Origin of the sequence: Methanogenium organophilum (assembly GCF_026684035.1) — an archaeon.
GTDB classification, from domain to species: Archaea; Halobacteriota; Methanomicrobia; order Methanomicrobiales; family Methanomicrobiaceae; genus Methanogenium; species Methanogenium organophilum.
Window position 1 is genome coordinate 288,357 of record NZ_CP113361.1, and the last position, 115,343, is coordinate 403,699.

Annotated in this window: 119 protein-coding genes, 5 tRNA genes and 3 rRNA genes (1 of these 127 only partly in view); 59 read left to right on the forward strand and 68 right to left on the reverse strand. The window is 50.1% G+C overall.

Annotation, left to right across the window (positions count from 1 at the left end; genetic code table 11):
• Positions 1-341 precede the first annotated feature (341 nt).
• A complete protein-coding gene (locus OU421_RS01520) occupies positions 342-1,517 on the reverse strand; it encodes a hypothetical protein (protein WP_268186829.1) in 1,176 nt (391 codons plus the stop codon).
• 176 nt (positions 1,518-1,693) lie between these two features.
• Between OU421_RS01520 and OU421_RS01525 the strand changes: the two genes are divergently transcribed.
• The 4 genes from OU421_RS01525 (at position 1,694) to OU421_RS01540 (ending at position 3,470) form a co-directional block, all read left to right on the forward strand.
• Positions 1,694-2,296, forward strand: a complete 603-nt coding sequence (locus tag OU421_RS01525; protein WP_268186830.1) for a hypothetical protein — start codon at positions 1,694-1,696, stop codon at positions 2,294-2,296.
• Between the two features lie 301 nt (positions 2,297-2,597).
• Positions 2,598-2,816, forward strand: coding sequence for a hypothetical protein (locus OU421_RS01530; RefSeq protein WP_268186832.1), 219 nt, complete (start codon positions 2,598-2,600; stop codon positions 2,814-2,816).
• A gap of 5 nt (positions 2,817-2,821) precedes the next feature.
• Positions 2,822-3,127: an ArsR/SmtB family transcription factor gene (locus OU421_RS01535; RefSeq protein WP_268186834.1), complete on the forward strand. Its 306-nt coding sequence runs from the start codon at positions 2,822-2,824 to the stop codon at positions 3,125-3,127.
• 4 nt (positions 3,128-3,131) lie between these two features.
• The gene (locus OU421_RS01540; protein ID WP_268186835.1) at positions 3,132-3,470 is read left to right on the forward strand and encodes a hypothetical protein; all 339 of its coding nucleotides are present in this window, start codon (positions 3,132-3,134) and stop codon (positions 3,468-3,470) included.
• A gap of 101 nt (positions 3,471-3,571) precedes the next feature.
• On the opposite strand, the gene OU421_RS01545 is transcribed toward OU421_RS01540, so the two are convergent.
• Complete coding sequence (locus tag OU421_RS01545; protein ID WP_268186836.1) at positions 3,572-4,783, reverse strand: YcaO-related McrA-glycine thioamidation protein; 1,212 nt, start codon at positions 4,781-4,783, stop codon at positions 3,572-3,574.
• Between the two features lie 128 nt (positions 4,784-4,911).
• Here OU421_RS01545 and OU421_RS01550 point away from each other — a divergent pair, with 128 nt between their 5' ends.
• From OU421_RS01550 to OU421_RS01585, 8 genes are all read left to right on the forward strand, one after another.
• Positions 4,912-5,136 (forward strand): heavy-metal-associated domain-containing protein, encoded by a 225-nt coding sequence (locus OU421_RS01550; RefSeq protein WP_268186837.1) that lies wholly within the window; start codon positions 4,912-4,914, stop codon positions 5,134-5,136.
• A gap of 45 nt (positions 5,137-5,181) precedes the next feature.
• Positions 5,182-7,644: a heavy metal translocating P-type ATPase gene (locus OU421_RS01555; RefSeq protein WP_268186838.1), complete on the forward strand. Its 2,463-nt coding sequence runs from the start codon at positions 5,182-5,184 to the stop codon at positions 7,642-7,644.
• Positions 7,645-7,769: 125 nt separating this feature from the next.
• A complete protein-coding gene (locus OU421_RS01560) occupies positions 7,770-8,354 on the forward strand; it encodes a carbonic anhydrase (protein WP_268186839.1) in 585 nt (194 codons plus the stop codon).
• 400 nt (positions 8,355-8,754) lie between these two features.
• Positions 8,755-9,618, forward strand: a complete 864-nt coding sequence (locus OU421_RS01565) for a formate/nitrite transporter family protein (RefSeq protein WP_268186840.1) — start codon at positions 8,755-8,757, stop codon at positions 9,616-9,618.
• Positions 9,619-9,629: 11 nt separating this feature from the next.
• Positions 9,630-10,136 (forward strand): nucleotide-binding protein, encoded by a 507-nt coding sequence (locus tag OU421_RS01570; RefSeq protein WP_268186841.1) that lies wholly within the window; start codon positions 9,630-9,632, stop codon positions 10,134-10,136.
• A 135-nt stretch (positions 10,137-10,271) separates the two neighbouring features.
• A complete protein-coding gene (locus OU421_RS01575; RefSeq protein WP_268186842.1) occupies positions 10,272-10,601 on the forward strand; it encodes a hypothetical protein in 330 nt (109 codons plus the stop codon).
• 258 nt (positions 10,602-10,859) lie between these two features.
• The gene (gene fdhF / locus OU421_RS01580) at positions 10,860-12,926 is read left to right on the forward strand and encodes a formate dehydrogenase subunit alpha (RefSeq protein WP_268186843.1); all 2,067 of its coding nucleotides are present in this window, start codon (positions 10,860-10,862) and stop codon (positions 12,924-12,926) included.
• 2 nt (positions 12,927-12,928) lie between these two features.
• Entirely contained in the window at positions 12,929-14,164 is a 1,236-nt protein-coding gene (locus tag OU421_RS01585) for a Coenzyme F420 hydrogenase/dehydrogenase, beta subunit C-terminal domain (RefSeq protein WP_268186844.1), read from the forward strand.
• Positions 14,165-14,235: 71 nt separating this feature from the next.
• Here the strand turns inward: OU421_RS01585 and OU421_RS01590 are convergent, their stop codons facing one another.
• From OU421_RS01590 to OU421_RS01620, 7 genes are all read right to left on the reverse strand, one after another.
• Positions 14,236-14,454: a hypothetical protein gene (locus OU421_RS01590; protein ID WP_268186845.1), complete on the reverse strand. Its 219-nt coding sequence runs from the start codon at positions 14,452-14,454 to the stop codon at positions 14,236-14,238.
• Positions 14,455-14,749: 295 nt separating this feature from the next.
• Positions 14,750-14,871 (reverse strand): 5S ribosomal RNA (gene rrf, locus OU421_RS01595).
• A gap of 64 nt (positions 14,872-14,935) precedes the next feature.
• A 23S ribosomal RNA gene (locus tag OU421_RS01600) occupies positions 14,936-17,862 on the reverse strand.
• Between the two features lie 174 nt (positions 17,863-18,036).
• Positions 18,037-18,109: transfer RNA gene (locus OU421_RS01605), tRNA-Ala, on the reverse strand.
• Positions 18,110-18,168: 59 nt separating this feature from the next.
• Positions 18,169-19,636, reverse strand: a 16S ribosomal RNA gene (locus OU421_RS01610).
• The 16S, 23S and 5S rRNA genes sit together here with 1 tRNA gene alongside, the layout of an rRNA operon.
• A 608-nt stretch (positions 19,637-20,244) precedes the next feature.
• A complete protein-coding gene (hisE, locus tag OU421_RS01615) occupies positions 20,245-20,535 on the reverse strand; it encodes a phosphoribosyl-ATP diphosphatase (RefSeq protein WP_268186847.1) in 291 nt (96 codons plus the stop codon).
• Position 20,536: 1 nt separating this feature from the next.
• Complete coding sequence (locus OU421_RS01620) at positions 20,537-20,974, reverse strand: NusA-like transcription termination signal-binding factor (protein ID WP_268186848.1); 438 nt, start codon at positions 20,972-20,974, stop codon at positions 20,537-20,539.
• A 120-nt stretch (positions 20,975-21,094) separates the two neighbouring features.
• On the opposite strand from OU421_RS01620, the gene OU421_RS01625 reads away from it, so the two are divergent.
• Both OU421_RS01625 and OU421_RS01630 read left to right on the forward strand, forming a co-directional pair.
• Positions 21,095-21,802, forward strand: a complete 708-nt coding sequence (locus OU421_RS01625) for a DUF432 domain-containing protein (RefSeq protein ID WP_268186849.1) — start codon at positions 21,095-21,097, stop codon at positions 21,800-21,802.
• Between the two features lie 3 nt (positions 21,803-21,805).
• Entirely contained in the window at positions 21,806-22,798 is a 993-nt protein-coding gene (locus OU421_RS01630) for a mechanosensitive ion channel family protein (RefSeq protein WP_268186850.1), read from the forward strand.
• A 19-nt stretch (positions 22,799-22,817) separates the two neighbouring features.
• Here OU421_RS01630 and OU421_RS01635 read toward each other — a convergent pair whose 3' ends face one another.
• From OU421_RS01635 to OU421_RS01650, 4 genes are read right to left on the reverse strand one after another with little or no spacing between them, the layout of a single operon-like run.
• Positions 22,818-23,210: a CS domain-containing protein gene (locus tag OU421_RS01635; RefSeq protein ID WP_268186851.1), complete on the reverse strand. Its 393-nt coding sequence runs from the start codon at positions 23,208-23,210 to the stop codon at positions 22,818-22,820.
• Complete coding sequence (locus OU421_RS01640; RefSeq protein WP_268186852.1) at positions 23,200-23,820, reverse strand: ArsR/SmtB family transcription factor; 621 nt, start codon at positions 23,818-23,820, stop codon at positions 23,200-23,202. Before OU421_RS01640 ends, OU421_RS01635 begins: the two co-directional genes overlap by 11 nt.
• 44 nt (positions 23,821-23,864) lie before the next feature.
• The gene (gene guaB / locus OU421_RS01645) at positions 23,865-25,331 is read right to left on the reverse strand and encodes an IMP dehydrogenase (protein WP_268186853.1); all 1,467 of its coding nucleotides are present in this window, start codon (positions 25,329-25,331) and stop codon (positions 23,865-23,867) included.
• A gap of 5 nt (positions 25,332-25,336) precedes the next feature.
• Entirely contained in the window at positions 25,337-26,023 is a 687-nt protein-coding gene (locus OU421_RS01650) for a (5-formylfuran-3-yl)methyl phosphate synthase (RefSeq protein ID WP_268186855.1), read from the reverse strand.
• Positions 26,024-26,185: 162 nt separating this feature from the next.
• Here OU421_RS01650 and tmk point away from each other — a divergent pair, with 162 nt between their 5' ends.
• A complete protein-coding gene (gene tmk / locus OU421_RS01655) occupies positions 26,186-26,785 on the forward strand; it encodes a dTMP kinase (protein WP_268187852.1) in 600 nt (199 codons plus the stop codon).
• On the opposite strand, the gene OU421_RS01660 is transcribed toward tmk, so the two are convergent.
• On the reverse strand, positions 26,763-29,363 hold the full coding sequence (locus tag OU421_RS01660; RefSeq protein ID WP_268186856.1) for a valine--tRNA ligase: 2,601 nt from the start codon (positions 29,361-29,363) through the stop codon (positions 26,763-26,765). The genes tmk and OU421_RS01660 overlap by 23 nt on opposite strands.
• A 159-nt stretch (positions 29,364-29,522) precedes the next feature.
• Between OU421_RS01660 and OU421_RS01665 the strand changes: the two genes are divergently transcribed.
• Positions 29,523-30,728 carry a DUF92 domain-containing protein gene (locus OU421_RS01665; protein WP_268186857.1) on the forward strand — a complete coding sequence of 402 codons (1,206 nt, stop codon included), beginning with the start codon at positions 29,523-29,525 and terminating at the stop codon, positions 30,726-30,728.
• 273 nt (positions 30,729-31,001) lie between these two features.
• On the opposite strand, the gene OU421_RS01670 is transcribed toward OU421_RS01665, so the two are convergent.
• Both OU421_RS01670 and OU421_RS01675 read right to left on the reverse strand, forming a co-directional pair.
• Complete coding sequence (locus OU421_RS01670) at positions 31,002-31,856, reverse strand: DUF7847 domain-containing protein (protein ID WP_268186858.1); 855 nt, start codon at positions 31,854-31,856, stop codon at positions 31,002-31,004.
• A gap of 8 nt (positions 31,857-31,864) precedes the next feature.
• Positions 31,865-32,455 (reverse strand): pyruvate kinase alpha/beta domain-containing protein, encoded by a 591-nt coding sequence (locus tag OU421_RS01675; RefSeq protein WP_268186859.1) that lies wholly within the window; start codon positions 32,453-32,455, stop codon positions 31,865-31,867.
• A 117-nt stretch (positions 32,456-32,572) separates the two neighbouring features.
• Between OU421_RS01675 and OU421_RS01680 the strand changes: the two genes are divergently transcribed.
• Together OU421_RS01680 and OU421_RS01685 are read left to right on the forward strand one after the other, a co-directional pair.
• Positions 32,573-33,742: a redox-regulated ATPase YchF gene (locus OU421_RS01680; RefSeq protein WP_268186860.1), complete on the forward strand. Its 1,170-nt coding sequence runs from the start codon at positions 32,573-32,575 to the stop codon at positions 33,740-33,742.
• Between the two features lie 121 nt (positions 33,743-33,863).
• Complete coding sequence (locus OU421_RS01685) at positions 33,864-34,184, forward strand: hypothetical protein (protein ID WP_268186861.1); 321 nt, start codon at positions 33,864-33,866, stop codon at positions 34,182-34,184.
• Positions 34,185-34,194: 10 nt separating this feature from the next.
• Here OU421_RS01685 and OU421_RS01690 read toward each other — a convergent pair whose 3' ends face one another.
• The 4 genes from OU421_RS01690 to larB form a co-directional block, all read right to left on the reverse strand.
• Positions 34,195-35,541: an MATE family efflux transporter gene (locus OU421_RS01690; RefSeq protein ID WP_268186862.1), complete on the reverse strand. Its 1,347-nt coding sequence runs from the start codon at positions 35,539-35,541 to the stop codon at positions 34,195-34,197.
• A 49-nt stretch (positions 35,542-35,590) separates the two neighbouring features.
• Entirely contained in the window at positions 35,591-36,889 is a 1,299-nt protein-coding gene (locus OU421_RS01695; RefSeq protein WP_268186863.1) for a hypothetical protein, read from the reverse strand.
• A 72-nt stretch (positions 36,890-36,961) separates the two neighbouring features.
• Positions 36,962-37,477, reverse strand: coding sequence for a nicotinamide-nucleotide adenylyltransferase (locus OU421_RS01700; RefSeq protein ID WP_268186864.1), 516 nt, complete (start codon positions 37,475-37,477; stop codon positions 36,962-36,964).
• Complete coding sequence (gene larB, locus OU421_RS01705; RefSeq protein WP_268186865.1) at positions 37,464-38,246, reverse strand: nickel pincer cofactor biosynthesis protein LarB; 783 nt, start codon at positions 38,244-38,246, stop codon at positions 37,464-37,466. Before larB ends, OU421_RS01700 begins: the two co-directional genes overlap by 14 nt.
• Before the next feature lie 46 nt (positions 38,247-38,292).
• Between larB and OU421_RS01710 the strand changes: the two genes are divergently transcribed.
• The 4 genes from OU421_RS01710 to OU421_RS01725 are packed head-to-tail and all read left to right on the forward strand — an operon-like array spanning position 38,293 to position 42,743.
• On the forward strand, positions 38,293-38,643 hold the full coding sequence (locus OU421_RS01710) for an ABC transporter permease (protein ID WP_268186866.1): 351 nt from the start codon (positions 38,293-38,295) through the stop codon (positions 38,641-38,643).
• Positions 38,640-39,869 carry a histidine--tRNA ligase gene (gene hisS, locus OU421_RS01715; RefSeq protein ID WP_268186867.1) on the forward strand — a complete coding sequence of 410 codons (1,230 nt, stop codon included), beginning with the start codon at positions 38,640-38,642 and terminating at the stop codon, positions 39,867-39,869. The genes OU421_RS01710 and hisS overlap by 4 nt, the downstream gene beginning before the upstream one ends.
• Positions 39,821-41,668 (forward strand): DNA topoisomerase VI subunit B, encoded by a 1,848-nt coding sequence (locus OU421_RS01720; RefSeq protein ID WP_268186868.1) that lies wholly within the window; start codon positions 39,821-39,823, stop codon positions 41,666-41,668. Before hisS ends, OU421_RS01720 begins: the two co-directional genes overlap by 49 nt.
• On the forward strand, positions 41,655-42,743 hold the full coding sequence (locus OU421_RS01725) for a DNA topoisomerase IV subunit A (protein ID WP_268186869.1): 1,089 nt from the start codon (positions 41,655-41,657) through the stop codon (positions 42,741-42,743). Before OU421_RS01720 ends, OU421_RS01725 begins: the two co-directional genes overlap by 14 nt.
• Positions 42,744-42,803: 60 nt before the next feature.
• Here the strand turns inward: OU421_RS01725 and OU421_RS01730 are convergent, their stop codons facing one another.
• Complete coding sequence (locus tag OU421_RS01730) at positions 42,804-43,259, reverse strand: DUF5814 domain-containing protein (RefSeq protein ID WP_268186870.1); 456 nt, start codon at positions 43,257-43,259, stop codon at positions 42,804-42,806.
• Positions 43,256-43,882, reverse strand: coding sequence for a DUF2150 family protein (locus tag OU421_RS01735; RefSeq protein ID WP_268186871.1), 627 nt, complete (start codon positions 43,880-43,882; stop codon positions 43,256-43,258). Before OU421_RS01735 ends, OU421_RS01730 begins: the two co-directional genes overlap by 4 nt.
• A 157-nt stretch (positions 43,883-44,039) precedes the next feature.
• On the opposite strand from OU421_RS01735, the gene OU421_RS01740 reads away from it, so the two are divergent.
• Positions 44,040-45,242 carry a tRNA sulfurtransferase gene (locus OU421_RS01740; RefSeq protein WP_268186872.1) on the forward strand — a complete coding sequence of 401 codons (1,203 nt, stop codon included), beginning with the start codon at positions 44,040-44,042 and terminating at the stop codon, positions 45,240-45,242.
• A gap of 227 nt (positions 45,243-45,469) precedes the next feature.
• Here OU421_RS01740 and pscS read toward each other — a convergent pair whose 3' ends face one another.
• Positions 45,470-46,648, reverse strand: a complete 1,179-nt coding sequence (pscS, locus tag OU421_RS01745) for an O-phospho-L-seryl-tRNA:Cys-tRNA synthase (protein WP_268186873.1) — start codon at positions 46,646-46,648, stop codon at positions 45,470-45,472.
• Positions 46,648-46,827, reverse strand: coding sequence for a hypothetical protein (locus OU421_RS01750; protein WP_268186874.1), 180 nt, complete (start codon positions 46,825-46,827; stop codon positions 46,648-46,650). Before OU421_RS01750 ends, pscS begins: the two co-directional genes overlap by 1 nt.
• Before the next feature lie 164 nt (positions 46,828-46,991).
• Between OU421_RS01750 and OU421_RS01755 the strand changes: the two genes are divergently transcribed.
• Positions 46,992-47,591, forward strand: a complete 600-nt coding sequence (locus OU421_RS01755; protein ID WP_268186875.1) for a hypothetical protein — start codon at positions 46,992-46,994, stop codon at positions 47,589-47,591.
• A gap of 77 nt (positions 47,592-47,668) precedes the next feature.
• Here OU421_RS01755 and OU421_RS01760 read toward each other — a convergent pair whose 3' ends face one another.
• Together OU421_RS01760 and OU421_RS01765 are read right to left on the reverse strand one after the other, a co-directional pair.
• Positions 47,669-48,601, reverse strand: coding sequence for a hydantoinase/oxoprolinase family protein (locus tag OU421_RS01760; RefSeq protein ID WP_268186876.1), 933 nt, complete (start codon positions 48,599-48,601; stop codon positions 47,669-47,671).
• Positions 48,598-49,482 carry an ATP-grasp domain-containing protein gene (locus OU421_RS01765; RefSeq protein ID WP_268186877.1) on the reverse strand — a complete coding sequence of 295 codons (885 nt, stop codon included), beginning with the start codon at positions 49,480-49,482 and terminating at the stop codon, positions 48,598-48,600. The genes OU421_RS01760 and OU421_RS01765 overlap by 4 nt, the downstream gene beginning before the upstream one ends.
• An 85-nt stretch (positions 49,483-49,567) precedes the next feature.
• Between OU421_RS01765 and surE the strand changes: the two genes are divergently transcribed.
• A complete protein-coding gene (gene surE, locus OU421_RS01770) occupies positions 49,568-50,359 on the forward strand; it encodes a 5'/3'-nucleotidase SurE (RefSeq protein WP_268186878.1) in 792 nt (263 codons plus the stop codon).
• Here surE and OU421_RS01775 read toward each other — a convergent pair.
• Both OU421_RS01775 and OU421_RS01780 read right to left on the reverse strand, forming a co-directional pair.
• Positions 50,341-50,895: a hypothetical protein gene (locus tag OU421_RS01775; protein WP_268186880.1), complete on the reverse strand. Its 555-nt coding sequence runs from the start codon at positions 50,893-50,895 to the stop codon at positions 50,341-50,343. The two genes, surE and OU421_RS01775, sit on opposite strands and share 19 nt — an antisense overlap.
• Positions 50,892-51,488, reverse strand: a complete 597-nt coding sequence (locus OU421_RS01780) for a HEAT repeat domain-containing protein (RefSeq protein WP_268186882.1) — start codon at positions 51,486-51,488, stop codon at positions 50,892-50,894. The genes OU421_RS01775 and OU421_RS01780 overlap by 4 nt, the downstream gene beginning before the upstream one ends.
• A 120-nt stretch (positions 51,489-51,608) precedes the next feature.
• On the opposite strand from OU421_RS01780, the gene OU421_RS01785 reads away from it, so the two are divergent.
• Positions 51,609-53,321 (forward strand): hypothetical protein, encoded by a 1,713-nt coding sequence (locus OU421_RS01785; protein WP_268186883.1) that lies wholly within the window; start codon positions 51,609-51,611, stop codon positions 53,319-53,321.
• Positions 53,322-54,016: 695 nt separating this feature from the next.
• Here the strand turns inward: OU421_RS01785 and OU421_RS01790 are convergent.
• Positions 54,017-54,089 (reverse strand) — tRNA-Asp (locus tag OU421_RS01790).
• 23 nt (positions 54,090-54,112) lie between these two features.
• Positions 54,113-54,219 (reverse strand) — tRNA-Tyr (locus OU421_RS01795).
• 163 nt (positions 54,220-54,382) lie between these two features.
• On the opposite strand from OU421_RS01795, the gene OU421_RS01800 reads away from it, so the two are divergent.
• A complete protein-coding gene (locus OU421_RS01800; protein WP_268186884.1) occupies positions 54,383-55,915 on the forward strand; it encodes a 2-isopropylmalate synthase in 1,533 nt (510 codons plus the stop codon).
• Here OU421_RS01800 and OU421_RS01805 read toward each other — a convergent pair whose 3' ends face one another.
• From OU421_RS01805 to OU421_RS01860, 12 genes are all read right to left on the reverse strand, one after another.
• A complete protein-coding gene (locus OU421_RS01805; RefSeq protein ID WP_268186885.1) occupies positions 55,916-56,278 on the reverse strand; it encodes a prefoldin subunit beta in 363 nt (120 codons plus the stop codon).
• The gene (locus OU421_RS01810) at positions 56,275-56,460 is read right to left on the reverse strand and encodes a KEOPS complex subunit Pcc1 (protein ID WP_268186886.1); all 186 of its coding nucleotides are present in this window, start codon (positions 56,458-56,460) and stop codon (positions 56,275-56,277) included. The genes OU421_RS01805 and OU421_RS01810 overlap by 4 nt, the downstream gene beginning before the upstream one ends.
• Before the next feature lie 4 nt (positions 56,461-56,464).
• Positions 56,465-56,911, reverse strand: a complete 447-nt coding sequence (locus OU421_RS01815; RefSeq protein WP_268186888.1) for a Brix domain-containing protein — start codon at positions 56,909-56,911, stop codon at positions 56,465-56,467.
• Positions 56,908-57,039: a DNA-directed RNA polymerase subunit P gene (locus tag OU421_RS01820; RefSeq protein WP_268186889.1), complete on the reverse strand. Its 132-nt coding sequence runs from the start codon at positions 57,037-57,039 to the stop codon at positions 56,908-56,910. The genes OU421_RS01815 and OU421_RS01820 overlap by 4 nt, the downstream gene beginning before the upstream one ends.
• A 10-nt stretch (positions 57,040-57,049) precedes the next feature.
• On the reverse strand, positions 57,050-57,340 hold the full coding sequence (locus OU421_RS01825) for a 50S ribosomal protein L37ae (protein ID WP_268186890.1): 291 nt from the start codon (positions 57,338-57,340) through the stop codon (positions 57,050-57,052).
• A 47-nt stretch (positions 57,341-57,387) separates the two neighbouring features.
• On the reverse strand, positions 57,388-58,089 hold the full coding sequence (locus tag OU421_RS01830; protein WP_268186891.1) for a ribosome assembly factor SBDS: 702 nt from the start codon (positions 58,087-58,089) through the stop codon (positions 57,388-57,390).
• Between the two features lie 16 nt (positions 58,090-58,105).
• Positions 58,106-58,849, reverse strand: coding sequence for an archaeal proteasome endopeptidase complex subunit alpha (psmA, locus tag OU421_RS01835; RefSeq protein WP_268186892.1), 744 nt, complete (start codon positions 58,847-58,849; stop codon positions 58,106-58,108).
• Positions 58,849-59,331, reverse strand: coding sequence for an Rpp14/Pop5 family protein (locus tag OU421_RS01840; protein WP_268186893.1), 483 nt, complete (start codon positions 59,329-59,331; stop codon positions 58,849-58,851). Before OU421_RS01840 ends, psmA begins: the two co-directional genes overlap by 1 nt.
• On the reverse strand, positions 59,328-59,972 hold the full coding sequence (locus OU421_RS01845; protein ID WP_268186894.1) for an RNase P subunit p30 family protein: 645 nt from the start codon (positions 59,970-59,972) through the stop codon (positions 59,328-59,330). The genes OU421_RS01840 and OU421_RS01845 overlap by 4 nt, the downstream gene beginning before the upstream one ends.
• An 85-nt stretch (positions 59,973-60,057) precedes the next feature.
• Positions 60,058-60,648: a 50S ribosomal protein L15e gene (locus tag OU421_RS01850; RefSeq protein ID WP_268186895.1), complete on the reverse strand. Its 591-nt coding sequence runs from the start codon at positions 60,646-60,648 to the stop codon at positions 60,058-60,060.
• Between the two features lie 125 nt (positions 60,649-60,773).
• Positions 60,774-61,238: a cyclic pyranopterin monophosphate synthase MoaC gene (moaC, locus tag OU421_RS01855; RefSeq protein ID WP_268186897.1), complete on the reverse strand. Its 465-nt coding sequence runs from the start codon at positions 61,236-61,238 to the stop codon at positions 60,774-60,776.
• 81 nt (positions 61,239-61,319) lie between these two features.
• Complete coding sequence (locus OU421_RS01860) at positions 61,320-62,732, reverse strand: NAD(P)H-hydrate dehydratase (protein WP_268186899.1); 1,413 nt, start codon at positions 62,730-62,732, stop codon at positions 61,320-61,322.
• A 108-nt stretch (positions 62,733-62,840) separates the two neighbouring features.
• Here OU421_RS01860 and OU421_RS01865 point away from each other — a divergent pair, with 108 nt between their 5' ends.
• From OU421_RS01865 to pyrI, 6 genes are all read left to right on the forward strand, one after another.
• Complete coding sequence (locus OU421_RS01865; RefSeq protein ID WP_268186900.1) at positions 62,841-64,226, forward strand: single-stranded-DNA-specific exonuclease RecJ; 1,386 nt, start codon at positions 62,841-62,843, stop codon at positions 64,224-64,226.
• On the forward strand, positions 64,192-64,671 hold the full coding sequence (locus OU421_RS01870) for a PUA domain-containing protein (protein ID WP_268186901.1): 480 nt from the start codon (positions 64,192-64,194) through the stop codon (positions 64,669-64,671). The genes OU421_RS01865 and OU421_RS01870 overlap by 35 nt, the downstream gene beginning before the upstream one ends.
• 1 nt (position 64,672) lies before the next feature.
• Complete coding sequence (locus OU421_RS01875; protein WP_268186902.1) at positions 64,673-65,014, forward strand: nascent polypeptide-associated complex protein; 342 nt, start codon at positions 64,673-64,675, stop codon at positions 65,012-65,014.
• Positions 65,011-65,739, forward strand: a complete 729-nt coding sequence (locus tag OU421_RS01880; protein ID WP_268186903.1) for a methyltransferase domain-containing protein — start codon at positions 65,011-65,013, stop codon at positions 65,737-65,739. Before OU421_RS01875 ends, OU421_RS01880 begins: the two co-directional genes overlap by 4 nt.
• Before the next feature lie 169 nt (positions 65,740-65,908).
• Positions 65,909-66,802 (forward strand): aspartate carbamoyltransferase, encoded by an 894-nt coding sequence (gene pyrB, locus OU421_RS01885; RefSeq protein WP_268186904.1) that lies wholly within the window; start codon positions 65,909-65,911, stop codon positions 66,800-66,802.
• A 1-nt stretch (position 66,803) separates the two neighbouring features.
• Positions 66,804-67,274, forward strand: coding sequence for an aspartate carbamoyltransferase regulatory subunit (gene pyrI / locus OU421_RS01890; RefSeq protein WP_268186905.1), 471 nt, complete (start codon positions 66,804-66,806; stop codon positions 67,272-67,274).
• Here the strand turns inward: pyrI and OU421_RS01895 are convergent.
• Positions 67,267-67,725 carry a phosphopantetheine adenylyltransferase gene (locus tag OU421_RS01895; RefSeq protein ID WP_268186906.1) on the reverse strand — a complete coding sequence of 153 codons (459 nt, stop codon included), beginning with the start codon at positions 67,723-67,725 and terminating at the stop codon, positions 67,267-67,269. The two genes, pyrI and OU421_RS01895, sit on opposite strands and share 8 nt — an antisense overlap.
• Before the next feature lie 30 nt (positions 67,726-67,755).
• On the opposite strand from OU421_RS01895, the gene OU421_RS01900 reads away from it, so the two are divergent.
• The 4 genes from OU421_RS01900 to OU421_RS01915 are packed head-to-tail and all read left to right on the forward strand — an operon-like array spanning position 67,756 to position 71,265.
• Positions 67,756-68,247, forward strand: a complete 492-nt coding sequence (locus OU421_RS01900; RefSeq protein ID WP_268186907.1) for a gamma carbonic anhydrase family protein — start codon at positions 67,756-67,758, stop codon at positions 68,245-68,247.
• Positions 68,240-69,514: a CoB--CoM heterodisulfide reductase iron-sulfur subunit A family protein gene (locus OU421_RS01905; protein WP_268186908.1), complete on the forward strand. Its 1,275-nt coding sequence runs from the start codon at positions 68,240-68,242 to the stop codon at positions 69,512-69,514. Before OU421_RS01900 ends, OU421_RS01905 begins: the two co-directional genes overlap by 8 nt.
• 9 nt (positions 69,515-69,523) lie before the next feature.
• A complete protein-coding gene (gene mtnA / locus OU421_RS01910; protein ID WP_268186909.1) occupies positions 69,524-70,558 on the forward strand; it encodes an S-methyl-5-thioribose-1-phosphate isomerase in 1,035 nt (344 codons plus the stop codon).
• Positions 70,555-71,265, forward strand: coding sequence for a DUF116 domain-containing protein (locus tag OU421_RS01915; protein ID WP_268186910.1), 711 nt, complete (start codon positions 70,555-70,557; stop codon positions 71,263-71,265). The genes mtnA and OU421_RS01915 overlap by 4 nt, the downstream gene beginning before the upstream one ends.
• On the opposite strand, the gene OU421_RS01920 is transcribed toward OU421_RS01915, so the two are convergent.
• From OU421_RS01920 to OU421_RS01930, 3 genes are all read right to left on the reverse strand, one after another.
• Positions 71,262-71,678, reverse strand: coding sequence for a polymer-forming cytoskeletal protein (locus OU421_RS01920; RefSeq protein WP_268186911.1), 417 nt, complete (start codon positions 71,676-71,678; stop codon positions 71,262-71,264). The two genes, OU421_RS01915 and OU421_RS01920, sit on opposite strands and share 4 nt — an antisense overlap.
• Positions 71,679-71,737: 59 nt before the next feature.
• Positions 71,738-72,580 carry a geranylgeranylglycerol-phosphate geranylgeranyltransferase gene (locus OU421_RS01925; RefSeq protein ID WP_268186912.1) on the reverse strand — a complete coding sequence of 281 codons (843 nt, stop codon included), beginning with the start codon at positions 72,578-72,580 and terminating at the stop codon, positions 71,738-71,740.
• A gap of 54 nt (positions 72,581-72,634) precedes the next feature.
• Positions 72,635-72,709, reverse strand: a tRNA-Arg gene (locus OU421_RS01930).
• Positions 72,710-72,774: 65 nt separating this feature from the next.
• Between OU421_RS01930 and OU421_RS01935 the strand changes: the two genes are divergently transcribed.
• Positions 72,775-73,893, forward strand: coding sequence for a tRNA (guanine(10)-N(2))-dimethyltransferase (locus OU421_RS01935; RefSeq protein ID WP_268186913.1), 1,119 nt, complete (start codon positions 72,775-72,777; stop codon positions 73,891-73,893).
• On the opposite strand, the gene OU421_RS01940 is transcribed toward OU421_RS01935, so the two are convergent.
• The 11 genes from OU421_RS01940 to OU421_RS01990 form a co-directional block, all read right to left on the reverse strand.
• Positions 73,880-74,992 (reverse strand): OBG GTPase family GTP-binding protein, encoded by a 1,113-nt coding sequence (locus OU421_RS01940; protein WP_268186914.1) that lies wholly within the window; start codon positions 74,990-74,992, stop codon positions 73,880-73,882. The two genes, OU421_RS01935 and OU421_RS01940, sit on opposite strands and share 14 nt — an antisense overlap.
• A 191-nt stretch (positions 74,993-75,183) precedes the next feature.
• The gene (locus OU421_RS01945) at positions 75,184-75,804 is read right to left on the reverse strand and encodes a LysE family transporter (RefSeq protein ID WP_268186915.1); all 621 of its coding nucleotides are present in this window, start codon (positions 75,802-75,804) and stop codon (positions 75,184-75,186) included.
• Positions 75,805-75,971: 167 nt separating this feature from the next.
• Positions 75,972-76,613, reverse strand: coding sequence for a V-type ATP synthase subunit D (locus OU421_RS01950; RefSeq protein WP_268186917.1), 642 nt, complete (start codon positions 76,611-76,613; stop codon positions 75,972-75,974).
• On the reverse strand, positions 76,610-77,998 hold the full coding sequence (locus OU421_RS01955) for a V-type ATP synthase subunit B (RefSeq protein WP_268186918.1): 1,389 nt from the start codon (positions 77,996-77,998) through the stop codon (positions 76,610-76,612). Before OU421_RS01955 ends, OU421_RS01950 begins: the two co-directional genes overlap by 4 nt.
• Positions 77,995-79,758, reverse strand: coding sequence for a V-type ATP synthase subunit A (locus OU421_RS01960; protein ID WP_268186919.1), 1,764 nt, complete (start codon positions 79,756-79,758; stop codon positions 77,995-77,997). Before OU421_RS01960 ends, OU421_RS01955 begins: the two co-directional genes overlap by 4 nt.
• Positions 79,755-80,066 carry a V-type ATP synthase subunit F gene (locus OU421_RS01965; RefSeq protein WP_268186920.1) on the reverse strand — a complete coding sequence of 104 codons (312 nt, stop codon included), beginning with the start codon at positions 80,064-80,066 and terminating at the stop codon, positions 79,755-79,757. The genes OU421_RS01960 and OU421_RS01965 overlap by 4 nt, the downstream gene beginning before the upstream one ends.
• Positions 80,063-81,253: a V-type ATPase subunit gene (locus tag OU421_RS01970; RefSeq protein WP_268186921.1), complete on the reverse strand. Its 1,191-nt coding sequence runs from the start codon at positions 81,251-81,253 to the stop codon at positions 80,063-80,065. The genes OU421_RS01965 and OU421_RS01970 overlap by 4 nt, the downstream gene beginning before the upstream one ends.
• Positions 81,246-81,842 (reverse strand): V-type ATP synthase subunit E, encoded by a 597-nt coding sequence (locus OU421_RS01975; RefSeq protein WP_268186922.1) that lies wholly within the window; start codon positions 81,840-81,842, stop codon positions 81,246-81,248. Before OU421_RS01975 ends, OU421_RS01970 begins: the two co-directional genes overlap by 8 nt.
• On the reverse strand, positions 81,843-83,291 hold the full coding sequence (locus tag OU421_RS01980) for a V-type ATP synthase subunit K (RefSeq protein ID WP_268186923.1): 1,449 nt from the start codon (positions 83,289-83,291) through the stop codon (positions 81,843-81,845).
• Positions 83,281-85,254: a V-type ATP synthase subunit I gene (locus OU421_RS01985; RefSeq protein WP_268186924.1), complete on the reverse strand. Its 1,974-nt coding sequence runs from the start codon at positions 85,252-85,254 to the stop codon at positions 83,281-83,283. The genes OU421_RS01980 and OU421_RS01985 overlap by 11 nt, the downstream gene beginning before the upstream one ends.
• Positions 85,238-85,600 (reverse strand): V-type ATPase subunit subunit G family protein, encoded by a 363-nt coding sequence (locus OU421_RS01990; RefSeq protein ID WP_268186925.1) that lies wholly within the window; start codon positions 85,598-85,600, stop codon positions 85,238-85,240. Before OU421_RS01990 ends, OU421_RS01985 begins: the two co-directional genes overlap by 17 nt.
• Positions 85,601-85,747: 147 nt before the next feature.
• Here OU421_RS01990 and OU421_RS01995 point away from each other — a divergent pair.
• Positions 85,748-85,822: transfer RNA gene (locus OU421_RS01995), tRNA-Glu, on the forward strand.
• Between the two features lie 49 nt (positions 85,823-85,871).
• On the opposite strand, the gene OU421_RS02000 is transcribed toward OU421_RS01995, so the two are convergent.
• Entirely contained in the window at positions 85,872-86,270 is a 399-nt protein-coding gene (locus tag OU421_RS02000; protein WP_268186926.1) for a hypothetical protein, read from the reverse strand.
• 361 nt (positions 86,271-86,631) lie between these two features.
• Here OU421_RS02000 and OU421_RS02005 point away from each other — a divergent pair, with 361 nt between their 5' ends.
• The 7 genes from OU421_RS02005 to speD all read left to right on the forward strand — a co-directional run bounded on the left by OU421_RS02005 (position 86,632) and on the right by speD (position 93,988).
• On the forward strand, positions 86,632-88,425 hold the full coding sequence (locus OU421_RS02005; protein WP_268186927.1) for a dipeptidase: 1,794 nt from the start codon (positions 86,632-86,634) through the stop codon (positions 88,423-88,425).
• A gap of 327 nt (positions 88,426-88,752) precedes the next feature.
• Positions 88,753-89,577: a molybdate ABC transporter substrate-binding protein gene (gene modA / locus OU421_RS02010; RefSeq protein ID WP_268186928.1), complete on the forward strand. Its 825-nt coding sequence runs from the start codon at positions 88,753-88,755 to the stop codon at positions 89,575-89,577.
• Positions 89,578-89,801: 224 nt separating this feature from the next.
• The gene (gene modA / locus OU421_RS02015) at positions 89,802-90,620 is read left to right on the forward strand and encodes a molybdate ABC transporter substrate-binding protein (RefSeq protein ID WP_268186929.1); all 819 of its coding nucleotides are present in this window, start codon (positions 89,802-89,804) and stop codon (positions 90,618-90,620) included.
• Positions 90,621-90,780: 160 nt separating this feature from the next.
• Positions 90,781-91,296 (forward strand): tRNA (N6-threonylcarbamoyladenosine(37)-N6)-methyltransferase TrmO, encoded by a 516-nt coding sequence (gene tsaA, locus OU421_RS02020; protein WP_268186930.1) that lies wholly within the window; start codon positions 90,781-90,783, stop codon positions 91,294-91,296.
• Positions 91,286-92,083, forward strand: a complete 798-nt coding sequence (locus OU421_RS02025) for an ABC transporter permease (RefSeq protein ID WP_268186931.1) — start codon at positions 91,286-91,288, stop codon at positions 92,081-92,083. The genes tsaA and OU421_RS02025 overlap by 11 nt, the downstream gene beginning before the upstream one ends.
• Positions 92,084-92,097: 14 nt before the next feature.
• Positions 92,098-93,156, forward strand: coding sequence for an ATP-binding cassette domain-containing protein (locus OU421_RS02030; RefSeq protein WP_268186932.1), 1,059 nt, complete (start codon positions 92,098-92,100; stop codon positions 93,154-93,156).
• A gap of 418 nt (positions 93,157-93,574) precedes the next feature.
• Positions 93,575-93,988: an S-adenosylmethionine decarboxylase gene (gene speD / locus OU421_RS02035; RefSeq protein ID WP_268186933.1), complete on the forward strand. Its 414-nt coding sequence runs from the start codon at positions 93,575-93,577 to the stop codon at positions 93,986-93,988.
• Positions 93,989-94,348: 360 nt separating this feature from the next.
• Here the strand turns inward: speD and OU421_RS02040 are convergent, their stop codons facing one another.
• Together OU421_RS02040 and OU421_RS02045 are read right to left on the reverse strand one after the other, a co-directional pair.
• A complete protein-coding gene (locus OU421_RS02040; RefSeq protein ID WP_268186934.1) occupies positions 94,349-95,701 on the reverse strand; it encodes a lamin tail domain-containing protein in 1,353 nt (450 codons plus the stop codon).
• Between the two features lie 62 nt (positions 95,702-95,763).
• Positions 95,764-96,543 (reverse strand): YkgJ family cysteine cluster protein, encoded by a 780-nt coding sequence (locus OU421_RS02045; RefSeq protein WP_268186935.1) that lies wholly within the window; start codon positions 96,541-96,543, stop codon positions 95,764-95,766.
• 52 nt (positions 96,544-96,595) lie between these two features.
• Here OU421_RS02045 and OU421_RS02050 point away from each other — a divergent pair, with 52 nt between their 5' ends.
• Both OU421_RS02050 and OU421_RS02055 read left to right on the forward strand, forming a co-directional pair.
• Positions 96,596-97,432 (forward strand): DNA-methyltransferase, encoded by an 837-nt coding sequence (locus tag OU421_RS02050; protein WP_268186936.1) that lies wholly within the window; start codon positions 96,596-96,598, stop codon positions 97,430-97,432.
• Between the two features lies 1 nt (position 97,433).
• On the forward strand, positions 97,434-98,669 hold the full coding sequence (locus tag OU421_RS02055) for a GntP family permease (RefSeq protein ID WP_268186937.1): 1,236 nt from the start codon (positions 97,434-97,436) through the stop codon (positions 98,667-98,669).
• A gap of 7 nt (positions 98,670-98,676) precedes the next feature.
• On the opposite strand, the gene OU421_RS02060 is transcribed toward OU421_RS02055, so the two are convergent.
• From OU421_RS02060 to OU421_RS02070, 3 genes are read right to left on the reverse strand one after another with little or no spacing between them, the layout of a single operon-like run.
• Positions 98,677-100,299 (reverse strand): helix-hairpin-helix domain-containing protein, encoded by a 1,623-nt coding sequence (locus tag OU421_RS02060; protein ID WP_268186938.1) that lies wholly within the window; start codon positions 100,297-100,299, stop codon positions 98,677-98,679.
• A complete protein-coding gene (locus tag OU421_RS02065) occupies positions 100,283-101,101 on the reverse strand; it encodes a protein phosphatase 2C domain-containing protein (protein ID WP_268186939.1) in 819 nt (272 codons plus the stop codon). The genes OU421_RS02060 and OU421_RS02065 overlap by 17 nt, the downstream gene beginning before the upstream one ends.
• A gap of 25 nt (positions 101,102-101,126) precedes the next feature.
• Complete coding sequence (locus tag OU421_RS02070; protein WP_268186940.1) at positions 101,127-101,828, reverse strand: vWA domain-containing protein; 702 nt, start codon at positions 101,826-101,828, stop codon at positions 101,127-101,129.
• 165 nt (positions 101,829-101,993) lie between these two features.
• On the opposite strand from OU421_RS02070, the gene OU421_RS02075 reads away from it, so the two are divergent.
• Positions 101,994-102,470, forward strand: a complete 477-nt coding sequence (locus OU421_RS02075; protein ID WP_268186941.1) for a tetratricopeptide repeat protein — start codon at positions 101,994-101,996, stop codon at positions 102,468-102,470.
• 183 nt (positions 102,471-102,653) lie between these two features.
• Here the strand turns inward: OU421_RS02075 and OU421_RS02080 are convergent, their stop codons facing one another.
• Together OU421_RS02080 and OU421_RS02085 are read right to left on the reverse strand one after the other, a co-directional pair.
• Positions 102,654-104,366, reverse strand: coding sequence for a PAS domain-containing protein (locus OU421_RS02080; protein WP_268186942.1), 1,713 nt, complete (start codon positions 104,364-104,366; stop codon positions 102,654-102,656).
• Between the two features lie 287 nt (positions 104,367-104,653).
• Positions 104,654-105,508 carry a GNAT family N-acetyltransferase gene (locus tag OU421_RS02085; protein ID WP_268186943.1) on the reverse strand — a complete coding sequence of 285 codons (855 nt, stop codon included), beginning with the start codon at positions 105,506-105,508 and terminating at the stop codon, positions 104,654-104,656.
• A gap of 263 nt (positions 105,509-105,771) precedes the next feature.
• Here OU421_RS02085 and OU421_RS02090 point away from each other — a divergent pair, with 263 nt between their 5' ends.
• Positions 105,772-106,098: a type II toxin-antitoxin system PemK/MazF family toxin gene (locus tag OU421_RS02090; protein ID WP_268186944.1), complete on the forward strand. Its 327-nt coding sequence runs from the start codon at positions 105,772-105,774 to the stop codon at positions 106,096-106,098.
• Positions 106,099-106,280: 182 nt separating this feature from the next.
• Here OU421_RS02090 and OU421_RS02095 read toward each other — a convergent pair whose 3' ends face one another.
• Positions 106,281-106,784: a GNAT family N-acetyltransferase gene (locus OU421_RS02095; protein WP_268186945.1), complete on the reverse strand. Its 504-nt coding sequence runs from the start codon at positions 106,782-106,784 to the stop codon at positions 106,281-106,283.
• 160 nt (positions 106,785-106,944) lie between these two features.
• On the reverse strand, positions 106,945-107,646 hold the full coding sequence (locus tag OU421_RS02100) for a hypothetical protein (protein WP_268186946.1): 702 nt from the start codon (positions 107,644-107,646) through the stop codon (positions 106,945-106,947).
• A 203-nt stretch (positions 107,647-107,849) separates the two neighbouring features.
• Here OU421_RS02100 and OU421_RS02105 point away from each other — a divergent pair, with 203 nt between their 5' ends.
• The 9 genes from OU421_RS02105 to budA all read left to right on the forward strand — a co-directional run bounded on the left by OU421_RS02105 (position 107,850) and on the right by budA (position 114,760).
• The gene (locus tag OU421_RS02105) at positions 107,850-109,652 is read left to right on the forward strand and encodes an aldehyde ferredoxin oxidoreductase family protein (protein WP_268186947.1); all 1,803 of its coding nucleotides are present in this window, start codon (positions 107,850-107,852) and stop codon (positions 109,650-109,652) included.
• On the forward strand, positions 109,639-110,373 hold the full coding sequence (locus OU421_RS02110; protein ID WP_268186948.1) for a HesA/MoeB/ThiF family protein: 735 nt from the start codon (positions 109,639-109,641) through the stop codon (positions 110,371-110,373). The genes OU421_RS02105 and OU421_RS02110 overlap by 14 nt, the downstream gene beginning before the upstream one ends.
• Positions 110,370-110,666, forward strand: a complete 297-nt coding sequence (locus tag OU421_RS02115) for a ubiquitin-like small modifier protein 1 (protein WP_268186949.1) — start codon at positions 110,370-110,372, stop codon at positions 110,664-110,666. The genes OU421_RS02110 and OU421_RS02115 overlap by 4 nt, the downstream gene beginning before the upstream one ends.
• Positions 110,667-110,837: 171 nt before the next feature.
• Positions 110,838-111,176, forward strand: coding sequence for a NifB/NifX family molybdenum-iron cluster-binding protein (locus OU421_RS02120; protein WP_268186950.1), 339 nt, complete (start codon positions 110,838-110,840; stop codon positions 111,174-111,176).
• 27 nt (positions 111,177-111,203) lie between these two features.
• Positions 111,204-112,055 (forward strand): ATP-binding protein, encoded by an 852-nt coding sequence (locus tag OU421_RS02125; RefSeq protein ID WP_268186951.1) that lies wholly within the window; start codon positions 111,204-111,206, stop codon positions 112,053-112,055.
• Positions 112,052-112,927, forward strand: a complete 876-nt coding sequence (locus tag OU421_RS02130) for an ATP-binding protein (RefSeq protein WP_268186952.1) — start codon at positions 112,052-112,054, stop codon at positions 112,925-112,927. The genes OU421_RS02125 and OU421_RS02130 overlap by 4 nt, the downstream gene beginning before the upstream one ends.
• Positions 112,924-113,307, forward strand: coding sequence for a DUF134 domain-containing protein (locus OU421_RS02135; RefSeq protein WP_268186953.1), 384 nt, complete (start codon positions 112,924-112,926; stop codon positions 113,305-113,307). The genes OU421_RS02130 and OU421_RS02135 overlap by 4 nt, the downstream gene beginning before the upstream one ends.
• Before the next feature lie 87 nt (positions 113,308-113,394).
• On the forward strand, positions 113,395-113,628 hold the full coding sequence (locus OU421_RS02140) for a DUF5320 domain-containing protein (RefSeq protein WP_268186954.1): 234 nt from the start codon (positions 113,395-113,397) through the stop codon (positions 113,626-113,628).
• Positions 113,629-113,926: 298 nt separating this feature from the next.
• The gene (gene budA, locus OU421_RS02145) at positions 113,927-114,760 is read left to right on the forward strand and encodes an acetolactate decarboxylase (protein ID WP_268186955.1); all 834 of its coding nucleotides are present in this window, start codon (positions 113,927-113,929) and stop codon (positions 114,758-114,760) included.
• A 271-nt stretch (positions 114,761-115,031) separates the two neighbouring features.
• On the opposite strand, the gene OU421_RS02150 is transcribed toward budA, so the two are convergent.
• On the reverse strand, positions 115,032-115,343 hold the end of the coding sequence (locus OU421_RS02150) for a mechanosensitive ion channel family protein (RefSeq protein WP_268186956.1). Its footprint extends 528 nt past the window's final position; only the last 312 of its 840 coding nucleotides appear in the window; the start codon falls outside the window, past its right edge — the gene reads right to left on this strand; the stop codon is at positions 115,032-115,034.

Consider the following 115,343-nt stretch of genomic DNA (forward strand, 5'->3'; position numbering starts at 1 on the left):
CCCGGAGTGGGCAGTTCTCACCCTGAGACTACCAATACATCCTGCTGAAATTGCCGACAATATAGTGGCGAATATAGAGCACGGAAAAACGTTTATTTCCAAAATAAATGTAATATTGCCCATATTTTTTGCACAAACAACCCATGTCAAAATACACCCGATTTGCCCCCAAATTCCTAAAAAACAGGGAACGAAATCGGGACAGAACAGCGAAAATCAGGACAAACCAACTCTCACCATTACCGGGATTCATCCGGGGTGGGTCACATATGCACAGATTTGTCTGGAGGTTGGGCATCTCCAGAATATCGGAAATTTGAAGTCTTTACCACCCTTTCGCCTCACACAATACTCACAATAAGATACCCGCCGTCAGAGGTGGCAATGACATCATGCTGTATGTTATATTCCCCCTCTATTCTGACATCTGCCGAAATCTGCTTCAAATCATCATTATATCTGCGGAGAGTCAGTGTGCCGTCTGAAATGGTAAATGAATCTACAGAACCGTCAGCATACAGCAGGGCATGTTCAAAGAGCTCATGGTCACCCGATGATTTTTCCGACAGCCACTTCCCGGTTTCTGCATCAAACCTCCGCAGTGTATACACAACGGATGTGTGTTCCCCAAAGATACCCGATTCTGTATTCTCTTCGGTCGTCAGAAGTACCAGTGTTCCGTCTCCTGTTTCCTGAAGGGACCAGTCAACACCTGTCCTCCATATCCCACTGTCATCCCCGGGGAACACCACATCCCAGACGATATTTCCGTCACCATCCAGCCTGAGAAGATGGATCAAGTCTGATCGCTTTGAAACTTCAGGCTTCGTATTCTCAGGAAACAGCACCACGGAATCTCCTCCACTAAGCCCCAGCACCGGATGGCGTGAGGCAAATTCAGGATCACCATACGACTGTTTCCACACAACGTCACCATTCTTTTCAATAAGGACACAAAATTCTCCCCACCCGGCAAGGGTGCGATCACCCGGAGAGGGCACAGCCGCTACAATGGGCCATACCGGAGGGTCGGCATCACACAGAGTAGCCTCTGTCATAACCGTACCTCGGGAATCCAGCACGACAAAATCGCTCTCGCCGTCAAAGACAGCGACACTTCCATCGGAAAGGGCAACAATCTCAGAATCCCACGATTTGAATGTGTCATTGTCAAACACCGTCACACTGTCAACCGCCCCCCCACCATCCACAAAGGCACACTTCTGTATCCGGGTGTCCTGCCCGTAGTCAATACAGACAATAGCAAATCTGCCGTCTGTCGTTTCGGTGAAATCCTCAAATCCTTCATAATCCGACGTGTCAAGGACAGTTTTCCACAAAACAGCGCCATTTTCATCAGTCTTCGTGACCTGAATATCATTGGGTTGAGGGATCGGCGGTCTGTCGTCTCCAACCGTACCCCCAATGCACCCGGCAGCGAAACAGATACCTACTGCGAGGAACAGAATACCAACGAACAATCCCCCGGAAACCATGCTCTTCTTTGAACGATTCATACCATCACCCTGCAACACAACGACATCTCACCAACGAATTAAAAGACAGCAATTCGATAGAATCAACATATGGTTTATTGGAGGAAAAAACCGTCACCTATTAACCATCAAAGATAACTCATTTCAGTTAACTACAGACACCCACATTTAATGCACCATACATCCCAGTCGTCATAATGGATAAAAAGACAAAACAGATACTGGGAGTCTTTTTCATATGCCTGGCAATCGTGCTCTTCATCGCATTTGCCGCCACCACCGGCCTGTCCCGGACAAATCTAACGGACTTCCGGGAAGAGACCGGAGATCACGAAAAGCATGTCACATTCTCCCACAAAGGCGAGGATATTGTTACGCTCTCTGTCCGGGCAACACCCGGCACATATTCTGGCAACAGTATCATCCCCCTGATGGTCGTCGTGACCCACCCGGAAAATACCAAGATTGACAGCCTAAAAATAAGCATCCACCCGCCACAAATCACATCTCATTTCTCATACGGCGAAATATTTCTGAAAACACCGGAATGGAATCCCGATCCCATGCTATCCTTCCATACCAATACCGAATCAGGTAAAAGTGTCAGTGTTCTGGATATTCCCAACATGGGAGTGCAGGGAAAAGGAACAGTCCGGCTTGATTTCCTGATGCACCCGTTTTGGGAGACAGAAAGTCCAGAGACACTTACGGTATATATCAACGCAGAACTCTCGGGGAGCCGTGAATTCTGGAATACATATATCGTAAATTATCCAGTAGGAGTTGAGTTCACCAGATGAATAAAAGGCCAGACCTCACACATACGATCAGAGCGAAAACAGACTCACCGCATGTGTGCAACAGCCATTGCAGCTTTCGTAATCATGGCATTCGTGCTCTAATCCGGGTGCATTACAGAAGGAGACATGACACCCGGCATGACAAAGGGCTCAGTCGTTATTGAGGCCGTTGACAATAGCATCCCCTCAGCAATCCTTTCATTGACGGCCTGACATATAACTTTCAAACGGTCTTTTCGAAGATGCAATCGCATGTTTTGACGAGACAATTACAATATACTCAAACTTCAGAGAAGCATGAGTGCTCAAAGGCACAACACTGACTGATATGAGCAGGCAGAGAAGTGCAATACCGAAAAACACAGCACGAAATGAAATTCAATATCAACCATTTATAGAGAGGGAATTGTTGATAGTATCACAACCCGTCTGCAGACAAAACCTCTTTACTGAACCATCATACCACCAGCCGGATGACTTGAGAGGGATAAAGTATTTTAATGGTGTAACAATAATTTAACACCATTGAATGGACTTCCCCATACTTTCCCGGAAATCGCAGGAATCCTCGGATTTCTTGGCAATGAACAGCGACTGCGGATACTGACAACCATCGCCCGTAAGGAAAAGTTTGCACGAGAAATCTCAGAAGAGCTTGACATCTCCCGGCCTCTCGTTGCCATTTACCTGAAACAGCTGGAAAAACACGGACTCGTGAAAGGCACTGACCGGAGATGTGACGAGCCACCGTATCACCGACGGTATTACCGGGCGCAACCATTCGAATTTACGCTAAACCTGGAGATATTAACACAGGCAGAACAGGAGTGAAAAAATGGTAAACAAACGGATTGAACGATACTATAAGGTGGCACTGGCTGTGATATTCCTTCTCGCCATTGCTGGAATTGTCGGATACATCTTTGCCCTTGATCTACGCACCCCGCTGTTTGGCTCAGTATATATTATACTGCAGTTTGCAATTCTCTCACTCATTATATATATCATCATCAAAGCAAAGGAGTGGATCGAAAAATACCTGGAAGCTGTCACGGAAAAACCAAACGAAATCTCAGAACTCAGGGAGACCATCACCCAACTGCGGATATCCACTGATGCAATAGGAAAAAAGATCGACAATATTGAAAAAATCCTTGAAAACGTTCCGGAATAGGAATTTATTGGCCATCCCGGTTTCCGGAATCAATTCCCGCAGCAGAGGCATTCCTATCTGACAGAATAAACAGGTGACCGGATCACATTGCAGGGAATTCCCTATTTCCACACGCCCGGTCGATATCCATTACAGGCAGCATCCCGGCAACGCTTCCCGATACGGTCCGGGTCCATCGTAAGCACCTCCAGACCCGGCACAATCACCCGGACAACCGGAACACCAATCTCTTCACGGGTGAGGTCTGCCACAATACAGCGGTCGAGGCCGGCATCTTTCAGCTGATCCAGAACATACTTGATATCAGTGAGGAAATCGTCACTCCGAAACGCTCCGATATCCCCATAGGAAGACTCCGTATCCTTTGCAAACCACAGTTTGTTCATTCGTTTGGTGCGATCATATCCCATAACACGCCGCATATCAGCCCCCGTTGGCTTCGTTCCATCCACAAAAAGCTGGGTGGCACGACTCTGTGCAACCTCAGTCAGGGCACGCAGCACCGCAATCTCCGGGCAGACATGCGTCCCTGCTCCTGTACAGAGCAGCGCAGGATCTTTCAGTTTCACATCATCGCAGATAGCCACTATTGTCGGCAGGCGGATGTCGCTCGTGATATCACGGACAATCACTTCAACACCCTCTTTTTGGAATGATTCTATGACCTGAAGGCACTGTTCATCGGTGATATTGACGACAACCGGCCCGGCATTTCGCGTGGCCTCCGCAAGCGACCATGCATCACGCTCAACAATTTCTGCAAGTGCATGAAAGATCGCCTCTTCAAGGGTGTTGCCGGACGCAATGCCATTTGTATGTGTCCGGGTAAGGGTTCCGTAAGACTGATCAAGGGGGTGGAACACCTCCTGGGCAGGTACAAGGATAGCTTCATCACGGATAATATCATAGGCCCACACCCAGGAGATTACCGCATTCGGGTCAGCATATCCCGGAAGTATCAGATCATTCGGGCACAACAAAGGATATTCTCCGGAAAGTTCACTATAGGACCCCGAAATCATTTCCCGACCATCCGGTTCAGCTGAATATCTCTCAATTGCCTCCATAATGGCAGAAACCCGTGCAGCCACAGGAGTCGCCCCTTTCCCGTTATGCACAAAATCCCTGCCGTTCAATCCCGGCCGTGTGCAGGTAAAGACCGGAATGCCCAGCCGGTCAATATCAGTGATGTCATCCACATGAGTAACGCCTGTCACAGGCACCAGTGGATCAACGCGTTCCAGCGTATCTTCCGGTGAAACAGTCCTGTGCGTCTCGACAGAATACCCTTTTTTGCAGGATGATAATTTCATGAATAGAGATTATTGGACAGGGCCGGATATACAATTTTCTTTCAGGATGATCAGCAGCAATACCACCACCTGAGCCACACCTATTTATACATCGGATGATATTCATCGATTAGTCACGGGATGATATCATGCCAGATGGAAATAATCCAAAAATTCACCTGCCCATTAAAGGAATGGTCTGTGAAGGATGCGTCGAATCAGTAAAAAAAGCCCTTGAATCTGTTGAAGGTGTGGAACGTGCCGAGGTAAGTCTTGAAAATAATGAGGCAGTGGTTACGTATGACCCTGTTCATGCGACGAAAAATACCCTTCGTAAGGCAGTACAAAGTGCAGGATACGAAGTTGTCGACTAAACCTGCAGCACCTCCACAAGAAGATCACACTATCAGGGAGAGTAGATGAACAGGGATGATCCAACAACCAAAGAAGCCACCGCAGTCATCCGGGTTACCGGTATGCACTGTGCCACCTGTGTCGCAACGGTTGAGAAAGCATTGAGTGCTGTCGACGGTGTCCATGAAGTATCCGTCAGCCTTGCATCCGAAAAGGCAGTTGTACAATATGACCCAAATCAATGCTCAGTTCAGGACCTTGATGCAGCAATAACCAGTGCAGGGTATGGTGTTCTCCGTGATACACTGCAGATTCGTCTCGGAGGCATCCACTGTGCCACCTGTGTAGTTACCGTCGAAAAGGCACTCATGTCTCTTGAAGGAGTGTATTTTGCAGAGGTAAATCTCACAACCAACCGTGCCGTTGTCGGCTATGACCCTGACATGGCAAATATCCCACAGATGAAGAGAGTCATCGAAGATGCGGGGTATGAATATCTTGGATTTGTCGGGGACGAAGAAGGAAACCAGGAAGAGATACAGCGTTCCCGTGAGATACGAAATCTCCGCAACAGAACACTCATCGGATTTACCATATCATTCTTCCTTTTAGCCATCATGCTTTCCGGGGTAATGCTGCCCATTCCGATGACATATTTTATGTTCGTAATCTCAACACCTTTCTTCATCTATCTTGCCTACCCCATATTCCGGGCAGCATGGGGAGCACTGAGAAACTACGCTCTCACGATGGACGTGATGTATGCAATGGGTATCGGTGTCGCATATGGATCAAGTGTTCTTGGTACGTTTGGAATTGTCCTTACCTCTGATTTTCTCTTTTACGAAACTGCCATCATGCTTTCGGCCTTCCTTACTCTTGGCAGATATCTGGAAGCACGAGCGAAGGGACGAACAACCGATGCCATCAGAAAACTTGTTGAACTGCAGGCAAAGACGGCCATTGTCATAAGGGAAAACAAAGAATTTGAAGTTCCGGTTGAAGAACTCACAACCGGCAACATAATCCTGGTAAAACCCGGCGGGAAAATTCCGGTTGACGGCGAGATTGTCACCGGAGAATCATATATTGATGAATCAATGATCAGCGGCGAACCGGTGCCCGTGCACAAAAAACCCGGTTCATTAGTCACCGGCGGCACCATAAACACCACCGGATCTATTACATTCACCGCAATCCGTGTCGGAAAAGAGACCTATCTTGCCCAGATAATCCGGCTAGTAGAAACCGCGCAGGCCACTAAACCTTCCGTTCAGAAATTTGCCGACATCGCAGTGACATGGTTTATCCCGACCGTCCTTATGATTGCCATTGCCGCAGCACTATTCTGGTACTTCGTGCTGGGAGCAACCGGCCTTTTTTCCCTCACGATTCTCATATCCATACTTGTCATCGCATGTCCGTGCGCCCTTGGCCTTGCCACACCGACTGCCATCACCGTTGGTGTCGGAAGAGGCGCAGAACTGGGAATACTCATAAAAAATAGTGAAGTTCTCGAGTTATCACGAAGGATTGATACTATCATATTTGACAAGACCGGCACCCTCACACGAGGAATTCCGGTCGTAACAGAGACCGTTCTTTTTGGGCAGAGTGAAGAGGATTTTCTTGCGATTGCTTCCGGTGTTGAGGCACGTTCAGAACATCCCCTCGCCGCAGCCGTTGTAGCGCACGCTGAGGGAAAGGAAATCGTGCCTGCAGATTGCACGGAATTTCAGGCAGTGAGCGGCAAAGGAGTGAAAGCAGAAGCAGGAGGACATTCTGTTCTTGTTGGAAGCAGGACCTTTCTTTCAGAACAGGGAATTGGTCTGATACTCCCGGTTACTGATGCGTTTGAAGCGATCCAGAACCGCGGAGAAACCGCTATCGGGGTCGCAGCAGACGATGCCATCGCAGGCATAATCGGCATATCTGACAGCATACGGGACACATCCTTTGCTGCAGCAAAAGAACTTCATACAATGGGCCTTGCTGTCGGCATGGTAACAGGCGACAATGAACGAACTGCAGCGGCAGTGGCACAACAATTGGGAACAGACTTTATGAACGCAGAAGTTCTTCCGGATGAGAAATCAGGGATCATTCAGAGAATGCAGAAGGAGGGAAAATGTATTGCATTCGTTGGTGATGGCATCAACGACGCACCCGCGCTTGCCGCAGCAGACATTGGTATTGCCATTGGAAGCGGCACCGACATCGCAATTGAAAGTGGTGATATTGTCCTTGTGCAAAGTGATCCTCTGGATGTTGCTGCGGCAATTCAGCTGGGACGAAAGGTGATGGGCAGAATCAAACTGAACCTATTCTGGGCATTTGCCTACAACGCAGCCTTAATTCCGGTTGCAGCTGGTGTGCTCTACCCCCTGTACGGCATCACCTTCCGTCCGGAGTTTGCAGGGTTCGCAATGGCACTGAGTTCCGTTACTGTCATCTCACTATCCCTTCTCCTCAAACGATATACTCCTCCCGCAACGGTGCTGAAAACAGACAGACGCAACATTCCATAATTCCAAAGCGAACCCACATCTGGTCAAATTTTTATAAAATACGTCAACAATACTCCCGAATCTGAAACCAGAATACTGAAATAATTCTCCCGGACAACTACCAATAATCACAGAGGTGTGATAACGTGGTTGAAAAATATTTAGAAGGGAACCGTAAATATATCGAGAACGATTTCCAGAAAGATTATGAGCATTACCAAAAACTGGCATCCGCCCAGAGTCCCGAATCCCTCTGGATTGCCTGCTCAGATTCACGGGTAAATCCCGAGCGTATTGTATCAGCAAAGATGGGTGATATCTTTGTGCACCGCAACATTGGCAATATTGTCGCAAAGGGCGATCCAAACCTTGGTTGTGTTCTGGAATACGCAGTCGGGCACCTGAAAGTGAAAGATATCGTTGTCTGCGGACACTCCGACTGTGGTGCCATGAAAGCTCTTGATGCTGACATGTCAGAAGAGGAATATATCCCCGGATGGCTGGATAATGCACAGGAAGTCAAAGAGACGGTCGAAGAGGAATACGGTACTCCTGAAAAATGTGCAGACCCCGCCGGACGAAAAAAGGAGATAGAACTGGAAAATATCAAGGTTCAGCTTGAAAATCTTAGATCATATCCCTTCGTACAGTCTGCAGAGGAAGAAGGTAAAATACGTCTCATTGGCATATTCTATGATCTGGAAACGGGAAGAATAGAGGAGATTGCCTGAAAATTCATCGTAAACCGACTAACGGAGAGATCAATTCAAAGATCTTCTTCTCTCATTTTAATGAATAGTTAATTTCTGAACCTTAATTTTGAAATTAGGATAATTTATTTGGTTATTTTCATTTATATATGGGCATCATTCTTTAAATTGGAAAATATTTGATAAAAAATCCGCGTGAGTATTTTCCAGAGTATATCCAACAACATTTATTTTTTATAATGTTAAATACAACACATTAATGCCCATTCTGGTATATCCAATGGATTGGGGTGAATCCCCCCCAATTCAGTGGAGATTTATCGAAAGCTATTAATATGCTCATACAAGAGTTTAAATCACCTATAAATTATAGGTAGTTGTGTGTTATTTGGTAACTTAATCCAAATGAGGTGAAAGAAAAATGGTATTCCATCCCCCAGCAACAATTATCTCCAAAGTTGGAGATGCAGGCAAGGGCAAGTGTGCCCTTCCGGCCTGGAATATGCTCCTGCGTGGTTTCATGGCAGGCGCATACATCGCAATGGGCGCAGCACTTGCAACCGTTTGTGTAACTGGCACCGCAGCGTTCCTCGGAGCGGGTGTCGCAAAATTAGTTCTCGGAAGCGTGTTCCCCGTTGGACTTATTATCATCGTGCTTACTGGTGCTGAGCTCTTCACTGGTGACGCAATGTTTGCTCCAATGGCAGCTTTTAAGCACAAAACCAGTTGGGCAGCAGTCCTTAATCTCTGGGTATGGGTCTACATCGGTAACCTGATTGGTTCACTTGTATTCGCATATCTCATGTCTGCAGGTCCTCTGGTGTCAATCTCCGGAAGCACCGCAACTGCAACCGCATTCGGTGTTACCGCAGTCAACATTGCAGCTGGAAAGGTCGCATACACAAGCGGACTCGGACTCTGGTCTGCATTCTGTAAAGCTATCTGCTGTAACTGGCTTGTCAACCTTGCAATTCTCCTCGGTATCTGTGCAGATGATGCAATCGGTAAGATTGTTGGTATCTGGTTCCCGATCATGGCTTTCGTTGCCTCCGGATTTGAGCACTGTGTTGCAAACATGTACTTCATCCCAGCAGGTCTGCTGACAAAGGCAGCACTTACCGCTGAACAGGTAGATGCTATTGGCGTTGCAAAGGTTGCAAACCTTACATGGGTCTCCATGTGGACGAACAACATCATCGTCGTTACAATCGGCAACATTGTCGGTGGTATGATCTTTGTTGGTCTCATCTACTGGATCTCATTCAAGAGCGACATTCAGGCATAATTATCTGAACAATGAAAATTAAAGGAACAACGGTAAGGGTTTCAATCGTTCAGGTTGGACTCGTAATAGCCCTTACCCTTATTTTACTCGCGTATGTAATCCTTTCAGGGGATTATCGCAGCCTTCTCTGGGCAGTTCCGGTTCTTATCATGCTTCTCGTTATCCCAACAGCACTGAACTACATGAGTCAGAGCCAGTATGATGACCTTATTCCCTATTACGAAGCAGAAGCAGTCCCAACCAGAATGGCAGCTATCCGCCCGAATGATATCGGAAAGATTGTCAGGGTTGAAGGTGTTGTTGAACGTGTGCTCTTCAAGTCACTTAATCGTCCTCAATATCATATCGCTGACAAAAGTGGTGTGATGTCTGTAAAGATGTTCACAACTCCAAAAGAGGATGTGAATAAAGATGACGTAGTTGAAGTTCTTGGCCAGGTCATCAAACGCTATGTGGTTGTTGGCGAACCAGTGATTAATGCTGTTGTTATACGCAGGATAAACACTAAAAAAACCTGAACTATAATCCAGTTAAGGAAAATTTTCACATTTTACATGCCAGACACAAAACGAATGTCTGGTAATCGTAAACCCACTCTTCTTAATAACCAAAACGACTAATTTCTTCTTTGAAAATCCATACCGGAGATTATTATGACAGACAAAACACCATCAGTAACGGAATTGCCCAAATATGCATGGGTATCTGTTCCCATCATTGCCTTTGCAGGAATTGCTATTGGCATAATTTTCGATATGTATACTATAGGGATATGGGGATGCATCATCAGTTCTTTCATCCTCTGCGGGATCGCCCTTCTGAAACCAAAACGCGATTTAGTCTCCCTTCTGGTACCTCTCTTTGCCATTATTATTTTCAACCCGTGGAGTGAATTCACAACCGGCCCACTCATGCAGATTCTCTTTGCTCTCACCATCATGGTAATCGCTGTTCGTCTGGAAAAACGATACAGCCAAAAATAATATTTCACACCACCCAGACACTCATTTTTTGCTGACGCAGTAAAACACACTGTCATGCAGGATAATGCGCTTTGGTAACATGGAAAACCCAATTGTTAACACATGTAGATTGATTTTTTGAATAATTAAATATCAACAAATAACGTGGCATTTGGCCCAAAAAGGACATATTCCACACATTCCACCAATATTCCCACTTTTTTTAATTACCTTTATATGCAGTGAGCAGTATAAAAGAACATGTTCGAGGTAATGACTATGGACATGAAATACGTTCAGACAACCTGCCCATATTGTGGGACAGGATGTTCATTTAATCTCGTGGTCAAAGACGGGAAAGTCGTTGATACCGCTCCGTATCACCGCTCTCCTGTCAACGAAGGTAAGGTCTGCCCAAAGGGGACTTACGCCCACGAGTTCGTGAACAGAGAGGACCGCCTCACAACGCCGCTCATTAAAAAAGACGGCAAGTTTGTGGAGGCGACCTGGGAAGAGGCAAACGCCCTTATCGCAGAGAAATTTAAAGGCTACAAACCAGACGAATGTGCAGTACTCTCATCAGCACGTACTTCTAACGAAGACAACTACGCTCTGATGAAATTCGCACGTGGCGCATTAAAAACACGCCACATTGACCACTGTGCCCGTCTCTGCCACGCCTCAACCGTTGCTGGTCTTGCCGCATCATTCGGATCCGGTGCAATGACCAACTCCATTGGGGACATCGCAGAGTCAAAGTGTGTCTTTATTATCGGGTCTAACACTTTTGAGCAGCACCCACTTATCGGCCGCAGAGTTATGCAGGCAAAGATGAATGGCGCAAAACTCATCTACGCTGACCCGCGTTTAACCTGTACCGGAAAGCAGGCTGACCTCTACATGCAGTTCAAGTCAGGCAGCGATGTCGCAATCCTGAACTGTATCATGGGAGAGATCATAAGGAACGGCTGGGAAGACAAGGCATGGGTAGAGAACCGTGCAAAGAACTACGAAGAACTCAAGGCAACTGTTCTGAAAGACGACTACCTGCCGGAGAATGTCGAGAAGATCTCAGGAATTCCTGCAGAGCAGCTCAAGACAGCAGCAGAGTGGATCGGAACCGCTGAATCCAGCGCACTTCTCTACTCAATGGGTATCACCCAGCACACCGTTGGTGTCGACAACGTAAAGTCCACTGCAAACCTCCAGATGCTTACCGGAAACATCGGCAGGCGCGGAGGCGGTGTAAACGCACTTCGTGGACAGAACAATGTGCAGGGTGCCTGTGATATGGGAGCACTCCCTGTTGTGTTCACCGCATATCAGAAGGTCATTGACCCCGCTGCACACAAGAAATTCGAAGATGGCTGGGCATTCCCTGACGGTATCGCTGCAGCAGAAAACGGATACGAAGTCACAACGATGATGGATGTCTTAACCGACAACCCAGGTGAACTCAAGGCAATGTATATCATGGGAGAGAACCCGTTCCTCTCAGACCCTGACATTCACCACGTTGAACATGCATTCGAGAATCTTGATTTCCTCGTTGTTCAGGATATCTTCCTGACAGAGACCGCTCAGCACGCCGATGTTGTGCTCCCCGCAACCTGCTATGCAGAGAAGGACGGCACACAGACCTCCACCGAACGCCGTGTTCAGATGTGGAGAAAGGCACAGGAGCCACCCGGACAGGCAAAACTCGACTGGAAGATCATCGCTGACATTGGAGCAGCCATGGGCTATGCAGACCAGTTCGCATGGGAAACCTCAGAAGATGTATTCAACGAGATGGCATCACTGACTCCATCCTATGCTGGTATGAACTACGAACGTCTCGACAAGCCTGAGGCGCTCCACTGGCCATGCCCCACAGTTGACCACCCCGGTACACCAATTCTGCACATCGAAAAGTGCTCCCATCCAGATGGTATGGGTGTTATGCACGCAATCGAGTGGAAGCCTCCCGCAGAAGTACCTGACGACGAATATCCATTCGTGTTTACCACCGGCCGCTGTCTCTGGCACTGGCACACTGGTACCATGACACGTCGTTCAGACACCCTTGCAAAGGAAGTCCCAACCGGCTGGATTGAAATCAATCCTGAAGATGCAGAAGCACTTGGTATCAAGGACAAAGAGATGGTCAGAGCAATCACCCGCCGTGGTGAAATTGAAGTGCCTGCAAAGGTCACCTCTGAGATCATGAAGGGTGTCATGTTCATGCCATTCCACTTTGCAGAGTGCGCAGCAAATATGCTGACCAACAATGCACTGGACCCAATCGCCAAGATTCCGGAGTTCAAGGCCTGTGCAATTAAGATTGAAAAGATCCAGGAGGCCTGAAAATGGTAGCAAAAGGCGATATGGTATACGCATCCGCAAGTGATGCAGGCATTCTTGAGAAAGGAGAGTGCGGTGGTGCAGTCACAGCACTTCTCAAATACGCTCTTGAAAGCGGCATGGTCGATGCAGTCCTCACCGTAAAGAAGGGATACGACATCTACGATGCAACCCCTGTCCTCATCAAGGACCCCGCTGAACTTGCAGACACAGCAGGATCACTCCACTGTGGTACACTCCTCCTTCCCAAACTCATCAAGAAATACCTTGATGGTGCTAAGGGCGAGAAGCTTGCAATCACACTCAAGGGGTGCGACGCAAAGGCAATGTACGAGCTTGCAAAGAGAAACCAGATCAACCTTGACAATGTCATCATGATCGGTCTCAACTGTGGTGGATCCGTCTCCCCGGTTGAAGCTCGGAAAATGATTGCAGACAAGTTCGATATGGACCCGGACTCAATCGTCAAGGAAGAGATTGACAAAGGTCAGTTTATTGTTGTTGACGAGAACGGTGAGCACAAGGGTATCTCCATCGATGACCTCGAGGAAGAGGGATACGGACGCCGTGCAAACTGTCAGCGCTGTAAAACAAAGGTTCCCCGCCAGTGTGATCTCGCATGCGGTAACTGGGGAGTCATTGGAGACAAGGCAGGCAAGGCAACCTTCGTTGAAGTGTGCAGCGACAAGGGAGCAGCACTTCTCGAAGGTGCAGAAAAAGCCGGTGCACTCGAAACTTCAGCACCTATCCCCAAGGGCATTGAGATTCGCGGCAAGATCGAGAATGCAATGTTTAAGCTTGCTGACAAGTACCGTGAGGCACAGTTCGGCGCACTTGGCGAGAGCGAAGACCGTCTGAAGTTCATTATGGACGAAACCTCACGCTGTATCAAGTGTTACCAGTGCATTGAGAACTGTCCAATCTGCTACTGTGTCGAGTGTTCCACCAAGAAACCACATCTGGTTACTCCAGGACAGGTTCCGCCACCCTTCATGTTCCACCTCATCAGGTTCAGTCATGTATCTGACTCCTGTATTAACTGTGGACAGTGTCAGGAACTTTGTGCAATGGATATTCCAAATGCACTCTTCATGCACTCCCTGCAGGTAGAGATGGAGAAGATGTTCGGGTTCGTGCCTGGTGTGAACATGGATCTTCCGGTCCTTGCACTTGTTGAAGAACCTACCGAGCGCAAGCGTCTTGCAGACACCGGCGACGACCAGATCTTCAACATATTCTAATCTTCTCTTTTTTTCTCAGACCCTCATCATTCAAAAAAAGATCACCTAGCAGGAACGCCAGTACGTGATAGTTATCTTCCTTCTTTGTGTAGGTAATACATCAATATTGTATAGAGAAGAGAGATGACCATCAGGCGATGGCGATAGCGGCGTGCTGCAAGCATCAATGTAATGGATGCAATGCGGTTTGCATGTGTCCCTGGAATAAATATAGCATCCAGAGCATTCATTGTATATGAACGATAGCGGCGGCATGCGCCAGTGTGTATATCATACCCAATTTCCTGCATCTGAATCCCTGTGCGTATGAATGATTCCGACACACAAAATTCTTCGCATTGTACCGTTGGTATCACTGGCACTATAACAATCCCAAACTTACCAGCACTTTCCCTTTCCAGAAAAAAACCATCAACGAAGATGCGAAACAACAGGCACCGCGACACTCACGCTCTTTTGTATTCAGTTTATACAGAACAGAATGTCACAGAACAGTGCAGAGATGTACCACAGAAAGAATCGTTTCGAAGCGCTCACGCTTCTTTGCATAACAGATACAGAACAGATTTCCTCATTTAGTATGAGCATTTGCAGCGTGGTGTGCTTCCCGAGCGCTCTCGCAACTCAGTACCACACACTACGTGAACGGGCTTAACTTCCGGGTTCGGTATGGGTCCGGGTGTTGCCCCGCTGCTATGGCCGCAAATACAGAGGTTGTATAGTGTGGTGTGCACATTGAAATTCGTCTGAGTTTTAACGGACGATTAATCAGTGTTAGCTGATTTGGGCGTTAGTACTCGTGGACTTAACACGTCGTTACCTTCGTGCTCACATCCCGAGCCTATCAAACGGATCTTTTATCCATGCCCTCAGACGAGGTCTCTTTTCAGGTCTGGTTTCAAGCTTAGATGCTTTCAGCTTTTATCCATTATCGCGTAGCCACCCGGCACTGCCCTGTCGGACAACCGGTATACCAGTGGCGACGACGGAAAGTTCCTCTCGTACTATTTCCGTCTTACCCTCAGACCTCTAACACTCCAAATAGATAGTAACCGACCTGTCTCACGACGGTCTAAACCCAGCTCACGATCCCCTTTAATAGGCGAACAACCTCACCCTTGGCTGCTGCTGCACAGCCAGGATGGAAAGAACCGACATCGAGGTAGCAAGCCACCGGGTCGATATGTGCTCTTGCCGGTGACGACTCAATTATCCCCGGGGTAGCTTTTCTGTCGTCAATAGCACTCATCAAAAGCGCGTATTGGTTCGTTAGACCCGAGTTTCCTCTCGCGAACACTTGCTATGCGTGTTCACGTCAGGCCAACTTTTGCTCTTGACACTCTTCTGTGAGTTTCTGACTCACATGAGTTGACCTTGGGGCACCCTTGATACCTTTTCGAGGGTGTGGCGCCCCACCCAAACTGCCTACCTACCGATGTCCTCACGAGGAGTTAGTGTTACAGTAAACAAAGGATGGTGTCTCATTGTTGACTAACCAGCCCCCACAAGGGCTGGATCGACATCTCCCATCTACACTGCGCAATGAATACCGTAACACAACAACAGGCTGCAGTAAAGCTCCACGGGGTCTTCACTTCCCATTTGGAGTCCCTAGCCTTTGCACTAGGATAAAATGTTCAACGGACTTGTGTTTGGGACAGTGGGGCTCTCGTTAATCCATTCATGCAAGTCGCCAATTAAGCGACAAGGTACTACGCTACCTTAAGAGGGTCATAGTTACCCCCGCCGTTTACAGGTCCTTCGTCCGGTTGAACCCGGTTTTCAGATACCTGCACTGGGCAGGAATCACAGACTATACTAGTCCTTTCGGAGTTGCAGTCTGCTATGTTGTTATTAGACAGTCGGAGCCCCCTGGTCACTGCGACCTGCCCAATCGCTGGGCAGGCACCCCTTCTTCCGAAGGTACGGGGCCATTTTGCCGAATTCCCTAAACACAATTAAACCGACACGCCTTAGCCTTCTCAGCTAGGGGCACCTGTGTCAGATCTCGGTACGGACATCTGATTCCCTTTTCACGGGTTCCAGGAGTTTGCTTTATTACTCCATCACGCTTTCACTCAATTCTCACCATTACGGTTCTCCAGGAGTTTATACGATTAGACAGGGCGACAGCCCTGCAAAGCATATCCAGAAACGTCAGGGTTAACCGAAGTTAACTACAATCAGATGGTACAGGAATATTAACCTGTTTCCCTTTCGCTATACTCGAATTACGGTATAACTTAGGACCGACTAACCCTCGGCTGACGAACATTGCCGAGGAAACCTAGCCCCTTCGGCGGTTAGGATTCTCACCTAACTATGCTTCTACTAGTGCCAGAATTCTCAATTCTGCACGGTCCACAGGAACTTACACCCCTGCTTCCGCCCATGCAGAGCGCCTCTCTACGCCATCACCTTACGGTGGTCTGTGGTATCTGTGGTAGGTTTTAGCCCCGTCCATTTTCAGCGCCCTAAACCTCGACTGGTAAGCTGTTACGCACTTTTTAAAGGGTAGCTGCTTCTAAGCTCACCTTCCAGTTGTCTTTGGCCTAGGACATCTTTTAGTATTGACACTTAACCTACACTGAGGGACATTAACCACAGTCTGGGTTGTCTCCCTTACGCACTACAAGCTTACCCCGTAGTGCGGACTTCCAGCCTTCTTCGACGACGGGGAATTCGGAGTTTGACAGGAAGGTGAGGGATTTCTCCCCCAACTCCTCCAATCAGTGCTCTACCTCACCGTCTATCTCCAGCCAGGTCATGCTACGGCATGTTTCGAGAGGAACCAGCTGATGCCCAGTTCGATTGGCCTTTCACCCCTATACGCAGGTCACACGAATGATTTGCATATCAATACCGCTTCGGCCCTCCACGCAACTTTCGTCACCCTTCAGCCTGCCCACGCATAGATCACTGGGCTTCGGGTCTTATCCTGTCGACTACACGCACGATTAATACGTCGTCCCATGCACGAATGCTACGGACTTGTCGCTTTCGCTTCGGCTTCCCTTACCGGTTAACCTCGCCAACAGAATAAACTCTCTGGCCCGTTCTTCAAAACGTAAGTTGTGACACCGGCAATACATCCCATACTACCGCCTCGCGACGGGTTCTTTCAACGTAAAGATCCTTTCATGCCACAACACACTATCACCTATCAGTTTCAGGCACTTTTAACCACCTTTCCAGGGTTACTTTTCAGCTTTCGCTCACGCTACTATTGCGCTATCGGTTTCGAGGAGTATTTAGTTTTGGAGGTTGATGACCCCCAGGTTCATGCGAGAATTCCAACCCGCACTACTCGAGACACTTCCTCACCAAACATCGGTATGCGTACGGGGCTATCACCCTCTGTGGCAAACCGTTCCAGAATTATTTCCGCTTCGGATGTTTGGTTAAACGGAAGGCTCACAACACCACATGTCCCCGAAGGGATTCGGTTTGAACTATGTCGTTTTCGATCGCCTTTACTAACGACATCTCGTTTGATTTCTCTTCCTCCCCCTACTGAGATGTTTCAATTCGGGGGGTTCCCAATCCTTACGGATCGCTTCCGAAGAAGCAGGAGGTCCCATTAGGGTATCTCCGGATCATAGGTTCCATGCGCCTACCCGGAGCTTATCGCAGCTTGGCACGCCCTTCATCGGCACTCGAACCGAGCCATCCACTGACAGGTTTGTATCAGCTATGTCTTTTTGATTGTGTCCGTTAAAACTCATTTAACGTCCAATGTGCACACCTTTACACAGCCTCTAAGAGTCTTGTGGACTCTCGGCCCTTCCCCGGAAACTCACGTCTCCGGGTGCATTGGTAGCCTGGTTCTCAGACAATAGATGTCACGAAGGACACATCTGATTACCAGGCAATGGACTTAAGGGGATTTGAACCCCTGGCCTCGGCGTTGCAAACGCCGCGCTCTTCCAGCTGAGCTATAAGCCCATATCCTGTTGACACCAGCAATTTTACGTTCTATTTAATAACCGCATACCCAGTTCTTTAGGAGGTGATCCAGCCGCAGATTCCCCTACGGCTACCTTGTTACGACTTAACCCTCCTTGCGAAACCTAGATTCGACTGCGGCAAAAACCACAGGCTCATCCAAACCTCACTCGGATGGTTTGACGGGCGGTGTGTGCAAGGAGCAGGGACGCATTCACCGCGCTATGTTGAAACGCGATTACTACGGATTCCAGCTTCATGTGGGCGAGTTACAGCCCACAATCCGAACTTGGGACAGGTTTAAGAGATTGCCTTCACCTTTCGGTGTCGATACCCATTGTCCTGCCCATTGTAGCCCGCGTGTAGCCCGGATAATTCGGGGCATGCTGACCTACCGTTGCCCATTCCTTCCTCCTCTTTAGCAGAGGCGGTCCCAACAGTGTCCTCATCGTTCCGGAGAACAAGCTAGCAACTGTTGGCGTGGGTCTCGCTCGTTGCCTGACTAAACAGGATGCTTCACAGTACGAACTGACGACGGCCATGCACCTCCTCTCAGATCATCAAGCAGAGTCTTCAGCCCGGCTATCATATGTCTGTCCTATCCGGTGAGATTTCCGGCGTTGAGTCCAATTAAACCGCAGGCTCCACCCGTTGTGGTGCTCCCCCGCCAATTCCTTTAAGTTTCAGCCTTGCGACCGTACTTCCCAGGCGGCACGTTTCACGGTTTCCCTTCGGCACCCCAGTGACTCGTGGTCACCAGTACACCTAACGCGCATAGTTTACGGCTGGGACTACCCGGGTATCTAATCCGGTTCGCTCCCCCAGCTTTCGTCCCTCACTGTCGGAGCCGTTCTGGTGAGATGCCTTCGCCATAGGTGGTCCCCCAGGGATTACAGGATTTCACTCCTACCCCCGGAGTACCTCTCACCTCTCCCGGTCCCTAGACCCCCAGTATCTCTTAGACGCCCGCCGGTTAAGCCGGCGGATTTCCCAAGAGACTTAAGGGTCCAGCTACGGACGCTTTAAGCCCAATAAAAGTGGCCACCACTCGAGCCGCCGGTATTACCGCGGCGGCTGGCACCGGTCTTGCCCGGCCCTTTCTTCAGATGCGTTTTAAACACCTGGACAGCCCGCGTATACGGGCACTCGGGGTTCCCTTATCACAGTTTCCTGCATTGTAAAGTTTTCGCGCCTGCTGCGCCCCGTAGGGCCTGGAATCGTGTCTCAGATTCCATCTCCGGGCTCTTGCTCCCACAACCCGTATCGATTACAGGCTTGTTGGGCCGTTACCCCAACAACAACCTAATCGACCGCAGATCCATCCTAAGGCGCCGGAGCTTTCGACTAGAGAACATTCCAGTATCTCTAATCTATGGAGTATTATCCCCAGTTTCCCGGGGTTATTCTCCACCTTAGGGCAGGTTATCCACGTGTTACTGAGCAGTCCGCTGAGGGTCTAAACCCTCTCAACTCGCATGGCTTAATCGAACCCCGATAGCAGTGACCTCTGGCAGGATCAACCAGAATTAATTTCTTGAAGTAGGCAAACTGATACCTCAGTTTTGCTTTTCAAAGCACACTTATGTTCGACTTATTTTTTAAAGGATATTAGCGGTTACTAAATAGATTTCCGCATTGCCAGTGCCAACGTCAGAACCGACACTCCCATCCGAGTGGTTTCGGTTCCCCATCAAAATCTTGGACTTCAGTATTAGCGGCAAGAGGTGATAAACCCTCGCATTTCCCTCCGAAGTCCCGAAGACAGACCTCTGCACCGACCCGAAACGGTTCGGGCATGTACAAAGATCATATTTCTATGGTATCTGTATGCCTGCAGAGCAAACAAAGGCAGTATAGCCCCCGATTGTCACAGTCATTCGACCTAACAACATGGGAACCACAGGGATATAAACCCTTGGAATTTCTTCTGAAATCGATACCCCATACACCAAAAGATCGACCGGATGACCCTGCATGAAACCACAACTACACAGAAAAAATACAGCAAACGGCCCCGATTGAGCGCACACTATATTTCGAACACCAAAAACATGTCCGTCGATCGTAACACGCGCATACAGGATTTCGTAAAAAATGATAATAAAATTCAGGAAAAATCTACACAAAATTAAAAATCAATGGCGCCGACGGGAAAGTTCCTCGAGCACCTCACCCAGATCTTCACCGGAAGCACGCAAAGCCAGCATAATATGGAACAACAGATCCGCAGCCTCTTCAACAGTCCGTTCAGATGAACCATTTTTCGCAGCAAGAATAAATTCTGTAGTCTCTTCACCAACCTTTTCAAGAGCCTTGTCCATCCCTTTCCGGTGCGTAAGCACGGAAACAACGTATGACCCTTCCGGACGATCTTCCATTCTCTGATTAATCGTATCCCATACTTCAGCAATTACATCAGTATCCATATTATTCACCTTCTGCGACAATATCCACAACCTCAGCATTATACATACGCCTGCAGAGAAGGCGGATTTTTTCCGCATTCGAACCGCCTTTGCCTATTGCAATGCCAAGGTCCCGCTTTTTTTTAATTAAAACCCGGATTTTTCCGGATTCCGGATCGTCTTTTACCATCAGTACATCAATCGGCCGAAGAATATTTCTGACAAATTCATATAAAGTGTCACCCTCTTCAACCATCTCAATACGCTTTCCAAGAACCTTCTGCATCCGACGAATATTTTCTCCATTTTTACCGATTGCAAGACCCATATCACCTTTTTTCACCACATAGATGATCCGATCAAATCCATCATCCACAATACAGTCTATTGCAATCGATTTGGTAAGAATACGAAGCTCCTCAATATATCTGCGCTCTTTAAAGCCTATGACATTGTGCATCAAACAGTCTCAGTAATATTTCCCCTTTGATACCATATAACCCCTTGTCCCATCAAATTTAGAGCAATTCTTCAGGAATTCACAAAAACGTTTTATATCTTGCTTAAAACAGTTAATCCTATGTACGGGAGATATGAAATCCCCTTTGAATACTCAGACGAAACCATCGCCCTTTCCATAACTGAAGATGGCGATTTTTTTCGATATACACGACAAATATCAGGTGGTGAGAGCGTACAAAAAACACTCCTTACAACGGGCAATGCTATTGTTACCATAAACCCAATAGAACCTGTCAATCTGCCAAAACCTGTCACTCACTATCTTGAAATAGAATTTCCCCCAGTCCTCATAGAACCAGAAGGGAAAAAAATTGTATATCTAATGTTTCCCATTGAGATTGGCGTCATTGTCTTTGGCAACAGAAAAATGGAGGCAGTTGACATATTCTCATTCTGCCCGCAGAAATATTCACTCTACGGACCCTCCGGAGGAGGAGTTATCACCAAATATTATGCCAGTGACATCTTCTCCTCACCACCGGAATCCGACCGTTACTGCAACGGCGTACTTCGTCTGGAAATCCACAATAAAACTACTGAATGGGCAAATATCTGTAGAACAGTCCTTGATGGATACAGCATGAAGATTTATTACGGCCCCTATGTCTCCATGCTGGCCCACATGAAGATACTCACACCCACCACCGCAGAAACAGAATTTGTCCGCAACCCGGCAGCATCAGAATTCCAAAAAGCAGTGGAAGTCTATCACACTCTTAATATACCCTCAATAAACCGTACATTTCTCATGGAATGGGGGTATTGACAGATGGATGCCAATGCAACTTTTATCATTTTTGAATCTCCGATATTTACAGACCCAATCTATGGCCAGACCACCATGGCCAATATACTCTGGTTTTTTGTCATCCTCATCATAGCAGTTATCGTCGCAAAAATTGTCTCCCTCAACCTCACTCGATTTCTCAAAGACCGAGTCCGGAAAAATGACCTGAACCTCATCAGCAAGGCAGCATACTGGGTGATATTCGCCATCGGATTTTTAACTGCCCTACCATACCTCGAAGTAGACCTCTCAGGCATCCTTGTTGCAGGAGGGGTTGTTGGTATCATCATTGGTTTTGCTGCTCAAAGCGTCGTTGCCAATCTTATTTCAGGCATCTTTCTCATCTTCGAACAGCCGCTCAAAATCGGCGAAAATGTGCTGATTGAAGACACACACATCATAGTGGAAGACATCCGGATCTTTTCCACCATAGGAAAGACATTTGAAGGCATTTATGTCCGCATCCCAAATGAGAAGATATTCACCACAACAATCATCAACTATGTGGCAAATACCGCCCGCCGGTTCGAATATGATGTAGAAATCCGTTATCAGGACGATGCATCCCGGGCAATAGAAATAATTAAAGCGCTCATTGAAGAGGAGCCATTCTGCCTGAAAAATCCAGGACCATCCATATATGTTGATGAACTTGCATCAGACGGAGTTATAATCAAAACACGCATGTGGGCACCCTCCGAGGTCTGGTGGGACATCAGAACAACCATGCTATGGAAAATAAAATCCGCACTTGAAGCCGACGGCATGGAGATCCCATTCCCACAGCGCACCATCTGGATCAACCCCGAAGAAAGGGACGAATTCCCGTCCAAAATACTACCTGATGCACAGGATTCTGGAGAAAATCATAAGCAGACGCACATATGCTGCAAATCAGCCATCCTACCCAATAACAGGGAAAGCAGCCATTACAGCACCACCCCGTACAATGGTCCGGACGAACAAGAAAAATAATGAGAATTTATTTTACTTTTTAGTTCAGTTTACGGCAAATTATATCCAAAACACCGTTTTTTATGCCATATCTGCACTGTCCCAGATGAATGGGGGCAGAAAGGGGCACCTCAAAGTCACGACCATCAATGGTCACCCGCACTTCCTGTTCAAGAAATTCCACACGGGGCACATCAGATTCTTCACCTGACAATTCCAGGGTGATATAGAAATAATCTGAATCTTCAACAAGGTCATAATCAAATTCATCTTCGAAATCGTCCATATGAAAGATACGCCCATCATCACCTGAGCCCGATATGATCGTACAACCTACAAACCGTGGGGATTCATCCCCGGGCAGATTGCGAATCATCTCCTCCATAGCCTTTGCAAGATTCCTAAAGATGTCGTCGTTTGGTTCATTTGCCATTTGTTTCACGCACCGAATATTTTTGTCCATGACGCGTTACAATCCCCATTCCCTCAAGCCGTTTCATTGCACACTCGATGTGGGAAACAGGAACATCTGTTATCCTGTGAATTTCAGGAATTGACAGATCACTGTTACATAGTGCGGTTATAAGATTGATTTCTGTCTCGCCTGCTAATATGTCTTTGCTCGCATGCACAAGATCGTCAATAGCGGCATCAATATCTCCCTCAAGATATTCCAATGTCTCAATATACCGATTGCGGGTATTAAGGAGAGAACGAAGATTCACCACGGAATTAATAAATTTGTCATGATATGAGGGAACATTGTTCAGCAGCATGCCCGGAGCATCTGCAACCTTTATATCAATGCTTATGTCACGAACAAGGTAGTAATATTTTCGCCTCCGCGCATCTTTACGAGAAGAAAGAAACTCTGCCCGTTCCATATACTGAAGATGATCCACCACCGCCTTCGGGTTCAACGTCAACCGCTCTGATATCTCCGTAACATAGCATGGCTTTTCACGAAGCAGTTTGATGATGCGCCGCCTGTTTCTGTTACCAAGTACATCAAGGAGACCAGAACCCCCATCATCATCGATCATATTTACCTAAAGTAAGTGAAAAGAAAATATATATAGATTCCGCATCATTCCATGACGCGGTAATTCGGTGCCTCATCAGTTATGAGGATATTATGCGGATGACTTTCAGAATATCCGGCTGACGTTATCTGAACAAATCTTCCATTCTTTCTGAGATCCTGAATGGTCTTTGAACCCGTGTATCCCATTGCAGATTTCAGACCACCGACAAGTTGGTAAAGAACATCAGATACATTACCAACGTATGGAGTCGCCCCTTCCACACCCTCCGGAACAAACTTGTTCTTTCCGATATCTTTCTTCTGGAAATAACGATCACTGGATTCTCCACCGCTCATCACACCAAGAGATCCCATACCCCGGTACTGTTTGTAGCGTCGGCCTTTCATTGCAATAAGACGGCCAGGAGACTCGTCTGTTCCCGCAAGAAGGCTTCCAACCATCACAGAATCCGCACCGGCGGCAATTGCCTTTGCAATGTCACCGCTGTATCTGATACCACCATCAGCGATAACGGGTGTGTCATACTCCATCATCACTTCAGCAACGTTTGCAATAGCAGTGATCTGGGGCACGCCCACACCTGCGACAATACGAGTAGTACAGATTGAACCCGGGCCGATGCCGACTTTTATTGCATCAACATCTGCACCAAATTCCTCTGCAGCCTCTCTCGTAGCAATGTTACCGGCAATAACATCTGAGGAGACACTTCCCACAATGTCACGGACAGCGGATACCACATTCATATTATGACCATGCGCACAGTCAACGGCAAGAGCATCAGCACCAGCCTCAGCGAGCATGACCGCACGCTCAAAATCGAACGGCCCAACCGCAGCAGCAACACAAAGATTCCCATCACGGTCACGCAGTGCGTTTGGATTCTGGTGACGCTCCAGGAGGTCCTGCATTGTGATAATACCCAGAAGGCTCCCATCTGCATTTGTGACAGGGAGGCGCTCAACCTTATTGGTGTACATCTTCTCAAGCGCATCCTCCAGACCGATACCATCCTCTGCAGTAATAGGCTCGTGAGTCATTACATTCCGGATATTCTCATCACCACGTTTTCCGACAATACCACGCAGATCCCTGCGGCTGACAATGCCAATGATCATGTCGCCATCCATCACAGGCACGCCACCAATGTCATGGTAGCGCATCATCCGGTCCACTTCCCCGACGGTTGAATCAGACTGAACGGTAACCACTTCGCGCTCAATAATATCTTCTGCCTGCTTCACCAGACGTATCTCTTCTACTTCCCGCTCTGCACTCATATTCCGGTGAATTACCCCAATACTCCCCTCCCGGGCCAGGGCAATCGCCATTCGTGCCTCAGTAACGGTGTCCATGGCTGATGAAAGGATAGGAATATTGAGATCAATGTTCCGTGTCAGCCGGGATCGGGTGTCTGCTTCTGATGGCTCAACGTATGACTCCTCCGGCACCAGCAAAACGTCATCGAATGTCAGGGCCAGCGGGATATCCAGTTTTCCGGCACACATGCTGCTCACCTCACAAGTGACATTGCCTTTTCAACAAGCTCTTCCCTGATCACACTGCTGCGGTCTCCACCGCAGACCATCCCACGGACACCAATAATTTCAGGATTGATACTCCGCAGAGGTGCAAGGTCATCAAACTTCAGAGAGCCTGCAAGAGCAGTCTTTTGATTCAGGCTGCGGTTGAGATCGGTAAATTCCCCAAGAACAGATTCATCCATGAAATCAAAGAGGCTCTTTCCATCCTTAATACCTGTGTCGATCATGGCGATATCTGCTCCATTTTCGGCCACAAGAGGGGCCATCTCCATCGGAGAAATTGTACCCATCCGTTCGTAATCCGCATATGCTGCAATCACAACAGTCTTTTCCGGATACTGCCAGTGCACTGCCTTTGCAACTGAGGAAATCAATTCCGCTGCACGCTCAGCTCCATCGAACTTCAGGCCGACCTTTACATAATCCGCACCGGCAGATGCCGCACCATATGCCGCCTGTGACGCACCGCCGGGAAGAAATGAATAATCACCGATAGCAGCACTGACAGGCTTATCTGACAGTTCCTTTATAGCATGAATAACCCAGGGAAAATTGGCACCGAGTGAACCTTCTGACGGTTTCTTCACATCGATGATATCAGCAGCAAGGGCACTCCGTGCCTCCTCAACACTGCTGGGGCTTACTAATAGTTCCATACTTATTTTTGGATATTCCCCATAATAGTGATTACGTATGATCATATCCCGAAAGGAGAAAACCATCCCCGACATAACCATAATTTCCCCGAACAGACAGATGCCACGCGCCCACTCATTCAGAATAAGTGGTATGACTAAAATATGCAGGACGGAATTAGAATGCTGATTACTATCGAAGGAATAGACGGAACAGGGAAATCCACACTTATCAGATTCCTGAATGAAAATTTAAAAGACATTGCGCCGGTCATTACCCGTGAACCCGGCTCAACATGGATTGGAGAACAGGTAAGAAGAGGGATTGCAGAAGAAATTGACCCGGTGGCTGAAGCCCTCCTCTTCACCGCAGACCACGCCGCGCATATACGCGATGTGATCCGACCAGCCCTTTCTGCCGGAAGACTGGTCATCTCTGATCGATATAGTGATTCACGCTATGCCTACCAATCTGTCACGCTGGATTCCATCCTACCGGATGCTCTGGGGTGGCTGGAGGCCGTCCATCACGGGTGGACCATTCTCCCCGACCGAACCTATCTCCTGACCATTCCGGTAGATGAAGCCATGTCACGTCTCTCAAACAACCGCGATGGTACTGAACACTTTGAAAAAGCAGAGATCCTCTCCCGTGTCCAGAAAAACTACCTGGCGGCGGCAGAAAAGGATCCGGAACGATTTGTCATCATCGACGCAATGTTGGAAAAAGAGAAGATCGGGAATTATGTTGCCGACAGTATCAGGCAGTTCGTGAAACGGTGACAATGACCCCATCATCAAGGGTCAGCACATCCACCTCTTTTCCTGCAACACGGTAGGCATAGACAAGCTCGTAAGCGCCCTCCGGCACTGCAACCTCCTCCCCGTCAACAGTAACATGTGATACACCATCGCGAAGGTCGTCCTCAGAAAGCGCACGCACCACATCCATAAACCCACGGGCTTTATTTCTCAATTTCGGCCCTATGACCGCCATCGAGAAGTCCACGTCTGATATTACCCGTTCAAGCTGCGGTTCTTCTGTACTCCAGGTCACAGTAGCATTCAGAGCGCGGGATGCGTCACCGGCATCATCGACTTCATCAGGTGCATACACAAAGACACTACCAAGGGGAGCGTTGAGTGCCATACCATTGTCATGCTTAAACCGACGCACCTCTGAGACCACAGTGGAGAGAAGGGCACCTTTTCGGTCTGCATCCTCATCGACAAACGAGAGATCAGGCCATCCTGCGGCATGCACACTTCCGCAACCAAAGTATGAATAGCACTCCTCAGAAAAGAACGGCGTAATCGGTGCAAACATTCTGCAGATCGTGGCAAGCGAGAGCCTCAGGGTATAGAGGGCACTGTCACGTGCCGGTCCTTCGTCTTCATACAGCCTGCCTTTCACCAGCTCAATATAATTGTCTGCAAAGACATCTCGAGAAAATTCACGGATGGCACGAATGGCACGGTCAAACTGGTATCCCTCCATTGCCTCTGTTACTTCTGCTACCGTTGCAGAAAGCCGGCACATCAGCCACCGGTCAGCAAGGGCGGTCACCGAATCTTCGCTCAGGGAACCCGTATTACCCGGCTGCATCAGGACAAAGCGTGAAATATTCCAGAGTTTTGTCTGGAACCGTGACGCAGCGACCACATCAGTCCAGTTGAAGACGATATCAGACCCGGTTGCCGCACCGATAGCACTCCACTGGCGGAATGCATCTGCTCCATAGTCCTTCAGGATAGCTTCCGGCGGAATGATATTGTCACGACTCTTGCTCATCTTATAGCCGTCTTCACCAAGCACCATCCCGTTCACAAGGATCTCATTCCAGGGTTTGGACCCGGTCAGAGCAAGGGAGCGCAGAATAGTATAGAATGCCCACGTCCGGATGATGTCATGACCCTGAGGCCGGATTTGCGCAGGGAAACGCTCGGGTATTTCCCCACCGTCCCATCCGGTGACATTCAGAACAGAAATCGAGGAGTCCATCCAGGTATCAAGCACATCTTCTTCCCCGGTAAACGAGGTGCCGCCACAGACCGGACAGGCATGTTTTGGAGACTCGGTAGTCGGATCAATCGGCAGGTCTGCCTCATCCGGCACAATAACCTCACCACAGGAATCGCAGAACCACACGGGAATCGGGGTTGCAAAGATACGCTGGCGTGAGATACACCAGTCCCATTCCATCTGTGATGCCCAGTTTTCCAGCCGGGAATACATGTGATCCGGTGTCCACATGATATTTTTCGCCGCTTTGATGATGCCTTCATTATGAATCTTCACAAACCACTGGCGCTCACTGAGAATCTCAATGGGTGTCTTGCACCGCCAGCATGCACCGACACGCTGATCCAGATCTTCCTGCCGGATTAAAATACCCTGTTCCTTCATATCTGCAAGGACTCTCTCACGGCACTCCGTTGTGGTAAGACCATCATAGGGGGCTGCGGTGGCAGTCATCCTGCCGGAGAGGTCAATGGCCTTTCTCAGGTCAAGGTTGTGCTGCTTCCACCAGTGCACATCCTGTTTGTCACCGAATGTACAGATCATCACCGCACCGCTGCCAAACTCCGGGTCAACTGCCGCATCGGTTATAACCGGCACATCGTAGCCAAAGAGCGGAACCGTCAGAGTATTTCCTTCCATTCCCACATACCGTTCATCATCCGGATGAACAGCAACTGCCACACAGGCTGCGAGAAGTTCAGGGCGGGTGGTCGCAATCTCTACACCATCAAAATTAAAGAAGTTCAGGAGCGTGGTACGGTCATCGTAGGCCACTTCTGCAAATGCGATGGCTGTCTCACAGCGGGTGCAGAAATTTACCGGATGTTCACTCTGGTATATGTCGCCTGCCTTAAGCATCCGGAGAAATGATATCTGCGTCTTCCGGTAATACTCCGGCATCATGGTGATATATTCATTACTCCAGTCTGTTGAAAATCCACACCGTCGCATCGTCGCGCGCATTTTTTCGATATTCTGAATGGTCAGTTCACGACACATGCGCCGGAATTCATCGCGGGGCACGTCATTTTTTGTGATACCATGAATCTCCTCAACCTTCACCTCTGTGGGAAGGCCATGGCAGTCCCATCCCTGGGGGAACATGACATTGAATCCGCGCATCCGCTTATACCGGGCAATAAAATCGATATAACACCAGTTAAAGCCATTTCCAATGTGGAAATTGCCCGTGGGGTAGGGAGGAGGGGTATCAATAATAAATTGCGGTTTGCATGAGAGGGGATCAAAATAATTGTCCTCATCGTTCCATTCCTGCAGCCAACGCTCTTCCACAGAATTTGGATCATAGGTTTTCGGTATTTCCGTTGATGGCGACATTTCGAAAATATTGGTTGTTTTTTCTCTTAATAGTAATCGCAGTTACGCCATTCACCAGAAGACAGCCTGCACTAGTTTATCATGACATCCGTGATTTTAGAGTGGAATGGCATGGAACAGGCATAAACCCATTAAGCATGAATTACAGAAATAAAAGCAATGGAACGGGAGACAGGCATGTGGGCAGTATCGGCTCTCGCACTGGCATGCATTATAATCGCCCCATATATCACCCCCCCATGGTTGCTCTCCCTTTTTGTTGTGCTCATCTGTGCACTGCTTTTTCTAATAAAAAAGTCCAGATATACCTCATTTTCCATCGCAACGATAGCAGTATTCTATGGTCTTGAACTGATACCGCTGGTGGTATTCTCCACTACATTTGCAATTGTAATCATGGGCGAAGCAGCATACCGGATCGCGGGGAGAGGAACGAAAGGATATATTCCGTTTACCATTGTCGCTTTCACGAGCGCGTTTCTGGTGATGATGTACTCCGGATATACGGCTCCCTTTGTAGCAGTCACCGGAGTAATCGTTGCCCTGATGCTCCATTCCATTCTTCGGGAGCGACAGGACAGTATCTTTATTGAGACACTGGGCGTTGCGATGACAATGCTCCTATTCTATGAGATTGGATATCACGTCGAGACGACCATCCTCATCTTTGCAGTCATCATTGGATTCGGATTTGCATTTACCTCATACAAACTAAAGGCAGCAGACGTTTCAGGTCTCTTTTCCGGAGCACTGATGGGTATCCTCATCATCGTTTTCACAGACGTGAGCTGGTTTCTCATTATGCTTGCATTCTTCATACTTGGTGCAGGCACCACCAAATTCCGGTTTGAAAAGAAGACCGCAATGGGAGTGGCAGAATCTCACGGCGGAGTCCGCGGATATTTCAATGTATTTGCAAACGGCCTCGTCTCACTCTGCGGTGCGATTTTGTATGGGGTCACCCAGGACCCTATATTTATTGCACTCTTCCTCGGAAGTGTCGCCTGTGCTACTTCAGATACCCTTGCAAGCGAGGTAGGTGTTGTGGGAAAGACACCACGGCTCATCACCACATTCAGGGAGGTGCCTCGCGGCACAAATGGCGGAGTAACCATGGTAGGAGAGGTTGCAGCAGTTACCGGTGCCATCATTATCGCCCTAATCGCATATGCGCTGAATGTTGCAGATCCAATCCTCGTTGTGGTTACCATACTTGCAGGATTTTTCGGCACCAACATCGACAGTCTCATCGGTGCACTGTATGAGAATAAAAATCTTATAGGGAACGCCGGAACGAATTTCCTCGCCACTCTGTCCTCCGGACTCTTTGCGATGGTAGTGTATTATGCACTCAGCTCTTTCTGAAATAGGAATGCACGGGATATCATTCAGGGTATGTTCATACAAAAGATTTTATCCCTCCGGTAACTGAAAACATTGGTACGCTCTTGCTTCACATCACAAAGTGTTCCCCAAAAACAATGGCATACCCAAACAATACCAACAGCGAAATCCTACAAAATGGTGCAACGTCTCCTGAGATCCCAGATGACATTCAGGATATTGATCTTTTTTCAGAAATAAAACACCTTCATCTCCAGAATTAAATGAAACTATACCCGAAGAAAAAAAGAGGAATCAGGAATATTTGTACCAACGTCCCTTTTCATCATAAACCCCTTCCTGTACCTTTTTATCAGAATTTGCTTCAGGAACTGCCTGCACATACCGCCGATAAAAAGCCGCTTTAAAGGGTAGAAGAATGGCGGAAAAAATCCCTGTAACCACCGCATACAGAACAATTATTAGATTCATCCCTTCTTCTCCAATCAGATTCTGCTGCTCCTCAACAGTCATATTCAGAAGCGTGTTAACATCAAGGGACGGATCAAAGACCATTGAACCTGCAAGGAAAATGGATCCCAGAAAGGCACTGACCACAAATAACGCAATGAGGAGAATAAAACAGCCACAATAAAATGCGATAACCTCAAAGGGCCGGGAACGGACGAATGCCGCACTCCGTAACAGTGATGTAAATACCTTCTTTTCCTCGAAAACCGCAGCGGTATCATAGAAGAAAAAGAAGAACATGAGCGGGATAAATATCCAGAAGATACCTACGACCATAAGGGTATCATCATTCCCCCCACCAAATGTTGCCAGCAGTACAGTGACAATCATTACTGCAATGGCTCCAAAGAATGTCAGAAAGGCTCCCGGTAGCAGGATTGCGAAATACCGCGAAATGCCCCCTGTACCATATGCAGAAAGTGATCGATCATCCCGGCGTATCATCTCATAGGATGCTCCCACAAAAAACGGGAATACAATAACGCCAAAGAATCCAATCGTCTCACCATAGAAATCAAGGCCATTGAATATACAGTATTCAACAGCTGCAACAATACATCCGGCCCACACTCCGGAGAGCAGGATAAGGGGATATCTCCCAATATTACGGAGGGCTTCCCTGAGTGAATAAACGACCATAGTGTCTCTCAGCGATTCCGGGGCATGGCTACGATCTCACGAACCTGCAGGTCAAAGTAGCGGGCCGTATTTGCAGGAAGCACCACACAGACCGTATCCGCACCCTGCGCTGTACCACCAACGGCAATTACTTCGGAATCTGCCGGTACTTTACCCTGGTCTGCAGCAATAAGCGTACACTCAACAGCCACCTTCAGTCCTATCGCAATCGTCCGGCGGAGTGTCTCTGCAACAGCATCAGTACGGGATCCACCGCCCACCTTCGGGTTTGATGATAGTGCGCGTTCGAGGCCTGAGAGGACATGTGTCCCCATGATCACATCTGCTCCCTGCTCTTTGAAGTACGGCAGATTTGCCTCATCAAATTCCCACACTCCTGGTTCACGGAATCCAACGGTATGTGTCACACAAACCAGATGAATATCCGTCCCTTCCATCGCCTCAGCAAAAACCTTCGCCGTTTCACCGGTTGTACTTGCAACAACAATGGTGGATATTCCAAGTTCCTGTGCACGTTTCACTGCAATCTTTGCAGCGTCATGTGAATTTTCTTTTCCCGGCCGGTCAAAGAAAAAAACCGATTTTTCAGAAAAACTCATGATAACGTTTTTTGCATCTTATCATTTATACTCTGGTACGACAATCAGATACCATATGCAACGGCACGAAAAATGCCCGAGATATGAATCAATTTTGAAGACGAGAGGAGGAGTATAATGCTTACAATTGCTATAGCAGGAAAACCAAATTGTGGAAAATCAACGTTTTTTACCGCATCCACACTCGCACCTGCCGAGATTGCAAATTATCCGTTCACAACGATTGACGCAAACACGGGCGTTGCCTACCTGCGTATCCCATGCGCGTGCCAGGAACTGGGCATTGAGTGCGGCAACTGCACAAACGGTGTCCGCTTCATTCCGGTGGCGCTTATCGATGTTGCAGGACTTGTGCCCGACGCCCACCAGGGGAAAGGACTGGGCAATCAGTTTCTGGACCACCTGAGAGAAGCAGACGTCATCATCCATATCATTGACGGAAGTGGCGGAACAGACAGTGAAGGAAACCCGGTTGATGTAGGATCCCATGACCCGCGCGAAGATATCGGGTTTATTGAATACGAAATGTCCATGTGGATCTACGGCATTCTTGAAAAGAACTGGCCAAAGATGCAGCGTTCAACCCAGCAGCGCAACTATGACATCCTTGATGCTGTCGCAGAGGCCCTTGCAGGCCTCAAGATCACGTATGAACACGTCCGTGATGCTGAACGTGAAGCTGGAGTCGACCTGAAATCCTGCACCAACGATGAACTGATCAAATTCTGTTCCGTCCTCGTGCCCCTAAGCAAACCAATGGTAGTGGTTGCAAACAAGGCAGATCTCGCATCTGAAGAAATGCGCAACAATCTGAAAGAGACCGGCATCTTATTTGCATCTGCAGCCGGTGAACTGGCACTGAGAAAAGCAGTGGAAGGTGGATTTATTAATTATCTGCCCGGAGATCCAACCTTTACCATTGCACCGGACTCCCTACTCAATGATGCCCAGAAGAAAGGTCTCATGGCAATTCAGGACGTTATGGACTCACTGGGCGGCACGGGTGTTCAGCAGGCAGTCAATGGATCCATCTTTGACCTTCTGGATATGATCGTTGTCTACCCGGTAGAAGATGAGAATAAATTCTGTGACGGACAGGGGCGGGTATTGCCGGATGCATTCCTCATGAAACGTGGTTCAACGCCCCATGACCTTGCCTACCAGGTGCACTCCGATATCGGGGACGGATTCTTGTATGCCGTTGACGCAAAGACAAAGATGAGAATCAAGGAAAACCATGAACTGCATACCGGAGACGTCATCAAGATCGTCTCAACCAAAAAATAGAATCCCTATTTTTCAATAAAAATTACGACGTGAATTTTCATCAGATTGAGCAGAGAACCATTCGTATCATCCTGTGTATCCACAAAAGATATATGCAATTAGTAAAAAGATTGTATCTATTATGGGCGGAGAGATCTATCAGGCTCAGGTGATCAAAAATTTCTTCGAAACGATCACCGGGCCGGACCGGAACATGACACGGATTTTCATGTGTGTTGTTAGTACGGCAAAACTCCGGATGGAGCCGCCTGAGAGGATCACGTTCCTTGTGGACCAGATTAAAAAATCGAAGCAGAAACGTGAACTCTCCATTGATATCATCGATTATATGTGTGAGGCGGCAATCGATATTGACCTCACATCCGTCATGACAGCATTCGGGGTACAGGAAGTAGCCGGAATTGCCGATGAAATCGGAGATATCAGTTTCAATTCTCTCTGACAGACAACCTCTAAATCCGAATATTTCTCCATTTTCCAGACCGAAACATCAGGTAGAGTGCAACGGTCTGAACAAGAATACCAATTGCCATTGCATACCACACTCCTGCAAGACCTGTCCCCGTGAGTGCAGGGAGAATCAATGCAAGCGGCACCTGTACCAGAAAATACGAGACAAGCGTGGCATACATCGGTTTCTTTGTGTCACCAGCACCATTCAGAGCAAATGAGAGAACAATTGCAATAGCAATCAGCACATAAAATGGCGACACTATCTGAAAATAAGAGACTGCATATGCATCCGAAAGACCGCTTGGGTCAAAAAACTGAGCTATGTCTGCTCCAAAAAACAGGAATAACACGGTGATTATTGCCATAAAACCGCCATATAATTCCAGCGCCTTCCAGACAGACTGTTCTGACCGGTCCGGATTTTCTGCACCCAGATTCTGCCCGACCATCACCGCTGCAGCAGTCGCAAGACCGAACCCGGGCATCAGCGCGAACATCTCTATACGACTGACAATGCCAAAGGCGGAGAGAGCAAGCGTGCCATATGACGCGATGATGACATACATGACAAGATAACTCACACTCCGAACCCCGGACTGGACCATATTCGGAACCGCAACCCGCAGTATCCTACGCATCAGACTGAGATCAGCCTCTAAATGCCGGGTAAATTCCATCTGTGCATTCAGGCGGGTTAAAAGCAAAAAAACACCAATCCCAAGCCCAAAAGCACGGGTAATGACCGTGGCTGCTGCGGCACCGGACACACCCATTGGGGGGACAAGCCATATCCCGAATATCAGAACAGGGTCGAGGATGATATTGAGTATATTTATTACGAGAATTATCAGGAGCGGCGTCTTAGTGTCGCCAATACTCTGGAAAAAAGTTGAAACAATCCAGAATTCAACCAGGGTCACGATTCCGAGGGAGAGTACCCTGAGATATGCCCCCCCCTCAATAATAACATCTACAGGCGCCTGGAACAGACTCAGCATTTCATCTGCAAAAAGTGCCCCCACAACTGAGATCACCACCGAGAGTATGAAACCCAGTATTAACGCCTGAATCAGGACACGACCCGCATACGGATAATTGCTCTCACCATAATAACGGGAGACAAAGGCAGTCGTCCCCCCCGCAAGGCCGATAATAAGCGTCATTAAAACAAAAATTACTGAAATTGCAAGGCCCACTCCACCAATTGCCGCCGGGCTGAGGCGCCCGACAAAGAAGAGGTCGGCAACCTCCACAAGCCCCTGAAGAATATTACCGGCAACGAGCGGCGCTGCGATAGCAAGAAGGGAGCGTGTGATAGGGCCCTTTGTCAGATCAATTGATTTCATGTCCCGCCCACCGGTTGCGCCCTGTACCCTGCGCACATCTGAGAGGCTGTCAGGAAAAATCCGGCACCTGAGTAAGGGAAATACGGACACCCTCACCGGCCAGACATTCAATATTTAGCCTGAGCTTTTCCGTCAGCTCAGGTACAGATACACGAATATCCTCTGTAACATCCTGAATGCTATTAATCTGCGCTGAATTCGCAGCAATCTTCTCCGTAACGCTACGAATATTCCCTTCCATATCATCCCTTTTCCCGGCATGCGGCAGTTTTTCCAGAACGCCCATAATCCGCTCATTCTCCGCATTCAATTCATTTAAGCTGGATATTGCATCACTTAGGGGAACGATAAAGGCATCCTGCTCTGCAAACAGGGACACCTCATCTTTGTTTTTGACAAGCCCTTCATTCTCACGGATCATCCGTGCAAGGAGAGGAAAGAGGGACGGGTAGGCAGCAAGTGCCTGAACACGCTCTTCGGAAGATGGTGACTCAAGGCCATTCCGGACGCCTTTCAGAAGCGCAATTGTCTCTTTATCTCCGGAAAGTTCACAGATGTGGACTGCCTTTCTAAAGACATTTGCAGAACGTGATAATATCCGTTCATAGTCAGCATTTGCGTTATGGAGTTTTGCCTCATATTCTCTCTGCTCCAACATGAGCTTCTCATATTGCTTCGCGTTCGCCCCCGCCAGATACACCTGAAGGTCCTGTTTTCGTGCGGAGAGCTCGGCGGCCAGTGTTTCATTATCCTCTGCCAGTTGAACGGCTTTCTGCTCTGACGCTGAAAGTTGATTCCATTTTGAAACAATCAGGGCATGTGTCTCATTGGCTTCATCAACCCACCCGGATTGTTCCCGTGTTTTTAAAAGAACACCGGAAATTGCATTCACTTCCCGTCCGATGACATCGGTCTGAATCCGAATCTCCTTCATCTGCACAGGGAACACATTGCCGATATAGCGGCCAGGTCCTTTGGTATTCTTTGCAATCTGTGAGATCAGTTCGACACAGTTGTCATAATATTCTCCCGGCACCTCCGAGAGGGGAAGTGAAAGCGTCTTCTCCATCGCAGCCGCATACCGTGGCACCCCCTGTTCAACCACCTTTAGCAGTTTGGGATGGAGCACCTCATTCTCATCGGGTGTTGCGCCCTTCAGTGCATCGACCATCTCCTGCATCTCCCGAAGTGCTTCAAGCACACGGGGACGTGATTCTCGAACCGCACCATCGGCCTCTTCATGAATGGCATGTTCTTTTTCCGATATCCACCCAGGAATGTCGGGAAATGCAAGTTCTATTTCTTCCGGCTCTGTACTGCGCCCCAATAATTTATCAAGAAAACTCATTTGCTCCCCTCTCTGTCTCTACTCAGATTCTGTTTGTATGTATCACATATCACTACGACACGAAAATGCTGGTTAGTCACTACCCGATACATCCTGCAGACGCCCGACACCATCGATCTCATTTATCACATCTGCTACCACCGGTGGAACAAGAGACATCCAGTCTTCCCCTACAAGCATGCGTCTGCGGATCTCTGTCCCGCTGTAGTTCTCCCGGATAAACATCTCAGGTGAGATTACCTCGGCGCCTGCCTCGTTAAAGAGACGTACAACCAGAGGATTTGAAGAGTATACCACATTAAAGGGAGGGGATATGGCACGGGCATGTGAAACCCAGAGTGCATTTCTCTGAATATCCTCAATTGGGATTACGTAGAACGGCAGAGATACAGAATGCTCCAGTGCACGGGTAATCATCAGCACCCGCTCCCCCGCGGTATACGGATTCTCTGGAGAATGGCTTTGCTGTGCACTGCCGATGCCAATCACAATCTCATCCACCTCTTCAGCGATGTGTTCAATCACCGATTGATGGCCGTAATGATAGGGCTGAAACCGCCCGATATAAAATCCCCTAATCTTCTTCATTCTGTGTTCCCCGTGCAATCTGTGCAGCAAATGCACCCGCGGTAAATCCAGCATCGATGTTAACGACAGCAATCACCGAGCATGACTGCAGCATGCTTGCAAGCGCAGCTTCTCCATGCCCCATATACCCGTACCCGGTGGATACCGGCACACCAATAACCGGGCGACTGACAAGCCCCGCTACCACCGAGGGTAGTGTCCCTTCTCTGCCTGCTGCAACAATATAAACATCAGCATCCTGCATCATCCCGATTGCCGGAAAGAGCCGGTGGATGCCTGCCGCACCAACGTCATATGCGGTTACAACGCGGCAGCCCATCTCTTCAGCGATAATCCGCGCCTCTTCTGCCACCCTGATGTCGGACGTCCCTGCGGTGAGAATTCCGACAGTGCCTCCATGAAGGGAAGGAGATGGGAGGCGCGATGCCACCAGAGTACGGGCATTCGGATGATATTCACAGGAAAAATCCTCCTCAGCTGCAGCCTTTGCAATCTCCTCGCTCACGTCTTCCGGCACACGTGTGGCAATACATTTCCCGGATTTTCTGACAAGTGTGAGAATGATCTCAATCAGGTGATCACGGTCCTTTCCCTCACCCAGGACCACCTCAGGCATTCCACACCGCACACCGCGACCGGTGTCTATCCGTGCAATCTCTCCAAGCTCTTCAATCTGAAGGCCCTGGATCTTCTCTTCAGCGGATTTAAGAGAAATGTCTCCGGATTTATACGCGTTCAGGACATCCCTGAGTACCAGATGGGGATTCATGGCTGATAATTATCATATTGGTATACGTAAAATAACTACGTATTGCATGGCATCAACATACCTTCTCTATGTAACAATCTTCGGAGTCATCGGGGTAGCTTATCTCTGGCTGCGAGATGCACGGATCTTTTACCGTACAGGCGACCAGACCTACCGGAAGGCTGCATATATGGGGGTATTATTTACCGCATTTGCATCGATGGGGATCTATTTTGCATTACAGGAAGCGGAATTTCTTGGATTGGGAATTGTCCTCATCGCATTATACCTGCAGGGAAGAGTTGAGCGAAATAAACTCTTTGGCCCTGATGCCACGGCAACAGACCGGTTACTGGGAGCAGTACCACAACAGATATCCGCGGGGAAGTCCCCCAAAAAGGAGCGAAAAAATACATGATACAGCGACCGCGAGGTACACGGGACTTTCTTCCCGACGAAATGGAATTCCGCCGAAATACCGAGATAAAGATGCGGGAGGCAGCACGGCGATGGGGATACCGCGAGATCTGCACACCCACTTTTGAGACACAGGACCTCTATACCATTCGTTCAGGAGAGGGCATCATCAATGAGATGTATACCTTCGAAGATAAGGGCGGCCGGGCACTTGCATTGCGTCCGGAAGGCACTGCAGCAGTCCTGAGGATGTATGTGAACGAAGCGAAGGCGCTTTCAAAGCCGGTTCGCTGGTGTTACCTGTCCGACTGCTACCGCTACGAACGACCCCAGAAAGGCAGGTACCGCCAGTTCTGGCAGTTTGGTGCAGAACTTATCGGCGCCGACACGGCGGAAGGAGATGCGGAAGCCATCCTCCTCGCTGATGACATCCTGCATGCGGCAGGCGTCACCTATGACCTCCATGTCGGTCATCTCGCCCCGATGCGGGCCATCCTCAAAGACATACCTGAAGACCGGAAACGGATCATCATGGCCCTTCTGGATAAGAAGAACATCGGGGGACTGGAAGAAACGCTCGATGGATGGCGCCTGGAAGAACTCGAATCATCCCTGAAAGGCCTCCTGGAGGTACATTCAACAGATGAACTCTTTGCAATCACCGGACCTATCCCAGAACAGGAACGTATTGAGGCAATGGTTGGGATACTGGAGAATGAAGATACTGCGTTCTGTCAGAATTACGGCATTGTCCGGGGCCTCGATTACTACACCGGCATGGTCTTCGAAGGGTTTGCGGAAAACCTTGGCGCAGAGAACCAGATCATCGGCGGCGGTGCATATCGTCTCGCCCACCTCTTCGGCGGTGAAGATGTCGGTTCCTGTGGATTTGGAATTGGATTTGACCGGGTTATGGTCTCCCTTGGTGAAGTCCCCGCACCGGAGGACACCGTTGTCGCTGTACTCTACAAAAAAGATGCACGGGGATATGCATTCTCCCTTTCCCGGCAGTTCAGGGAGGCCGGGTTCAGGGCAGAGATGAATCTCCTGGAGCGCGGCATCGGAGCACAAATGAAACATGCGGCAAAGACTGCCCGGTATGCCGTCCTCGCCGGAGAACGTGAAATGGCGGCAGGCACGGTCACGCTCAGGAATATGAAAGCTGGAACCCAGAAAGAATGCAGTGTCGCAGAGGCAATCCGCGGGGTGAGCGAGGATTGGGACTAGCCGAGAAGCTGGCATCACAGCAGAAGAGCATCAGTGTTGCAGAATTCTTTGAGAAAAATAAACATCTGCTCGGATTTGATTCTCCAACCCGCGGCATCATCACCACCATCAAAGAGGCGGTGGATAATTCCCTCGACGCCTGCGAAGAAGCAGAAGTGCTGCCGGACATCTGGGTTTCCATCACAAAGCTCACGAAAGAGACACTCCGGATAGCAGTCGAAGATAACGGACCGGGCATTGTCCCGGACAATGTGCCATATGTATTCGGAAAACTTCTCTATGGGTCACGGTTTCACCAGATTCGCCAGAGCAGGGGACAGCAGGGAATCGGTATTTCGGCAGCAGTACTCTTTGCACAGTTGACAACGGGTGTGCCCGCCCGTGTCATTTCCCGAACCGGTGCAAAGGAACCGGCATACCTCTTTGACCTGATGATCCGGACGGAAAAAAATGAACCGGAAATCATAAAAAAAGAGGTATTTGACTGGGACCGGACACACGGCACCAGAATTGAACTTGAATTCACCGGCACTCTTGCCGCAAAACGCCGGCTTGTCGACTACCTGAAGTATACGGCAGTGGTGAACCCGCATGCACGGATACAGGCGGATATTGACGGAGAACACTATTCCTTTGAACGGGTCAGTGACGAAATAATCGTCCCACCGCAGGCGATTGCCCCCCATCCCCACGGGATTGAATTCGGCACCCTGAAACGGATGGCCGCCACCTCATCCGATACCGTACACGACTTCCTTGTCAATGGATTTTCCCGCGTGGGTAAGAAGAGCGCAGAACAGATGCTTGGAATCGCAGGCATCAAAGGCACACGGAAGGCAAAAGGCCTCTCCTCTGAGCACCTCAAGGCACTCCTTGCAGCAATGCAGGAAGTGGCGGTACCCCCGCCCCCTGCATCTCTCTGCCTCTCTCCTATTGGTGAGGAGATGATTATTCAGGGACTGGAAAAGGAGTATGATCTGGACTTTGTGAAGGCACGGACGAGAAAGGCGCAGGTATTCTCCGGCCACCCATTCATTGTTGAGGCAGCGATTGGCTACGGTGGGAAACTGGAGACAGAAGGACAGGCATACCTGCTTAGGTTTGCAAACCGGGTACCGCTTTTATACCAGCAGGGCGCCTGTGCTGTCACAACATCGGTTGCAGACATCAACTGGCGGTCGTACAACCTCTCCCAGCAATCCCTGCCGATTGGACCCCTTCTCCTGCTGGTACATGTGGCATCGACCAATGTCCCTTTTACTTCAGAATCAAAGGACGCAGTTGCAGCGATCCCGGAGATTGAGAAGGAAATCGTACTAGCCCTTCAGGATCTGGGAAGAGAATTAAAGGCCTTTATCAACAAACGTGACCGGAATAAACTTGCAGAAGACCGCGCACGTGCTGTCTGCTCCATCATCCCTGATATCGCAGAGAAGGTCGCTGAGATTGTCGAACTCCCGCCCCCCGACATCTCCCCGATTGAGGGACAGATCATGCGGAGAGTTGTTGCCAAAAAGAAGACCGAAGATGGCATGGTAGGGATCTCTGTGGTAAACTACACCCGAAAACCGATTGAGGTGATGGTGTACAGCCTCTCGGAAGACAACCCTGAAGATGCTGTTCCAAAACCGGATTTCATCGATAGCATTGGCAATGAATTCAATGCGGTATGGCGAACAGAGATTGAACCTGAATCCTCATGGAAGACAACATATTCCGGAAAAGGGAGAGGCTCAATTGATATCCGTGGTGTGGATGAGAAGATGAAAGTGGTGGTGGACCTCGATGGCGAATTCTGAAAAAGACAAAATAACACAGGAACGATTGGTATCCATAGCCTCAGACTGGTACGGACAGATGGCAGGGGGCCGTGTACCCACAATCACCCTACCAACCAGAACGAAGGCAAATATCGAGTACGATGCAAAGACCGAGGTCTGGAAATACGGCAGTAAAGGGACAACCCGGACGGCAAATTCCGCAAAGAGTGCACTGCATATCCTGAAGATGGCGTATGTTGTCGGCTTTTTAAAGCAACAGCTGACAGAATCACGCTCATCAACGCTCAGGGAGATGTATTATATCTCGGAAGGCTGGAAACGGGCAAAATTTGCGGCACAGGACGAGAGTAATATGCTCGTCGAAGACCTTGAGATTGTGACGAAACTATCACGGGAGGCATTCCATCTGCGCCCGGAAGAGGACGGTGCATCCATCTACGGCCCACTGCGCCTTCGCGAACAGACCAAACGGGGAAACCGTGACATTCACTGTCAGGAGGATGTGGGGGAGGCGGGATATCCTATTCCTTCAAATGTGGAAAATATTGAGTTTCTTGACCATGACGCCTCCTTTGTTATAGCAATGGAGACCGGTGGTATGTATGCCCGGTTGATGGAGAATGGATTTGACGAGGAGCATAATGCCCTCCTCCTCCATCTCAAGGGACAACCGGCACGTTCCACCCGACGCATGCTCAAACGGATGAACAGTGAACTGGGTATTCCCGTTGTGATCTTCACTGATGGGGATCCCTGGTCATACCGCATCTTTGCAAGCATCGCCTATGGGTCAATCAAAGCGGCCCACATGTCTGAACTCCTTGCAACACCAGGTGCACGCTTTATCGGTGTTCAGCCAAGTGATATCAGTGACTATAACCTGCCCTCTGATAAGCTCACGGAAGGCGATACGGCGGCCCTGAAATCAATACTGACAGACCCCCGGTTCGATACCGAGTACTGGAAAAAACAGATCAGACTCCAGCTTGAAATGGGCCTGAAATCAGAACAGCAGGCCTTTGCAAGCAGGGGTCTGGACTTTGTGACAAAGGACTATCTTCCGGCACGGCTGAGTGAGATGGGTATCATCTGAGGACAGAACCCCTCAACCATAAAACCATCTCATGCACCGGTTCATTTTTTGGGAAAAACCTCACTTCCCCTCAATCTCACAAATAACTGCTACTGTCTTCTGCAAAAGTGCATCCTTTCCTTCAATCCGTGCCACGTCACGAATTGCTTCAAGGGTGTGTACACTCTCCTCCAGAAAACTCAGAATATCGGCAGGATATATTTCTACCCCGTAGTCATCCAACAGCACCTCGCTGATCTGCCGGTGATCCAGCCCAAGCTGACGGAATTCAAGAATTTTCAACGCAAATTTTCTTTCCGGGCACCCACACTGCGGTGAACCCTTACAGTTACATTCCAGAAAATCTTTGTAAAAAAGAATAATCTGTGACCGCAGGTTGCGGTCAAGGGAATCATAATCCAGAGATGAAACCAGGATGTCCATGAATGCCCCGTTAAAGGCAAAATCGGGCACACGGTATCCTGCTATCTTCTGAAGTTTTTTTGCATTCCGAAATCTGGCCTTTGCGGCGATCAAATTCCTTCTCCAAACTGCTCTTCGAAATTCTTAAGGGTCTTGAGTGCATTGCCCATCTCATCAACCTCAATCAGCCAGTCATCAAAGAGTGTCGGGTCATCCAGGTCACCACGGAGATATTTTCCACAGCACGACCCTCCCTGAATAACAAGGGCGCCAATCGTCGCTGCTGTCTTCAGGGCCTCTTCAGCCTGGTCATCACCCAGCGTCCTGCCATATTTAACAAGGTCTTTTACCTCACCTGTGACACCGCCAATGATGACCTCCTTGCATGCGGCAAAGAGCACTAAAAAGCGCATCTGGACACCAGAGATAATATCGGCAAGGTCACTCTCCGGAAGGGGACCCATGACAATCTCCTCAACCTCTTCGACCTTCTGTCTGGCTGCATCTCCGCTATAATTCCCAAGAAGGAACAATTTGATGATTTTCAGGACAGAGACATTGATATCTTCGGTGAAATTATTGAGCGACTGCAACCCTTCCGGCATCTCTTCTGAATCTTCATCGTAATCAAAACTCATCTCCTCAAGCGTCTTAATCCAGTTGTCCCACCGTTCCTGTGTATAAAAATAGTATAGGACTGACTGTGGTTCTACTTTCTCCTTTTTTTTCCTCGCCATAGTTAATACTCAATTGTTTATCTGCGCTATTAGTGTTTTCGCGTTGCCTTTTTTATGGACGCTTCACCAGGTAACAATCTACTTCACTTGTCGGTGCCAATGTATCCCCATCATTGCCTGCTACGCAACAGGCGAACAGAGAGGAGTGGAATACTAAATGGAGATAAAAGAGGCTGTGATGGTACGGTATGGTGAGCTCTTCCTGAAGAGCGAGCCGGTCATGAAATACTATATTAATACCCTGACAAAGAACCTGACCGCAGCGATTGAAGCAGAAGGAATGGAATGTTCGATAGAACAGTTCAGGGGGAGAATCATCATCACCGGAGATAAGCCCGACATAATTGCAGGGGCTGCATCCCGGGTATTTGGTATCGTCGGCGTCAGCAAATGTATCATTACACCGCCGGACAGGGAAATCATTGAGGAGACCGCAGCCCGGCTTGCCGCAGAGAAACTTACTCCCGGCATGTCATTTGCTGTCCGGGCAAAACGTTCCGGTATGGAAGGATTTACCAGCCAGGAGATGGGCGCATCGACCGGGGCACGGATCTTCGAAAGATCTCCGGGCATCAGTGTAGACCTGACATCACCGGACTATGAGATCTTTGCGGAGGCCAGGGCATTTGGTGGAATTGTTTATGACAGCCAGATCACAGGGCCGGGTGGTCTTCCGCTGGGGACACAGGGGCCATTCCTCTCGCTCCTCTCTGCAGGGCTGGACTCACCTGTCGCCACCTGGATGATGATGCGACGGGGGTGTGTCCCTGTCTACCTCCACTGTGATGGGGGCCGATATGCCGGACGTGACGTATGTTCCACAGCAGAAAAAAATCTGGCAGTTCTTTCTACCTGGTGCCCCGGACGGACCGTCCGGATGGCCGTCATTCCTCTGGAATCATTCTACGATGCACTTGTTGCATCAGGCATTCTCAAGACACGATGCATTCTCTGTAAACGCTTCATGCTCCGGGTGGCAGCAGCCTTCGCCCGGCAGGAGAACCTGTCTGCAATTGTGATGGGTGACAACATCGGACAGGTAGCCACACAGACTCTCGCAAATCTCGGGGTAATACAGGAAGTGATGCCTCCGGATATACCCCTCCTGCGCCCGCTCCTGACCTATGACAAGGATGAAATCGTTATCCGTGCCCGGATGATCGGAACCTTCCGTGACAATGCGGGGGATCTTGGCTGTATGATCGTTCCGAAGCATCCCTCTACTGCAGCAAAGAAGGAAGAGATTGCCGCCGATGAATTACGCATTCCACTCGATGACATTCTGCAAGACGCCCTCGCACATATCACCGTCATTCAGGCCCGCAATGGGAAAATCATTGAACAGAATCCATCAGATTGATTCCCGAATCCTCCGGCAGATCACCGTTTATTTACCAAACTGAAAATCACCAGCTCCACATCTCTCTTTATTCAGACATATTTGATATCCACAGCAGCTCTCATCCAGAGGAGAGATGGTGGACAAACGAAGGAGAGCTTTATTGATAGCCAGATTTATTCCAAATACGAAAAAGAAAAGAATATTTGAAGAAATACAGACTCAGATTAATTCTGCATTATAGGAGATTATAGTACCGTAAGATCGTTTTCACGGGCAATCTCCTGGAATGCCCTGCACACATGTGATATCTGTGCCTCGTTGAGCCCATAGGTATTGAATTTCCAGACACGGGTTGAACCGGGAATCACGCCAATGATACCTTTCTTCTTTAATGACTGCGAGAGGAAGAAACCCTTTTTCTTATGGGTTTTGGCAACAGTATCAAAGGAATCCATCGTATTGATTCTCGTGAGGGTGTGTTCACGCGGCATGTCACTTTCCACCTGTGTCCCCTCAATCGCACAGAGTGCATCAACAACCCTGTTACTGTTTTCCACTTCACGGTCCCAGTGCAGGACACGCTCTTTGACTGCCGGGAAAGATGCCATCAGGCCAACAACGGTCACACCCATCAGCGTGCACCCCATCATCTCAACTTCCTTGATGCCAAACGTACGGCCGGTGATATCTCCAACCGACTGTGTCGTCCGGAAGACAATATCTGCATATTCACTGGTTGTCGCAACAAGCCCGGAGGGCGCCGGTGCAGCCATACTTTTATGGCCGGAACCGATGACAAAGTCCACACCCAGTGCCTTCCCGTCGACCGGCATGATACCAACACTGTAGGCCCCGTTTAAGAGAACCGGGATGTCATACTGGTGAGCCACCTTTGCGATCTCTGCAATCTCATGAACGTTGCCATACTGGTAGTCCACATGTTCAACAAAGAGAATGGACGGTGCCTTCCCCGCCTCACGGGTGACCTCCTCTATGCGTGCAGCAGCATTGTCTGCAGTGATATGATTATGCTCATCTTTTGGAATCTCGTGAATATCCGCACCTGCCTGTTCAAGTGAGACAAATTCCGTGTAATGCGAAAGAGCCGTCAGGAGAACAGGATCCCCTTTCTCAACGATTGAACTTGCCACTGCCTGAAACCCACGCCTTGCACCGGGGACCAGACGGACGGCGTCCATGTTCAGCCATTCAGCACAGTCACGATGAAACTCTGCAATCGGGGGTTTATTGATATAGTCCAGGCGGAACGGTTTGAGACAGTTATCGCATACAGAGTATCCATCAGAATACGCTATAGCTGCCTTTTGTGCATCAACAGTCAGACGACCTCCTGCCTGAATGGGATCAATATTAATGTAGAGCTCTTCCACATCACGGGTATCGATGGTTGCGGTGCACTTCATCAGCTCAGTTCCTCCTCAAGTATTGTCACCTGTTTTTTTAATTTTTCAATCGCCATTCCGGCACGAACTCTCTGATCATCATCGAGTTCGTGGACAGGTGCTGTCTCCCGCAGAATAAACCGAATATCTGTGAGAAGATACAGCGCCTGAAACAGGGCATCTACCGCACGTCTTGACATCTGCTAACCTGCCTATTCCTCTTTATCTAATGCGTAATAAACCAGACAGAATTATTGGCACCATCCCTTCCTACCAATACCGTCCCTGCCATGGGCAAAGGATATAGAATACATACCCTTAAGAAACATTTCCAAGTAATTATCCCGACAGGAGAAATATTCGAATGCGCAAGGTTCAGATCCCTTCAATGCTCAGAGATCTCGTCTCTTCAGCAGTATTATCAGCCGATGGAATCACATTCACCCGGCTTGATGACTGCCCATACTGCGGCGGACCGGTAAAGGGCCATGACATGCGCCGCAAACGGTTTGCAACAGTAAGAAATAAGAACGGCAAGCAGACGGTGCACGTATTTGTGAAGAGATATCACTGCGAAGCGTGTGGAAGACTCTGCTATGCAGAGTCACCATTCTATCACGATACCAGAATGGGAATCCCAATCGTTGACCTCTGTAATGCCCTGATTCAGGAGCACCCATATCATCATGCGGCCCGAATTCTTGAATCGCTTGGTATCGTGGTCGATAGGGGTACACTCAGAAACTATGCACAACGCACGTTTCCCCAGCCCGATGTTATTGAAATGTATGGGGTGCCGATCCCTCTCTCCATCCTGAATATGAATGAACAGTCATTCAGAGGAGACGAGACGGGTACCATCCCAAGGACAGAACTCCTCCGAACCGGTGGTCTCCCACCCACAGCACGGGCACTTCTTTTTGCGATGCAGGGGAGCGGCCAACGGAATCAGCGGAATAAATAGCAGGAAAAAGAAAAAGGGGAGCCCTGCCAGATAGCACAGCAGGGTCACCGCAAGCGAACCTGCAAGAAGAAGAATGCTCAGGCTTTTGCGTTTCGTTTTGCCACCTCCCGCACAGCAAATGCGGGAAATGCATCCGTTATAATCCCATAGATATCTGACAGATTCCTGCCGCCGAATGTCTCTGTGAGAAGTTCTGACCCAATGCCTGCACAGATAAGATCCGGCATTGTCCCACTATCAGAAACACGCATAATCTCCGCTTCAATAACTGACCGCTGTTCATCCCAGAATGCAGCAGCCACTGCACGTGCATTTTCCTCCCCAATTTCTGAAAGATCAGAACAGACCATCCGCGAAAGCCGCTGCAAAGACTCGGTAATCATGACACCCGCACCATCCGGCGTGGGCACTGCATAATTGACCTTGTTGATATGCCCCATCACGAGATGTACATCGGCGCTGATGGCAAAGAGTTCGTTTGCAACCAGTGTTCGTGTTGCACCCCCATCCAGATACACCTCCCGTAAAAGCGATGCAACCGGTGCCCGCAGAAGGCCGGTGTATACGAGCATCCCACACTGCAGGCGATCCAGATCACGCAGAGAGAGAAGGCGATCAAAAGAAGCAAGAGGAATGATATCGGTCGTCGTGCTCCCCATATCAACAAAGACCGATTCCGGGAATGCATCGCGCAGAAAATCAGCTGATGCCAGCCAGTTGGCTGCTGCCAGAGCCATACAGGGAGTGGTATGAAATTCCCCATCGGTTCCGTAAAACTGTGCATCCGGAATGGCCGCAAGCACCGCATTGACAATAAAAGCAATACCCGCTTCCTTCGAGGGAAAACCATCTGCCAGTTCCCCGCTCATCACCACCGCAGCCTTCCGGCCGGCATATGGTTGCAAGAGTTCAGTTATTGGTGATTCCTTCCAGAGCGGACAGTAATGGATGATGACATCATCCCCATCCACAATCTTCAGATTTGCTCCACCAACATCAATGCCAATCACAGCACCGTCACCATCCCGTCCTTATCGTAACGCGCCGTCCCCATCAGATGAACGGATTCAGGAATATCCCCTTTTGATGCACGAACCAGTATCTCTGCAATTTCCTCATCCATCACTGCAGAAAGCCCAATTATACTTGAGGTGGGCCGCGGATTCACATCCACGACATAGATATCATCGCCGACAATGACATCAACACCCGCATATCCCTGGCAGCCAAGTACCGTAGCCGCTTTAATCGCGGTTGCAATAATTTCATCTCTGCGGGGATGGTCCACACCAACTTCACCGCCCTCGAACGCCACCATACCATCACCAATACGCAGATACTGGCGGTTCAGAGAAAGTACCAGAGGTGGGCGCCCGCTGTAGAATGAACAGGCATTTCCAACATACCGGCTGATCACGAGGCTCACACTCATGTGCTCACCTTCGATGAACTCCTGACCAAATTCACCGGGTCCGGGCTCTTCATCTGCAATACGCATATTCAGAGCACCCGCCCCCTGTTTTTCCTTAATTACCCGAACACCTTCGTTCTTCTCTTTCGGCACAGCGATTCCCTGTGCGGTGAGAATTGCCCCGGCATGCGGTTTATTTGAACAGATAGCACAATTGAGACTTCCACACCCAATACTGTGGCAGTTGTCTTCCAATATCTTAGAATATTTTCCAAGCAGATGATCCGGCGCAATAACAAGCCCCACATCCGCGAGGGGAGCAAGGCGCCTGAGTTCTGCTTCAAAATCCCCGGACTCCGGAGTTATCACATCATATCCTGACCGGATGAAACTCTCTTTTAAGACAGAGAGCATTGCATTTCCTTCCGGTGCAAGTGCAGGATTATGAAATACCGTATATTCTGCAAGAAGAGCCAGCATTGTATAATGTATGCATCTTCGGAAAAGAAGAGAGTGCCGATCGAACTCTTTTTGTAGCCATGATACCTCATTTTCACCCAGACAAATGAGACCAAAAATACTCCTCACAAACGATGACGGCGTCACGTCTGAAGGGCTGTGGGCAGCCTATGATGCACTCGCTTCTTTTGCAGATGTAACCGTTGTCGCCCCATCAAGCCAGCAGAGTGCCGTTGGCCGTTCCATATCAATTTTTGAACCCATACGGGTCACAAAAATTCCCATACACAACACTGAGGCATATTCGGTGGGTGGAAAACCAACTGATTCAGTGATCATTGGCATCTACTCACTGAATCTGAACCCTGACCTTGTGGTAAGCGGCATCAATATCGGAGAAAATCTTTCCTACGAGTCCATTATGACATCAGGGACTGTCGGGGCGGCACTGGAGGCATCTAACCAGGGAGTCCCATCCATCGCCTTCTCACTCGAAGTCGAGGACCAGGGTAAGAAATTTGACGACCCACGGTATTCTGAACAGAATTTTGGCGCGGCAAAAACAGCCATCATAGATATCTGTCAAAAACTCCTGAAAAACGGATTTCCCCAGGACACCGATGTTGTCAACGTAAATATCCCGTCTGAGGTGACCGGCGGTTATGAGATCACTCATCTGGCAGAGAAACTCTTCTTCACGGGTGTTGAAGAACGCATTGACCCACGGGGAAGACCATATTACTGGATCAACGGTCCGCTCTGTTCGGACGCAGAGGTAGGGACAGATGTGCATGCCATCCATGAAGGACGCATTTCAATCACCCCTATAACCCTAGACTCAACCGCATATCCAGGCAAAAATGGCCTTGAAAACCTATTTTATGAGGATATATCCTGAGAATCCTCAGGATTATCCACATCTGTCTCATCGGCATACGGAAAGAGAGTTCCTGACCATACCAGCCAGCCTGCCGCGATAAATACCGGCACCCCCACCGGAATCGCAAACCCACCACTGGATGAAAACGTAGGGCCATACTGGGCAATCAGTGCCAAAAGATACAAAAACCCCGCACCCATGATACAGATCCCACCGCGACGGGGGGAATACCAACCTCGTATCCGGGACGGGATTGCGATAAAAAAGAGTCCGAAAGACCCGAAAATGACACCCGCAGTCCAAAAAACAGGCATGAGTGCACTCCTGCCAGTGATGCTGCCCTCCAATACATACTGGAGATCCCGGATAATTGTAATCACATTCGCACCCATATAGGTCTCCTGATACCGAAAGAGTGGAAACTGCACACCGGCACCCATCATCGAACCAATGACATAAATTGAGACCGGGACACAGAAGATCAGAACTGCAAGGCCCGCAAGGAACCATTCACGGTGTTCGTATATGTCTCTAGCTGACCAATCAGTTATCATATGCCCCCATATTGACCGTTCAGACGGGCCAGTGCCTCTTCCATTACAATTCTGGTTTTTTCATATTCTTCCCGTTTCAGGGCGGCTTCAATCAGAGGCACATACGCCGCAAGACACATCTGCCCAAGTGCACGGGCAGCTGACGCACGAACAAACTCATTCTCGTCTTCCAGAAGGGGAGCAACTGCATCGGCAGCCTTAGCATGAAATAAATTACCCAGCCCTTTTGCTGCCATGTATCTCACATGGTCTTTTCGATCCTTCAGAGCAGGGATAAGAAGAACAGATGCCGCATCGTCCCCAATAACACCCAATGCTTCTGCAGCACGGTAGCGTACCGTCCATTCTTCATCCGTGATAAGCACTGCAAGATACTTCACAGCATCACTGCCAACGCAGCAGAAAAGTTCCATTCCCCGATTTCGGATATTTTTCTGGGGTGAGCGTAGAAGGAGAGAAATTTCAGGGATCACATCTTCAACAGGAAAATCCTTAATCCTGGATTCAGCCGAATTCCTCAGACTATCATCTTCAGAAAGCAGATCTTCAATGAGATCTTCAACCGGATTTATCGGCACCATGATAACTATCATTTGAACGATTGGAACAAAAACATCTCGGTTTTTGAAGTAGAAACATCACCGCTATATATTAAATTTGCCAAATAATGTACAGCGTAACGTTATCGAAATATATATTATGGAATGGTATGAATGAAAATCCAAAAAACTAAACAGATCGCCCTCATATTTGCAGTTATTGCAGCCATTCTTTTTATCGGGCTCGCATTTGAAGGAAAAGCAGGGATTGCTTTATTCAATAATACCTCACAAAAGGAAATCGTATCAAATTCCGAAGAACCAATTACCTATATTATATCCAACCTGACCCGACCAGCTGAAGTCGAAATTACAGAAGAGGATATTCAGCGTATTCCAAAGGTGGAAGGAACTGTGCAGTCGAACGGCATCGGGAATTCTTCGGAGTATGAAGAAGTCATTCTTTCCACATTCCTTCAGGCCACTGACCAGTTTTCCGGTGCAGGAAAGGGTATGGATAGCTATAATATCAAAACATTTGACCTGTTAACCGACCCCGACTTCGCAGACCCCCTCTTCCTTAGCCGTGAAAAAGGAGTGAAAGTTACCATCGCCATTAATAGTTCTCCGGGAGTCCTTGAAAACACCTATTGGGGATACCTGACCGATGCCTCCGTCATTGCACATAAAATATATCATAGTACAGCAGGCCCAAACACCGGATATCTGACTGTATCATACATCAATGAAGGGAGAGAATCACCAAAGTTACAGGTTTCACTTACCGCCAAAGATGCAAAAGCATTTTCCGACCAGTGGACAGAAAACACCTATCTCCCATTGACTGTATGGTCTGCAGCAACTATCGATTCATCCGCAGGTATTGTCCCATATGAAAATATTGACACGGCCATACCTGCACCCGAGGGAATCAAATCTCTCTCTTCAGATACCGCTTCAACCAGCGGTATAACAGATGAATATAATCTGTATGTATCAAAAAACGATCTGAAAGAACTTCTTGGCAGTTATAGTATTGAGATGCAGGACCACATCCAGACAATTTCCAGCTACTCTACCAAATCTGATTTCCAGGGAATGGCAGATGCATCAAAAGAGATGATTTCGCGGGCTACAGAGATCGAAGAGGAGATCGCTCAACTACCAATTAACCCAAAATTCATTGATGCGGCAGACGATTTTCTGGAAGGACTGAGAAATTACCGTTACGCAGGTACCTATTTCTGGTATGGTGCAACATTTACTGAGACTGAACCCGTCGAAACAGGCAACAATTATGTTCAGCAGGGATTTTTAAACAATAACGATGCACTCGAAGCACTGGACATGGAAACCATTGAAAATGAAATGCTTGAACTGCCCAATGGAAACCTCTTCCCGGATGCAAAATACCTGTATGAAAATTACGAGTATCAGGACAGCAATCAGAGAAACGATATATCAGTGAAACTCAGTGCACTGACCTGCACAAATATGTATGTCCTCTCACAGGACGGAGAAAAAGAAAAGAATCTCGCAGGATATGGATATATGTATATATTCCCGGTTATTGAGGTGCACCACCTTGGATACCGGGGCAGCGGCTCCTCCCGTATCACCATTCCCGACACTGATGATTTTTCCGTCATTTACAACGGAGAGGAATACTCAGACATCACCCCCTCGCCATATGTTGGCCGGACACTCGACACGGCTACATATGTAGACCCGGCAGGACACCCATACTACAAGATGACACTGGACAGAAAGGAAGAATTTGAAGGAATACTGGTCTTTAAGGTACCGCAGGACTTTGACCGAGAAAAGGCATATCTTGCACTTGATCTGGGCGACGAGAAAGTAATCTGGCACATGACGCCACGCTAACCCCCCTTTTTATATGACCCATTACTGAAGTGTGGAAAAAGATCCCCAAATACTTCTCATATAAATTATGCCGGTTTTTCTGGCTTTCGTCCGTATTTTTTTCATATATCAGGTCATAGAGCTGCAGGACACATGAAAGACCACCGGAAAACGGGATCGCAAGAAATGATTTCTTATCTCCATCCACATATACCATGTCACATACCTGAGTAATTGGAGGAAGAGAGCCTCTTGTTCCCCCTCTTTTCTTAGTAGAAACGAAGACAATTTTATTGCAACGACATTGACGGGACAATAGCTTACAGGATTATTGATTCAGCGTATACTGATGCGCCTGTATGAAAGTAATGACCTTTTTTACCATACAATTCGCAGACCAAAACGTCAGGCAGAAAAAGTCGTCATCCCACGTTTGCTATTGAAACGATTACCACAGAAATGGTACATCTCCTCTATCTGACCCGGAAAATTCATTTCGTGGCGGATGAACCTCGTTGCAGGAATAGCTGTGCGGTTTATTCAATTACAGAACGCATTCTGTTCGCGAGATCAGCATACAATGAATAATCTGCCCGCCACCCCATCCCCTTTTCCGCAGGAGAATACTGGTAATTACCAGATAGTCGGATAAATTCATTGGAAGACAAACAGGACAAAAAGTCAACTATCCAAAAAAATCTCAGAAAAACAAGATACGCCCAGGACGGAATTCGAATCCGTGTCGCAGCCGTGACAGGGCTGCATGATAGGCCCCTACACTACCTGGGCATTTTGCACACACAAAGGACAAATCCCGCCTCCCGGAGTCGAACCGGGGACATCGCGGTAGCCGCGCAGTTACCGTCAACCGGCAAACTATACTACAGCCGCGCACTCTACCAGTCTGAGTTAAGGCGGGTTCTGCGCCGTGGTGCTCTACAATATATGACACCGATTGACTTAAAGTTTGCCATTTGAGCCAGAATAAGAGCCATTTCATCAAACCCAACCATTAAATCCGCGCCCGACATATAGATAGACCATGTCTCAGAAACATCAAGAGACCAGGACAGTCGCAGGAGATGCGGCAGGTCGCTTTCTTCGGCGATTCGAAGCGTATTCAGAATAGAGTAACCGTTTTTGATACCACCCTCAGGGATGGTGAACAGACACCAGGCGTGTCATTTACCCGTGATGAAAAAATAACCATTGCACATCAGCTTTCAGACATAGGAGTCCATACCATTGAAGCCGGATTCCCTGCATCGTCTGCCGATGAGAAAGCTTTTGTACGGGAGATTGTATCAGAAGGGCTGGAAAGCAGGATTTGCGGCCTCGCACGCGCACGAAAGGCGGATGTGGAGGCATGCGCCAGCTGCGGTGTCGACACCATACATGTATTCATTCCAACATCAGAAGTGCAGCGCGTGCATACCATACGAAAAACCCACGAGGAAGTCATTGACATCACACAGTCAATTGTTCGCTTTGCACGCGACCATGCAGACCATGTGATGTTTTCTGCGATGGATGCGACACGCACCGGGTTAAAGGAACTTACCGAAGTATACAATGCAGCAGTGGATGCCGGGGCAACGATTCTCAATGTACCCGACACCGTTGGAGTGGCATCTCCCACATCCATGAAAGCACTGATCTCAAACCTTGCAGATTCTGTCGCCTGCCCGCTGGATGTGCACTGCCATAACGACTTCGGGATGGCAGTTGCAAACACCATCTCTGCTGTTGAAGGCGGAGCCTCACAAGTACAGGTGACCGTTAACGGAATTGGTGAGCGGGCTGGCAATGCCGACATCGCACAGACAGTAATGGCACTGGAGTGCATATACGGAGTCAAAACAGGAATTAACACCGAAAAACTTGTTGAGACCTCGCGGATGGTTTCACGCATCTCAGAGATCTCCATAGGGCTCACACAGCCGGTCGTAGGAGACAATGCATTTGCCCATGAAAGCGGAATCCACTCACAGGGAGTGCTCGCAGAAACCAGTACCTTTGAACCCGGCATTATGACACCAGAGATGGTCGGCCACCGCAGACGACTGAAACTGGGCAAACATGTCGGCCGTCATGCCGTCGCACGGATGCTCTCTGACGCACACATCATTGCAAAAGAGACTGAACTGGACGAGATCGTTGCGAAGGTCAAAGAGATTTCAAACCGCGGCAGAAAAGTTACAGAAAACGACCTCTACGAAATTGCAGAAACAATCATTGGCGAAGCAGGTATCGAAAAGACGATCTTCCTTGATGACATCACCATAATCAATGGAAACCACGTTCTGGCAACTGCGACAGTAAAAGCACACGTAGACGGCGAAGAAGCCATTTGCTGCAGAATCGGAAACGGACCTGTCGATGCTGCAATGAAAGCAGTTGTCGGCATCGTTCCCGAAGAACTGACGTTAAAGGAGTTTTCAGTATCCGCCATATCAGGAGGGAGTGATGCTATCGGCCACGTATCAATTGCCGTCGAGGACGCAAAAGGCAGAGTCTATGATGCAGGAGCCTCATCGGACGATATTGTTCTGGCATCCACAGAGGCGATGGTTAATGCACTGAACCTGATATACAGGCTGAAAAAAGAAGAATAATCAGTTTACAGAGGGTGCCCCGGCACCCTCAAGCGCACCCTTTATCTGACTCTGCAGCTGCTCAAACTTTGTGGTGAGAGCTTTTTCCTGCCGCTCAAGGGATTTTATTCTGAGTTCAAATGTCTCAATTTTCTCTGCCAGATCTGTGGTGACCTTTTCACGATCCTGCTTCATCATTACAGACCCGATGGTGACATACACATCTGAATCATCAGAAAGACCTTCCAGCTCTGTTTCTGCCTTCCGGGCCTCTTTTGCCATCATCTCAAACTGTGCTTTCTGCTGAACAATGGTTCCAAGCTGCTGCTGGACCTGCTGGATCATTGCAATCTGATTCTGAACTTTTGGTGGAACTGCATTCATTTCAATACTTCCTGCATCTCTTCTGCAATCATAATTATCCGAAGATATGAATTCACTGCGGCCCTGAGTGCGGATATATCCTCACCTTCCACAGAGAGAAGGAGCCTCCCATCCGGTTCGCGATGGAGCGAAGCGCACGAACGCCCCAGATCCTCCATCTCCGGAAGTGCAGCTGCATACACAACATCAGGACAATCTGTCCGGATGCGAAACACCGCTTTGTGTTTCCTGTGGGATCTGTGCAATTTTGAGGACATAGCCTTTCCCCTGCGTTCCGTGGAACATAATCTCATTCACACCGATATCAGTGAGAGTAATATCAAGGCATTCAGCCATTTCACGATACACACGCTCACTACCGGTACGAAGTCCCCTCACAAGGGGAACATCACGGCGGGAAACCGTAAATCCGGAGAGTAGCATCTCGGATACCGGATCACCGGAGACATATGTCTCAACGAGAGTTTTTCTCCCCCTTCGGGAGACGATCATAACGACATCTCCCCAGGATAAAACCTCATCGACCCCTGCCTTGCCCCGAGGGGTGTATTTTCCCCCAAGGGCAAACGCAAGATCCTTTCCCAGAGTCCGCAGTTCAGGAGCTGGTTTCCGCGACGTTGTAACAAGCGTCATCGGGCCTTGAGGGATTTTATCCCTGCCCCGCGCTCTTTAAAGAGAATACGGTGACCACAGTAAGGACAACGGACATTGACGTCTATTTCAACCCTCTGTTTGCACCGGGCACACTTGTATCCAGACATGACGGAGTCTCTACTCCTTGATCAGTGAACGTTCAATCGTACGAAGTGCAACTTTCAGATTCGGTGTCTGCGGCACATATGCACCACCGGCAAACTTGAAACCACACTTACGGCATTCCCATATCCCAGTCCCCTTGCGGGCAACTGCCTGTGTATCACAGCGTGGACAGACATGTTTCGCGCGCGAAACTTTCTCTACCTCGTTGACACGCTTTCGGATAAATCTGCCATAGCGTGGCCCAAATCTGCCTGCACTTCCTGTAATACGACCTTTTGCTCTCTGGTTTCTCTTTTTAGCCATGTAATATTGCCCCTGATATGTCTGTATATATTTTCGCTCAACCTTTATTAATCCTGATCAAGAATCTTCACTTCACCGTCCCCTTTGGTGAGACGATTGATGAGAGAATAGAATTCCTCCTGGATGCCCGCAGGGATGCGGACAACACAGATCCATGATCCATCATTCTGCCATTGGTCCTTCTCAATCGTTGTTGCCGAATGAAGTTCACCATACGCCTTTGGCGCATAATCAGCAGGAATTTTCACTGCAAACTTCATCTCAGCAAACTTGATCGGTATCAATGGCCGCAATGCCTTTACGACATCCTTGACCTGCTCATCAACATGTTTGAACGGGTCAATATTGACCTTCGCCTCCTCCATTGCCATCTCAATACGCTGAGGAGGGTGGGGAAGTTTTGTCTGAGGGTTGATGGCATTCCGGGAGATGAATGTCACAACCTGTTTCCGCTTATCCTCAATCATCCGTTTCCGCTGTTCAGCGGTCAGGTGAATTTCTCCCTTCTTGATAATCCGCTCGGCAACCGACTCAAACTGAACCGTGTCAAAGACCTTTTTGAGCATCTCTTCAGGTGCCTTTTCAGCTTTTGACGCATTTTCAAAGACATACAGTGCTGCCACCGCATCCTCTATCGGAATATCCTCACCATGCCGGATATCAGCTGCCATTTCAGGATCTACAAGAATTTCAAACCGTTCCCCATGGCTCTCAAGCCGTGCGACAACTGCCTGATCAAGCGGAATCATATCTCAGGTTCACCGCCTACTCTTCCGCACCCTTTTCCGGTTCAAAGGTGGTAGTATATTCACTGACTTCTGCCTTACTCATCTTCCTGAACATACCGGTTTCAAGAGGTATGATGCCAATCTCAACATTGTCCACATCGAATTTACCCTCCGTTGCTGCATAGAGCGCCGCAAGTCCAAGATTAATTGCATCAGCACAGCCCATCTCATCCGAGTATTTCTCATCAAAGACCTTCATAACTGCAGGACGGCCAGTACCAATCCCTGTTGCCTTATACTCAAGCAGTGTGCCGGACGGATCCGTCTCAAAGAGACGCGGAACACCGTCACTCACACCAGCGATGAGAAGTGCAGTACCATACGGACGGGCGCCGCCGAACTGCGTATATGTCTGCATGTGATCACAGAGTTTCTTTGAGAGCGTCTCAATATCGATTGCCTCATTATAAGAAACACGATTAATCTGACATTCAACCCTGGCCCGGTCAACAAGTGCCCGGGCGTCTCCAACAAGACCGGAAGAAGCTACGGCAATGTGACCATCAATCTTGAATATCTTTTCAATTGATGTCTGTTCAAGAAGGCGGGAACTGACCCGCTTATCCACAATGAGAACAACCCCGTCTTTGCATTTAATGCCGACTGCGGTTGTCCCCCTCTTTACTGCTTCACGGGCATACTCTACCTGGTACAGTCTGCCATCAGGGCTGAATACGGTAATTGCCCTGTCATATCCCATTTGTGCCTGCATTGGCTGCATCAGAAATCCTCCAAATCCTCTTTATTAAAGTACAGTGCTGTTGTTTGTTTAATACCCTGTTGAACTAAATCAACCTTTTGACCTGAAATCCCCAGAATCCGATAGGTATTTTCGCCGATTTTACAATTCCCCTCTTCAGATGGACGAGAACAGGGCCGGATCTTTTTCCTCAGTGCATGGAGCGTCCCGGAGGTGGCGAACGGGTGGAGAGCCACTGAAATATTTCCCACATCCGTAACAGTTGCAAGAACAGCCTCCACATCCGTCTCGGTTCCACGGATACAGCGCAGGACAACCACACCATCACCACAGGAAATCACACTGGTGCGCATCGTTGCGGCAGCACTGTCTCCAAAGAGGGATGCCTCACAGCCCACAATAGCATAATGCATATCCCGTGCCGAAACATTGCACCACTGTGGCACCATCTCGGCAGCGATATAACGCCAGTTTGGTCGCTGTGTCGGGGGAAGTGGTTTCATTCGATTACCTCCACAGACCGCTGCGGGGAGAGAAGTGCTTCCGGAGTAGCAAGAGCACGACGAACCTGCTCTTTCTCAAGCCCCGCCAGTTCCCCCAGGAGAGAGAAGGCCCGTACAGACCTTACACCGGTAATAGAACGACCACCGGACGAAAGCGTCAGCATAAATCCATATTTTCGGGAGAAACGCCCAATATCCCGGTATCGTTCCAGTGCTCGTTGTCGTCTGTTCCCTGATTCCGAGATGATGCGAGACAAATCAATATCCACCGCAACACCACGGTCCGCTGCCATTCGGGCACTGACATGATCAAATGCACGCTTGTCAGCATGATAGATACCCCGGAGAATATGGAACTGAATGTTCCCGAGAACAGCTCGGTTAAAAGCAGCATCTCCCGCATGAACCATCACAATATCTACCTCACGTGCATTCCGGAGTGCGTCCCGGCATGATTTGACGGTATTCGCAGTAATTTCTGCTCCCGAAAGAAACCGGACGTTTCCAACGGTACACCCCGCAGGGAGTCCAACCGCAACTGCCCCGGTAAAACCCCGCAGCTCAAGTTCACTTGCAAACCTCCGGAGAGAAGTATCCCCTGCCGGATATGGATAGATACATGCATCAGCAGTCTTCATCATAAACGCCCCTGCGGCAGGAGTGAATAATTCATGTCAGCCGGAAACCGCCACATATGTCCCGGCATCGGCTGGAAAAGAAAAAGGGTTATTTCCCTTTGTTTTCGTTCGAACGAATACTTGGGCGGGTGTGCTCTGTGCCTTTTCCGCGTCTGCGCATACCACGTCCCTTCACACCGGCGCTGGTCAGACCACGTTCGGCACGGCCACGGTGTACAGAATCCGCCATCCATCCGAGATGAGGGTCATTGATGATTGCCGGGTGGTGCCCGTCAACGAGAATAACCTCATACCATTTCTGGCGTCCGTCTTCACCAACCCAGTAGGAGTTCAGCACTTCCATGTTGCGGAACCTGCGGGCAGCACGCTCTTCAGCAATACGCTGGATGCTCTTCCCCATGGTTGCCCGGCGCATGCCCATGCGGTTTGTTCGGCGTCCACGGATATAGCGAGCTTTCCTTCGGCCACCACGGCGTACAGAAACACGTGCCACAATGATACCCTGCTTTGCACGGTATCCAAGGGTGCGTGCACGGTCGATACGGGTTGGGCGTTCGATACGCACAACACTGCCTTCCCGTCTCCAGATCTGCATTCTGTTCCACAGAAGCTGCTTGACTTCTGTTTCGTCAGGTTTTTTCCATGCCTCACGGACATAGGAATACATTGATTTTGTCATTTGGTTTTTCACCATGAAGGTTCAGCCATCCGTAATGTATGGCCACATCCCTTTTTCCAGCGGGTATACACCCGGCGGTTCTTATATATTTGACCTTACGATATTAAATATCTGGGGGTGGAAGATCAGGATTTTCGCTTCTCAGTGACACAGATACCTTCTATAGAGGTCTCAGGATACTGCCCGTCCTCATCTTTTTCTGCTGATTTGACCATGTCCCAGATGGTCAGAAGTGCCACACTGACACCGGTAAGGGCCTCCATCTCTACCCCTGTCCGACCATATGTCCGCACTGCAACCTCTGCTGTAATGTATCCATCACCATCATGGAAATCCACATCAACCCCACCGACCGGTAGGGGATGACACATTGGAATCAGTGACGAGGTCTGTTTTACAGCCTGTATAGCCGCAATCCGTGCGGTCGCAAGCACATTCCCCTTGATTACATCTCCCGTCCGGATGGCATCAAGTGTCTCGGGACGGAGGTGTATCCTGCCCTCTGCACGTGCGAGACGGTGCACATCATCCTTGTCAGTGACGTCCACCATATAGGCACGGTCATTATTGATATGTGAAAATTCAGGCATATTGTCTCAATATCCCATCCCTGACCATTAACGTGCCGGGATATTCTTTCTCAGGAAACTTCGTCATGATCTGACTTATCACTACGCCCCCCCATGGATGCCGGAAAGAACCATGGGAATCTCTTTAAGAAGGTCCGTGGCTGCAAGGCCGTCACCCAGACCCTGCAATGATTCACCCGCAGAACCATTCACATAAGCACCCACCGCTGCCGCTTCAAATGCCGGGAGATGACAGAACAATGCCCCCACAATACCTGCAAGGACATCACCGGTGCCCCCAACAGTCATATGCGGCGTACCGGCGCGGTTGAAACGTACACGGGCGTTGTCAGAGATTACATCAACCGGGCCTTTCGCCAGAGTAACCCCGGCAGGCCCATGGTCACGCACCATTCGGCCCCGCCCCACAGGATCCTCCGGAAGGCGGCACCCGGTCATCCGGAAAAATTCACCCGCATGAGGTGTGTAGATGGTATTGTCTGCAACAGGCAGGGGGAGGCTAAGGGCATCCGCATCAAAGACCGCCCTCCCCATATCCCCGGCAATTTTTGAGATGACGCCATGACTTTCAGTTCCAAGGCCACACCCGCAGACGGTAACATCTGCACGCTGCGCAAGCGCTGCAAGCCGGTCCACATCATCCTCACCGATCACCTGCCCACACGTCCGCTCTACAATCAGGTCGGGACAGGGCAGCAAATTAGGGGTTGCAACCCGGACAATATCCGCCCCGGCGCGGATGGCTGCCATCCCGGCAAGATAGGGCGCACCCTGATATGGCCCACCGCCGATAACCAGCACCTCGCCTCCAACACCCTTGTGACTATGCTTCCCTTTTTTCCGCAGGAGCAGCAGATCACCGGGTCCCGTGAAACACTCGGCCTCATCGGGGATGCCAATGTCGATGACCACAGGTTCTCCTTCCTTTGCCCGGTGAAATGAACAGACAACAGCAGCAGGAAGGCCGGGAGTCGGCACATCTGCGGCCACGACCGGTACGCAGGATTCGCACACGACCCTGGCACAGGTGGCGTATGGCTCCCTGAGTCCGCCGGCGATACCGGTTCCCAGCATGGCATCGATTACGACATCCGCAGAAGTGATCCGGTCCCTGCATGCACAAACAGCGTCCGGCGTTTCAGCAATGATAACATCCACACCACAGTGAGAGAGCACATGGAAATTTCGGAGCGCTTCTCCTGAGCGTATGTCCCGTGAGAGAACGATCACTGTTACCATACAGTCCCGACAGAGATGGCGCGCCGCGACAAACCCATCACCTCCGTTGTTCCCCTTCCCACAGAGCAACACCACATGTCCGGGAGACATGCCCCTCACATAGTCTGCGAGGCCTTTCCCCGCGCACTCCATCAGCTGAACCGCAGAGACTCCCAACCCCTGTGCATTAGTGTCAACTGCACGCATCCTCTCCGGGCTGATGACACCCTTCTCCAGAAATTCACGAAACTCCACACAATTCTTCCCGGCAATCATCTACGACACCTGTTGTTCCTATCAGATTCATGTACTGTCCTCCTCCATTAACATTCCACCACATAGCCACCATTCAAGAGAGAGCAATGACAACCAATACCATAACAAATGACGTTTGAGGATGACATCCGGGCGGTTGCCCACCAGATACAGGATGCAGACGCGGTCACCGTTATATCCCATATTGATGCGGACGGCATCACCAGTGAAGCAATTATGATGCAGGCATGCACAGATGCAGAGATCCCTGCAAAAAGTGTCTTTGTACGTCAGCTTGAGCCCATGACCATGAAATACGTGCCTGAAGACAGCAGCCTGAAGGTATTCATTGACCTTGGAGCAGGGCAGCAAAATCTGATGGAGGAACGAGGCATGCGTACCGAAGAGGTAGCAATTATTGACCACCACATCACGCAGAATGTAGAAACACCATATCTGCAGGCAAATGGTCAGCCCTACGGCCACACACAGCTATCTGCAGCAGGTGTCGGATACCTCGTTGCAAAAGAGATGAATCCAAGACACCCCCACCTGGGAATGCTTGCAAAGAACGCGGTCGTCGGGAATGTCGGCGATATGATGGCGCGGGAACACTGCGGCCTGACAGGACCCGCACGCGAGATCGCAGCAGATGGAGAAAAAGCCGGAACCATCGAAATTCTGCAGCGGCAGTTTAACTCCTACGGGATCTCCACCCGTCCCCTCCGAATCTGCCTCTCATACAGCGATGACCCGTTCATTCCGGGCATCTCCAACAATGAACTGAAAGCAGAAACATTTCTCCGTAAACTGGAGATAGAAGAGCGGACCGCAGGAGGGAGACAGCGGGTCTGGGAAGACCTTGACCAGGATGAAAAATCGGCCATTATCAACGGCCTTGCACAGCAGATGCTTGCAACGGGACAGGACATATCCCGCCTTCTCGCAGAACACTACATATTCCCTGAAGAGGAAAGAGGAACACCCCTGCGCAATGCATCAGAGTATGCGACCATGCTCAACGCCTGCGGACGCTGGGCGCGGCCCCGTGTGGGAAGTGCGGTCTGTGCAGGCGATCGGGCACAGGCATATCGTGAAGGAGAAGAGATGCTGCGCCACCACAAACGGATTATCCGGGAGATGATGGAGTACATCCTTGACACCGGCACCATTGCACTGAGCCACATCCAGCACATCCATGTCAGAGACCGGTTCCCGGACACCATCGTTGGTATCGGGGCAGGGATGGCGCTCTCGAAACTGGACTTTGAAAAACCAATCATGGTTCTCTGTTACCTCAATGACGATCCTGAACTCGTTAAAGTCTCTATGCGAACCAATACCCGCATGGTGGAACGGGGTATTGACCTGCAGGCCGCACTCATGGCAGCATCAGAAGAGATCGGTGGTGGTGGCGGAGGACATAAGATAGCTGCGGGAGCATATATTCCACGGAATGCCGAAGAGGGGTTTGCAGAACGTGTCAACAGAATTATCGCAGAACAGCGCAGGTAACCGCGTACGGACAATCGCAGATTACCAGTTCGGGAAAGGGGCAGGAGCTGCCATCTTTCCTGACGAATGCACATTCAAACTGTCCACCACCAAACGAATACGCTATGTGATGCTGGATGGTGTCCGTATCGCCACAGTCCGGGCACATGACGGAAGATTCACCCTGTCCATTGAAGGGGCAGAACGTCTCTGGCGCTACCTCCCCGCGCCCGCATACCGGGTAACTGTTGCAGAAGAGGTGGCCGAATATATCATGAAAGGAAAAAATGCAATGGCAAAACATGTCACCGCAGCAGACCCGGCAATCATGGCCGGAGAAGAAGTCCTCGTTGTCACAGGCGATGATAAGCTCATCGGTACCGGGAATGCGCTTCTCTCCGGTGATGAGATGATGGCATTTAATTATGGTGGAGCAGTACAGGTACGGTCAGGAAGGTTGATCTGAAATGATGCCAGGATTAAATCCAAAAAAGATGAAACAGATGATGAAACAGCTCGGCATGAAGATGGAAGAGATCGAGGGTGTCGAGCGGGTTGTCATCTATACGACTGAAGGTGAATATGTCTTTGAACCCGCAGAGGTTGTGGCAACCACCATGCAGGGAACAAAGACCTATCAGATTCAGGGTAGTGATCCGGTATTTGTCCCGAAAGAACTGGACATACCCGATGAGGACGTGATGCTTGTCGCAGAACAGGCGCAGGTATCACCTGACGAAGCACGTACTGCACTTAAAGAAACAAACGGCGAGATTGCAGATGCGATTATCAGACTTACAAGCGCATGATTCGTGATGGCCAGCGTGTCCTTCTTATCCATGACGGGAAGGAATATTACGTCCGTGCAGGGAATGGAACCCTCTCCACCGACAAAGGCATCATCGATCTGAATGTCTTAATGGATGCAACGCCAGGTGAGACTATAGAAACACACCTGGGCATCCCATTCTATATCCGAATCCCACGGCCGACAGACTTCTTCTCCCATGCCCGGCGTACCGGCGCACCGATGCTCCCGAAGGATATCGGGATGGTGTGTGCGCTGACGGGCATGAACAGAAATGATGATGTCCTTGACGCGGGGACCGGCAGCGGAATTGCTTCGATATTCTTTGGCGGAATTGCCAAAAGCGTGAGAACATTTGAAATTCGTGAGGAATTTGCCAAGGTTTGCCGTAAAAATATCGAAGAGGCGGGTCTTGAGAATGTCGAAGTCGTTGCAGGAGACATGCTTGATGCAGAAGGGTCTTTTGATGTCGTTCATCTGGATCTGCAGATCACGGAGGCGCATATCCATCATGCCCATGCCCTCCTGAGACCAGGTGGATATCTTGCAACGTATACACCGTTTTTAGAACAGACATTCATCGTCATGGATACGGCAGAACCACTCTTTACGGATGTCGTCTGCCACGAACTGATAGGACGTGAGCTTACACGGACAAAGCGCGGGACGCGCCCGTCCACGCGCGTAAGCCACAGCGGATATATCACCGTTGCCCGGAAGGAATAATACTTCCCGGCCACCGCCCCCCCATTTTTTCACACCTGCAGGATACTACTATTACTTTTCATCGCGCATTACTGATTATGAAGGGAATCACAGACAGAAATGCCTGGTGCATTTCCCTGTGTATTATTCCCATTCTTCTTTTACCGTTACAACATGAGGCGGGGCTCTGATGAAACATATCATATCGATAAAGGACTTTGGAAAGGAGGAGATAGACAGTCTTCTTGCCCGGGCAGGTGCCATTGATGCAGCACCGCAGAACCAAAAAACACTGGATGGAAAACAGGTTGCACTCCTCTTCTTTGAGCCAAGTACGCGTACACGGATGTCCTTTGCATCTGCAGTCGCACGGCTTGGAGGCACAACAATTACCGTTGACAGTGTTGAGGGGAGCTCAATCTCAAAAGGTGAGACACTGGCTGACACCGTGCGGGTAGTGAGCAGTTATGTGGATGCCATTGTTCTGCGCCATCCCAAAGAAGGGGCAGCACGTCTGGCAAGCGAATTTGCATCTGTCCCGGTAATAAATGCAGGTGATGGGGCAGGACAGCACCCGTCCCAGACACTGCTTGATCTCTACACAATCCGTCAGTCAATGCCGCTAAAAAATATCCATATCGGCCTGCTGGGTGATCTCAGGTATGGCAGGACAACCCATTCGCTTGCCTATGCGCTCTCCAATTACAATGTCACCATACACACCATCGCACCCCCAACCCTTGAACTCCCGGAGAGTCTGGTGGATGAACTACACAGACGCGGGTGCACGGTACAGGAACACGCAGATATCACCGATATCATCCCCAATCTGGATGTTATATACACCACCAGGATTCAGCGGGAACGATTCCCGGACGCGGCATCATACTACAATGTGGCAGAAAGTTACCGGATAACACCCGAGATCCTCGATGAGCGCAAAGAGGGGATGATTGTCCTCCACCCTCTGCCGCGGGCAGGAGAAATTGACCCACGGGTCGATGAACTCCCCTGTGCACGCTACTTTGAACAGGCACGCAATGGGGTGCCGGTACGAATGGCAATGCTGGAAGAGGTAATCTAAAATGGAAGATAAACCACAGGGTCTTCTGATAAGCCCCATCAAAGACGGTACGGTAATCGATCATATCCGGGCCGGTGCCGCACTTACCGTCCTGCGGATGCTTGGCATCACCGGCCAGACCGAGGAGGAGCTCTCTATTGCCACCAATGTGACCTCCATGACCTGCGGACAGGAAGGGAAAAAAGATATCGTCAAAGTGAGCAACCGCGAACTTTCAAAAGAAGAAGTCGACAGAATAGCCCTCATATCACCAAAGGCCACCATCAACATCATCCGGGATTACATCGTGGCCGAGAAAAAAGGCGTAGAGACACCAAAACTTCTCTACGGCATTATAAAGTGCACCAATTCAGGGTGCATCAGCAATGCCAATGAACCGATAAAAAGTGCATTTGAAGTGACGGAGGCAGGCCTTCACTGTCTGTATTGCGACACCGTCATAACAACCGATATTGAAAGCCACATCATCTGATGACCCGCCCATGGTCATCAATCTCTCCCCGGTATATCCGTGTGGAAGAGATCCACCTTCCGTCATCGGCAAGGACGCAGGTGATCTGATGAATATCAACCTTTTTTCTGCCGCGTTCTTTTCTCAGACGATTTATTTCAAGACTTACCGGAAAAGTCTCCTCACTGACAACAAGGGCATCAAAATCCGTGTCAAGGGTCGCGCCATATCGATCCTCCAGGGGAATGACATTCCATGTCGCAGAATACCCGGAATCCTGAATAAATGTAGTAAGAATCTCTTTACGCTTTTCATACGGTGCAATTGGATGATTCTTATCCCCAGCGAACTGATCTGTCGAAAGACCGATAATGACGTGCCCGTCATCGCCTGCAAGCTCAAATGAACGAGATAACAGCTTTTTGTGTCCATCGTGCAGCGGGCTGAAAGTGCCCCCTACCATAATCTTCATTGGACCGTGAGGTTAAACGTATTACCTATTATGAATAGCGATACTTCTGCCGGAACACCCGCATTTATTGCAAAAAATGCAACCGTGACCGGCGATGTCAGCATCGCAGACGATGTCAGCATCTGGTACGGCGCAGTCATCAGGGCTGATAAAGACCGAATCATGGTCCACACAGGTTCAAATATACAGGACAACGCTGTTGTTCACACCACCACCGGATGTCCGGTTACCATTGGCAGGGATGTTTCTGTCGGCCATGGCGCCATTATCCACGGTGCAACAATACAGGACCGTGTGCTGGTCGGCATGGGTGCCATCATCATGAATAACGCAACTGTCGGAGAAGACAGCATAATCGCGGCGGGCTCTGTCGTCACCGAAGGAAAAGAGATCCCCCCCCGGTCTCTTGTAATGGGCGTACCGGGCAAAGTAATACGGGAAGTGTCAGAGGAACAGATCAAACAGATTCTGGATAATGCCCGTTCCTATGTCAAACTCGGTAAGGAGGCAAACAATGGCTGAAGTGGCAGTTATTGGCGGCGGGGTCGCCGGCATCCAGGCAGCCCTTGATATCGCAAACCACGGTATCCGGGTACACCTAATCGAACGCGAACCATCCATCGGGGGACATATGGCCCAGCTGGACAAGACGTTCCCGACAAACGACTGTTCAATGTGCATTCTCTCTCCGAAGATGGTGGATGTCTCCCGCAATCCGAATGTCGTCCTTCACACACTGACCGAGGTCACAAGCATCACCGGGGATGTCGGTGATTTCACCATAACAGCCATCCGTCACCCCCGCTATGTCGATGAAACTACCTGCAACGGGTGCGGGGACTGCACAGAAATCTGTCCGGTCGAGGTGTACAATCCCTTTGATGCCGGCGTGGGTGTCAGGAAGGCGATCTACAAGCCGCATCCACAGGTCGTGCCAAACATCACGATTCGCGACGCAGTGCACTGTATTGACTGTGGCCTCTGCTATGACATCTGTGGCAAGGACGCCATCTTACGCGAAGAAGAGGAGAAAGAGGTAATACTCAATGTTGCCTCTGTCGTAATTGCAACGGGTTACCGGACCTTTGACGCAGAGAAAAAGACGGCATTCGGATACCTGCGCCACCCCGATGTAATTACCGGCCTTGAATTTGAACGGCTCATCAATGCAAGTGGGCCAACCGGCGGAAAGATCAAGCGACTTTCAAACGGAAAAGAACCAAAACATATCGTATTTATCCAGTGTTTCGGATCCCGTGACATCCCGGCCCACCGTCCTTACTGTTCGGGTGTCTGCTGCATGTATGCAATAAAAAATGCACTTCTTATCAAAGAAAAGAACCCGGATATTGAAGTCACCATCTGCTATATGGACATCCGTGCCTACGGAAAGGGATACGAAGAATATTATGTCCGGGCGCAGGAACTGGGAGTTCGCTTCCTTAGGAGTAGGCCGGGAGAGATAATCCGGACAAAAGACGGCATGGTGCTCCCGGTGGAAAACACGGAGACATCAGAACTGGAAAACCTGAAAGCAGAACTGGTGGTGCTCTCCACAGGTCTTGAACCGGCAGACGGAGCAGCCGAACTTGCAGAAAAGTTTGGCATAGAACTGGATGAAAATGGATTTTTTGAACAGATTGATACAAAATGCGCACCTGTCCAGACAGTCCGTCCGGGAATCTACATCGCCGGTGCTGCCGTAGCACCAAAGGATATCCCGGACAGCGTGACACAGGGAGAGGCAGCGGCAATGCGGGCTTTCCTTGATGCATCCGCCACTGAGTAAGGAGCCTGAATGCGAACAATTACATGGAACACCGGCAGTCAGTGTCTCACATATATCGATCAGACACGCCTCCCTGCAGAGCAGGTGAGTGTGGAGACACGTTCGGTCACCCGTCTTGCAGATGGAATACAGCGCCTTGAAGTCCGTGGAGCACCCGCACTTGGGGTTGCCGGCGGCTACGGCGTCGCACTCTCCTGCCTTTCACACCAGGAAGAAATGGCACCGGCGTTCCGGGAGAGTGTGATACGGGATGCAGCACATCTCAGGGCGACACGCCCAACAGCTATCAACCTGACCTGGGGTATCGACCGTGTACTGCAAACTGCTCTGCAGGAAAATACTCCCGCTGCTGCATATGCAGCAGCGTTGCGGGAGGCACAGGCGATTGAAGAAGAGGATGTCGCGCTCTGCCACAGGATAGGCGAATTCGGAGCAAAACTCCTCCCGGACACCTGCACAGTCCTCACCCACTGCAATGCGGGAGCCCTCGCCTGTGTGGAATGGGGAACAGCATTGGGAGTCGTCCGTTCCGCAGTTAAAGTGGGAAAGAATGTGTCCGTTCTCTCCTGTGAGACACGCCCCTTAAACCAGGGGTCACGTCTCACCGCATTTGAACTGCAGGCAGACGACATCCCTGTGAAAACCATCCCCGACAGTGCCGCAGCGCACCTGATGCGAAAAGGGATGATCGATGCAGTGGTGGTCGGTGCTGACCGGATCACCCCAGACGCCGTCTTCAACAAGATCGGGACCTACATGCATGCCGTCTGTGCGGACCGCCACAACATCCCCTTCTATGTCGCAGCACCATATTCCACTCTGGATCTTTCGCAGAAAGAATCAGATATAACCATCGAAGAGCGTTCCCGTGAAGAACTGGCTGTATGCGGCGGGAAACAGTTGATGCCGGACGGTGTTCCTGTGGTCAACCCCGCCTTTGACACCACACCGCTCTCCCTTGTGACCGCAATCATTACAGACAAAGGGATCTTGCGGTATCCCTATACCGAACTTGCCGAGCATGACGAAAGGGTTGAAACATGAGTGCGGAATATATTGACCCAACGGCTGTTGTCGGCACACCATGGTGGGACCAGTTGATCTATCTCATTGGGGAAGTGACCCTTTTCTTCTTCCTGTTCATGATCTTTGTCCCGCTCATCATGAGCATCATCATCTTCCTCTCCATTCACAACCGCCGTTTTTATGCCCCGCGCCTGCTGAAGGCAGGCCTTGTAATGACAGAAGGGATGATCAAAGCGTTTTGCCGTCTTTTCGGGTTGGAAGACCAGGAACTGACCGCCTTTTTCATCAGGCTCCACAATACCCTCTCAACCACTTCATTTGAAGAAATCCCCGTTAAAGAACGTGCGATATTTATTCCGCAGTGCATGCGGGCAGCAGACTGCCCTGCACATCTCACCCCCGAAGGTCTTGTCTGCCGGCGTTGCGGCAGATGCGAAGTAGGGGACAATATTGACAACCTCGAAGAAATCGGATATAAGGTCTGGATTGCCCCCGGTTCAACACTCATCAAACGGATGTTCAAGAAATATCACCCGAAAGCCATCATCGGTGTCGGATGCCTGATGGAGGTAAAAGAAGGTCTTGAGATGTGTGACAAGGCAGGTGTCATCGGCATGGGTGTTGTCACCATGCGGGACGGATGTGTGGAGACAGCAGTAAACTGGCCGGATGTCTATGACGTGGCGCTGCTTGGAACAGAAGAGACGGATAAGGCGGCCATCTAAGGGCCGTTTCCAACCACCTTTACGTTTCTCCCGGTCAGTTTTCCGGACTTTATCTTCCCACACACATAAATAGTTTCATCAGAGGAGACGTCGCCCACCTGCACGCCAGGGCGCAGGGTGATATCCCCACCAGCGTGCAGACTGTGAATACGGGCTTCATCGCATACCGTTACGTTCTCAATGACATCCAGAGAGCCTTTGATGCGCACCTGATTTCCAATAATGGCATTCTCACAGGTGATGTCTCCCCCGACTGTTGAACGCGGGCCAAGTTCAAGAGATCCACCTACGTCAAGACGCCCCCAGAAATGGGTATCAGGGGCTACGATAAAATTTCCGGGTATTTTCACATTACCGTCAAAGAAAGATCCCTTCGGTGCAATGAAACTGTCTCCCTGCCGGTAAACTTTCATTGAATAAGTCTCACATTTCAAAGATTATTAATTATACTCTCTGTCCCTGCCAAATGCCACTAGCCACTGAGCGCCCACAAGATCAGTATTGCGAGTGCAGCAAACATTCCGGATTTAAGTGTTGTTGTTGCACCCGAATCCCTTACACAGGCAGACGTGGTGCACCGGATGGACGATACTGCTGCAAAGAGGATGATGACATCTGCCAGAGCAATCGTTGCAAGATACCAGACACTCCACCAGGGAACAATCGGCAGAATACTGAGAATGACTGCTCCTGCCGCAAGTACTCCTGCTATCCGACAGGAGGGAAGGACGCCGATGACCATCGGCAGCGTGCGGGCACCTCCTTCCTGGTCCCCTTCGATATCTTCTGCATCTTTCAGAATCTCACGTGCGATCATCGGGAGAAATACAATGCCTGCAAGAGGAAGATTCAGGATGACCCCGTTTATCCCTGCGGCAGCACCGCCAAAGAGAAAGATACTTCCCGCCAGATACGACACCACAAGATTTCCTGCAAGCGGCACCCTCTTCAGCCAGGCTGCATAGGTCACCAGAAGAATGGAATTGAGACAGGCGAGTCCAAAACACAATGGATTTACGAGTGCTGCGAGCATGATGCCAACGAGAAAAAGAAAGGTACTGTAGAATGCCGCGCCACGGATACTGACAGAACCGGAGGGAATAGGTCTCTCTGGCCGGTTGATTGCATCAATCTCACGGTCACAATAGTCATTGACTGCATTCCCCGCACCGGTAATGCAGAATACCGCCACAACAAGCAGAAAGAGGGGGGGAGTAATCGCAACTCCCGCGACAAGCACACCCAGCAGGACGGCGATGCCTGCCACAAGTGCATTGACAGGGCGCACTATCCGCAAATACCCACGAAGACTCATGTATGGAGATGTTACTGTTCATTTCGGATTAAAGTTACCAAAAACAATAGAAAACGGGCTTGAGGGGATTTGAACCCCTGATCATTAACTTAGGAGGCTAACGCCTTATCCAGGCTAGGCCACAAGCCCATGCATGCCTATAACATTCAGCATCAGAAGGTATAAGATTTCCGAACCACCACGTTTCTGATGCGATGAGTGACAGAGAGGCATTGGAAGGAAGTACACGGTTTTTTATTCCCAAGCAGGACGAAAACAGTTCATTCCCCCCCGGAAGTGGCCCGGTTTTTTTTAATCCACGGATGCGGCTGAACCGTGACAGTACGAACTATCTGCTCCGCCAACTGGACGTTTCGTCATACTTCGATGCCATGGCCGCTTCCGGTGTACGCGGACTGAGGGTGGCGCACGAATGCGGCATTCCGGTTACTATTAATGATTACAACCCTGAAGCTGCAGCCCTTATCCGAAAGAATGCCGCTCTCCACCCGGAGAGCGAAATCACCGTTACAGAAGAGGATTGCCGGGCAGTGATGCTGAGACATCGGTTTGATGTCGTGGATCTCGACCCGTTTGGTACTCCTGCACCCTTTGTGGATATTGCTGCAACCAGTGCACGATGCTACCTCTTTGTCACCGCAACAGACACCGCACCGCTCTGTGGAGCACACCTGAAGGCAGGCATCCGCCGGTATGGCGCCCGCCCGATGAATACAGAATATCACAGTGAAGTGGGTCTGCGCCTGCTCCTTGGATTTGTCCTGCGTGAGACCGCAAAATATGACCGTGGTATTGAACCGCTCTTCTGTTTTGCCCGCGAGCACTTTGTCCGTCTCCATCTGCGTATGACAAACGGTGCCGGCAGAGCCGACAAGGCTCTAAAAAATATCGGCTACATCCATCAGTGCCCTGCCTGTCCATGGCGAACTGCAGAGACCGCGTTTCTTCCATCAGTACAGGAATGCCCGGAATGTGGTGCAAAAATGAGTCGGATTGGCCCCCTCTGGACAGGGCCCGTGAACAGCCCGGAAGTACTCTCACAGCTGTCTGCTGATATTGAGGATGACGGACAAAAGGAGAGTGTGCTTGCACGGTTGGTCACTACTCTCAGCCAGGAACTTGACAATCCCGAATTCTATAATTATCACCGGCTTGCCAAACACTGGCGGATCTCACCATCCCCCATAGATGATGTTATTGCTGCCATCCGGGACGCAGGATATCAGGCATCACGGACCCATTACGATGGACGAGGAATAAAAACAGATGCACCCCTGCATGTTCTCAGGGATGCAATAACTACGGACGGGTAACAACAGTCAGAATATCACCATCAATGAGTCCATGCGCCAGCCCGACCCGCTGGGCGTCATGCTTCACTGACGGACCCCACACTTTTGCATATCGGAATTTCTCAACAAAGTCACGGTGCAGTTTCATACATACCGCCTCTACTGTTGCAGGTTCGCGGATGATCAGCGGTTCTTCCAGATCCGGCTTGCCACCTACGGGCTTCATGTAGATGCGAATGAAACCCAGCTGGTTGAATATCTCATCTTTAAGAGTTTCAATGTTGTATCCGCTGACTGCGGAAAGCATAATTGGTGGCCGGCCGAAGCGTTTCGTTACATCCTTATCAATCTGATCCAGCGTCTCTTTGTCGACCAAATCGACCTTGTTTATGGCAAAGAACGCCGGGATATAGACACGATTGCCAAACATTGCATCAATAAAGTCGTCTTGTGTCACCTCTCCGCGGATAAGGATGTCAGCATTTACAATCTTATTATCTGCAAGAAGAGGGCGGATATCATCAAGATCGAGGCTCGAATTCCCAACCGTGTTAAAACGGAGACCGCCATATCCTCTCTTCGAGATGGTGATATCCGGTTTTTCTTTATTCAGGCGGATACCAGCGTCATAAAGTTCTTTGATGAGGACATTGATGTGTTTTTCATTGTACACATCACCCAGAAGTAAGATGAGGTCAGCACCACGAACGACGCCAATCACTTCTTTGCCACGTCCCTTCCCCATTGCCGCTCCTGCGATAAGGCCGGGAATATCCAGAATCTGGATATTTGCCCCCTTGTGTTCCATAGAACCCGGCACTACTGTCAGGGTGGTGAATGCGTAAGCCGCAGACTCACTCTCAGTATTGGTCAGTTTATTCAGGAGCGTGGACTTACCAACAGACGGAAAACCAACGAGGACAACGGTCCCGTCACCGGATTTTTTCACTGAATATCCTTCACCACTCCCTGAAGAGGCCATGGCACGGGAGACGGCATCATCTTTAAGGCGGGCAATCTTTGCTTTGAGCTTCCCGATATGCCCGGATGTCGCCTTGTTATATTTAGTATTGCGAATTTCGTCTTCGATTAGTTTTATTTCGTCTTCAATTGTGGCCATTGGTGATGCTATACATATCAGCGGGACACTACTTATTGATAGTGTATCTGCCGGTATTTCTGCAGAATACCTCTACCACCGGTAGATCCCCATGATAGATTCGGTTCGGGATATATCGGCAGGAACAGGCAATTTTGGTATTGAAAATCTGTGGCAATCATCGACGGACGGACCCGGCAGACCAGCCTGCTTCACCACACGGATACCGTTTTTAACAGATACGAAACACCAAAAAGCATGAGAAAAACCCCACAGGCGCCAAGGATAATGCGATAATAACGGAGCGGCAACACGGATGTCCCCCGCGCACTTCCAACAGCAACCAGAGTGAACCACCCAAAATCAGAGAACCAGTGCCCTGCCATGAAGGCAATAACAATAACTGGTCCTGCAATCAGCGCTTCAAGCACAAGACTGCTGCCCACGGTAAGCCACCAAAGCCAGAAATAGGGATTTGCAGCACTGCTAACAGCACCTGCCACATATGAGTTCCCGGCAGGACCGGCAGCATCTGTCGAAATCCCGGCATTCGCACTCTCCTTCAGGGTCAAAACCCCGAATAATATCAGAACAACTCCACCAATAATAGCTATAGGAACTGAAATCGTCTCTGCAATCTCTGCAATACCGGCAATAATGACAACAACCATACCTGCTTCAATTACCGCATGGCCTGCCGACACCTTTGGCCCGGCTGTCCACCCCTCGCTGAGCGAACCACGAATTGTTGCTATCAGAGTGGGACCCGGCGCGAGAGCACCGGAAAGCCCGATCACAAAACCAATGAGGAGTGCTGTTCCGGCGCCATCCATGATACTAACAGATTATCCGGGAACAATAAAGTGGTTTTTTCTCCAGACGCACAAACCTGCTTCATAGTAAAGCGATCAGAAACACGATCCCGCCGACCACAAGTGCTGCAATCCCGGCCAGCTGAAACAGGTAAAACAGGCTGGCATAATCATCAGAATTCACACCATTAACCCCCAGAACGGACCAATTTTGCTCGTTTTCTTCGAAATAGATCCTCGCGTTCTATTTCTTCAAGATAATCTTCAATGTATGCCGCGGTGTTATAGAGCGATGGAATTAAAAGATTTGCAAGTGCGTTAACCCTTCTCCGTGTTATTGTAATCTGGTCTGCAAGACGCACAAGAGAGCCTTCTAGTTCTGCAAGAGCGAGAGTTGCCTTCACCGCCGTCTCACATTCCCGGTATGCCACATCCAGATGGGCGGATGGCACGGAAAGCGAATACCCCGGCTCGGAGAGATCACGGAAAGGATCAGGGATGAATATGGCAGGAACCGAAGTCCCCATCACCATGCCATTGTCAAATCGGATCTCCTCTGCAGGTTTTGTCAAAGAAAGTGCTTCGTTCAAACCACGCAGCCCCATTACCATTCCAGCGCGCTGCAGGGGTGGATAAGCGGCAGCAAAGGCTTCTTCAGCATCCCTACGCAGGTCTTCACGCATCTCACGGAGACGAAAGAACTCGATCACCATCGTATCCAGTTTCTCCTGCAGAAGTTCATGCCCTTTCTCTGCCACCACAATACGTTTTCGAATCTTCAGGAGTTCTATCCGCGTGGGCCGGATTCCACGGATTTTTTGCCTGCTCACCGCTTGTCACCACCATGATATTTTTCGGTCAGAACCGTCGGAATCCGGTTGAGTTCTTCCACCGGGAAGGGGTTGAGGAGGTTCCATGCGATGTCCAGACTCTCCGTGATCGTCCGGCCCCTTACACGTCCCTGGCCGATGAACTCACGTTCAAAACGTTCTGCAAATGTGAGATAGCGACGGTCTGTGTCACTAAGCCCCTCTTCACCGATGACGGCCACAAGGCTCTCCAGACGCCTGCCCTTTGCATAAGCAGCATAGAGTTGGTCTGAAACAGCACCGTGGTCTTCCCGAGTTTTTTCCTCACCAATGCCACCAGACATCAGACGGGAAAGAGAAGGAAGGACATCTATAGGCGGATAGATGCCTTTGCGGTACAGGTCTCGTGAGAGGACAATCTGCCCCTCAGTAATATATCCGGTAAGGTCAGGAACCGGATGGGTGATGTCATCATCCGGCATGGATATGATAGGCAGTTGGGTGATCGAACCCTGTCTTCCGTAAATCCGTCCGGCACGTTCAAAGATGGACGCAAGATCCGTATACATATAACCGGGATACCCACGCCGGGCAGGCACCTCATCACGGGCAGCAGAGACCTCACGCAGTGCCTCGCAGTATCCAGTGATGTCCTGAAGAATGACAAGGATATGCATCCCCCGATCAAAGGCGAGGTATTCTGCAGTGGTCAGGGCAAGGCGGGGGGTTATAATCCGTTCTATAGCGGGGTCATCAGCACGGTTAACGAAGAGCACCGCATGCTCCAGTGCACCGGTATCCTCAAATTCATCCAGGAAGAACTGTGCGTCCTCATTTGTTATCCCCATGGCACCAAAGACCAGTGCAAACTCCTCATTATCCCTGAGCACACGTGCCTGCCGTGCGATCTGGGCAGCAAGAGCAGAATGCGGCAGACCGGAACCGGAAAATATCGGCAGTTTCTGGCCCCGTACAAGAGTGTTCATCCCATCAATTGCCGAGATCCCGGTTTCGATGCAGTCTTCCGGGTAGGCACGGGCCGTCGGATTGACCGCCGCACCGGAGATATCCATAACCTTTCCGGGAATCACCGGCCCACCGCCATCCACAGGAGCAGCAGCACCGTCAAACACCCGCCCGAGAATTTCAGGGCTGACAACCATCTGCATCGGAACACCCATGAACCTGACCGAGGTAATATCCGTGTCGATATCCCGTGTCCCGCCGAATACCTGAATGACGGCAGTATCAGAACGGCTCTCCAGCACTTCCCCCATGCGCGTCCCTCCACCGGGAAGGCGCACTTCAACAACCTCGCCGTATGCCGCATCACTGACACCGGACACCACCATCAGCGGGCCTGCCACCCGGACAACAGACGTGTACTCACGAGAAGGTGATGTCATACGGTTCCTCCTTCGAGACGATGGAATGCATCTTTCATCTCGCAAAGGGTCTCCTCAAAATACGTTTTGAAGTCAGCATTTGGAACCGCACCGAGGCGCTTCAGGCGTTGTCCCACCGGGAGCGCTGTGATCACAGAGACCGACACGCCGTTCATAACCGCCTCTCTTCCGTATCGGGCATATTCGGTAATGAGTTGCATCATCATATACTGCTTCTCAAACGGACAGAAGGTATCCACCGGATCAAAGGCATACTGGACAAGGAAAGATTCCCGGACATACTCGGCGATATGCAGAGACAATTTATCCTCCTCGGGCAGGACGTCAGGTCCTACCAGCTGTACAATCTCCTCAAGTTCGCTCTCCTTCTGGAGAATCGCCATCATCGTACTGCGCATATCTCCCCACTGATTTCCTGCGTTTTCGTTCCACCAGGCCTCTACATCATCCGGATAGAGCGAATAGGACGTGAGCCAGTCAACCGCCGGGAAGTGGCGTTCATGGGCAAGGTCCGCATCCAGCGCCCAGAATACCCGAACAACACGAAGGGTATTCTGTGTGACGGGTTCAGAAAAGTCACCACCCGGCGGTGAGACAGCACCGATGACAGAGACCGAACCCTCTCTGCCAGACGGCCCAAGGACCGTCACATGTCCCGCCCGCTCATAAAAACCCGCCAGTCGGGAAGCGAGATAGGCAGGATATCCATGTTCCCCCGGCATCTCTTCAAGCCGTCCGGAGATCTCCCGCATCGCCTCTGCCCAGCGGGAAGTGGAGTCGGCCATCAGGGCCACATCATAACCCATGTCACGGTAATACTCGGCGATCGTAATGCCGGTATAGACTGATGCCTCCCGTGCGGCAACCGGCATATTTGATGTGTTGCCGATAAGAACTGTCCTCTCCATCAGAGGAACTCCACTCTTCGGATCTGTGAGAGCAGGGAACTGGCGCAATACATCAGCGAGTTCATTGCCCCGTTCCCCACAACCCACATAGATGATAATATCCGCATCCGACCACTTCGCAAGCTGATGCTGCACCACTGTCTTGCCTGCCCCAAACGGACCCGGCACCGCAGCAGTTCCACCTTTGACAATCGGGAAGAACGAATCGATGACCCGCTGTCCGGTGAAGAGCGGAGCTCCGGGTTTTAGTTTTTCTGCAACCGGCCTCTCCTCCCGCACCGGCCAGCGGCGGATCATAGTAACCGGTTCCTCTTTTCCCTCCACGGTGAGAACGATTGCTATCCCATCTGTCACCGTATACTCCCCGGCATCTGCCACAGAGACAAAAGTGCCCTCTATGCCATGCGGTACAAGGATGGAATGCGTGAACCGCCCTTCCTGCACAGTCCCGATGACTGTGCCGGGCGTGGCCGCAGTTGATGACTTTGATGTTGGAGTGAATGCGTACTTCCGGTCCCGGTCGAGGGCAGGGAATGAGGCACCCCGGACAATGAAATCACCCATCCCCTCCCGAATCATCTCCAAAGGGCGCTGTATACCATCATAAACCATACCAAGAAGACCCGGTCCGAGTTCAACAGAGAGCGGCGCACCGGTTCGTTCCACCGGTGCACCCGGTGTGAGACCAATGGTGTCCTCATACACCTGGATGGTTGCCACATCCTCCGACAGACCAATAATCTCTCCGATCAGGGCAGTCTTTCCCACGTGGACGACCTCATACATGAGTGCCCCCCGCATCCCGTCCGCTTCCACCACCGGCCCGGTGATCCTGATGATATTTCCAGTCACTTCCCTGCCCCCGGCATATGCCTCCCGGCAACTTTCCTGACAGCTATACTCACGGCATCCTCACCACGAATTGGGCCACCCGGACCGGGAATTCCGATGACTACCGGATATACTCCCTGTGAGGGAGGGAGAGGAATCTCTTTCAGATACCGATCCAGCACACAGATCACACCCACATCGGGGCGCTCAAGCACCTCTTCCAGGGCCCAGCGAGCCTCCTCTGCATCCTGACAGACGATGCCTTCGGATATCCCCCCGGCCCTGCAGGCAAATACCGCCATATGATCGCCAATCGCGATGATCTTCACTCTTTCACCTCTTCTGTCACAAGCACCCGTCCAATCTCTTCCGGAGGGAGTGACTCGGCAATTCCCACCGCTATTGCCTGCATATTCTGCGCCTCGTAGCCAAGTGTTACAAGATACCGAAGAAGCGGGCCACTCTCCAGATGATATTGATTAGATACCGCACGGACAACATCAAGCATGCACAGGTCGAGAGCTGCTTCAAGCACGGGAATGTCCTCATCCTTCACTGCATCCGGATGGCGGGAGAGATATGGCTCGTACGTTGTCCCCACAAGCGCCTGAATCAGATCCGGCAGGGATCCAGCACGGATAGCATGGTTCAACCGGTCACCGCTAAGTTCAAATCCCCCTTCCAGGATAAGATAACGAGCGACGGATTCCTTTCCCGCTCCAACAGAGAGAGAACGGGCCAGTGACCGGATGTTTGCAATATCAATCATCCGACCGGCCACCTCTGTTACCGGCGGCGAGAGAGAAATGTCCACACTCTGTGCCGCGAGGGAAATATTTTCAAGGAGAGCGATCTGCACCAGGGCAAAGAACTGTGCATGGTCACCTGCTGCCTCACGGTATGCTGCAGCAAGCACAGGACCAAATGGTGCCGGAGCAAATCTGCTGAGAGCATCCTCAGGCCCCGCAGCATGAACCGCCGTGCGGATCATCTCAGGGGTCAATGACCCGACAGAGGAAACCTGCCGCTCAATGTCTGCGGGGGAGACATCCCCCCCCATACTAAGAATGATCCATGCAGCCTCCCGTGCCGCAAGCATATCCCTGTATGCTGCAAAGAAGTGACTCACACTGTCCGGGACATTTTCAGTAAGGCTTACCACCCTCCCGTAATAATAGCCGCGGATAGTCTGTTCTGCAATCTCAATATTCATCTCTCCTACAGATGGAAAGGCGTACCCGGCAGCCCGGAAACGGTCGAAGAGATCATGCAGGGAATGTGCCTCACGTACGACCGAGACCGTCGCCCATTCCACCATAGGGTTGCCAATCGCCCGCACCCGTGCATCCGGCCTGGCAAACACCGCAATATTCAGGATGACACGGAAGTATCCGGCCGATGCCGCAAGCACCAGGCCCATGAGAATTGCAATAGCAAGGGCTGCAACCAAAAGAGCCGTGCCGCCGTCTCCTGAGAGGAGTCCTGAGAATATCGGGGAGAGAGAAAAGTCAGTCATTGCCACCATACAGTATACACGCGGTTTCACGGGTCAGGCGCTCACGCATTCGTTCACATCTGGCTGAAAACCGCTGATCACACAGGCGACTTCCGCAGGCGACCACAAGGCCGCCACCCCTCCGGTCTCTGCTCATCTCCTGAAGGAAGGCCATGCCAATTCCCGGAAATTCCGCGAGGGCCGATTCTACGGCATCCCGATCTCCCTCCCGAAAGAGCACCTGACACTCACCGGGTCCAACGATCTCCAGTCCCTCCGCAATGAGTCGCTGTAACACTTCCGGATATATTGGCATACCGGGAAGATGAGAGAGTTGCTCTTTTGCACCGGAAAAACACCTGTCGATGCCGTCTTCGCGTGCCTCCCGCACCCCGCCCCGTGCCGCAAGCTGTGCCCGTGCAAGAATCTTCCGGCGCCGTGCCGCAGCCTCCCGCCTGCCATCATCAGAGATGGTTGTGTATACCGCATCTGCTGCAATTTCGCCCTCACTGAGGATAAGGGACACCTCATTGTCTGCCGCACGAATGATACGGGTAGCTTCCTCAGCTGCATCCGCATTCATCCGTGCAATGATCTCTTCCACACCCATTCACCCACCTCCGAAGAGTCCGATACCGAACATAATGAGGACGGCAATAAGGAGCCCGAATATCGCAAAGGTCTCTGCCATCACGGCAAATACGAGGCTTGCCCCCATCGCATCACTCCGCTGTGCTGTGGCTCCAATACCCGAGGCGGCAGTCATACCCTGCCCGATGGCTGAAAGACCGGCAAGGCCAACGGCAAACCCGGCCCCCATTGCGGCAAGTCCTGCAGCGGCCGTTGCCGTGACATCGCGGGTGATCATGCCAGTGAAGGCCATCACGAGGATCGCCACCAGAAGACCATAGATAGCCTGTGTCTCGGGAATAACGGTAAAAACCAATGCCTTCCCAAACATTTCCTCTTTTTCAGCGGTGGCAGCAATGCCTGCCGAAGCCGCAATACCCTGACCAATTGCAGAAATTCCGGCAAATCCAACAGCGAACCCACAGGCAATGGCGGCAAATCCTGCGGCAAGGGTTGCGGTGAGATCCCGGGTGATCATACCGGTAAAGACCATCAGAAGAATCGCAACCAACAGGCCATATATGGCCTGTGTCTCGGGGATAACCGAAAACACCAGGTTCTTCCCGAACGTTCCCTCATGCTCGGCAGTGGTTGCCGTACCCGCCGCAGCGGCGATCCCCTGCCCAATGGCAGAGATTCCGGCAAGGCCAACGGCAAATCCACACCCAATGGCGGCAAAGCCGAGGGCAAGGTCTGCAGAAGGTTCACCTGCGATCATTCCGGTAAAGGCCATGATGAGAATCGCAATCAGCAGACCATATATGGCCTGCGTTTCCGGGATAACCGAGAATACAAGATTCTTCCCAAAACTCTCCTCATGCTCGGCAGATGCAGCCGACCCTGCGGCGGCGGCGATCCCCTGCCCAATGGCAGAGAGACCCGCAATTCCCACCGCAAGACCACATCCAATAGCAGCAAGACCGGTTGCCTCAGTGGCCGTCGCATCCCCCGTCAGAAGTCCGGTGAAAGCCATGATGAGAATCGCAACCAGCAGACCATATATGGCCTGTGTCTCGGGGATAACCGAAAAGATGAGACTTCGCCCCATCGCGGAGTCATGTTCTGTGGTGGCCGCAATGCCTGCAGAGGCTGCGATTCCCTGCCCGATGGCAGAGAAACCGGCGATGCCCGTTGCGAGGCCAGCACCTACGGCAGCAAGGCCAAGGGGAAGGGGCACCTCTCCCCCTCCACCGCCGATGATACCGGTTGCAAGCAGGATAAGGACGGCAACCAGAAGGCCATACATCCCCTGGGTCTGTGGCACCGCCTGGAAGACCAGTGCCCGCCCAAACTTCTCCGGGCGGACCGCAATGACCCCTGCACCGGTGGCTCCTGCAATCCCTACGCCAATACCTGACCCGATGGCGGAGAGTCCGACGGCAAGCCCTGCTCCCGTCACAGCGAGAATGGTACCTGCATCAACGGCCATCGCTTCCCTCCTGTGGTCGGGTATGCTTCCGCTGGGCGGCGAAGGGGGAGAAGGGCCTGCCGCCCGCATCAAAGAACCTGCCGAAAAACTCTACATACTGGAGACGAAGTGCGTGAATGAATCCTCCAAGGCACTGAAGAACCAGATTTGCTGCATGACCACCCACGGCGAAAAGGACACCTGCAATGACAAAGACCGGTCCCGCTCCGGCAATCATGACGGAGAGGATATTGATCATCATCGCAATGCCGCCGGTGGCAAGGGCAAGTGCAAGGATACGGGAATAACTGAGCCAGTCGCCGAGGTAACCGGTGATTGAGAAGAACCCAAGCGGACCGTTACTCCGGAGAATACCCGCAATAGCGACAATGGCACCACCCCATGCAAGAGTGAAAATAAGAGGCGGAAATGCCGCCCACCCAAAGAATGAGAGGATGAGGACTGTGGCACAGGGCTGGAGCAGAAACCAGGTGCCCTCCGAATAAAGCATCCTTTTTTGTTCACCGAGACGGAGGTGTTCATATGCAGCAATTCCCAGACCGAGGTTGAGATGGGCAATTCCTATCACGAGCGCCAGAATGAGCAGAGACAGGGGATCGTTCAGGGGTTCAATGATCGTAAACGGCATGCTAATGTCGAAGAGTGACGGAAGATTACCAAAGAAACTGCCCATCAAAAGGCCAAAGAACGTGCCCGCAACACCGCAGGCACAGAGAACGACGGCCAGATCATGGGCGGTGCCCGGCGTACGGCCAACCCCCCGAAGGAGGAATGCAGCAATAAGTAGGAGAAGGAGGCCATACCCGGCATCTCCGAGCATGAGACCAAACGTGAAGACCAATACCGGGGCAAGGAACAGAGTCGGGTCAATTTTGCCGTATGAAGGCATACCGAACATGGCGGTGAGAAACCCGTACGGTGCCAGCCAGCGGGGATGGTCAAAGGCAGACGGGATGTCACCGGCGGCGGGTTCCGTGGTGCAGAAGGTGAGGCCGCCTGCCGAATGGTTGCAGAGTGCCTGTATTCGCGGCAGGTCACGTTTTTTTGTCCACCCCTGCATGACAACAAGGGACCCGGTTTCACCAAAAAGCGGGGAGGCATCCTCACGTTCCCGCATGACCGACAGTTCCTCTGCCATCGCTTCAAGCGGCGCAAGATGCCTCCGGGCGATATCTTCAAGGGATGCACGAATCTTGTTTTGTTCCTTCCTGAGACGGTCTCTTTCGCTCTGAATTCTCACAATTCCTGCCGATGCCGTACCCTCCGTTGTCTCCGGGACAAACTCCCGGAATGCCAGTGCCCGAAGCACCCGGTCTGTTTCAGCGACTGCATCAGGGTGCATAATGGTTACGACGGTTGCCAAGCGGTCTCCCACGCCGCAGAGGAGAAATGGCACGGCAAGAACCGGTATCTCTTCTCGCAGATGCGCCTCAATATCTGCGCATTCACCTAGGGAAATTATCCCGGCACGCACCTCCAGAAGGCCCCCCATACCAAGCCTGCCGGGTTCGATGCCAAAAGGAATCAGCAGGCGGAGCATCTCTTCCTCATCATCAAGTCGTGCCAGACGTTCAGTGGAGGCAGTATCACGGGCATGCAGGGTAAGTATGACATCTGTTATTTCTGAGAAACTGGCCGCTTCATCAAGAGCTGATGCGGCATCACTGACCGGGAATCGATATCTTTCATCTTCCGGGCGGGCAAACAGTTTAAGAAACGGATTTTTCTCCGGGATGTGCACTCTAAGAATCTCAATAGCCCGTTCAATACGGGATCGGGCCTCTGCAAGATCAGGAACAGCCGACGAACGCCGGCACGGAATAAGGAGAGGAAGAAGCTCTGTCTCATCTGCAATCGCACGGAGTTCAACCACTCCGGCCTCGTGCAGGGCGGAGATCATCGTCTCCCGCACGGTGGTGTGCACCCCTACCGTAAGACGTACCATCTCAGCGGGTCTGATCATGGCCGGTCACCTCCCTGACAACATAAGTAATGGCTTCATCAATCCGTTTATCAGTCACATCCCGAATGGCCACAATCTCCTCTTCAGCCGCCGCACGAATTGATTCCGCTTCCGCCGCCGCCTCCTGTTCCACGGCAGCGATGTGTACTGCTGCTTCAGCCCCGGCTCGCTCTCTGGCAGCTGCTTCTTTTGTCTGGGCATCGGCATGGGCTTTCCGTATGCGATTATCCGCCTCTGTGCGTGCCCGCTCAATTTCTGCCAGCGCTGCCGCTTCTGCCTCCCGAATACGAATGATCTCCTCGAATGGCACACAGACCCCCCGTGTCTTGATATCTCCCGCAGTCATTAAGCATTTCGGCCCTACAGAAAGGGAACAGGTGCTTTTTGTAAGTTAGGTAAGAGATGACATATCATACGAACCAGCCAGAGAGGAAATGACAAATGAGTATATTTAAGTAAGAACCATACCTATCTTAGTAGGCACTACAACACTGCTGATATAGTGTAGTCCGGCCAATCATGCAGGACTCTCACTCCTGCGACTGGGGTTCGAATCCCCATATCAGCATTTAAGACTGTTTTGTTGTTCTTTTGATTAATTAGTCGCTTGTCTGTGTTTATTTAGCAACACAAGCGCCGACTATGACGCCGCCATCGTGCGGCATTACATGAACATAGAAATTAAAGCAGGGGTCATCCAATACCTGAGATTTATCAGGAATGCGGTCCGCCATCCCAACGGCGCTGCCATCCGATGATGAGCTGATTTCCACAGACAATGCATTTTCAGCGGACACTTCTGTCATTTGGATGTTTTCGGCCGGAGCGACAGGAGAAGTCTGTTCATCTAGACCTGTGGTAATTTGAGAGTTCTGGACATTTGCAGGTGTTGTATTCAGCGTAGGAACTTTTGTGAATATTTCATCAGATCCTTTGTTATCAGTGCATCCTACGCAGAAGATAAACGCGACACTTGCAAAACAAACTATAGTGATCAAAATCAGCCTTTTCTCCATAATTCAGACCCCACACAATTTGTATTGAAAAATTCAAAATGAAATAAAAATATTTGCCCGGCATAGGTATTTGCCAGATCGGTGAATTATTTTGGCAAAGCAATAATCCCATAAATCGGAATTATGCATGCATCATGCCGGATGTACTGACGATGCACCTAAAGGGTGGACATTCTGCCGTTACCGATACCATTCTGAATAAAATTCATTTGGAAAAAAGGGCCCCATCTCCACTTCAGGAACATTTCCGACATATGTATGCCAATATCAAATATAACGCGAAAATATCAGCAATACTGTCCCAGCACCAAATAAATTATCAATAAACATCATTTTACCCATCTATTCCATATTCTCTACTATGCTGATTCGATTAACAAAAAAAATGATGATTTCAGGCATACTCGCTATTTTGCTTGCATGTATGCTGGCATTACCGCCCGTATCCGCATGCACCATCTTTGCCGTCACCCCCGGCGCCTCAGACGATGGTTCGATGTATGTTGCCCACACGAATGACGGTGTCGGCTTTGACTGGAGAAACTATGATGACATCAGCCTCGTATACGTCCCCCCTGCAGACTATGCGCCCGGGGAGATGCGTCCCATTGCATTCGATCCCAACAGCGGATCAGATGCGGCCGGAAATAAGGCAGATGGCAGTTCCGAGGCAATCCTCGGGTATATCGAGCAGGTTCCTCACACCTATGGCTACTACACCGCATCCTATGGCATGATGAATGAACATCAGCTGTTAAGTGGCGAGTGCACGGACTATGCCAAAATCGAGCTTAGTGCCGAGGAGGGAAAGAGAATATTCTATTCATCCGAACTTTCCAACATTGCCCTTGAACGTTGCACAACCGCACGTGGGGCAATCGAACTGGTCGGTGAACTGATTGAGACATACGGATACTACGGAACAGGAGAGACCCTCATCTTCGCCGATCCAAAGGAAGCGTGGGTCATCGAGATGTGTTCCAGTCCGGAAGGCACCGGTGGTCTCTGGGCAGCAGAAAAGATACCGGACGGCGAGGTCTTTGTGGCAGGAAACGAGTTCCGGATTCGTGACATCGAACCGGACAACCCTGACATGCTGTATGCAACAGACCTCTTCCGTATCGCAGAAGATAACACCATGTGGTCACCTGCTGACGGGGCACTCGACTGGCTGGAAGCAACAAGCTATGGTGAATACTCACATCCATATTATTCCCTGATGCGGGTCTGGAGTATCCAGGATCGGCTTGCACCCTCATTTAACCTGAGCCCGTATGTGGAGAACTCCTACACGGAAGCGTATCCGTTCACAATCACACCCGATGAAAAGATCAACCTGACAACCGCGTTTTCACTCTACCGGGACCATTATGAGGGAACGGAATTCGATCTGACAGAAGGCGTTGCCGCAGGGCCCTTTGGCAATCCGTACCGCTATCTCGGCCCTGACGATGCCCACACCGATTTCCAGAACGAGTCGTTCATCGAAGTCCGTGCGGGTGCAAATCCACGACCTGTCTCTGCAGTGTTTTGTGCATACAGCTATGTAGCACAGGCACGGGCAGACCTCCCCGACCCTGTGGGTGGGGTACTCTGGTTTGGCCCGGCGGTTGCATATGAAACCGTATATGCACCAATATACGCCGGCGCGGAAAATGTTTCAGTTCCCTATGCTACCGGCGATCGGGAGGTCTACGACCCGGACGCCGCCTACTGGACCTTTGATTTTGTCACCAACTGGGCAATGCTCCGCTATGATGCAATGATTGGAGATATCCAGGCAAAGCAGTCAGAACTGGAATCAGAATCTATTGCAGCGGTCAGGACAACAGACACCAGAGCAGTTGAACTGATTCAGGCAGGAGACGAAGAAGGGGCACGTCAACTGCTTACCAACGTTACGGTAACACGCGGCGATGAAATCATTGATGAATGGCATGCCCTTACCGGAATGCTTGTCGTAAAATACTCAAACGGCCTGATTACCGATCCAAAGACCGAAAATATTGAAGAATCCGGTTACCCGGCATGGTGGTCACAGGAAGCAGACTACCAGTATGGGCCCAGAGTGTATGAACTTGACAAACTCCGCGAAACAGACGGCCTGAACTATACCGGCCAATCCATATGGGTCCCAAAGAATGCATCGTTTTAGGAGATACTGGGTCTTATCTGAAACCCGGCATCCCCCCTTCACAGACGAACCTTGGCACATCATGCAGACACAGAATAGGAGGAACATACCCTGCAGAAGAATATCGGGGCGCTGAGAAGACAAAGAGAAAATATTAGCTCCAAACACGCAGGTGCAGTGTATGTGGCACAATCCTCCACCAACGGTGGACAGATACCAGCTGTCGGTACATCAACTGATATCCGGCACCGATGTGCCTGAACCGGAATCCACACAAATAAATGGAAACTGCTTAACTCCAACACAAGTCATACTTCTTTTTGGCCCATAAATGGCACATATGAGCATATGAGTAGAAATTATCTCGTGGCTGTGCTCCTTGTTGTAGCGCTTGCCTGCTGTATGGTATGCGGATGCACATCCGATACCACACCTGCAGACACCACTCCGGTTGCAGGAGAGACAGAATCAGCAGAATCCCTCGTGGTCTACTGCGGCGCCGGGCTGCGTGAGCCAATGGACGAAATCGCACAGGTCTACCAGGAACAGACCGGGACTGAAATCAAGTACACCTACAGTGGATCAGCACAACTGCTCTCCCAGATTGAGCTCCTCCAGGAAGGAGACTGCTACATGCCAGGTGCAAAGTCGTACATCGACTCTGCTGACGAGAAGGGATTCATCAACTCCAGCGAGAAGACCATCTATCACGTGCTTGCCATCGCCGTCGCACCCGGCAACCCGAAGAACATCACCTGTCTTGAAGACCTGACAAAGGACGATGTGCGTGTCGCAATCGGCGAACCGAGCGGCCCTGCCGTTGGAAAATCTGCTAAGAAGATGCTGGAAAGTGCAGGATACTGGGAGGACATGCAGGACAACATCGTGGTACAGTCCGGAACAGTCAACGAACTCCTGGTGTACATGAACATGGACCAGGCAGATGCTGCAATCATCTGGGAAGACCTCCTCGACAACTCAGACCTTGAACAGGTGGACATCCCGATTGATGAAGGGTTCATCAAGGTGATCCCTATCGGCACACTCTCATTCTCTGAAAATCCTGCAGATGCACAGGCATTCGCTGATTTTGTCTCATCAGACGAGGGGAAGGCAATGTTTGTGAAGCACGGATTTGAATGCTACCCCTGTGCAAAGTACGAGAATGCATAATTCTTTTTTCCCACATTTTTTCTACCACCAGAGGCACTAAACCTGCAGGCGCGGTGCGGCCACCGGTTCATTATCCACCCAGATTCTACAAAATCACGGAGCGTGCAGATTTTCCCAAAACGGAACAAAGGGAAACATACCAAAAATAATGATATTAATTTAATATTATAAACTCAGAGGTAAAACTCATCACATTTTAAAAAAAACGTCCAATTATTACTCACATGAGTAGAAAATACGGGATCGTATGCGCCATTATCGCGGCGTTCTGTCTCTGCATGGTTTGCGGATGCACCTCAGATGCAGCACCTGCAACTGATGCAGTACAGATAAGCACTGAAGAAAAATCGCTGATCGTGTACTCCGGTGCAGGGCTCCGTGACCCAATGGACGAAATTGCACAGGTCTACGAGGAAAAGACCGGCACCGAGATCAAATACACCTACAGCGGTTCAGCACAACTCCTCTCCCAGATGGAACTGCTCCAGGAAGGGGACTGCTACATGCCAGGTGCACGTGCATATATCGATTCTGCTGCTGAAAAGGGCTATATCAACAACAGCGAGGATGTCATCTATCACGTGCTTGCAATCGCCGTTGAACCGGGCAACCCACAGAATATCACCTGCCTGAAAGACCTCACTGAAGACGGGGTAAAGGTCGCTATTGGTGAACCCACCGGCAATGCCGTCGGAAAGGCCACCCAGAAGATCTATGAGAAGGCAGGACTCTGGGAAGAACTGCAGGACAACATCGTCGTCCGGTCAGGCACCGTGAACGAACTCCTGGTATATATGAACATGAAGCAGGCGGATGCCGCTATCATCTGGGAAGACCTCCTCGACAACTCTGACATCGAACACGTGGATATCCCACAGGAAGAAGGGTTCATCAAGGTAGTTCCGGTGGGCACCCTGTCATTTTCTGATAAACCCACAGAGGCACAGGCATTTGCTGACTTCGTCGCATCTGATGAGGGAAAAGCCATCTTTGTGAAACACGGATTTGAGACATACCCATCTGAGAAGTACGGGGATGCCTGAAACATTTCTCCTTTTCAAAATAACAGGAATAATCTTGCATGACATCTACAGAACCTGAGAAGCAAATGAGGTTTGCCGGGCATTTCTATACAGAAAAAGACCGCACGAAACCGCCCATTAAGTGTGAACCATTCAAAATATGAGGTAAGAGGAATATCATATGACAGATATTATTTTCAAACCAATCGGCATCATCCACTCAGAACACACGGAACATGAGAACACCCCGATTCAGGGGATATTTAACCCGTCACGTGGGCAGGTTGAAGTCTTTGAAGAGTTTGCAGAAGGACTGCGTGACATCGAATCGTTTTCCCATCTGATCCTCCTGTATCACTTTGACCGTGCTACCGGAAAGAACCTGACACAGAAGCCATTTTTGGACGGAGAGAAGGAGCGTGGCATCTTTGCCATCCGCCACTTCAACCGCCCGAACCCCATTGGAATCTCTATCGTGCGACTTCTTGATGTGCACGATAACATCCTCGAGATCGAACAGGTGGACATTCTGGACGGAACGCCACTTCTCGATATAAAACCCTATGTTTACCAGTTTGACCACCGCGAAGAGGTCGAGAACGGATGGGTAGATAATACCCACATGGATGACATCGGAGCGTGGAATGCAACTCCCAAAGGCCTCAGAGATAAGGAAAGGACCAATCGTGAAAAGTGACCTGCGACGCAACTGGGTGAAGATTGTCACCATTTCAGTGGGCCTTGTGCTCACTGCATTTATCATCGCTCTGCTGCTTCTGGTGGTAACCCACCCGTCCCCCGCCGCAGTGATTGAATCCCTGATGTCAAAAGAGATCCAGTTTGCCATCTACCTCAGTCTTGCCACATCTATTGTATCAACGCTCCTGTGTGTACTGATTGCAGTCCCTGCCGCCTATGCGCTGGCCCGATATGATTTCTGGGGAAAGAGTTTCGTGAGCACCATTCTCGATCTTCCCCTTGCATTACCGCCACTTGTCGCAGGTGTGGGACTTCTGCTCTTCTTCGGGACAACTTCAATCGGCGATTTCCTGGAGTCCATCGGCATCGTCTTTGTCTTCACCCCCCTTGGCATCATCATTGCCCAGTTCTTTGTTAATATGCCATTTATGCTGCGGATCATGCGTTCCACCTTCACCGATATCTCACCACGATATGAATATGTGGCGTGCACCCTCGGTTGTACGAACCTCCAGGCGATCTGGCGGGTGACCCTTCCGATGGCTGTGCAGGGATTTCTTGCAGGTGCGGTGATCACCTGGGCAAAGGGTATCGGTGAATTCGGTGCTGCCCTGATGATTGCGGGCGCCACACGGATGAAGACCGAAACACTACCCATCTCTCTCTTCCTGAACATGTCCTGCGGAGAACTGGAGATGGCCATATCTGCTGCAATCATTCTGATGGTAATATCGGTGGTATCACTCTATATCTTCGAATACTTCGGAGGATCGGCTAAATTCTGAGCCGGGTGAACATCATGCTGACAATAGAACACATATCAAAAGATTTAGGCGAGTTCATCCTCGACGATGTCTCTCTCACCGTCGAAGATGGCGAGTACTTTGTCATCATCGGACCTACCGGGGCCGGCAAGACCATCCTTTTGGAGACCATTGCAGGTGTCTATCCCCCCGATTCCGGCACAGTATCCCTTGATAACCGCGACGTGACCTTTGTACCTCCCCGTGAACGAAACATCACGATGGTATACCAGGACTACATGCTCTTTCCTCACCTGACTGTTGCAGAGAATATCGGATTCGGCCTGAAGAACCGGAAATGTCCAGTGGATGAAATTGCACGAAAAGTGGCTGAGGTGGCAGATATCTTTGGCATTGGTCACCTGCTCCACCGCTACCCGGAAACCCTTTCCGGCGGAGAACAGCAACGTGCAGCCATCTCCCGGGCCATCATCCTTGAACCGTCTATCCTGCTCTTAGACGAACCCCTGAGTGCACTGGACGGTCAGACACGGGATCGTCTCAGGGTTGAACTAAGACGCCTGCATGCAGCCTATAAGACAACAATCATTCATATTACCCACAACTTTGAGGAGGTATTCTCTCTTGCCTCACGGGTGGCAGTGATGCACAATGGTAAGGTAATGCAGGTAGGGACACCGGACGAGGTGTTCCGGCATCCGAATTCAGCGTTTATTGCAGAATTCGTCGGTGTGCAAAATATCTTCAGTGGCACCTGCATGAACACAGACGGACTCTCAAAAGTCACGGTGAACGGGACAGACGGCCCACACCTCATCTGTTCATCGCTGTGCACCAGTTCTCACGATGTCACCGTCACTATTCGTCCGGAAGATATCATGGTCTCCTGCACCCAGGTTGATTCCACTGCACGAAATTCCTTTGCAGGCGTCATCACGGATGTCTCAGATAACGGATCAATGGTGCGAATCGCCGTTGATACCGGCCTGCCCTTCATTGCTGCAGTCACACGACAAGGGTGGCAGTCACTCTGTGCAGAGATCGGGGACAGAGTATATCTTACTGTTATGGCACAGTCCGTACATATCTTCTGACCATCACCACATCCCCCTAATTTTTACCCATATGTCCCATAATTGCGGCACCCCTCTTTGACTGCCTGAAGAAAAGCCCGCACAGGGTCGGGATACAGACATCACAGATCCCAGTCTGCGCATGAATATCCAGTCACGCATCACTTCTGTCATCCTGCCACAGAAGATTTAAAACTCCCGTGGGCGTACCTGGTTCATTAATGGCAAATTCAAATATATCGAATTAAATTCATAATAAAAAAAGAAATTTAAAAATTGTTTTAATTGGATCAATTTTGAAAATAAAAATAAATTGAGATATTTTTTAAATTTAAAGCAATATATGAAGAATAATCAGTTTTCCGCGCGATTATAATCAACAAAACCATTAAATCTACGATTAAATGATGTATTGATACAACATTATGTCGGAGTAGACATGGAACAGGTAGCAGTAGTATCCACATCTGATGAAGGAATCATCAGACAGTTCAGAGAGACGGATGCATGGGGTCTTGCGACCGCAGTCGATCTCAAGAAATGTAACCCGGAGACCATCCGGGATGCGGAAAAGATTCGTGAGTTCGTAGCGCAGCTGTGTGAACTCATTGATATGAAACGATTTGGTGAAACACAGGTCGTTCATTTCGGTCCAAATGACCGGGTTGCCGGATATTCCATGACCCAGCTGATTGAAACCTCCCTGATATCAGGACACTTTGCCAATGAAACAAATGCGGCATACCTCGATATCTTCAGCTGTAAGGAATACCCTCCTGAAGTCATGGCGGAATTCTGTAAAGATTTCTTTGAAGCCGAGTCCTGCGCAATACAAGTTATTTTCAGAAACTAAGTGTGGGCCAAAACAGCCCGTAATCTCTTTTCTTCCAGAAATCCGGCAATCGCCACGGGATCAGATTTTCGGCCCGGCTGAAATTGCGTTTCAGTGACAGTAATTTCACACAGGATAATGAATGCATCCGGGTAAATCCAGGACATTGAAGAATGAATATCCTGTAAATCACCTGCAGCCAGTGCAAAAAGAAAGGAGGGGTAAATTGGAAGTCTGGAGCAGACTTAATCATACGGGAGGAACCAAATAGCGGTGAATTCCCCTCGCATGCAGAGGTGTTGAATGGGGGTGTCCTCCGCCCCATTTACTACTTGCCTGTATCCCTTCATAAATATCTGCCGGGCGGGGTGAAAGTGTATTTTATACCGCTTTGACCGGATACGATGACACCAGCAGACCATCCGGCTCATACAGATATGCCACGTCACCGTCATTGTTCCAGACGTCCTGCATTCGTCCCCAGTAGAGAGCGTCCGTTGTTGGTTCACCCGTCCCGGTATATACAGTGACCATCTCACCTGGACTCAGGGAATAGTTTGGGAAGGCATACCGGTTGCTACCGGTATCATCGGTAAGCACCCATCCTGTCATATCCTGTGACACAGTCCCGGTGCCGGTATTCTGTATGGCCACCCATTCGTCCACCGGGCTGACACCGGTGATCACCACATTCCACGACTGCACCGCTTTCGTTGGAATTTCCACGCTGTCAGAAGGAGAGGGAACAGGCTCCGTCGGAACAGCGGAAACCGGTATGTCCGGCAGAGCAAGTGTCAGGTTGGAGAGGAATGACTCTACAGCAGAATCCGCCGTATCACTCGTAGAAAACACTGCGTACACCGGGTAATGATCAGACACACCGGTCAGGAGAGGAGGTGCGACTCCAAACAGGTCGTCATACCGGAATATACCCGCAGTCCCGGTATACTCATCATCCAGAGACCGGGTGATGACAATCCGGTCATAGGTCCTCACCGTATCACCGGTCGTAGTGTCACAATCATTTCCAATAAGCCAGTGATATACCGGCGCACGCAACGGAGAATCAGATTCCTCGTCAAAATACGTCCCATCTGCATTGAAGTCCCCCATCACGATCACATCCGGTTCAGATGGATACGTGGTGTTGATCCAGTCCACAACTGCAGGAAGGGCATTAATCTCTTCTGTCGCTTCATCGGGATCGGTGTGAATTACCACACAGACTGCACCCACCGGGTCCTCTATTCCAACAAAACGGACAATGAACGGTTCGCGGTGAAACGGGTCGGACCCCTCCGGCTCCGGATAGGTTCGGGGAGCACCCACCAGTCGCACGGTCTCCATATTATAGAAATAGGCATACTGCTCCTTTGATACCGTCCGGCCCAGCCGATCAGAGGCCACATATGCATATTGTGACCCGTCGCTGTTCACCTCATCCAGGAGCGCAGGTAGTGCCGTTCCCGAACTGTCACGAATCTCCTGGATTGCGATGAGATCATACGACCGGATAGTCTTTCCCAGCACATCCATCACATCTTCCCGTGCAGCCTTTGTTGTGCCGAATACCTGCACATTGAATGCGCCCACAACAAGTCCCTCATCATCCGGAGCGAATATGCCGGATGGAACAACCTGCGAGATCTCATCACTGTAGTTCAAAGCACCAAAGATACCTGCAATGAGCAGGACAAAGATACCCATCTTTTCAAGCCGTGAATGTTTCCCCATCTATACATACATCAGGGCGGGAAACAAAAAAATGGTGTGCGTAAAAAGAGTTTTTTGATCTGTCAATACATATCCCGGGAGACAACCGCCTCTTCAAACCGCCCATCAAAAAAGACCATGACACGCACCGGTTCACCCCGACAGAAATCCCGCATTGCAAGGTCATACGTCCGCCGGACATACCGGAATCCCTCTTTCTCAAAGAGATCAAGGAGTGCCCGGAAGAATGCAATCTGCTGATCGAGGTACGCCTTTTCGTAGCGGATGGTCTCTTCAGCAATGGATGCCGCGTCCTCAGGTGAGATCGATTCATTGTATTCCCCATGCGTATTCAGACCGGAGAGATGGCACCAGCGCAGGTCTCCGGATGCATTCTCCTCACGATGCAGCATATACGGGTATACCCGGCAGATCAGTGGACGGTCTGCATAGATACGACACCGCATGGAATCGTCCAGAAACGTACAGAGATTCCCATCCTGTGTCTTCAGGGCATACCCGGAGACATAGAACCTGCCGTTCTGGTCGCATGCCTCAAAATACGGTGCCGGGACCAGCACATCAGGGTGCACCGGCCGGATGCGGCGTACGTCCTCATCCAGTAAGAATACATGGTCATTGACCTCCTTTGTGCAGCAACGCCCACAGCATGTACAGGAAAAACCCGTATCCCGGACTATTTCCGCATACTCTTCTGCCGGATATTCGTCAAGAAGCGCACGCTCCTCTTCCAGTCCCGTAAGCCGTTTCTGAAGCACTGCTTTTGAGATACTCTCACCTGTTGATATGTTTCTCCCGGGAATACTTGCACCTTTCTTTGCTGACCAGACATCACCAATCACGCCTCATAAATCTGATGAGCGGGAAATATACCAGTGAGTAACAGGGGTGTGCATGAATATACCGTCATCCATTGAAACCGACCGGATTTACCGGATGGACTGCCTTGAAGGCATGAAACTGATGCAAGCAGGCACTGTGGACGTTATTGTCACCTCGCCCCCCTATAATATCGGCAAACCATATGCAACCCACGATGACACCATGCCCTATGAAGAATACCTTGCGTGGATGCACCGGGTTGCACATGAATCACGCCGCATCCTCCGCGATGACGGCTCATTTTTCCTCAATATCGGCGGAAAACCACGAGAACCATGGGTGCCCTATGACGTCATGCAGGAATTTCGTGAAGATTACGTTCTCCAGAATGTGATCCACTGGGTGAAGTCCGTCTCCATCGCAAAAGAAGATGCAGGCAATTATGATGCTATCAGAGATGACATCTCCGTCGGGCATTATCAACCGGTCAACTCAGACCGATACCTCAGCCAGTGCCACGAGCATATTTTTCATTTCACCCCGAAAGGCACCACAAAACTGGATAAACTTGCAGTCGGGGTGAAGTATCAGGACAAGACTAATATCGGCCGCTGGAAACAGGCAACACAAGACCTGCGGGACCGCGGGAATGTCTGGTTTATCCCGTACAAAACCATCCGTTCATCGCGGCCTCACCCCACCAGTTTCCCGGAGAAACTGCCGGAGATGTGTATACGCCTGCACGGCCATACCACCAGTAGTGTTGTCTGTGACCCCTTCATGGGTATCGGGAATACCGCCCTTGCGTGCACTACCCTCGGTGTGCACTACATTGGATTTGAGATAGACAATGACTACTGCGACTGTGCAGAGGAACGGATAAGAAGGCGGACACAATCAGGATTATAATATGGGCCCCGTCATCGCACTTCTCATCGCCATAGCGGCAATCGCGATTGTGGCCACCCGCCATGCTATCCCGCCGTTTCTCACTCTTACCGGTGGAGCCCTTCTCTTTGCCCTGCTAACCGGGATGGGTGAATCGGCGGTGACGGCATTTACAGGCGGTGCGGGAGTACTCTTTGCACTCCTGGGAATACCTGTCTACTGTGGATCCGTCATCGCGAAATTCCTGAAACAGGACGGGGGTGCAGAACGTATTGTGGAAGATATCGGGCAGGTTGCCCACCGTCCGGTTTCTGCTGCAGGTCTCGCCGGATACCTTCTCTCAATTCCGATGATGTGCTGCATCACCCCGTTTATTGTCCTCACGCCGGTACTCGCAGGCATCCGCAGAAAATTGCACTGCACCACATCACTCTACTATGCAGCAGCATGCGGTTCCGTCATTTCATTTGTTTTTCTCTACCCGCTTCCCGTCACCTATGCAATAACAAATAGTCTGAAACAGGGAGATTTCAACGCAGGCAGTTACCTGCAGGCGGCACTCCCTCTCTCACTCTTTGCACTCATCATCATGGTGTACCTCGCCGGACGGTACCATGCATGCAGTACCGGCAGTCAGGAGGGCGAAGAAATAGCTCCGGGTAGTCGCAGGCAGGCGTGGATACCCGTCATTCTGCCGGTCGCCTGTCTTGCGGCGGGCCATCTGGTCGCACCACTTTCCATTCTCGCAAACATCAACATCGCCCTATTAACCGGCCTTTGTGGAGCAATTCTGGTCTCGCCCGCAGCATCCCGCATTCCTGCACTTGAATCGGGCACAAAACATGCGGGGATCATTATCTTTGATCTCTGCGGTGCAGGCGGTCTCGGGGCAGTGATCGCCGCGGAAGGGGGCATCGCCGCCGCCCTCCCGTCACTCACCACCATCCTCCCTGCAATCCTGATTCCCTTTGTCATTGCAGCACTCTTCCAGGCAGCACAGGGATCAAGGGTGGTATCGGCAGTCATAACCGCATCTCTTCTTGCAGGAACAGAGATCACCTCAGCAGTTGCCGCGGTACCCCTTATCCTGATGACTGCCGCCGGATGCATGATGTTCAGTTTCTTCACCGACCCCTTCTTCTGGCTCATACGCCGGACCACAGGCGATAGTGTGCAGGACGTCTTCATGCGATACACTGTGCCGCTCTTATGTGCAGGAACACTAATCGCAGCAATTACATACACCGTATTCGGCTGAAATACACTCATAATTCGGGCTGGACGGATACGAACAAAAATATTTCCTCACGGATATCACCCGCACGCAGCATAACCCGTCCCTTCTGGAACCCCTTACTACCCATATTGCCGGTATTGAGAGTGACATGCACCACCCCGTCTCCCTCAACCGGCACCGTTGTATTTGCAATCTCAATCCAGGGTACATCAGCAGCCACATGAATCAGAAGCGGACCGTCCCCGGCAACACTCACCGGCAGACGGCAGGGAATGGTGATATTCCGGGCCAGATTATGCATCGTAACATGGGGTTCGGGGAGCAGGATTGCAGGAGCAGACGGTGTTTCGGGGGTATCTTCCGGTCCTCTTCCGCCGTCATTACCGGATCCGGAATTAGTATCCTCACCACCATAGAGACCAGAGGCAGTATCATGTGCTTCAGTGGGGGGAGGCACATCATAAACCGGGGATGGGGACGAGATAGCGGAAGATTGACACAACTCATCATGAGATGGAATGTCCATACATCCTGTGGCATCTTCTTTCACTTCAATACTCACGTTCCCGATGCGGGAAGGTACTTCCACGGGAAAGAGATCTGCATCGCCCCGCCCACACCACGGGCACACCCCAAGATGGCCGCCAAACCAGTGGTTGGTGTTCACCCTGCAATGTTTCATTGCCATAATCTCCGAGAGCAGGCAGTCCTTCCACTCTCCGGCAGACGGACGGAGCTTAGGTTCTCTGATTCCATCAACAAAGCATCGCGAAAACAGATTGCGAACTGACGGAGGGAGAATATGGTAATCCGGTGCAAATGATGGGGGGTAAATAGTATCGTTCGGTGAAGCGAAGGCAAAGACACCATTTTGTATTTTCTGTTCAATCCCCGGAAAAGCAGAAACACCATCACCGCCCGCCTGAAACGGGTGCACACCTCCCATGAGAAGTTTAAATACCATCACAGCAAGCCCAAAGAGATCACTGTGATAGCGGTCACGACGGACCTCTGAAAAATTGATCCCCTGAAGTTCGGGTGGCAAATATTCCCCGGTTCCTACAGCAGACGGGAAAACACGTCCCGACGTGGCATCACGGATCTGGAACGAATCACAGTCAATAACAGCAACTGCTGCAGTGCGGGCGATCAGAATATTTCTACCGGAAAAGTCAGCCACACAGTGACCGTGCCGGTGGATATCATCGGTTACGGTTGCAATATTATAGGCGGCCGTAAGAAGATACCGCCACGAGAAGGCGCCGCCATACTCTTGGATGCGATCCTGCGGATCATAATAGGAGTGAGCTTCCCGAAAAAGGTCAGTATCAACAAGAGGCATCGTATATCCAATAAAATTCCTGCTACCCAAAGGAGAATCAAAGAGGAGAGAAACCGGCCATGCCAGCACAACAGACCCATGTTTTTCCCTGCAGTCAATGAGACCCGCATCAGGCGGATTTGTCACCATTGCTGTAACCTTCTGAAAAAGAGTCGCAGTTAACCGGTTTTCATAAAATATCTTGGCACAATAACCGGGGCTCTCGTCAATAGAAAATATCTCACCCTCACCGCCGGCTTTTAACGGCCCTGACAGGTTAATAGCTGTCCCTGAAACATCATACACAACACGTTTATCCAGTATATTCACCACTCCCTTCATTTGTTGTTACAACAACCAGAGTCTTATCATCTTCTGAAAAGGATATGAACTTATCTGATACCAAAAGGTTAGCAATAGCACGGTCCCCTTCCGGAGTACCTGCAAGCGGTTCAATTGCCGAAAAAAACGGCAGGAAGAATGGTTCATGGGGATGATAGCCATCCGGTTTTTTTTCCAGAAAAAGCCGTTCACATCCATCAGTGAAAATTGCACACGCCGTAACACACGACAAATCGGATGAGATTACACAGGCATCCTCATACCCTTCATCGGTAAGCGGCACGACTTCATTTACATACCTGCGTTCCTGCGGGGCCGAAAGGAGAATTTGCTCACCCCCCTGCAGACAGACAACCGCCCCATCCCCGATCCGTGCCGTGGTAACCTGATTCCCGTTCCAGAGGAGCACAATCAGGGTGCAGGCAAACGACCGGGATGAAATATTACAGGCAGACGCATATCTGAAAACCGCATTATGGGCAGCTCTGCAGGCGCCACGCACCATCGCGTGATTTGGCTCATGCTCTGCATCGCACCCTTCCCCGTCCGGCCCAGGTATAAAAAATACCGAAAGGGCTTCGATGGCGGCTGACACAGCAACCATTGCACCCCTCCTGCCATGCGGTGCACTTCCCAGCCCGTCTGCGACAGCAACCGCTGCGCCCGCCACGCCAAAGACTGCACCTTCCCATATATCCTCACAGAGCCTACCCTCAGACTGATGAGACAACCCGGCAACCGCAGCACCGGAGATCCGGTACCGGCATCCGACAGGGGGTGGAACAGACATCCCAAACCACACATTCAAAAAAAAATCAAAACAGGGGAAGCTCGCCCCATCCTCCGGGACCGAAGAAGTCTTCCAGTATAACCTGGTCCCCAGTCACAGATGTGGAAACCTTCGCCTGACTTCGGGAAAGCCAGACAAACATATCGGAGAATCGATTCTCCCTGAGCCGCACAGGATCTCGTCCGGGAGGAGAGATGGCAGCAAGGATCTTCATATCAGCAGGCTCCGCACCCACAGGGAAGAAGAAAAATTCACCATTCTCCTCGCCAGTCCGGATGGCACCAGTAACTTCTTCCCAGAGAGCGTCCCCCCCGTACATATCCGTCGGTTCCCCGTCCGTAACCAGAAAGATCCACGGCCGGTATGAATCGATTCCTGCAGTCCGGTACTGCTCTTTTCGCTCCTTTATCAACGTAATGGCACACAGTATCGCCTCTCCCATAGGGGTTAATCCGGCAGCGGAGATCTCCGGAGGAGTAAACGCATCGACAAGAGAGAACGGATGTGCCACCTCGACCGTTTCACCAAATGTAACAACCGCGATTTCAACACGTTTTCGGGCTAGAACATCAGAACCCAACTCTTCCTTAAAGGCCCGCAGCCCATCTTTCATCTCCTCTATTTTGCCATGAATAGACATCGAACCTGATGTATCAAGCAGCAGCACGATAGGACAATGGGGCTCCCCGGGATATGCAATCTCTACCAAATCCTCTAATCTGCTCATATGTATTCACAAATACCATACCGGACAAACATCCAGTAACTGAATATTTGGCTGTGCCCCCTATAAAATACGCTGTCATCTCATCACATCATCATTTCAGTAAAAATTCCCCCGCACCACAACATATAATATATATCTACCCCCATTCAGGAACAGGAGATATATATGAGAAACACTGGCAGTATGGGTGGCTGCCGGATAGCTCTTGCGATACTGAGTATCGTCGCATTCTGTGTCGGGGTGGGAACAGCAGATATAGGTACCCTTCCCAATACATTTGGATATGCAAATGCCGGGGTTGCATGTGCAGATATCGGAGATTATGAGGGAGCAGTTGTGTATTATGACAAAGCGCTCCAACTCTATCCGGATATTGCTGAAATACACTATAACAAAGGGGTCGCTTTGGAACATCTGGGATTGCGGCAGGAGGCAATATCAGAATATGAAGCTGCCATTGAACTCGACCCAAATCTCATTCAGGCGCAGGCCAATCTGTTTCTTCTGACAGCAGACTTCATCAACCCACTCACTATTGCAATCATAATCCTCGGAGGATGTATTCTGATTCTCATCCATCACCGGCACCGGAAAAAAGAAGAAATGGAGAAACGGGTGATGCAGGGGATCATACACGAATAACAATTACCCGCACAGAGGAGATGTGCCTACAATTTTTTTGATCTTTCGAGAGCAGTTCACCTGCATCCCCAACATAAATACCTGTTCACGAACCTCCACCCACCCCTCTCAAGGATTCCTGCACACAAGAACAGGTACCATCAGTTGCTATACTTTATGCATTCAATAAGAAAATGTCCTATATCACGAAAGAGGCTGGATATTAAATTCACATCCCAGTTTTCCGTGATACACGGTAGGAAGACTAAACACCATCACTTCTTTCACGCTTCCATTGATATCAATTAACCGTTCTTTCATCGGAGGTGCTGCCTCACCTTTTGAGTATACATGAGCCACCCTTTCGCGGACTAACTCCAGAACTTCAGGGTGAACGAATTTACTGATAGGTAAATTAACCACATTCTCATCAACAGACACACCTAGAAACTCCCTGAGACGGGGATTTGCATACACTATTTTCTCACCCACATGAATCCCTATCATACTGGGTGAATGATCCAGCAGACTTTCATACCGGGTTTCAGCCAGTTGCATAGACTGTAACATGTAATTGTTCTGTATCATAACAGCAGCCTGATTAACCATTGTTTCGATAAGAGGCAAAGAACGTAGCGGGTAATTTTTCCCGGAAAATAAAAGGCAGGTGCCTATAATATTCATTCCGGCGATAATACCCATTGAAAGGCAGGTCTGCTTTTGCAGCAACTCACTAATGATTCCTCCCAGCTCATCATCTATTCCATCACAGAAGAGAACAGCACACCCATCAGGAAATCGCTCCAGAGTCGGTGTGGATATGGAATGAACAATCTCCACCGGGCATGGAAAGCGCATTCCTTTTGCATTATTCAGAGTGACTACCGCCTGCCTGTCATGCCAGTTTCTTCCGTCTGAAACAGCCCTGAGATGGTAAAATCCATCATGAATGATAAAATACAGCATTAGTGAAGACGGAGCAATCTTTCTGATGCTCATTGCAGCATAAGAACAGATGTCTTCATGTGCGGAAAGCATCACAAGCCCGCTCGAGAAATCAGAGAGCGCAGTAAGTTCTTCCACAATTTCACATTTTGCTTTTTGAATCTTCACCTGCTCTGTGATATCCCGTCCAACAGACTGGTAGCCAATAAGATCACCAGAATCACCAAATATTGCCCGGTTTGTCCAATAATGCCATGCCTCTTCCCCATCCGGCATAATCACCGGATTTTCAAATGATATTGCCGGATTATCGGGCGTTAATCTGGCCAACTGAGTAGTGACAATTTTTTGATACTTTGCCGGTATGGAAGGAGCAAAGACCGTCCCCAGTACCTCCAGACGATCGAGACCAAATGCCCTGCAGTATGCATCATTTACAAAGGAAATAGTCCTGTCAGGACTGTACCGAATAATAAATTCAGCCTGATCTTCAACAACCGCCCGATAGAGCGCCTCTTTCAATCTCAGGCGTGCCTGACATTCACGTTTCACGGTGACATCCTCAAATATCAGGGTCGTTGCCCTGCCACCGTCCGGAAGAACGGTACCGATACATTTGGCCCTGAATATCTGCGAACCGCCCTCATCCTTCACAGTGATCTCTTTTTCAAATATCTCGCCGGGGATAGGAGAAGAAACCTTCTCCATAATATCCTCATCGATTAGAGAGAACGAAAGCTCGGAGAGTTTTTTACCGGCAATCTCATCCAGTTGCCATCCCTCTATTCCAAGAAACCGGCAATTTGCAAAATCAATAACTCCTGAAGCGCTGATTACAAGAATAGCATCGGAGGTTAGACTAAGCATCTCCGATAGAGGGACACGGTCTGAAATAAAGTACAACTTTGCTGTACAAACCTTCTTCACCTCCACCTCACCGGCAATCTGAAGCACATCCAGATATTTTGCCACAGAATTCCGGTTTATCCCAATTTTACGAGATATTTCAGTGATACTCAGCCCCCGTCGATTCTGTCTGAGTATCTGCTTTATGCGATCAAGTTCCGGAGAATATCTATGCATGGCACCATTATGCCTCAAAAAACACTTCAATATACATACAAATAAACATATGCCATGCACTCAATTCAAGACAAATATCAGATTAGAGTGTGAAAATGTCGGATGGGAAATAGGAATCTGTTTTTTTATATCATGGAAAATGCACAGCATCCGACTCAGAAAGATAGCCTCGCGAATCATCCCAACTCAAATGAAGTGACACCAAATATCTCATGCATCGGAAGCACCGGCACATTCGCGGAGTACATTCTTGCAGTTTCAAAAACCTCTGTCATATCCCGTTTTCGCGCCATTCCCACCGCGGCAGCGTTTGGTTCAGGAGTATCAAAGAAGAATACCTCACCTACCACTGATTCAGTGAGCCCTTCAAGGAGACTCTCTGCAATATCAGGTGTATCAGCAAATATCGGGCCAATTTTATTTCCTTCATACGAGCGGCGAATTACTCCGTACCCACCAATGGATTCATCCGGGTGAAGATATGCAAGTGCTAGTGTGGTATCCGGTGAAATCCATTTCTCAATAAAACGGGAGCGCTCTGCAGGAAAATGCTCACGGTCATACGCGGCCAGCATACTCAGTGGCAATTCCCCTACAGGGACCAGATCCGGCTGCCCTCGTCCGCCTGCGATACCCTGCCACCGAATATTCCGGTATGCATAGATGAGCCCTGCGTTCTTTGCATATTTGTCCTGCATCTCATAGACACCGTCGCCACCAAAATTCCTCTCACCTGCATGGTTCATCCCATGGTTCCAGAGCTTCCACCCGGTTCCATGACCGCGGTTATCTTCACGGATAATGTAGAACCCCCCAAAAGAGAATATCGAATCATAATTGGTTACCACCAGTGTACCCACGATCTCCCCGCCAGTCTCCGCGACAAACCATCCATCCGGGTCTACCGCATAATGGCATTCCCCGTCATGGATGCCGGGATTCCAGCCCTCCTGACGTGCCCATTCAATAAACACCGGAACTTCATCTTTTGTAGCAATGCGTATCAACAGTTCATCTGAGTCTTGTTCCATCCTATTCTTCTCCCACGGACAGTATCACGGCCTCTCTCTTATTCCATACACCGGAAGATCTTATGCATTTCGCAGTGCTGGAGAAAGACCGGTACACCTGAAAAAGTGGGAAGCACCAGCCATTTTATCCTTTTGAAATGGCACGGGATTCCACCTGACGTACAACCACCGTTCTATCACCTTCACATCACACGGCACCCTCAACGCCGCCAGCCCACTCAGATGACGTGAATTTCTTCATCTCAGAAGTCTGATTCATGTGAATGAAAGGCTGCAGACCGGGAGATGTCATACTGGCACCATTTAGTCTGGGAAACAGTACATATCCACGACCGCTCGTGATTCTCTCGGTTACCGGGGAAGGAACCCTTCTGGTATGCCCCTTTACATCGAAGCGCCCGATAGACAAGCCTGCCATTGCGTGCGCAATCCATGATTTCCATGCAGGTGGCCTTGACCTTTTCGAAGACAGCTATATTCTGATTCATGAACAAAGGACCATCACCGAACGGTCCGTCCGCCATAAGAAGGGAACCCTTGAACCGGATTATTTCAGGACACTTCTCGAGAGTGCCCATTCACTGTGGTAGCCTTCAGGAAACGATATACTATAAAGAAATCCAAATGAGAAGATGAACCGCGACATACTATGAACCCTCCACCCTCACTTCGGTTTCGGCGTTGGCACAGATGTTGAAATTGTCAGCATAATAATAATGATAATAATATAGGAAATCTTCCCGGAATCAATCAACATCCATGATGTATCTATTCACTTTCCGCCCCTACATTCTGGAAAGAGCGCCTCATACATGACATACGGCGCCTCCTCCATACCAAGCATGCGATATGCTCCGCGGGCAGCCAGATTCTCATGTTCCACATACAGGCGAAGCCCCACGACATCCGGCTGCCTGCGTGCTTCAGCATCAATCCATGCATACATCTCAGAGAAAACCCCTTTCCTTCGGCATTCCGGAATAATATATACACTCTGAATCCACCAGATCTGCCCGTTTCTCCAGTCACTCCATTCGAGAGTAATCATGCACTGGCCGATAATTGCCCCTTCATGTTCAGCCACCAGGTACCATCCTTTTGCCGGGTCTTCAAGGACAGACATCGCACCTTTCCGGGCTGTATCAGAATCAAGCACATGCCCTTCCGTCTCAAACGCCATCTCACCGTTTCGTGCAGCAATAATATCACCATCCAAAGGCACAGCGATTCTGATATGCAGGCGTTTTTCCCCGGAACCGTCTCCTCTACGCATCATAATTCCTGAATTTATTTCATCCTTTATCAAAGAGTATTCCGAAAAATCCCCGGAAACGCGAGAAAAATATCCCCTCTATGGGATACACATCTGCGTTATGAAAGAGACAGAGAAAAAAAGAATGAACGAGTGATTCCGCCGTACGCGGAAACGGTTCCCTTCACCCAAATATGCCGAATAGTCCCCGTTTGGCTTTCTCCGCAGCTGCCAGCTCTTCAAAGCGTGCCTGTTCCAGTTCCATCACCTGCACCTGCTCACGGAGAATTGCTGCTGTCTCGGGATCACAGCCGCACCCGTCAATAAGACGGTTCATCTCTTCTATACGAACACGGTTCTGGATCACATGCTGCATGATTGCATCCGCCGATGCCTGATCGCCCCCGAACAAAAAGACCATAAACGCATTCTGTGAACGCATCTGTGCTTCATATTGGACTGCGTTTTGGACAGAACCATTGATCTCTTCAGCAAGCCGGACAAGATCAGGCGAACTCGCACCGGTGAGCGGGGCCGCTGCACGGAATGCATACACTGCCATCCCGGTAACATTCACCGGAGGTACGGCACCATTTGTCTCTGCCTGATACACCTGGTTTCGGCTGGTAACCATTTCCCTCAGACTGGTCGCATTGCATGCTTCATCCGGCCCGCATTCCAGAACACGTGCCGTTGTCTGTTCCCGTATCGAGACCTGTTCCTGCAGGCTGACATTCTTCTGGCCTGAAGACTCACCTGCGTATCCAACACCCAAACCCGGATCGGAACCAGCGCCCGCCCCTTCCTGTGCGAAGACTGGCATACAGATAGTGAGAAAAATAAATACTGCTACAATGACCCAGCGGGTCTGCCTGACATATTTCATAATATTATCATACCTCCTCTTTCTTCTTCTGTCATTCTGTCCTATGAAGAAGAAGACTGACACCATCATATTTCCGTCTCCATATTTATGCATTCCCTGATAAAATGAGCGCTCAGAAGTGTCTTAATACTCCCATCCTGACGGAAGAAACACGGGAATACCTATATTGCCAACCCCGGAGAATACACCGTTCGTGAGTAACCATGGATGGATACACCAATAGTATCGCCTGGGTGGATTTAGGAACGGGGACGATCTCCATTCAGGCAACAGATGCTGAGATGAAACGGGAGTTCATTGGGGGCAGGGGATTTGGCGCACGCATAATCTCGGAAAATATGGACCCTCATACCGAACCGCTGGACCCTGCAAACAGGATCTGTTTCATGACAGGCCCAACCACGGGTACCGGCATCCCACTTGGAAACCGGTATGAAGTTTCCACAAAGTCCCCGCTGAACGGGACGTTGATGTCAGCGAATAGCGGGGGTGTGTTTGGCTGGAAGATGAAGAAAGCAGGATTTGATGGTGTTGTTATTTCGGGGAAAGCACCGAAACCATCGTATCTGTATCTGGAGAACGGAACCGTTGAACTTCGTGACGCAGCAGACTACTGGGGGAAAACGACCCATGAAACCACAGACGCACTGCAAAAAGATCTCGGAGATCCCAAGGCACGGGTGCTCTGCATCGGTCCTGCCGGAGAGAATCAGGACTTGCTTGCCTGTGTGATCAACGACCGGGATCGTGCGGCAGGAAGAGGGGGCGCCGGGGCGGTGATGGGATCGAAAAATCTGAAGGCGATTGTCGCAACCGGAGAGATGCCAATCACCGTAGCAGACACGGAACGTCTGGATGCCGTAAAAGAGAGGATTCGTACAAAAATTCAGGAAAACGGCATCTGTGATGCACTGCACCTCTATGGCACATCGGTTCTGGTCAACATCATCCACGAAAACGGTATCCTTCCGTCACGAAACTTCCAGCGCTGCAACTTCCCGAATCCGGACGATGTATCCGGAGAACGGATGAGGGACACTATTCTCCGGAAAGAGAAGGGCTGTTATGCATGTATCGTCAAGTGCAGCCGTGTCTGTGAAGTGGAGGGGGAAATGCACGAAGGGCCGGAGTATGAAGGTGTCTGGGGATTTGGGCCGGATCTGGGGATTAGCGACCTGCCGCTTATCACCCAAGCCAACTGGCTGTGCAACAAACTTGGCCTTGATAATATCGGGACTGCAGGTGCAATCGCGTGCGCCATGGAGATGAAAGAAAAGGGATACCTCAGCGAAGGGCCAACATTCGGTGATGGGTCGACCCTTCTGGATCTCATCGACCAGATTGGTCACCGGAGGGGATTTGGCGCCGAACTTGCTGACGGTTCATTCCGATTTGCAGTCAGCCATGACCACCCGGAACTTTCGATGAGCGTAAAGATGCAGGACCTGCCGGCATACGATCCAAGGGGCCTACAGGGGCACGGGCTTGCGTATGCCACGAGTGTCCGGGGCGGTGATCATGTCTACGGGTATCTGATCTCACAGGAAGTGTTTGGTGCTCCTCAAAAACTGGACCCGTACATAAGCACAGGAAAGGCACTCTGGGTAAAAACATACCAGGACCTGACCGCAGCAATTGACGCAGCAGGCCTCTGCCTTTTCACCTCATTTGCCCTGATCGCTGATGATTACGCTGACATTCTTTCTGCAACAACAGGTATGAATATCAATGCAGAAGGGCTTTTGAAAGTGGGTGAACGCATCTGGAATGTCCAGAAACTCTTTAACCTTAAAGTTGGATACACAAAAGAAGACGACACACTCCCGGACCGCCTCCTGACAGAACCCCTGCAGGACGGTGCGCCGAAAGGGCGGGTATGGGAACGCCAGCCCCTGCTGGACGAATATTATGCAGAACGTGGGTGGGACAACGAAGGAGTGCCGACACCCAAAAAACTCAGAGAGCTTGGCCTTGCCAAGCCACGGGCAATACATGCTTACACCTGAAGAAAAAGAGCAGTTTATCCGCCAGATTCCCATTCTGGAAGAGAAAGGACAGGAAATACTCAAAGGTTCCAAAGTACTTGTAGCCGGAGCAGGAGGACTCGGAACAACAATTGCCCTCCACTGTGCATTTGCCGGATTCGGTACGATCCGTATCGCAGACTGCGACACGATTGAACGTTCAAACCTCAACCGCCAGACACTGTACCGGCCAAAAGATATCGGGAAAATAAAAGCTCTTGTGGCAGAAGACAGAATCAGAGGAATCACCCCGTATCTCAAAACAGAAGCAGTAAACGCAGTCATCACCGAAGAAAATGCTATGCAGCTGACAGACGGCATGGATGTCATTATTGATGCAATGGATAACTATGATACACGGTATATCCTTGCAGATGCAGCCGAAGACTGTGGCATACCATTCATTCATGGTGCCATTGACGGATTCTACGGGCAGGTTGCAACTATTGTGCCGGGCTGTTCAGCATGTCTGCGCTGCATCGTCCCCCATCCACCTCCGAGAGAAAAAGTCCCCGCACTCTCTGCCACAACCGGAGTTATCGGAAGCATACAGGTAACAGAAGCGATCAAGTGTATCTTAGGGAAAGGGACGCTTCTTACCGACAGAATCCTGATGTGGGATGGCCTTCAGGGCGAGACGGCCCTGATACATGTCAGTCCCCTAAAAGACTGTCCACACTGCGGATCTCAGGGCAGAGGGTGAAACGGAGCAGAAAGATGAAGGTGACGGTAAAGACATTTGCAACACTGCGTCAGTTTATCGACAAGGAATCACGGGTAGACGTTGAACCCGGCACCACGACGGGGAAACTCCTGGAGATGCTTGTGGCAGCACACCCCGGCCTCAGAAACGAACTTTTTGATGAGACGGGTGAACTTCATAAATATGTGAACATCCTGAAGAACGGCAGGAATATTCATTTTATTGAGGGACTTGAAACCGTTCTTGAAGAAGATGATCTGATCGCCATCTTTCCCCCGTCAGGCGGTGGATAATCCCCAAACAGAGAACACCATCCTTTTGCCACCCTCCGTTTATTCCAGAGGAATTGTGGCGAATGGAAAAAAACTGCGAATCTGGAACACGGAAAAATCCCATTTTTTGCATGTCCATATGCACAGATATATGCCCATATGAGTAATATTCATGTGTGGAGAGTATCCGCTATGAAAGTATGTATCACATCAAAAGGAGATTCACCAGAATCTGCCGCAGAAAACCGCTTTGGAAGGACACCCTACTTTGTTGTCTATAACGATGAGACCGGAGAGGTCATTGAGACCATCAACAACGCAAGTGCAAATGACGCAAGCGGTGTCGGACCGAAGGTCGTCCAGATGCTTGTATCAAAGGGCGTCAACGTGGTTGTCACCGGACAGGTCGGCGGCAATGCCAACAAGGGACTTGAAGTGGCAGGCATCCCCACCTATGCATTTGGTGAGGCAAAGACAGTTGCAGATGCATATACTGCATACAAAGCAGGCACGCTGAAGCGTATCGTCTGAAAGGAGTGAAAATTCATTACCTCTGGTATGAACATCGTTGTTGCCAGCGGAAAAGGCGGCACCGGGAAGACTATGGTCTCTGTGAACCTCGCATGGACCATCGCCCAGTCGGAGGAGATCACCCTCATTGACTGTGACGCAGAAGAACCGAATGTCCACCTCTTCTATCCAGAAGACGAAAACGACGGTCCGGTGACGGTGAAGGTGCCGGAAGTGGACAGTGAAACGTGTACCCTCTGTGGTGCATGTGGGGAATTCTGCCGGTATGGAGCAATCTCAGTTCTCACAGACACCGTGATGTTTCAACCCCATCTCTGCCATTCATGCGGAGGATGCATGTTGTCCTGCCCGGTGGACGCGATAACAGAGGTGCCACGCAGGATTGGAATGATCACTCGCAGTCGGCCTTCATCCACACTCACCGTCATTTCAGGGATTCTGGACGAAGGAGAGATCGCTGCACCTGCTGTCATCAAGGCTGCAAAGGAAGCAGGAGAATGGGAAGGGGTCTCCGTCCTTGACGGTCCGCCCGGCAGTGCCTGCCCGGTCATTGAGACGATGGAAAGCGCAGATGTCTGCATCCTTGTCACCGAATCAACGCCCTCGGGGCTTGCTGATCTTAAGCGGGCCGCACGTCTCGCAGAAGCTCTGGGTGTCCCCGCAGGAGTTGTCATCAACCGGAGCGACGGCGAAGACGCCCCGACACTCGAATTCTGTGCAGAGGAAGGACTCCCGGTTCTCTTAACCATACCCTTTGACCGCGAAATAGCAGCAATACAAAACAGGGGTGCCATACTCTGCTCTGAGAAAGGAGAGTGGAGAGAGGCATTTTTCAAATTGTACGAGAATGCGCTTGCAATTGCAGGGGGCATACCATGAAGACCATTGCAGTAATGAGCGGAAAAGGCGGTACCGGAAAGACTATGGTCGCCGCCGGTTTTTCGGTCTTTTCAGATGAAAAACTGCTTCTCGCGGACTGTGATGTCGATGCGGCAAATCTCAGCCTGCTCCTTGAGACGACAGACACCCAGTGCCGTCCATACATGGGGCTGGAGTGTGCGGTCATTGATAAGAAACGGTGTGTTGGATGCGGGATCTGTGAAGTATACTGCCGGTTCAATGCAATCGGTCAGGGAGATGACGGAATATATCACGTCAACCCCCTGAAATGTGAAGGATGTGGCGTATGCTCCATTGTCTGCAGAGAAGATGCAATTGAGATCATCGAACGCCAGAGCGGCGAGGTCTGCCATTCAGAGAGTCCTTATGGGCATCTCTTCCACGCAGAACTCTTCCCCGGCTCCGGCACCAGCGGACGGCTGGTCTTCGAGGTTAAACAGGACGCACTGGGCGACAATACCCATGCACCGGCATTTCTGATAGACGGCCCACCGGGAATTGGCTGCCCGGTGATCTCTGCCATCAGCGGTGTCGATGCCGTTGTCCTCGTGACAGAACCCGGCATCTCTGCCCTGCATGACCTCAGGCGCCTCGTCACCATCTGCAGACAGTTTGGCGTGCAGATGTTTTTGGTGCTCAACAAGGCCGATCTTGATGAAGAACGGGCGGAGGATGTCAGGAAATACTGTGCCGGCGAAGGCATCGAGATCCTCGGTACCATCCCCTTCGACCCGACCGTTATCGAAGCCGCCCGGCGTGGCAAGTCTGTCGCAGGGATGGAGACTCCTGCTGCAGTGAGCCTGAAAGAGGCGTGGAAGAGACTCACTGATGCGATGGAGATCTCACAATGAATTATGGCGCCGGCAAAGGAAATCGTCGGCGTGGCCGGCCCCGGCGCGCCAGGATGATAGAGAATGAAGGTCTATGGCGCTGCTATGCCCCCTGCTGCGGCAGGGATGAGCGCACGCGTGAGGTAGTCTCTCTCCTCCCGGAGGAACTGGAAGCCTTCAGGCTGGTCGACAGCGAAGGGCTCGACCAGGAATCCGCTGCGGAACGGATGAACGTTTCACGGCGCACTCTCTGGCGCGATGTTCATACCGCCCGCAGGAAAGTGGCTGATGCCCTCTCAGAAGGAAAGGTCATTGTCATCTCAGATTGTGGACAGAACGACCAGGAGACATGTCACCTCTTGGATACACAGGATGAAACCCTGCCGCAACCGGAAGAATAAATATGCACATATGAGCAATAATAGTCTGTCGAACCGGAATATTGCACATATGTGCAATAAATATCCAGTTTAACAGGAGCTCTATAAATGCCAGGATTTGACGGAACCGGACCCACCGGACGTGGGGCACGGACAGGCCGCAGCTTGGGGCGTTGCCCCCCTGCGGAAACAGTAGCACCGGAAGAAGGAGCGGCAGCCGAATCACAGGAGAATGTATTTCCTACACCAGCCTTCCCGTTGGGAAGAGGTGGAGGATTTGGGATGGGTCGGGGCAGAGGAGCCAGAGGCCGTGGCATGGGCCGTGGCTTCTGGCGCAGATAATCGGTTTAATGCACCAGGGAAGAGCCCAGCCTCTTCCGAATACCGATTATTGCAGAAATAATTCTGCATCCCCTCTATTCTTTTGAACCAGTTTTCTCAGTCCCGGTTTTAACAGGACGTATTTAAAACACCATCCGCTAATTCAAACGGATCTGATGACATAAAGACAGAACAGCCGTTTTTCCGCTATTGCATAAACCCCAGTCGCCGGTACCTCCGAGTCATCCGGAGTATCTGCACAGACAGGGAGATACATCCCACACCATTAACAGGAAACACGTACCAGATACGTATATCAATGAAACCACATGACCAGCAGATATTATTTATTGCCGTAATTTGTATTTTCGCGGGCATCATTGCCTGTCTCATCATCAACTCTTCCATGGCACAGGCAGCTACGGCACAACCCGGTGCAACAGAGACACACGACACACTCTATCAGGTATCCACCATCAACGCCCTCCTCCAGAGTGTCTATGATGGCACAACCCCCATATCAGAAGTCAGAAAACATGGTGACACTGCCATCGGAACGATTGACGGACTTGACGGAGAGCTGATAGCAGTTGATGGTGACTATTATGTGATCCGTTCCGATGGCGTGGCATATCCGCTCGAAGATACGACAACAACACCGTTTGTCACCGCCACATTCTTTGAACCGGATATTACCACCCATGCCGAACACACCGCAAATATCAGCCAGTTTGAAGAACAACTCGAAGGAGGGCTCCCGTCTGCAAATATGGTCTACGCCATTCGTATTGTTGGCCCGTTTGATTATGTTAAGACACGAAGTATCCCGAAGCAGTCCCGCCCATATCCAAAACTTGCTGAAGCGGTAAAAGAACAGAACGTCTTTGAATTCTATAATGTCAGCGGAACCATTGTTGGATTCTGGTCACCGGAATTTATTAATGGCCTCAATGTGCCGGGATACCATATCCACTTCATCACCGATGACCGCAACGCAGGCGGACATGTGCTTGACCTTCGGATGACTGGCAGGGACATTGAAGTCGATATTACCCCCGACCTGTATGTCGTCCTTCCTACAGAGGGAGACTTCTATCATGTCAACCTCACCGAAGACCTGAGTTCAGCATTGGAATCTGTTGAGAAGAACTAAACCTCTTTTTCAGGTCACCATCCGAATCGCCTAAACGTGCAAAATATTGAATACCGCATGTGTTCATCGATTTCCACAGTAAAAGAATACCCTTTTCTTACGCACTCAAATCAAAAACGACCGTATTCTGCCAGCAAAACCACCGGAACATGCTGGCGTCCGGACACGGTATACCGGCTGAGAAAAATGGTCCGCAGTATTCAAAAAAAAGACGTTCACATGCATGGAACTATCGAAAGAAGCGGTACCGCAGGCTCAGGGAGGGGGAAAATTATTCTTCCATTTTGTTCGGCACCACATGCCCCGGAGGCGGAGGTGATATGCCCTGCCGGATAAGCTCACCCCATGCCCTCCGTGTCACCTCAGATCTGAACTCAAACTCTGAACGGAGATCATTGACATACCCCCTGGCACGGATTCTCCGGTAAAAGGGAAAGTCCTGCATAAGAACCGTATACGGCCTTGTGGAGGAGATATATACATATTTGGAGGTGATGAGAGCATCTTTGAGAATATCCATCGCCAAATCGGCATCTGAGCGGGGATCAATGAAAATGTCAATTGTCACCATCATTTCAGTTTT

Coding starts and splice junctions, on each gene's coding strand:
- modA (WP_268186929.1), top strand. CDS start 89,802: ATGAGTAGAAAATACGGGATCGTATGCGCCATTATCGCGGCGTTCTGT.
- OU421_RS01905 (WP_268186908.1), top strand. CDS start 68,240: ATGGCTGAAGTGGCAGTTATTGGCGGCGGGGTCGCCGGCATCCAGGCA.
- OU421_RS01710 (WP_268186866.1), top strand. CDS start 38,293: ATGGCATCAACATACCTTCTCTATGTAACAATCTTCGGAGTCATCGGG.
- OU421_RS02065 (WP_268186939.1), bottom strand. CDS start 101,101: ATGTCTGTTCCACCCCCTGTCGGATGCCGGTACCGGATCTCCGGTGCT.
- OU421_RS01945 (WP_268186915.1), bottom strand. CDS start 75,804: ATGGATGGCGCCGGAACAGCACTCCTCATTGGTTTTGTGATCGGGCTT.
- OU421_RS02070 (WP_268186940.1), bottom strand. CDS start 101,828: ATGAGCAGATTAGAGGATTTGGTAGAGATTGCATATCCCGGGGAGCCC.
- fdhF (WP_268186843.1), top strand. CDS start 10,860: ATGGACATGAAATACGTTCAGACAACCTGCCCATATTGTGGGACAGGA.
- OU421_RS02000 (WP_268186926.1), bottom strand. CDS start 86,270: ATGGAGAAAAGGCTGATTTTGATCACTATAGTTTGTTTTGCAAGTGTC.
- OU421_RS01935 (WP_268186913.1), top strand. CDS start 72,775: ATGAGTGACAGAGAGGCATTGGAAGGAAGTACACGGTTTTTTATTCCC.
- pyrI (WP_268186905.1), top strand. CDS start 66,804: ATGGAAGATAAACCACAGGGTCTTCTGATAAGCCCCATCAAAGACGGT.
- OU421_RS02050 (WP_268186936.1), top strand. CDS start 96,596: ATGAATATACCGTCATCCATTGAAACCGACCGGATTTACCGGATGGAC.
- OU421_RS01985 (WP_268186924.1), bottom strand. CDS start 85,254: ATGATCAGACCCGCTGAGATGGTACGTCTTACGGTAGGGGTGCACACC.
- OU421_RS02090 (WP_268186944.1), top strand. CDS start 105,772: ATGAAAGGCTGCAGACCGGGAGATGTCATACTGGCACCATTTAGTCTG.
- OU421_RS02120 (WP_268186950.1), top strand. CDS start 110,838: ATGAAAGTATGTATCACATCAAAAGGAGATTCACCAGAATCTGCCGCA.
- mtnA (WP_268186909.1), top strand. CDS start 69,524: ATGCGAACAATTACATGGAACACCGGCAGTCAGTGTCTCACATATATC.
- OU421_RS01670 (WP_268186858.1), bottom strand. CDS start 31,856: ATGGTCGTTTATTCACTCAGGGAAGCCCTCCGTAATATTGGGAGATAT.
- pyrB (WP_268186904.1), top strand. CDS start 65,909: ATGAAACATATCATATCGATAAAGGACTTTGGAAAGGAGGAGATAGAC.
- OU421_RS01630 (WP_268186850.1), top strand. CDS start 21,806: ATGGATGCCAATGCAACTTTTATCATTTTTGAATCTCCGATATTTACA.
- OU421_RS01780 (WP_268186882.1), bottom strand. CDS start 51,488: ATGATAGTTATCATGGTGCCGATAAATCCGGTTGAAGATCTCATTGAA.
- OU421_RS01585 (WP_268186844.1), top strand. CDS start 12,929: ATGGTAGCAAAAGGCGATATGGTATACGCATCCGCAAGTGATGCAGGC.
- OU421_RS01825 (WP_268186890.1), bottom strand. CDS start 57,340: ATGGCTAAAAAGAGAAACCAGAGAGCAAAAGGTCGTATTACAGGAAGT.
- tsaA (WP_268186930.1), top strand. CDS start 90,781: ATGACAGATATTATTTTCAAACCAATCGGCATCATCCACTCAGAACAC.
- OU421_RS01545 (WP_268186836.1), bottom strand. CDS start 4,783: ATGAAATTATCATCCTGCAAAAAAGGGTATTCTGTCGAGACGCACAGG.
- OU421_RS01895 (WP_268186906.1), bottom strand. CDS start 67,725: ATGAAGATTATGGTAGGGGGCACTTTCAGCCCGCTGCACGATGGACAC.
- OU421_RS01640 (WP_268186852.1), bottom strand. CDS start 23,820: ATGATCGATGATGATGGGGGTTCTGGTCTCCTTGATGTACTTGGTAAC.
- larB (WP_268186865.1), bottom strand. CDS start 38,246: ATGAATCCCCATCTGGTACTCAGGGATGTCCTGAACGCGTATAAATCC.
- OU421_RS01550 (WP_268186837.1), top strand. CDS start 4,912: ATGCCAGATGGAAATAATCCAAAAATTCACCTGCCCATTAAAGGAATG.
- OU421_RS02130 (WP_268186952.1), top strand. CDS start 112,052: ATGAAGACCATTGCAGTAATGAGCGGAAAAGGCGGTACCGGAAAGACT.
- OU421_RS01570 (WP_268186841.1), top strand. CDS start 9,630: ATGAAAATTAAAGGAACAACGGTAAGGGTTTCAATCGTTCAGGTTGGA.
- OU421_RS01860 (WP_268186899.1), bottom strand. CDS start 62,732: ATGATTGCCGGGAAGAATTGTGTGGAGTTTCGTGAATTTCTGGAGAAG.
- OU421_RS02075 (WP_268186941.1), top strand. CDS start 101,994: ATGAGAAACACTGGCAGTATGGGTGGCTGCCGGATAGCTCTTGCGATA.
- OU421_RS01765 (WP_268186877.1), bottom strand. CDS start 49,482: ATGCTGGCTCTTCTTGCAGAATATACGGTATTTCATAATCCTGCACTT.
- OU421_RS01735 (WP_268186871.1), bottom strand. CDS start 43,882: ATGGCGAGGAAAAAAAAGGAGAAAGTAGAACCACAGTCAGTCCTATAC.
- OU421_RS01625 (WP_268186849.1), top strand. CDS start 21,095: ATGTACGGGAGATATGAAATCCCCTTTGAATACTCAGACGAAACCATC.
- modA (WP_268186928.1), top strand. CDS start 88,753: ATGAGTAGAAATTATCTCGTGGCTGTGCTCCTTGTTGTAGCGCTTGCC.
- moaC (WP_268186897.1), bottom strand. CDS start 61,238: ATGCCTGAATTTTCACATATCAATAATGACCGTGCCTATATGGTGGAC.
- OU421_RS01700 (WP_268186864.1), bottom strand. CDS start 37,477: ATGAAGAAGATTAGGGGATTTTATATCGGGCGGTTTCAGCCCTATCAT.
- OU421_RS01520 (WP_268186829.1), bottom strand. CDS start 1,517: ATGAATCGTTCAAAGAAGAGCATGGTTTCCGGGGGATTGTTCGTTGGT.
- OU421_RS01635 (WP_268186851.1), bottom strand. CDS start 23,210: ATGGCAAATGAACCAAACGACGACATCTTTAGGAATCTTGCAAAGGCT.
- OU421_RS01840 (WP_268186893.1), bottom strand. CDS start 59,331: ATGAAACCACTTCCCCCGACACAGCGACCAAACTGGCGTTATATCGCT.
- OU421_RS02125 (WP_268186951.1), top strand. CDS start 111,204: ATGAACATCGTTGTTGCCAGCGGAAAAGGCGGCACCGGGAAGACTATG.
- OU421_RS01695 (WP_268186863.1), bottom strand. CDS start 36,889: ATGAGTTTTCTTGATAAATTATTGGGGCGCAGTACAGAGCCGGAAGAA.
- guaB (WP_268186853.1), bottom strand. CDS start 25,331: ATGTGTGCCGGAAAACTGGATATCCCGCTGGCCCTGACATTCGATGAC.
- tmk (WP_268187852.1), top strand. CDS start 26,186: ATGCTGATTACTATCGAAGGAATAGACGGAACAGGGAAATCCACACTT.
- OU421_RS02040 (WP_268186934.1), bottom strand. CDS start 95,701: ATGGGGAAACATTCACGGCTTGAAAAGATGGGTATCTTTGTCCTGCTC.
- pscS (WP_268186873.1), bottom strand. CDS start 46,648: ATGAAGTGCACCGCAACCATCGATACCCGTGATGTGGAAGAGCTCTAC.
- OU421_RS01955 (WP_268186918.1), bottom strand. CDS start 77,998: ATGACATCACCTTCTCGTGAGTACACGTCTGTTGTCCGGGTGGCAGGC.
- OU421_RS01685 (WP_268186861.1), top strand. CDS start 33,864: ATGGGCGGAGAGATCTATCAGGCTCAGGTGATCAAAAATTTCTTCGAA.
- OU421_RS01865 (WP_268186900.1), top strand. CDS start 62,841: ATGACGTTTGAGGATGACATCCGGGCGGTTGCCCACCAGATACAGGAT.
- surE (WP_268186878.1), top strand. CDS start 49,568: ATGAGACCAAAAATACTCCTCACAAACGATGACGGCGTCACGTCTGAA.
- OU421_RS02055 (WP_268186937.1), top strand. CDS start 97,434: ATGGGCCCCGTCATCGCACTTCTCATCGCCATAGCGGCAATCGCGATT.
- OU421_RS01720 (WP_268186868.1), top strand. CDS start 39,821: ATGCAGTGTCGCAGAGGCAATCCGCGGGGTGAGCGAGGATTGGGACTA.
- OU421_RS01820 (WP_268186889.1), bottom strand. CDS start 57,039: ATGTCTGGATACAAGTGTGCCCGGTGCAAACAGAGGGTTGAAATAGAC.
- OU421_RS01785 (WP_268186883.1), top strand. CDS start 51,609: ATGAAAATCCAAAAAACTAAACAGATCGCCCTCATATTTGCAGTTATT.
- OU421_RS01565 (WP_268186840.1), top strand. CDS start 8,755: ATGGTATTCCATCCCCCAGCAACAATTATCTCCAAAGTTGGAGATGCA.
- OU421_RS01845 (WP_268186894.1), bottom strand. CDS start 59,972: ATGATGAAGACTGCTGATGCATGTATCTATCCATATCCGGCAGGGGAT.
- OU421_RS01665 (WP_268186857.1), top strand. CDS start 29,523: ATGGAACGGGAGACAGGCATGTGGGCAGTATCGGCTCTCGCACTGGCA.
- OU421_RS01540 (WP_268186835.1), top strand. CDS start 3,132: ATGGTAAACAAACGGATTGAACGATACTATAAGGTGGCACTGGCTGTG.
- OU421_RS01650 (WP_268186855.1), bottom strand. CDS start 26,023: ATGGAACTATTAGTAAGCCCCAGCAGTGTTGAGGAGGCACGGAGTGCC.
- OU421_RS01675 (WP_268186859.1), bottom strand. CDS start 32,455: ATGAGTTTTTCTGAAAAATCGGTTTTTTTCTTTGACCGGCCGGGAAAA.
- OU421_RS01850 (WP_268186895.1), bottom strand. CDS start 60,648: ATGACAAAATCAATGTATTCCTATGTCCGTGAGGCATGGAAAAAACCT.
- OU421_RS01740 (WP_268186872.1), top strand. CDS start 44,040: ATGGAGATAAAAGAGGCTGTGATGGTACGGTATGGTGAGCTCTTCCTG.
- hisE (WP_268186847.1), bottom strand. CDS start 20,535: ATGGATACTGATGTAATTGCTGAAGTATGGGATACGATTAATCAGAGA.
- OU421_RS01925 (WP_268186912.1), bottom strand. CDS start 72,580: ATGAGTCTTCGTGGGTATTTGCGGATAGTGCGCCCTGTCAATGCACTT.
- OU421_RS01975 (WP_268186922.1), bottom strand. CDS start 81,842: ATGGGTGTGGAAGAGATCATTGCACGGATGAATGCGGATGCAGCTGAG.
- OU421_RS01690 (WP_268186862.1), bottom strand. CDS start 35,541: ATGAAATCAATTGATCTGACAAAGGGCCCTATCACACGCTCCCTTCTT.
- hisS (WP_268186867.1), top strand. CDS start 38,640: ATGATACAGCGACCGCGAGGTACACGGGACTTTCTTCCCGACGAAATG.
- OU421_RS01725 (WP_268186869.1), top strand. CDS start 41,655: ATGGCGAATTCTGAAAAAGACAAAATAACACAGGAACGATTGGTATCC.
- OU421_RS01830 (WP_268186891.1), bottom strand. CDS start 58,089: ATGATTCCGCTTGATCAGGCAGTTGTCGCACGGCTTGAGAGCCATGGG.
- OU421_RS01815 (WP_268186888.1), bottom strand. CDS start 56,911: ATGACGCTTGTTACAACGTCGCGGAAACCAGCTCCTGAACTGCGGACT.
- OU421_RS01980 (WP_268186923.1), bottom strand. CDS start 83,291: ATGGCCGTTGATGCAGGTACCATTCTCGCTGTGACGGGAGCAGGGCTT.
- psmA (WP_268186892.1), bottom strand. CDS start 58,849: ATGCAGCCAATGCAGGCACAAATGGGATATGACAGGGCAATTACCGTA.
- OU421_RS01620 (WP_268186848.1), bottom strand. CDS start 20,974: ATGCACAATGTCATAGGCTTTAAAGAGCGCAGATATATTGAGGAGCTT.
- OU421_RS01660 (WP_268186856.1), bottom strand. CDS start 29,363: ATGTCGCCATCAACGGAAATACCGAAAACCTATGATCCAAATTCTGTG.
- OU421_RS02005 (WP_268186927.1), top strand. CDS start 86,632: ATGCTGATTCGATTAACAAAAAAAATGATGATTTCAGGCATACTCGCT.
- OU421_RS02140 (WP_268186954.1), top strand. CDS start 113,395: ATGCCAGGATTTGACGGAACCGGACCCACCGGACGTGGGGCACGGACA.
- OU421_RS01590 (WP_268186845.1), bottom strand. CDS start 14,454: ATGCAGGAAATTGGGTATGATATACACACTGGCGCATGCCGCCGCTAT.
- speD (WP_268186933.1), top strand. CDS start 93,575: ATGGAACAGGTAGCAGTAGTATCCACATCTGATGAAGGAATCATCAGA.
- OU421_RS02135 (WP_268186953.1), top strand. CDS start 112,924: ATGAATTATGGCGCCGGCAAAGGAAATCGTCGGCGTGGCCGGCCCCGG.
- OU421_RS01805 (WP_268186885.1), bottom strand. CDS start 56,278: ATGAATGCAGTTCCACCAAAAGTTCAGAATCAGATTGCAATGATCCAG.
- OU421_RS02095 (WP_268186945.1), bottom strand. CDS start 106,784: ATGATGCGTAGAGGAGACGGTTCCGGGGAAAAACGCCTGCATATCAGA.
- OU421_RS01875 (WP_268186902.1), top strand. CDS start 64,673: ATGATGCCAGGATTAAATCCAAAAAAGATGAAACAGATGATGAAACAG.
- OU421_RS01800 (WP_268186884.1), top strand. CDS start 54,383: ATGCGGCAGGTCGCTTTCTTCGGCGATTCGAAGCGTATTCAGAATAGA.
- OU421_RS02030 (WP_268186932.1), top strand. CDS start 92,098: ATGCTGACAATAGAACACATATCAAAAGATTTAGGCGAGTTCATCCTC.
- OU421_RS01680 (WP_268186860.1), top strand. CDS start 32,573: ATGCTTACAATTGCTATAGCAGGAAAACCAAATTGTGGAAAATCAACG.
- OU421_RS01525 (WP_268186830.1), top strand. CDS start 1,694: ATGGATAAAAAGACAAAACAGATACTGGGAGTCTTTTTCATATGCCTG.
- OU421_RS01575 (WP_268186842.1), top strand. CDS start 10,272: ATGACAGACAAAACACCATCAGTAACGGAATTGCCCAAATATGCATGG.
- OU421_RS01755 (WP_268186875.1), top strand. CDS start 46,992: ATGCGCAAGGTTCAGATCCCTTCAATGCTCAGAGATCTCGTCTCTTCA.
- OU421_RS01990 (WP_268186925.1), bottom strand. CDS start 85,600: ATGACTGCGGGAGATATCAAGACACGGGGGGTCTGTGTGCCATTCGAG.
- OU421_RS01920 (WP_268186911.1), bottom strand. CDS start 71,678: ATGAAAGTTTACCGGCAGGGAGACAGTTTCATTGCACCGAAGGGATCT.
- OU421_RS02105 (WP_268186947.1), top strand. CDS start 107,850: ATGGATGGATACACCAATAGTATCGCCTGGGTGGATTTAGGAACGGGG.
- OU421_RS02110 (WP_268186948.1), top strand. CDS start 109,639: ATGCTTACACCTGAAGAAAAAGAGCAGTTTATCCGCCAGATTCCCATT.
- OU421_RS01900 (WP_268186907.1), top strand. CDS start 67,756: ATGAATAGCGATACTTCTGCCGGAACACCCGCATTTATTGCAAAAAAT.
- budA (WP_268186955.1), top strand. CDS start 113,927: ATGAAACCACATGACCAGCAGATATTATTTATTGCCGTAATTTGTATT.
- OU421_RS01915 (WP_268186910.1), top strand. CDS start 70,555: ATGAGTGCGGAATATATTGACCCAACGGCTGTTGTCGGCACACCATGG.
- OU421_RS01940 (WP_268186914.1), bottom strand. CDS start 74,992: ATGGCCACAATTGAAGACGAAATAAAACTAATCGAAGACGAAATTCGC.
- OU421_RS01750 (WP_268186874.1), bottom strand. CDS start 46,827: ATGTCAAGACGTGCGGTAGATGCCCTGTTTCAGGCGCTGTATCTTCTC.
- OU421_RS01880 (WP_268186903.1), top strand. CDS start 65,011: ATGATTCGTGATGGCCAGCGTGTCCTTCTTATCCATGACGGGAAGGAA.
- OU421_RS01970 (WP_268186921.1), bottom strand. CDS start 81,253: ATGACTGACTTTTCTCTCTCCCCGATATTCTCAGGACTCCTCTCAGGA.
- OU421_RS01775 (WP_268186880.1), bottom strand. CDS start 50,895: ATGATAACTGATTGGTCAGCTAGAGACATATACGAACACCGTGAATGG.
- OU421_RS01555 (WP_268186838.1), top strand. CDS start 5,182: ATGAACAGGGATGATCCAACAACCAAAGAAGCCACCGCAGTCATCCGG.
- OU421_RS02085 (WP_268186943.1), bottom strand. CDS start 105,508: ATGGAACAAGACTCAGATGAACTGTTGATACGCATTGCTACAAAAGAT.
- OU421_RS02100 (WP_268186946.1), bottom strand. CDS start 107,646: ATGAAATATGTCAGGCAGACCCGCTGGGTCATTGTAGCAGTATTTATT.